Source organism: Bacillus sp. 491mf, assembly GCF_900112415.1.
GTDB lineage: Bacteria > Bacillota > Bacilli > Bacillales > Bacillaceae_G > Bacillus_A.
In genome coordinates this window covers 230,687-346,029 of the sequence record NZ_FOLV01000001.1, presented here as the reverse complement: position 1 = coordinate 346,029, position 115,343 = coordinate 230,687, and the positions used below count along the sequence as shown (strand labels likewise).

The 115,343-nt window shown below is 37.3% G+C and carries 104 protein-coding genes, 3 pseudogenes and 3 other annotated features (2 of these 110 running past the window's edge); of the genes and pseudogenes, 10 read left to right on the top strand and 97 right to left on the bottom strand.

Going from position 1 to position 115,343, the window contains the following annotated elements; all coding sequences use genetic code 11:
• The 65 genes and pseudogenes from BM211_RS01790 to BM211_RS01465 all read right to left on the bottom strand — a co-directional run.
• Positions 1-1,446, bottom strand: the 5' portion of a protein-coding gene (locus BM211_RS01790; protein WP_035428940.1) for a DNA translocase FtsK. It extends 924 nt beyond the left edge of the window; the window shows 1,446 of its 2,370 coding nt (coding positions 1-1,446); the start codon lies at positions 1,444-1,446; its stop codon lies beyond the left edge, outside the window.
• A 166-nt stretch (positions 1,447-1,612) separates the two neighbouring features.
• Complete coding sequence (locus BM211_RS01785; RefSeq protein ID WP_035428942.1) at positions 1,613-1,819, bottom strand: YlzJ-like family protein; 207 nt, start codon at positions 1,817-1,819, stop codon at positions 1,613-1,615.
• Entirely contained in the window at positions 1,816-2,565 is a 750-nt protein-coding gene (locus tag BM211_RS01780) for a ClpP family protease (protein WP_035428943.1), read from the bottom strand. Before BM211_RS01780 ends, BM211_RS01785 begins: the two co-directional genes overlap by 4 nt.
• A 103-nt stretch (positions 2,566-2,668) precedes the next feature.
• On the bottom strand, positions 2,669-4,339 hold the full coding sequence (locus BM211_RS01775; RefSeq protein ID WP_090994717.1) for a ribonuclease J: 1,671 nt from the start codon (positions 4,337-4,339) through the stop codon (positions 2,669-2,671).
• 759 nt (positions 4,340-5,098) lie between these two features.
• Positions 5,099-5,977, bottom strand: coding sequence for a 4-hydroxy-tetrahydrodipicolinate synthase (gene dapA / locus BM211_RS01770; protein WP_090994715.1), 879 nt, complete (start codon positions 5,975-5,977; stop codon positions 5,099-5,101).
• 11 nt (positions 5,978-5,988) lie between these two features.
• Positions 5,989-7,212 carry an aspartate kinase gene (dapG, locus tag BM211_RS01765; RefSeq protein ID WP_090994711.1) on the bottom strand — a complete coding sequence of 408 codons (1,224 nt, stop codon included), beginning with the start codon at positions 7,210-7,212 and terminating at the stop codon, positions 5,989-5,991.
• 22 nt (positions 7,213-7,234) lie between these two features.
• Entirely contained in the window at positions 7,235-8,281 is a 1,047-nt protein-coding gene (asd, locus tag BM211_RS01760; RefSeq protein ID WP_035428948.1) for an aspartate-semialdehyde dehydrogenase, read from the bottom strand.
• 149 nt (positions 8,282-8,430) lie between these two features.
• The gene (gene dpaB / locus BM211_RS01755) at positions 8,431-9,030 is read right to left on the bottom strand and encodes a dipicolinate synthase subunit B (protein WP_035428949.1); all 600 of its coding nucleotides are present in this window, start codon (positions 9,028-9,030) and stop codon (positions 8,431-8,433) included.
• Positions 9,027-9,929, bottom strand: a complete 903-nt coding sequence (gene dpaA / locus BM211_RS01750; protein WP_035428950.1) for a dipicolinic acid synthetase subunit A — start codon at positions 9,927-9,929, stop codon at positions 9,027-9,029. Before dpaA ends, dpaB begins: the two co-directional genes overlap by 4 nt.
• A 168-nt stretch (positions 9,930-10,097) precedes the next feature.
• Complete coding sequence (locus BM211_RS01745; RefSeq protein ID WP_035428952.1) at positions 10,098-10,349, bottom strand: YlmC/YmxH family sporulation protein; 252 nt, start codon at positions 10,347-10,349, stop codon at positions 10,098-10,100.
• A 279-nt stretch (positions 10,350-10,628) separates the two neighbouring features.
• Positions 10,629-11,873, bottom strand: coding sequence for a M16 family metallopeptidase (locus BM211_RS01740; RefSeq protein WP_035428953.1), 1,245 nt, complete (start codon positions 11,871-11,873; stop codon positions 10,629-10,631).
• A gap of 88 nt (positions 11,874-11,961) precedes the next feature.
• Positions 11,962-12,861: a polysaccharide deacetylase family protein gene (locus tag BM211_RS01735; protein ID WP_035428954.1), complete on the bottom strand. Its 900-nt coding sequence runs from the start codon at positions 12,859-12,861 to the stop codon at positions 11,962-11,964.
• Between the two features lie 255 nt (positions 12,862-13,116).
• On the bottom strand, positions 13,117-15,267 hold the full coding sequence (gene pnp / locus BM211_RS01730; RefSeq protein ID WP_090994709.1) for a polyribonucleotide nucleotidyltransferase: 2,151 nt from the start codon (positions 15,265-15,267) through the stop codon (positions 13,117-13,119).
• 160 nt (positions 15,268-15,427) lie between these two features.
• Positions 15,428-15,697: a 30S ribosomal protein S15 gene (rpsO, locus tag BM211_RS01725; protein ID WP_035428957.1), complete on the bottom strand. Its 270-nt coding sequence runs from the start codon at positions 15,695-15,697 to the stop codon at positions 15,428-15,430.
• A 100-nt stretch (positions 15,698-15,797) separates the two neighbouring features.
• Positions 15,798-16,769 carry a bifunctional riboflavin kinase/FAD synthetase gene (gene ribF / locus BM211_RS01720; protein ID WP_035428958.1) on the bottom strand — a complete coding sequence of 324 codons (972 nt, stop codon included), beginning with the start codon at positions 16,767-16,769 and terminating at the stop codon, positions 15,798-15,800.
• 43 nt (positions 16,770-16,812) lie between these two features.
• On the bottom strand, positions 16,813-17,736 hold the full coding sequence (truB, locus tag BM211_RS01715) for a tRNA pseudouridine(55) synthase TruB (RefSeq protein ID WP_035428959.1): 924 nt from the start codon (positions 17,734-17,736) through the stop codon (positions 16,813-16,815).
• 78 nt (positions 17,737-17,814) lie between these two features.
• A complete protein-coding gene (gene rbfA, locus BM211_RS01710; RefSeq protein ID WP_035428960.1) occupies positions 17,815-18,171 on the bottom strand; it encodes a 30S ribosome-binding factor RbfA in 357 nt (118 codons plus the stop codon).
• 15 nt (positions 18,172-18,186) lie between these two features.
• On the bottom strand, positions 18,187-18,468 hold the full coding sequence (locus BM211_RS01705; protein ID WP_035428961.1) for a DUF503 domain-containing protein: 282 nt from the start codon (positions 18,466-18,468) through the stop codon (positions 18,187-18,189).
• Entirely contained in the window at positions 18,465-20,531 is a 2,067-nt protein-coding gene (gene infB, locus BM211_RS01700) for a translation initiation factor IF-2 (RefSeq protein WP_035428962.1), read from the bottom strand. The genes BM211_RS01705 and infB overlap by 4 nt, the downstream gene beginning before the upstream one ends.
• A gap of 4 nt (positions 20,532-20,535) precedes the next feature.
• Positions 20,536-20,847 (bottom strand): YlxQ family RNA-binding protein, encoded by a 312-nt coding sequence (locus tag BM211_RS01695; RefSeq protein WP_020059149.1) that lies wholly within the window; start codon positions 20,845-20,847, stop codon positions 20,536-20,538.
• Entirely contained in the window at positions 20,848-21,120 is a 273-nt protein-coding gene (rnpM, locus tag BM211_RS01690; protein ID WP_020059150.1) for an RNase P modulator RnpM, read from the bottom strand.
• A gap of 11 nt (positions 21,121-21,131) precedes the next feature.
• A complete protein-coding gene (gene nusA / locus BM211_RS01685; protein WP_035428964.1) occupies positions 21,132-22,232 on the bottom strand; it encodes a transcription termination factor NusA in 1,101 nt (366 codons plus the stop codon).
• Positions 22,233-22,249: 17 nt separating this feature from the next.
• Entirely contained in the window at positions 22,250-22,720 is a 471-nt protein-coding gene (rimP, locus tag BM211_RS01680) for a ribosome maturation factor RimP (protein WP_035428965.1), read from the bottom strand.
• Between the two features lie 340 nt (positions 22,721-23,060).
• Positions 23,061-24,476, bottom strand: a pseudogene (locus BM211_RS01675) (PolC-type DNA polymerase III); the annotation flags it as partial.
• A gap of 97 nt (positions 24,477-24,573) precedes the next feature.
• Positions 24,574-26,400: a group II intron reverse transcriptase/maturase gene (gene ltrA, locus BM211_RS01670; protein ID WP_090994706.1), complete on the bottom strand. Its 1,827-nt coding sequence runs from the start codon at positions 26,398-26,400 to the stop codon at positions 24,574-24,576.
• 729 nt (positions 26,401-27,129) lie between these two features.
• Positions 27,130-30,027: pseudogene (locus BM211_RS01660) on the bottom strand (PolC-type DNA polymerase III); the annotation flags it as partial.
• 82 nt (positions 30,028-30,109) lie between these two features.
• The gene (locus tag BM211_RS01655) at positions 30,110-31,807 is read right to left on the bottom strand and encodes a proline--tRNA ligase (RefSeq protein ID WP_035428968.1); all 1,698 of its coding nucleotides are present in this window, start codon (positions 31,805-31,807) and stop codon (positions 30,110-30,112) included.
• A 15-nt stretch (positions 31,808-31,822) separates the two neighbouring features.
• A complete protein-coding gene (rseP, locus tag BM211_RS01650) occupies positions 31,823-33,079 on the bottom strand; it encodes an RIP metalloprotease RseP (RefSeq protein ID WP_035428971.1) in 1,257 nt (418 codons plus the stop codon).
• Positions 33,080-33,097: 18 nt separating this feature from the next.
• The gene (dxr, locus tag BM211_RS01645; RefSeq protein WP_090994700.1) at positions 33,098-34,240 is read right to left on the bottom strand and encodes a 1-deoxy-D-xylulose-5-phosphate reductoisomerase; all 1,143 of its coding nucleotides are present in this window, start codon (positions 34,238-34,240) and stop codon (positions 33,098-33,100) included.
• Positions 34,241-34,263: 23 nt separating this feature from the next.
• Positions 34,264-35,052, bottom strand: a complete 789-nt coding sequence (locus tag BM211_RS01640; RefSeq protein ID WP_035428974.1) for a phosphatidate cytidylyltransferase — start codon at positions 35,050-35,052, stop codon at positions 34,264-34,266.
• Positions 35,053-35,069: 17 nt separating this feature from the next.
• Positions 35,070-35,846: an isoprenyl transferase gene (locus tag BM211_RS01635; protein ID WP_035428975.1), complete on the bottom strand. Its 777-nt coding sequence runs from the start codon at positions 35,844-35,846 to the stop codon at positions 35,070-35,072.
• An 85-nt stretch (positions 35,847-35,931) separates the two neighbouring features.
• Positions 35,932-36,489 (bottom strand): ribosome recycling factor, encoded by a 558-nt coding sequence (gene frr, locus BM211_RS01630; protein ID WP_035428976.1) that lies wholly within the window; start codon positions 36,487-36,489, stop codon positions 35,932-35,934.
• 1 nt (position 36,490) lies between these two features.
• Positions 36,491-37,213, bottom strand: a complete 723-nt coding sequence (pyrH, locus tag BM211_RS01625; protein ID WP_035428978.1) for a UMP kinase — start codon at positions 37,211-37,213, stop codon at positions 36,491-36,493.
• Between the two features lie 65 nt (positions 37,214-37,278).
• Positions 37,279-38,166, bottom strand: coding sequence for a translation elongation factor Ts (gene tsf / locus BM211_RS01620; RefSeq protein WP_035428979.1), 888 nt, complete (start codon positions 38,164-38,166; stop codon positions 37,279-37,281).
• An 80-nt stretch (positions 38,167-38,246) separates the two neighbouring features.
• Positions 38,247-38,948, bottom strand: a complete 702-nt coding sequence (gene rpsB / locus BM211_RS01615; RefSeq protein WP_090912758.1) for a 30S ribosomal protein S2 — start codon at positions 38,946-38,948, stop codon at positions 38,247-38,249.
• A gap of 612 nt (positions 38,949-39,560) precedes the next feature.
• Positions 39,561-40,340 (bottom strand): GTP-sensing pleiotropic transcriptional regulator CodY, encoded by a 780-nt coding sequence (gene codY, locus BM211_RS01610; protein WP_020059163.1) that lies wholly within the window; start codon positions 40,338-40,340, stop codon positions 39,561-39,563.
• 76 nt (positions 40,341-40,416) lie between these two features.
• Entirely contained in the window at positions 40,417-41,814 is a 1,398-nt protein-coding gene (gene hslU / locus BM211_RS01605; protein ID WP_035428984.1) for an HslU--HslV peptidase ATPase subunit, read from the bottom strand.
• A gap of 22 nt (positions 41,815-41,836) precedes the next feature.
• Positions 41,837-42,379 (bottom strand): ATP-dependent protease subunit HslV, encoded by a 543-nt coding sequence (gene hslV / locus BM211_RS01600; protein ID WP_035428985.1) that lies wholly within the window; start codon positions 42,377-42,379, stop codon positions 41,837-41,839.
• 196 nt (positions 42,380-42,575) lie between these two features.
• Positions 42,576-43,481: a tyrosine recombinase XerC gene (gene xerC, locus BM211_RS01595; RefSeq protein ID WP_035428986.1), complete on the bottom strand. Its 906-nt coding sequence runs from the start codon at positions 43,479-43,481 to the stop codon at positions 42,576-42,578.
• Between the two features lie 65 nt (positions 43,482-43,546).
• The gene (gene trmFO, locus BM211_RS01590; RefSeq protein ID WP_090994699.1) at positions 43,547-44,851 is read right to left on the bottom strand and encodes an FADH(2)-oxidizing methylenetetrahydrofolate--tRNA-(uracil(54)-C(5))-methyltransferase TrmFO; all 1,305 of its coding nucleotides are present in this window, start codon (positions 44,849-44,851) and stop codon (positions 43,547-43,549) included.
• 51 nt (positions 44,852-44,902) lie between these two features.
• Positions 44,903-46,981: a type I DNA topoisomerase gene (topA, locus tag BM211_RS01585; protein WP_090994696.1), complete on the bottom strand. Its 2,079-nt coding sequence runs from the start codon at positions 46,979-46,981 to the stop codon at positions 44,903-44,905.
• Between the two features lie 464 nt (positions 46,982-47,445).
• A complete protein-coding gene (gene dprA / locus BM211_RS01580; protein WP_090994693.1) occupies positions 47,446-48,333 on the bottom strand; it encodes a DNA-processing protein DprA in 888 nt (295 codons plus the stop codon).
• 89 nt (positions 48,334-48,422) lie between these two features.
• The gene (gene sucD / locus BM211_RS01575) at positions 48,423-49,325 is read right to left on the bottom strand and encodes a succinate--CoA ligase subunit alpha (RefSeq protein WP_035428991.1); all 903 of its coding nucleotides are present in this window, start codon (positions 49,323-49,325) and stop codon (positions 48,423-48,425) included.
• A 20-nt stretch (positions 49,326-49,345) separates the two neighbouring features.
• Positions 49,346-50,506, bottom strand: coding sequence for an ADP-forming succinate--CoA ligase subunit beta (sucC, locus tag BM211_RS01570; RefSeq protein WP_035428992.1), 1,161 nt, complete (start codon positions 50,504-50,506; stop codon positions 49,346-49,348).
• Positions 50,507-50,700: 194 nt separating this feature from the next.
• Positions 50,701-51,477: a ribonuclease HII gene (locus tag BM211_RS01565; RefSeq protein ID WP_090994690.1), complete on the bottom strand. Its 777-nt coding sequence runs from the start codon at positions 51,475-51,477 to the stop codon at positions 50,701-50,703.
• 169 nt (positions 51,478-51,646) lie between these two features.
• Complete coding sequence (ylqF, locus tag BM211_RS01560; protein ID WP_035428995.1) at positions 51,647-52,510, bottom strand: ribosome biogenesis GTPase YlqF; 864 nt, start codon at positions 52,508-52,510, stop codon at positions 51,647-51,649.
• Between the two features lie 22 nt (positions 52,511-52,532).
• Positions 52,533-53,084, bottom strand: a complete 552-nt coding sequence (gene lepB, locus BM211_RS01555) for a signal peptidase I (protein WP_090994687.1) — start codon at positions 53,082-53,084, stop codon at positions 52,533-52,535.
• 98 nt (positions 53,085-53,182) lie between these two features.
• Entirely contained in the window at positions 53,183-53,527 is a 345-nt protein-coding gene (gene rplS / locus BM211_RS01550; protein ID WP_035428999.1) for a 50S ribosomal protein L19, read from the bottom strand.
• Between the two features lie 142 nt (positions 53,528-53,669).
• On the bottom strand, positions 53,670-54,404 hold the full coding sequence (trmD, locus tag BM211_RS01545; RefSeq protein ID WP_035429002.1) for a tRNA (guanosine(37)-N1)-methyltransferase TrmD: 735 nt from the start codon (positions 54,402-54,404) through the stop codon (positions 53,670-53,672).
• Complete coding sequence (rimM, locus tag BM211_RS01540; RefSeq protein ID WP_035429003.1) at positions 54,404-54,919, bottom strand: ribosome maturation factor RimM; 516 nt, start codon at positions 54,917-54,919, stop codon at positions 54,404-54,406. The genes trmD and rimM overlap by 1 nt, the downstream gene beginning before the upstream one ends.
• Positions 54,920-55,039: 120 nt before the next feature.
• The gene (locus BM211_RS01535) at positions 55,040-55,267 is read right to left on the bottom strand and encodes a KH domain-containing protein (protein WP_035429914.1); all 228 of its coding nucleotides are present in this window, start codon (positions 55,265-55,267) and stop codon (positions 55,040-55,042) included.
• 14 nt (positions 55,268-55,281) lie between these two features.
• Positions 55,282-55,554: a 30S ribosomal protein S16 gene (rpsP, locus tag BM211_RS01530; protein ID WP_035429006.1), complete on the bottom strand. Its 273-nt coding sequence runs from the start codon at positions 55,552-55,554 to the stop codon at positions 55,282-55,284.
• 101 nt (positions 55,555-55,655) lie between these two features.
• The gene (ffh, locus tag BM211_RS01525; RefSeq protein ID WP_090994684.1) at positions 55,656-57,005 is read right to left on the bottom strand and encodes a signal recognition particle protein; all 1,350 of its coding nucleotides are present in this window, start codon (positions 57,003-57,005) and stop codon (positions 55,656-55,658) included.
• 12 nt (positions 57,006-57,017) lie between these two features.
• Positions 57,018-57,350 (bottom strand): putative DNA-binding protein, encoded by a 333-nt coding sequence (locus BM211_RS01520; protein WP_035429011.1) that lies wholly within the window; start codon positions 57,348-57,350, stop codon positions 57,018-57,020.
• A 295-nt stretch (positions 57,351-57,645) separates the two neighbouring features.
• The gene (gene ftsY, locus BM211_RS01515) at positions 57,646-58,635 is read right to left on the bottom strand and encodes a signal recognition particle-docking protein FtsY (RefSeq protein ID WP_035429013.1); all 990 of its coding nucleotides are present in this window, start codon (positions 58,633-58,635) and stop codon (positions 57,646-57,648) included.
• Positions 58,636-58,650: 15 nt separating this feature from the next.
• Complete coding sequence (gene smc / locus BM211_RS01510) at positions 58,651-62,220, bottom strand: chromosome segregation protein SMC (protein WP_035429917.1); 3,570 nt, start codon at positions 62,218-62,220, stop codon at positions 58,651-58,653.
• Between the two features lie 55 nt (positions 62,221-62,275).
• Positions 62,276-63,013, bottom strand: coding sequence for a ribonuclease III (rnc, locus tag BM211_RS01505; RefSeq protein ID WP_035429014.1), 738 nt, complete (start codon positions 63,011-63,013; stop codon positions 62,276-62,278).
• A 60-nt stretch (positions 63,014-63,073) separates the two neighbouring features.
• On the bottom strand, positions 63,074-63,307 hold the full coding sequence (locus BM211_RS01500; RefSeq protein WP_035429016.1) for an acyl carrier protein: 234 nt from the start codon (positions 63,305-63,307) through the stop codon (positions 63,074-63,076).
• A gap of 132 nt (positions 63,308-63,439) precedes the next feature.
• A complete protein-coding gene (fabG, locus tag BM211_RS01495; RefSeq protein WP_035429018.1) occupies positions 63,440-64,183 on the bottom strand; it encodes a 3-oxoacyl-[acyl-carrier-protein] reductase in 744 nt (247 codons plus the stop codon).
• Positions 64,183-65,127, bottom strand: coding sequence for an ACP S-malonyltransferase (fabD, locus tag BM211_RS01490; protein WP_090994681.1), 945 nt, complete (start codon positions 65,125-65,127; stop codon positions 64,183-64,185). The genes fabG and fabD overlap by 1 nt, the downstream gene beginning before the upstream one ends.
• A gap of 15 nt (positions 65,128-65,142) precedes the next feature.
• The gene (plsX, locus tag BM211_RS01485; protein ID WP_035429023.1) at positions 65,143-66,135 is read right to left on the bottom strand and encodes a phosphate acyltransferase PlsX; all 993 of its coding nucleotides are present in this window, start codon (positions 66,133-66,135) and stop codon (positions 65,143-65,145) included.
• Positions 66,132-66,722, bottom strand: coding sequence for a transcription factor FapR (fapR, locus tag BM211_RS01480; protein ID WP_035429920.1), 591 nt, complete (start codon positions 66,720-66,722; stop codon positions 66,132-66,134). Before fapR ends, plsX begins: the two co-directional genes overlap by 4 nt.
• Before the next feature lie 87 nt (positions 66,723-66,809).
• The gene (recG, locus tag BM211_RS01475; RefSeq protein WP_035429025.1) at positions 66,810-68,858 is read right to left on the bottom strand and encodes an ATP-dependent DNA helicase RecG; all 2,049 of its coding nucleotides are present in this window, start codon (positions 68,856-68,858) and stop codon (positions 66,810-66,812) included.
• Positions 68,859-69,188: 330 nt separating this feature from the next.
• The gene (locus BM211_RS01470; RefSeq protein ID WP_035429028.1) at positions 69,189-70,862 is read right to left on the bottom strand and encodes a DAK2 domain-containing protein; all 1,674 of its coding nucleotides are present in this window, start codon (positions 70,860-70,862) and stop codon (positions 69,189-69,191) included.
• 21 nt (positions 70,863-70,883) lie between these two features.
• A complete protein-coding gene (locus BM211_RS01465) occupies positions 70,884-71,246 on the bottom strand; it encodes an Asp23/Gls24 family envelope stress response protein (RefSeq protein WP_000021111.1) in 363 nt (120 codons plus the stop codon).
• Between the two features lie 376 nt (positions 71,247-71,622).
• Between BM211_RS01465 and rpmB the strand changes: the two genes are divergently transcribed.
• Positions 71,623-71,811, top strand: a complete 189-nt coding sequence (rpmB, locus tag BM211_RS01460; protein ID WP_000124776.1) for a 50S ribosomal protein L28 — start codon at positions 71,623-71,625, stop codon at positions 71,809-71,811.
• Between the two features lie 72 nt (positions 71,812-71,883).
• On the opposite strand, the gene spoVM is transcribed toward rpmB, so the two are convergent.
• The 17 genes from spoVM to BM211_RS01370 form a co-directional block, all read right to left on the bottom strand.
• Complete coding sequence (gene spoVM / locus BM211_RS01455; protein WP_020059192.1) at positions 71,884-71,964, bottom strand: stage V sporulation protein SpoVM; 81 nt, start codon at positions 71,962-71,964, stop codon at positions 71,884-71,886.
• A 64-nt stretch (positions 71,965-72,028) separates the two neighbouring features.
• Complete coding sequence (locus BM211_RS01450) at positions 72,029-72,670, bottom strand: thiamine diphosphokinase (protein WP_035429030.1); 642 nt, start codon at positions 72,668-72,670, stop codon at positions 72,029-72,031.
• Between the two features lie 275 nt (positions 72,671-72,945).
• On the bottom strand, positions 72,946-73,590 hold the full coding sequence (gene rpe / locus BM211_RS01445) for a ribulose-phosphate 3-epimerase (protein WP_035429032.1): 645 nt from the start codon (positions 73,588-73,590) through the stop codon (positions 72,946-72,948).
• Positions 73,591-73,592: 2 nt separating this feature from the next.
• Positions 73,593-74,474: a ribosome small subunit-dependent GTPase A gene (gene rsgA / locus BM211_RS01440; protein WP_035429033.1), complete on the bottom strand. Its 882-nt coding sequence runs from the start codon at positions 74,472-74,474 to the stop codon at positions 73,593-73,595.
• Positions 74,475-74,592: 118 nt separating this feature from the next.
• Positions 74,593-76,560 carry a Stk1 family PASTA domain-containing Ser/Thr kinase gene (pknB, locus tag BM211_RS01435; protein WP_035429036.1) on the bottom strand — a complete coding sequence of 656 codons (1,968 nt, stop codon included), beginning with the start codon at positions 76,558-76,560 and terminating at the stop codon, positions 74,593-74,595.
• Between the two features lie 8 nt (positions 76,561-76,568).
• Positions 76,569-77,321 (bottom strand): Stp1/IreP family PP2C-type Ser/Thr phosphatase, encoded by a 753-nt coding sequence (locus BM211_RS01430; protein ID WP_090994998.1) that lies wholly within the window; start codon positions 77,319-77,321, stop codon positions 76,569-76,571.
• Positions 77,322-77,325: 4 nt separating this feature from the next.
• Positions 77,326-78,414: a dual-specificity RNA methyltransferase RlmN gene (gene rlmN / locus BM211_RS01425; RefSeq protein ID WP_035429038.1), complete on the bottom strand. Its 1,089-nt coding sequence runs from the start codon at positions 78,412-78,414 to the stop codon at positions 77,326-77,328.
• A gap of 4 nt (positions 78,415-78,418) precedes the next feature.
• On the bottom strand, positions 78,419-79,753 hold the full coding sequence (rsmB, locus tag BM211_RS01420) for a 16S rRNA (cytosine(967)-C(5))-methyltransferase RsmB (RefSeq protein ID WP_090994679.1): 1,335 nt from the start codon (positions 79,751-79,753) through the stop codon (positions 78,419-78,421).
• The gene (gene fmt, locus BM211_RS01415) at positions 79,750-80,694 is read right to left on the bottom strand and encodes a methionyl-tRNA formyltransferase (protein ID WP_035429042.1); all 945 of its coding nucleotides are present in this window, start codon (positions 80,692-80,694) and stop codon (positions 79,750-79,752) included. The genes rsmB and fmt overlap by 4 nt, the downstream gene beginning before the upstream one ends.
• 16 nt (positions 80,695-80,710) lie before the next feature.
• On the bottom strand, positions 80,711-81,187 hold the full coding sequence (gene def, locus BM211_RS01410) for a peptide deformylase (protein ID WP_035429043.1): 477 nt from the start codon (positions 81,185-81,187) through the stop codon (positions 80,711-80,713).
• A 175-nt stretch (positions 81,188-81,362) separates the two neighbouring features.
• Entirely contained in the window at positions 81,363-83,768 is a 2,406-nt protein-coding gene (priA, locus tag BM211_RS01405; RefSeq protein WP_090994676.1) for a primosomal protein N', read from the bottom strand.
• Entirely contained in the window at positions 83,765-84,970 is a 1,206-nt protein-coding gene (gene coaBC, locus BM211_RS01400) for a bifunctional phosphopantothenoylcysteine decarboxylase/phosphopantothenate--cysteine ligase CoaBC (protein ID WP_090994673.1), read from the bottom strand. The genes priA and coaBC overlap by 4 nt, the downstream gene beginning before the upstream one ends.
• 485 nt (positions 84,971-85,455) lie before the next feature.
• Positions 85,456-85,668 (bottom strand): DNA-directed RNA polymerase subunit omega, encoded by a 213-nt coding sequence (gene rpoZ / locus BM211_RS01390; RefSeq protein WP_035429050.1) that lies wholly within the window; start codon positions 85,666-85,668, stop codon positions 85,456-85,458.
• A 1-nt stretch (position 85,669) separates the two neighbouring features.
• Positions 85,670-86,287: a guanylate kinase gene (gmk, locus tag BM211_RS01385; protein ID WP_035429052.1), complete on the bottom strand. Its 618-nt coding sequence runs from the start codon at positions 86,285-86,287 to the stop codon at positions 85,670-85,672.
• Positions 86,288-86,300: 13 nt separating this feature from the next.
• Positions 86,301-86,564 (bottom strand): extracellular matrix/biofilm regulator RemA, encoded by a 264-nt coding sequence (remA, locus tag BM211_RS01380; protein WP_020059206.1) that lies wholly within the window; start codon positions 86,562-86,564, stop codon positions 86,301-86,303.
• A gap of 66 nt (positions 86,565-86,630) precedes the next feature.
• A complete protein-coding gene (locus tag BM211_RS01375; RefSeq protein WP_035429054.1) occupies positions 86,631-87,506 on the bottom strand; it encodes a YicC/YloC family endoribonuclease in 876 nt (291 codons plus the stop codon).
• A 97-nt stretch (positions 87,507-87,603) separates the two neighbouring features.
• A complete protein-coding gene (locus BM211_RS01370) occupies positions 87,604-90,324 on the bottom strand; it encodes a calcium-translocating P-type ATPase, SERCA-type (RefSeq protein WP_035429057.1) in 2,721 nt (906 codons plus the stop codon).
• Between the two features lie 104 nt (positions 90,325-90,428).
• On the opposite strand from BM211_RS01370, the gene BM211_RS01365 reads away from it, so the two are divergent.
• From BM211_RS01365 to BM211_RS01345, 5 genes are all read left to right on the top strand, one after another.
• Entirely contained in the window at positions 90,429-92,138 is a 1,710-nt protein-coding gene (locus tag BM211_RS01365) for an Rqc2 family fibronectin-binding protein (RefSeq protein ID WP_035429059.1), read from the top strand.
• Between the two features lie 363 nt (positions 92,139-92,501).
• Positions 92,502-93,569, top strand: a complete 1,068-nt coding sequence (locus BM211_RS01360; RefSeq protein ID WP_090994669.1) for a M24 family metallopeptidase — start codon at positions 92,502-92,504, stop codon at positions 93,567-93,569.
• Positions 93,570-93,765: 196 nt separating this feature from the next.
• Complete coding sequence (locus BM211_RS01355) at positions 93,766-94,935, top strand: DUF58 domain-containing protein (RefSeq protein ID WP_090994667.1); 1,170 nt, start codon at positions 93,766-93,768, stop codon at positions 94,933-94,935.
• Between the two features lies 1 nt (position 94,936).
• Entirely contained in the window at positions 94,937-96,046 is a 1,110-nt protein-coding gene (locus BM211_RS26270) for a DUF4018 domain-containing protein (protein ID WP_090994664.1), read from the top strand.
• Between the two features lie 120 nt (positions 96,047-96,166).
• The gene (locus tag BM211_RS01345; protein WP_035429069.1) at positions 96,167-96,697 is read left to right on the top strand and encodes a DinB family protein; all 531 of its coding nucleotides are present in this window, start codon (positions 96,167-96,169) and stop codon (positions 96,695-96,697) included.
• Positions 96,698-96,867: 170 nt separating this feature from the next.
• On the opposite strand, the gene BM211_RS01340 is transcribed toward BM211_RS01345, so the two are convergent.
• Complete coding sequence (locus BM211_RS01340; protein WP_090994661.1) at positions 96,868-98,232, bottom strand: amino acid permease; 1,365 nt, start codon at positions 98,230-98,232, stop codon at positions 96,868-96,870.
• 263 nt (positions 98,233-98,495) lie between these two features.
• Positions 98,496-98,720, bottom strand: a binding site (T-box leader).
• A 49-nt stretch (positions 98,721-98,769) separates the two neighbouring features.
• Positions 98,770-98,994: a binding site (T-box leader), on the bottom strand.
• Between the two features lie 48 nt (positions 98,995-99,042).
• Positions 99,043-99,267 (bottom strand) — a binding site (T-box leader).
• A gap of 51 nt (positions 99,268-99,318) precedes the next feature.
• Positions 99,319-99,699, bottom strand: coding sequence for a YoqO family protein (locus tag BM211_RS01335; RefSeq protein ID WP_035429072.1), 381 nt, complete (start codon positions 99,697-99,699; stop codon positions 99,319-99,321).
• Between the two features lie 275 nt (positions 99,700-99,974).
• Between BM211_RS01335 and BM211_RS01330 the strand changes: the two genes are divergently transcribed.
• The 4 genes from BM211_RS01330 to BM211_RS01315 all read left to right on the top strand — a co-directional run bounded on the left by BM211_RS01330 (position 99,975) and on the right by BM211_RS01315 (position 102,213).
• Complete coding sequence (locus BM211_RS01330) at positions 99,975-100,649, top strand: MOSC domain-containing protein (protein ID WP_035429073.1); 675 nt, start codon at positions 99,975-99,977, stop codon at positions 100,647-100,649.
• 80 nt (positions 100,650-100,729) lie between these two features.
• On the top strand, positions 100,730-100,984 hold the full coding sequence (locus BM211_RS01325) for a YbeF family protein (RefSeq protein ID WP_090994659.1): 255 nt from the start codon (positions 100,730-100,732) through the stop codon (positions 100,982-100,984).
• Positions 100,985-101,019: 35 nt separating this feature from the next.
• Positions 101,020-101,700 (top strand): HAD family hydrolase, encoded by a 681-nt coding sequence (locus BM211_RS01320; protein ID WP_090994656.1) that lies wholly within the window; start codon positions 101,020-101,022, stop codon positions 101,698-101,700.
• A 114-nt stretch (positions 101,701-101,814) separates the two neighbouring features.
• Positions 101,815-102,213, top strand: a complete 399-nt coding sequence (locus tag BM211_RS01315; RefSeq protein WP_256216655.1) for a hypothetical protein — start codon at positions 101,815-101,817, stop codon at positions 102,211-102,213.
• Between the two features lie 860 nt (positions 102,214-103,073).
• Here the strand turns inward: BM211_RS01315 and BM211_RS26895 are convergent.
• The 13 genes and pseudogenes from BM211_RS26895 to BM211_RS01255 form a co-directional block, all read right to left on the bottom strand.
• The gene (locus BM211_RS26895) at positions 103,074-103,277 is read right to left on the bottom strand and encodes an RHS repeat-associated core domain-containing protein (protein WP_231559657.1); all 204 of its coding nucleotides are present in this window, start codon (positions 103,275-103,277) and stop codon (positions 103,074-103,076) included.
• A 41-nt stretch (positions 103,278-103,318) separates the two neighbouring features.
• Entirely contained in the window at positions 103,319-103,423 is a 105-nt protein-coding gene (locus tag BM211_RS27440; RefSeq protein WP_371261847.1) for a hypothetical protein, read from the bottom strand.
• A 392-nt stretch (positions 103,424-103,815) separates the two neighbouring features.
• Positions 103,816-103,914, bottom strand: a pseudogene (locus BM211_RS25745) (orotate phosphoribosyltransferase); the annotation flags it as partial.
• Between the two features lie 245 nt (positions 103,915-104,159).
• Positions 104,160-105,065 (bottom strand): CPBP family intramembrane glutamic endopeptidase, encoded by a 906-nt coding sequence (locus BM211_RS01300; protein WP_035429083.1) that lies wholly within the window; start codon positions 105,063-105,065, stop codon positions 104,160-104,162.
• A gap of 378 nt (positions 105,066-105,443) precedes the next feature.
• On the bottom strand, positions 105,444-106,076 hold the full coding sequence (pyrE, locus tag BM211_RS01295; protein WP_035429085.1) for an orotate phosphoribosyltransferase: 633 nt from the start codon (positions 106,074-106,076) through the stop codon (positions 105,444-105,446).
• On the bottom strand, positions 106,073-106,789 hold the full coding sequence (pyrF, locus tag BM211_RS01290) for an orotidine-5'-phosphate decarboxylase (protein ID WP_090994654.1): 717 nt from the start codon (positions 106,787-106,789) through the stop codon (positions 106,073-106,075). The genes pyrE and pyrF overlap by 4 nt, the downstream gene beginning before the upstream one ends.
• 2 nt (positions 106,790-106,791) lie before the next feature.
• Positions 106,792-107,703 carry a dihydroorotate oxidase B catalytic subunit gene (gene pyrD / locus BM211_RS01285; RefSeq protein ID WP_035429089.1) on the bottom strand — a complete coding sequence of 304 codons (912 nt, stop codon included), beginning with the start codon at positions 107,701-107,703 and terminating at the stop codon, positions 106,792-106,794.
• Entirely contained in the window at positions 107,700-108,479 is a 780-nt protein-coding gene (gene pyrK / locus BM211_RS01280) for a dihydroorotate oxidase B electron transfer subunit (protein ID WP_035429092.1), read from the bottom strand. Before pyrK ends, pyrD begins: the two co-directional genes overlap by 4 nt.
• Complete coding sequence (gene carB / locus BM211_RS01275; protein WP_035429093.1) at positions 108,476-111,694, bottom strand: carbamoyl-phosphate synthase large subunit; 3,219 nt, start codon at positions 111,692-111,694, stop codon at positions 108,476-108,478. Before carB ends, pyrK begins: the two co-directional genes overlap by 4 nt.
• Positions 111,679-112,776, bottom strand: a complete 1,098-nt coding sequence (locus BM211_RS01270; RefSeq protein WP_035429095.1) for a carbamoyl phosphate synthase small subunit — start codon at positions 112,774-112,776, stop codon at positions 111,679-111,681. Before BM211_RS01270 ends, carB begins: the two co-directional genes overlap by 16 nt.
• Positions 112,773-114,059 (bottom strand): dihydroorotase, encoded by a 1,287-nt coding sequence (gene pyrC / locus BM211_RS01265; protein WP_035429097.1) that lies wholly within the window; start codon positions 114,057-114,059, stop codon positions 112,773-112,775. The genes BM211_RS01270 and pyrC overlap by 4 nt, the downstream gene beginning before the upstream one ends.
• A complete protein-coding gene (locus tag BM211_RS01260; RefSeq protein ID WP_035429099.1) occupies positions 114,043-114,957 on the bottom strand; it encodes an aspartate carbamoyltransferase catalytic subunit in 915 nt (304 codons plus the stop codon). The genes pyrC and BM211_RS01260 overlap by 17 nt, the downstream gene beginning before the upstream one ends.
• 148 nt (positions 114,958-115,105) lie before the next feature.
• A protein-coding gene (locus tag BM211_RS01255; RefSeq protein WP_090994651.1) for a solute carrier family 23 protein crosses the window boundary here: on the bottom strand, positions 115,106-115,343 show its 3' portion. Its footprint extends 1,046 nt past the window's final position; 238 of the gene's 1,284 nt are visible here — the last part of the coding sequence; its start codon lies off the right edge, out of view; its stop codon occupies positions 115,106-115,108.

The window sequence follows — 115,343 nt, the reverse complement described above, 5'->3', positions numbered from 1 at the left end:
GTTTATACATACACTCTTTCCGCTACCAGTTGCCCCTGCTACAAGTAAATGGGGCATTTTATTTAGACGTGCTAAGACAGCTTCACCTGTAATATCGCGTCCAAGTCCAATTAATAACTTTTCTTCTGGATGATTATTTGCTTTCGAATCCAACACTTCTCTTAACGTAACCACTGCAACTTCTGAATTTGGCACTTCAATACCAACAGCTGATTTCCCTGGGATTGGTGCTTCAATTCGAATATCTTTCGCCGCTAAAGCTAGTGCTAAATCATCACTTAAACTAACAATTTTACTAACTTTAACCCCCATATCAGGATACACTTCATATTTTGTAACTGCTGGTCCTCTATGGACCTTTGTTACTTTCGCTTTCACACCGAAGCTTTGGAATGTTCGTTCCAATTTACGAGCATTTTCATAAATCGTTTCATTCTCATTTGTCACTTGCTTATTGTTCGGGAACTTTAATAGCTCTAAAGACGGCAACTTATAATCTTTATTTTCAACATCGGAAAAATGCATTGGCGGCGCTGTCGTCTCTCCGGCAAGTGATTCAACAATTTTTTCACCTTTTTTCCGCTTTTGCTTTTCTTCTTGCATAGGCAAAGCTTCTTCTTGAATCGCTTCAGGAATAAGGGATTCTTCACTTATTGGATCCGGCGTTGTATAGTTTTCAGTAAAATTCGATATAATCGGCGGCGCTATATCAACCTCTTCTGTACATTCTACTAACTCTGGTGCTTCTGACACATGACGCTCACTCCGCGTACGAGCAGTCTTTTTCTTTTCAGTTTTCTCGGCAGTTCGTTTTGATTGCCAATCTTTATAATCACCTTGCATCACTTGAAATTGCCGTCTCAGTATTCTTCCAATTGGTGCTAGTACTTCTCCTATATGTTTATTTGTAATACATAATACACCAAGTAAAATGAGAATCATTCCGATTATGTATGCGCCAACTTCATCAAATAAAAAATAACATGTCGCAAACATAATAGCCCCAACCATTCCCCCGCCTAAATGGACCGAGTCGACTCCTTTTTTCATTTCATGAAAGAACAAATCTTTTGTCGTTACAATAACAGATGTACTTTGTACTGCTCCATCTTTTGTTAAAAGGCTGACTAATGTAATATGACTAAACATCAATATAGCTAATACGATTAAATATAGACCAATCAATCGTTTGTTTAATAAATCCGGCCACTCTCGTTTTATAACAAACGCTACAGAAAGTGCAATAACCCCAAGTACTCCAAGTATGTACCATTCTCCAAAGAAAAAGCGAAAAAATAGCACGAATGCTTTTCCGACAACACCTAGTTGCATAATTGTAATGATAGAGAGCGCAAAAAGAGTCAAACCGACGATTTCGTAGTACAAAGTTGGCTTTATAGTACGTCTTGCTTTTGTTTTCGTCCCTATTTGCTTTTGTTTTGCCATTTCTTCACCTCAAATTCTCATTCAAAAATATAGCTTTCATAGAATCAGTATAGTCCCATTCAAAGAGGATTTTACAGGATAAACGCAAGAAAGCAGCCTGTACACACGGCTGCTTCACCCTCTTGTTTTTTATATTATACCATAGCTCATAAACAAAATCCTTCTTTTATGAAAAGGATATTTTCTGCCCAGGTTCATATTGTAAAAAATGCTCTGGATTTGTACTTAACACACGTATAACAGAATAGTTATTTTCATTCCCCATTTCCACAACCATATCAATACCATCTACATGTATAATTTTCTGCTTCGCAAATTCTGCATGATCTATTGGATACACGAGTTGCTCTGGCATAATCGTATATAAAATCATTGTAACAACGCCTTATCTTTTTTAGTTGATGTTTTCGCCTCAATTAATTCATTTAACTTTTTGATTGCTTGACCAATCCCTCCGACATCATCAATTAAACCATATTTCACCGCATCCATACCTACAACATTTGTACCAATATCTCGCGTTAAATTCCCTTTTGCAAACATTAACTCCTTAAAACGATCTTCTGTTACTTTGGAATTCTTTGTTACAAAACGAATGACACGCTCTTGCATTTTATCTAAATACTCAAATGTTTGCGGAACACCTATTACAAGACCTGTAAGACGAATAGGGTGGATTGTCATTGTTGCTGTTTCTGCAATGAATGAATAATCTGTTGATACCGCAATCGGCACACCAATAGAATGACCTCCGCCAAGAACAATTGATACAGTCGGTTTCGAAAGAGAAGCAATCATTTCAGAAATCGCAAGCCCAGCTTCTACATCCCCTCCAACTGTATTTAACAAAATTAATAACCCTTCAATTTTAGGATTTTGTTCAATTGCTACAATTTGCGGAATAACATGCTCATATTTCGTCGTTTTATTTTGTGGTGGCAATTGCACATGGCCTTCAATTTGCCCTACAATCGTTAAACAATGAATACGTGATTCATTTAATTGCGGGACATTCGTCTGGCCAAGCTGCTGAATTTTCTCTAATACAGAAGCTTCTTTCGTCTCTTCTTTTGTCACAGGCTCTTTCTCTTCATTTTTCATTTTATCACGCTCTATCATGTCGTATCCCCTTTCTCACGTATATAACTATTATTTCTTAAGTTATAAATTTCATTCGACAGAGGATAAAAGAAAAAGCTACCTATAAACAGGCAGCCATCTCTTATACTTCCATAATAATTGGTAAAATCATCGGTTTTCTCTTCGTTTTTTCAAATAAAAATTGTCCAAGTAGCTCACGAATATTTTGTTTTAACGTTGACCATTCAATTGAATACTCTTTAATAGATTGTTCTACAATTGTACGGACGATATCCGTTGATTTTTCAATCAACGCTTCAGATTCACGAACATAAACAAAGCCTCGCGAAATTATTTCTGGTCCAGAAATAATTTTTTTCTCATCTTTTCCAAGTGTCACAACAACGACTAAAATACCGTCTTGTGATAACATTTTTCGATCACGTAATACGATATTCCCAACATCACCAACGCCTAATCCATCAATCAATACATTTCCAGCCGGAACCTTCCCTGCTGGTTTCGCTTCACCATCTGTAAAGGAGATTACTTCACCTTTTTCTGTGATAAAAATACGATCTGATTGAATTCCAACATCTTGAGCTAAGCGGGCATGTGCCTTTTGCATACGAAATTCACCATGTACAGGCAAGAAATATTTCGGTTTCATTAAATTTAACATTAACTTCAATTCTTCTTGACTACCGTGCCCCGAAACATGAACTTTCTTTTCTCCATAATATACTACATCCGCACCTGCTCTAAATAGTAAATCAATTGTTCTTGAGACAGATGTTTCATTCCCTGGAATTGGGGATGCTGCAATAATGACTGTATCACCTTTACGAATTGAAATTTGTTTATGAGCTTGTCTAGCCATTCTAGAAAGGGCAGCCATTGGCTCACCTTGACTTCCAGTCGTTAAAATTGTCACCTTTTTCTCAGGATAATTATCAACATCCTGTAGTGAAATTAACATACCGTCTGGAATATTTAAATAACCTAAATTATATGCAATATCAACTACCTTTACCATACTTCGTCCAACTACCGCTACCTTACGACCAGTTTCATAAGCTGCATCAAAAACTTGTTGAATACGATGAACATTAGACGCAAATGAGGCTACAATAATACGACCTTCTGAGTTATAAAATACTTTGGAAATCTCTATACCAACTTCTCTCTCAGATCCTGTATAGCCAGGTCGCTCTGCATTAGTACTATCAGATAATAAGCAAAGCACACCTTCATTGCCGATTTGTGCCATTTTTCCAATATCTGCACCATTATTCCCAATAGGAGTTTGATCAAATTTAAAATCACCAGTATATACAATTGCCCCTTGTGAAGTATGGAAACAAACACCCACTGCGTCTGGAATACTGTGAGTTGTATTAAAGAAGGAAACCGTTGTTGTATCGAATTCTACAGTAGCATTAGAATCAATTGTTCTTAAATCAACACGGCCTAACATACCCGCTTCTCCTAATTTTTCTTTCACAAGACCGTGCGTCAGCTTCGTTCCATAAACTGGAATATCTAATTTCCTTAACACATAAACAATACCACCAATATGATCTTCATGACCATGTGTTAAAAATAGTCCTTTTACGCGCTCTTTATTTTCCACTAAATATGTGATATCTGGTATAACAATATCTATTCCAAACATCTCTTCTTCTGGAAACATAAGTCCTGCATCCACAATAAAAATTTCAGAATCAATTTCCACGCAGTACATATTCTTTCCAATTTCGCCCACTCCGCCGAGAGCGAATACTTTTACAGTATCTATCTCTTTCTTCTTCATGTTGTTGCCTGGTTTAAAAATAGTATAAAAACTGATCCCACTAACATTGTAGAGAAACCAGGGGAAACTCCACCATCATTTTTCAACATCTAAAACGAAGGTCTTATCACGTTTTTTGTTTTTAAACCAGGTCCCACCTCTCTTTCATTATATAGATCAAATGTTTTATGTAATTTCATACAAAATCCGATAACCCGTAAAGTTTTTCCATTTTTGCTAAGCATACCCGTACTAAGCTACTTAGCCATATTATAACTGATATAAGAAATAGAACACAAGTTAAATTATAAGAAAGCAAAGAGAAGAATATGTATAAGAGGATAAACTGGATTTATTTCACTACTACATGTAAGAAGCAAAGTGAGACATCTAGCAGTTGTAATTTTCTTCATCCCTATCTATATATGCAAGTTAAAATAACGCCATAAAACTCCTTTCCTTTTAGGTGAGCGAGGGCATCTAGCCATGCATAGAAAGCGATCAGGGCCTATTTCTGCCACATGCAAGGTTTAAAACAAAAGGAGAAAGTTAGTAGGGGCATGTTGTATTCTGCATAGCAGTAATTTAAAAAGAAAAACCAAGACGACTGTTTAGCCAACTAGACTAGGAGGTAGAGCTAGACAAAGATGTCAAAATACAAATGAATTCATATAGATTCTTCCCTTTTCTCTAATCCTTAATGTGTGGGACTTACTACCTGCAAATAGCGGGATAAAATACAAAAAGTGGCTTAGCACATATCACTAAGCCACTTGCTTATTAGCGAGGAATAGATTGGATAACTTCAAGTAATTGCGTTCTTTCTGCCTCGGTTAATGGTAGAAGAGGTAAACGAACAGAACCAACATCTAATCCTACGAATTGCAATGCCGTCTTCACAGGAGTTGGACTCGGTGCCATAAATAATGCATTTGTCACTCTAACTAACATTTGATGAAGCTTTTGTGCTGTTTTCATATCACCAGTTCGGAATGCTGCAATCATGTCTTGCATTTCATTACCAATAATATGAGAAGCAACAGAGACAATCCCTTTTGCGCCAATTGCCATCGCTGGCAATGTTAATCCATCATCACCACTGTATACAGCAAAATCATCATCAGTTTTTTCAATGATTTCTGTCATCGTTAATACGTCGCCGCCCGCATCCTTGATTGCAACAATGTTTGGAATTTGCGATAAACGAACAACTGTATCAACCGAAATCTGAACAATAGATCGACCTGGAACGTTGTATAACATGATCGGAAGTTTTGTATTTTCAGCAATTGTTTTAAAGTGCTGATACATTCCTTCTTGACTTGGTTTATTATAATATGGTGCAACTAACATAATCGCATCTACGCCTACTTCTTCCGCTTTTTTCGTAAGCTCCACAGAAGCATGCGTATTATTGCTGCCAGTTCCAGCTATGACAGGCACCCTGCTATCGACAACAGATACAACATGACGATATAACGCTACCTTTTCTTCAGATGTTAATGTAGGAGATTCACCTGTTGTTCCTCCTACAACAATTGACGTTGTCCCGTTATCAATCAAATAGTTTACCAATTTTGTTGTCTTTGCAAAATCGATGTTTCCATTTTTATCAAACGGTGTGACCATCGCTGTTGCAATTGTCCCAAAATCTCTCATGGTCTCACTCCTTATAATTCCAGTTGCTTTTCTTTTGAAAGCTCAAATGCACGATGAAGTGCATTTACAGCATCTACAAGTTTCTCTTCTTTCACAAGTACCCATATTGTTGTATGACTATCTGCTGATTGCAATATTTGAACGCCATTTTCAGCTAATGCCGTCACAATTTTCGCTGTAACACCTGGAACACCTGCGATACCTGCTCCAACAATAGATACTTTTGCACAGTGCTCCGTTACAATTGGATCATAACCAAGTTTATGAAGCACTTCAACCGCTCGATATGCAACATCATCACTCACTGTGTATGCTACACCCGTAGGAGAAATATTGATCAAATCTACGCTAATCTTTTCTTTAGCCATTTCTTTGAACACTTCTGTTTGTAAATCGTATGCTCCGTCCTTGGCCAACACTTTAATTTGCGTGACACTTGAAGAATGAGCAATACCAGTTACAGGACGCTCTTGTACGTCGCGTGCACCATCATATGCTGCAATTAAAGTTCCTTCGCTATCAGAATACGTAGAACGTACACGCAATGGTACTTTCGCATGCATCGCAATTTCAATCGCACGCGGATGAACAACCTTTGCACCTTGATATGCCATATTACAAATTTCATTGTATGTTACATTTTCAAGATGACGCGCATCTTTTACAATACGAGGATCGGCTGTCATCACACCTTCTACATCTGTAAAGATATCGATATATTTGGCATGAAGCGCAACACCTAATGCTGACGCTGATGTATCACTTCCACCGCGCCCAAGTGTTGTCGTATCGCCTTCTTTAGTTTGTCCTTGAAATCCTGTTACGACAATTACATCTACTTTTTCTAACTCTTTTCGAATACGTTCACAGTTCATTTCAATGATTTTAGCGTTTGTAAAATCATCATTTGTAATAAAACCAGCTTGCGCACCATTGAATGCTGCCGCTTTAATTTCATTTTCATTTAACATATTTGAAAACACAATTGCCGAAATTAACTCACCACAAGATAACAATAAATCTTGTTCACGTTTTGAAATAAATGATTGTTTTTCATTTACAAGGCCTAATAATGTATCAGTCGCATATGGCTCACCTTTGCGCCCCATCGCAGATACAACAACTACAATTTTATAGCCCTCTTTTAACGATTTTTTGATGTGGTGAAGGGCATGTTTCCGACCATTTTCATCACGTACAGATGTACCACCAAATTTTTGGACAATAATTTTCATTTTCGCACCTTCTTTTAGCCGTTTACACTAATTGTAATTTCACTAATCGTTCTGCAATTTGAACAGAGTTCCATGCAGCACCTTTTAATAAGTTATCAGATACGACCCAAAGATGGAATCCTTTATCATTGTTTAAATCTTTACGGATACGCCCAACGAATACTTCGTTTTTACCAACTGCAGTTGCTGGCATTGGGTATACTTGTTCTGCTGGATTATCTTGCAGAACAATTCCTTCTGCATTCGTTAGCAGATTACGCACATCTTCTACTGTTACACCTTCTTTTTCCACTTCAATGTAAACAGATTCAGAGTGACCAGATACAACTGGCAAGCGTACGCATGTAGCAGCTACTTCAAGATCTGGCATATGCATAATTTTCTTTGTTTCATTAATCATTTTCATTTCTTCAAATGTAAAGCCATTATCTTCAAACTTATCAATTTGCGGAATCGCATTAAATGCAATTGGATAATGCTTTTCATCACCTTTTACTGGTAAAACATTTGCTTTTGCTTCTTCACCGTTTAAAATGGCTTGTGATTGTTCATGTAGCTCTTCAATCGCAGCCGCTCCTGCTCCTGATACAGCTTGATATGTGGAAACGATTACTCGTTTTAAACCAAAGTTTTGACGAACTGGTTCAAGAGCAACTACCATTTGAATGGTAGAACAGTTTGGATTTGCAATAATTCCATTATGCTCTAATAAATCTTTTTCGTTTACTTCTGGTACAACAAGCGGAACATTTTCTGTCATACGAAATGCACTCGTATTATCAACAACGATTGCACCGCGTTTTGCTGCTTCTGGTGCTAATTGTTTCGATACAGATCCACCCGCACTGAAGAGTGCGATATCCACTCCTTCAAAACTTTCAGGAGTAGCCTCTTGTACCGTTACTTCTTCTCCCTTAAATAAAAGCGTTTTACCTGCAGAACGTTTAGATGAAAGTAACGATAGCTTTTCTATTGGAAAATTACGTTTCTCTAAAGTATTTAACATTTGTTCACCAACTGCGCCGGTTGCTCCAACTACAGCGACATGAAAAGATTTTTTCTTTTCCATCACTATGCCCCTTTCTAGGTACCAATCCTTCTATACTTAGAATAAAAAGGAGTAACAAATACTCCTTCTCATTCTTAATAGAATTAATTTTATCATATTCTGCGATAAGAATGATGGTTTCATGAAAAAAATTGTCTGTTTTTTGATTGTTAATTCATATACTTGAATTTTTCTACAACTACAGGTTGGAGTTGTTTCCCTTCTAGCGATTCAACAATTGTATCTTGTAATAATTCCATACGCGCTACCATAGAGTTCGGTTTATTATGCGGTGCATCTTGCCCAAATGGCACAAAATATATATTTTTTGTTGCCATAAGGCGCATCAAGTTCACACCATTTAACCCAAGAGCATCGTTCGTTGAAACTGCTAATACAACAGGCTTACCATTTCGCAAGGTAGCTTTAGCAGCCATTAATACAGGTGAATCTGTCATTGCATTCGCAAATTTACTCATCGTATTTCCTGTTAATGGTGCTATAACCATACAATCCAATGGAATTTTCGGACCTAGTGGTTCTGCCCCCACAATAGAATCAATTACTTTATAACCAGTTATCGATTCTATCTTCTCAATCCACTCTGCACCTTCACCAAATCTTGTGTTTGTCGTTTGTAATGTATATGATACAACAGGACGTACTTCCGCTCCATCCGCAACAAGTTTTTCTAAGTGTGGCATAACTTCTGCATACGTACAATGTGAGCCTGTTAATCCAAAGCCAATTCGTTTACCTTTCACACTCATTTTTTATTCTCCTTTCTTACGTCTACATCTGCTATTAATAAATTAGAAAGGACATTTGCGAGAATTTGTCCGGCTGTTTTCGGTGCAACAATCCCTGGAAGTCCAGGCGCTAACAAAGCCTTAATTCCTCGTTTTTCTGCATAGCGGAAGTCTGTCCCTCCAGGTTTAGAGGCTAAATCGATAATTAATGTATGAGCAGGCATTTTTGAAATTGCGCTTGCCGTTACAACAAGATGAGGGATTGTATTAATAACAATGTCAACATCGTGTACTTCTCGCTCTATATCTCGCATTTGAAATGGCGTGAATGTCATCTCAGTAATACGAGCAATATGTTCAGAACGTCGTGCACCTACTTTCACTTTCGCTCCTAATGACTGAAATGTTCTTGCTACACTCATTCCAGTTCTCCCAAAACCTAATACCATTACCGTAGACCCATGAATTGTATAATCGGTATGTTGAATAACCATCATAATAGTCCCTTCAACAGTTGGTATTGAGTTATAAATCGCTACATCATCACGATCAAACAATTTGACAAGTTTTCGATTCGTTGAAGAAGCAATTGTATCTAAGTAAGTGTTACTTATTCCTGAATATATCGTAAAATGGGCTGGTGTGTTTTCAATCTGTTCTTTTGTAATCATAACTTTTGCATTTGAAAAAATAGTATCAATCTTTCCATTCGCATCAGTTCCAGCTACCGGCAAAATAATGGCATCTAAAGTAGTAAAATCGAGATTTTGCATACTCTCTTTTGCTGATCCTGTAAATCCATGATCCAACTGATCAAAGCCTACTAATGAGAGTTTCGCATCAAGCTCAACTAGCTTACGAATGACTTCAAGCTGCCTTGCATCTCCTCCTATGACAGCGATATGAATATCAGTCAACATTCTTTTCTTCACCTTCTTTTTCTCTCATTATAAGAAAAGTGCCTACTTTTTCGTTTTCCTCCACATCATATGTAATGTACGAGTATAAGGTGATTGAAAACAACAAAGTAAGGATGATTTACACCTATAGGTTCTCATAATAAAAAAGATGACCGCAATGGTCATCTTTTAATTAGAATCTGAATAATTAACAAGATCAAAAATGATCATATCTTGCCCCACTTTTTTAATTCTACTCCACTCCACCTTGACTTCTTGTTGCCCTCGTTTAAATCCTCCCCATTTTCCAACTGGAATAATGAGCGCTTGAATCTTCCCATCTTTCTCATCAATCTCAAGATCGGCGTGCCCTAATACTCCCATTCGTTCCGCACGCTGTAAATCCACAATTTCTTTTCCACTTAGTTCACTTAATCGCATTCCATCCCCTCCTTATATATCATTTGGAATAGAAGATTTCTTTTATATTAAGTACCTATTCTAAACTTCAAAAAAAAATGCCTATATATAAGTTAAAAAAACGGCATAGAAACGGTCAGGTCCTTATCCTACCACATGCATGGTTTACAACAAGCAAAAACAAGGAACAGTTATGTTGCACTCTGCATAATACCAATTTATATACATAAATATTAAACCGAATATATAAATACAAATAAAAAACCGTTTCCTTAATAAGAAACGGTTTTTTATTTGTATTTATTTTTGACTTATCCCTTTTGGAAGCTCACCATTTGGGCTAATCAATGCTGCAGAAAACTCATCTGTAAACATATTACGAATTAATGTGTCTACATCTGTTTTTGTAACACTGTTTACACTTTCAATAATTTCATCTAAAGAGCGATGTTTTTTTAGAAGTAATTCATTTTTACCATTGCGGCTCATTCGACTATTTGTACTTTCTAAACTTAACATAAGATTTCCTTTTAGTTGCTCTTTACTATTAAGTAATTCTTTTTCTGTAATACCTGTATTTTTTAATGTATCAAGTGTTTGCTGAATTGTTTCGTACAACATATCGAGTTGTTGACTGCCCGTTCCTCCGTAAATTGTTAACATACCTGTATCTTCATAAGAAGAATGATAAGAAAATACAGAATATGCTAACCCGCGTTGCTCACGCACTTCTTGGAACAAACGACTACTCATACTGCCACCTAGAATATTATTCAATACAATCAGATTATAAACACTTTCATCACCCATCTGTAATCCTTTAAACCCTAGACATAAATGAGCTTGTTCTGTTTCTTTTTTGCGTGCTACTTTATTTGGATGGAAAATAGGATTATGTACTTGTTCACGATTTGTCGTTCCTTCATAACTTCCAAAATATTGTTCAACGTTTTGAACGAATGACTCATCAATGTTGCCAGCAATAGAGATAACGACATTTTCTGGCGTATAATGATCCTTCATATATTCACGAAGTGTATCACCAGTAAACGTTTCAAGCGTTTGTTCTGTTCCTAAAATAGGATATGCCAGCGGGTGCGTCTCATACGTCGCTTTCGTTAACATATCATGGACAATATCATCTGGCGTATCTTCATACATTTTAATTTCTTCAAACACAACATTTTTTTCTTTTTTCAATTCTTCTTCTACAAACGTTGAATTAAAGAACATATCCGCTAAAATATCAAGTGCATATTTCGCATGTTCATCTAACACTTTCGCATAGTAACATGTATATTCCTTTGATGTAAACGCATTAACTTGCCCGCCAATGCTGTCGAAGGATTCAGCGATTTCTCTAGCACTACGTGTTTTCGTTCCTTTGAAAAACATATGTTCTAAAAAGTGAGAAATTCCATTATTCTTTTCATTTTCATTTCGTGATCCTGCATGAATCCATACTCCAATTGCAACAGAACGTACTGTTGGAATATGTTCCATTACGATTCTTACTCCATTTTTACACGTATATTTTTTGATCAAAAGCCTTCCTCCTATTAACAATTTCTCTGTTAAAAAATTCTATTATATAATCATAACAAGTTTAAAGAAGAATGTCATGCAAATGTGTTTATTCAATACGCTTTTCATCTACTAAAGCAGATACGTTCCCTACAGTATATCCTTTTTCTTTTAGTTTTGAAATCAATGTATCAAGTGATTCTGCCGAAGAAGAAGTTGGATGCATTAAAATAATGGCTCCGGGATGCACTTTACTTAATACTCTCTGAAGTAACACGTGCGGTTCTGGATGCTTCCAATCAATTGTATCCACTGTCCACATTATCGTCCCCATTTGCAATTTTGCAGCAGTATGAACAACATCGTCACGAAAACTGCCACTTGGAGGTGCAAACCAACGCACTTTTTGATTCGTTGCCGCTTCAATGACTTGATTCGTTTTTTGTAATTGTTCTTGAATTGCAGAAAGCGATAACGTTTTCATATCAGGATGCGTATATGAATGATTTCCCACTTCCTGGTTAGCATCCGCAATCATTTTTGCAAACCGTAAATTTTCTTTCACCCATCTTCCCTCTAGAAAAAAAGTTGCTTTCACATTGTGCTTTTGCAGTATTTCTAACATCTTTGAAAGATATTCATTTCCCCAAGCAACATTAATGGTAAGTGCAATCATTTTTTTACTTGGATTTCCTCTATAAATAGGAGCAGGCGATAAGTCTGTTAAATGTACTTTGGGCGATACTTCTCGATATACCAATTGTTTCTCATCAAAACGCCCCTGTTTCTTCATGTTATCATAGGAAGCTCGGATATCTACTTCTTTACCATTATACCCCGGCGTCGCTTTCCACACCTTATCAATACATGCATTTTGCGGTGGAATCGCATACACTTTTGCTTTTTCTTCAATCTCTTCATACAAGCTGTCTTTTGCATATGATATATGCGAAACATGCATTGCAAAGAAGCATAGTATAACTATAAGTAAAATAATGCGAATTTTCATTAAGCACCCTCCAATAAAGTAAAACTCCCATCAGTCAAGGATCTTCCGTCCGCCGACTAATAGTTAGTCAGATTTCCCTTCTTTTCTTTTCATGTACACCTCGTCAAACGAAAGTAATAACAGTTTCTTTTCTTTTCATTTTTAATTTAAACGTTCTCATTAAAACTATACTCTGTTATATACAAAAAACCTTGAGATATATCCCAAGGTTTTTACATAATAAAAAAAGCTAAGGAAATTCCTTAGCTTTTTTGCTTATTCTTGTTCTTGTTCTTGTTCTTGTTCTTGTTCTTGTTTTGCTGCTTCTTTTTCCTGCTCTTCTTTAAGCAATACTTTTCGAGATAAGTTTACACGACCTTGTTTATCGATTTCGATAACTTTTACAGAAATCTCATCACCGATTTTCACAACATCTTCTACTTTCCCTACACGTTCAAGCGCTAATTCAGAAACATGAACAAGGCCGTCTTTACCACTGAATAATTCAACGAAAGCACCAAATTTTTCAATTCGTTTTACTTTCCCTAAGTAAATTTCACCTACTTGCACTTCACGAACGATATCTTCGATAATTTTCTTCGCTTTTTCGTTCATCTCTTGATCAATAGATGAAATAAAGACTGTACCATCTTGTTCAATATCAATTTTCACGCCTGTTTCTTCAATAATCTTGTTAATTTGCTTTCCGCTTGGCCCAATAACATCACGGATTTTGTCCGGATTAATTGTCATTGTAACAATCTTTGGAGCATATTGAGATAACTCTTTACGAGGCTCAGCAATAACAGATAACATATGTTCTAAGATGTGCATGCGACCAAGCTTAGCTTGTTGCAATGCCTCTTCTAAAATTTCACGAGATAAACCTTCAATTTTAATATCCATTTGAAGTGCTGTTACACCTTTAGCTGTACCAGCTACTTTAAAGTCCATATCGCCTAAGTGATCTTCCATACCTTGAATATCTGTTAAAATTGTATAGTGTTCACCTGACTTTACAAGTCCCATTGCAATACCAGCAACTGGTGCTTTCAGCGGAACGCCTGCATCCATCATCGCTAAAGTACTACCACAAATACTTGCTTGAGAAGTAGAACCATTTGATTCTAATACTTCTGATACAAGACGAACTGTATATGGGAAATCTTTTTCAGATGGGATAACAGGTTCAAGAGCACGTTCACCTAACGCACCGTGACCAATTTCACGACGACCTGGTCCACGCATTGGTCTTGTTTCACCAACACTAAAGGACGGGAAATTATAATGATGCATGAATCGTTTAGACTCTTCTACACCAAGACCGTCTAAAATTTGCACATCACCTAATGCTCCTAATGTACAAATACTTAATGCTTGTGTTTGTCCACGTGTAAACAAACCAGAACCATGCGTACGAGATAAAATCCCTACCTCTGATGCTAAAGGACGAATTTCATCACCTTTACGTCCATCTGGGCGGATTTTTTCAACTGTAATAAGACGACGTACTTCTTCTTTTACAATTTTATATAAAATCTCATTTACTTGTCCTAATGTTTCAGCATCAGCTTCTTGCGCCTCATAATGCGCTATAACACGCTTTTTCACTGCATTAATTGCATCTTCACGCGCGTGTTTTTCGTGCACTTGAATCGCTGAATGCATATCTTGCTCTGCCATTTCACGTACAACTTGATTAAGATCAGCATCCACTTCATAAAGTTGTACTTCTGTTTTATCTTTACCTACAGCCTGTACAATCTCTTCTTGGAATGCAATCAAACGTTTAATTTCTTCATGACCAAACATAATCGCTTCTAACATCGTTTCTTCAGGCACTTGATCTGCACCAGCTTCTACCATGTTAATCGCATCTTTTGTTCCGGCAACAACAAGGTGAATATCACTCTTCTCTTGTTGTTCAACTGTTGGATTAATAATAAATTCGCCGTCAATACGACCAACTGTCGCACCAGCAATCGGACCTTCAAATGGAATATCTGAAATCGATAATGCTAATGAAGAACCTAGCATAGCCGCCATTTCTGAAGAACAATCTTGATCAACACTCATTACAATGCTGACAACTTGTACTTCATTACGGAAACCTTCAGCAAAAAGAGGGCGAATTGGACGATCAATTAAACGACTCGCTAAAATCGCTTTCTCACTTGGACGACCTTCACGTTTAATAAAGCCACCTGGAATTTTTCCTACTGCATATAAACGCTCTTCATAGTTTACTGTTAGTGGGAAGAAATCTACATTTTTTGCCTCTTTTGATGCAGTTGCTGTAGATAGAACCGCTGTATCGCCATATCTTACTAAAACTGCTCCGTTTGCTTGTTTTGCAAGCTGACCTGCTTCAATTGTTAGCTGACGACCAGCCAAATCTATCGAGAAGACTTGCTTTTCCTGACTCATTTAAGTACCCCTCTCAATTTAAAATATTCAATTCTTCTATGTAAATGAATAATATATCACAATATTCTTCCTCTAGTATTACCGAAAATACAGTAAGCTATCAAGAGTAGAAGATATATTTTTACCTAACAAAAAAGCGGGAATATTCCCGCTTCTTTGACTATCGACGTAATCCAAGCTTTGTGATTAACTCACGGTAGCGAGTGATGTCTTTGTTACGAAGGTAAGTAAGTAAGTTACGACGTTTACCAACCATCTTTAAAAGACCGCGACGTGAATGATGATCTTTCTTGTGAGTACGTAAGTGCTCATTTAGAGTGTTAATTTGCTCTGTTAGGACAGCAACTTGAACCTCTGGAGAACCAGTATCAGTCTCATGAGTTCTAAATTGTGCAATGATTTCATTTTTACGCTCTTGTGTTAAAGCCATCCTATTTCACCTCCTAAGTATTATATCCCCAATTACCTAGCACACGTCGGTGAGTCGTAATGCCAAGCAAAGGTTATTGTAAAGTACATAAGATAGAATACTACTTTTCATTAGAAAAAGCAAGTATATTATTTGCACGGCTAAAATAATCTTCTGCCGTTCTTTTATCTTTTGCAATTTGTGCAACTAACTCATCTATTCCGTTAAACTTTTTTTCTTCACGAATGCGGATGTGCCACTCTACAACAACAGACTCATCATATATATCGCGCTGAAATTCAAATAGATGCACTTCAATAGAAAGCTGCTTTTCATTTTCCTTAAAAGTAGGTTTATATCCGATATTACATACACCTTCATGCCACTCATCATTTACGTTCATTCTAACAGCATACACACCAACAGGCGGCAAAAGATATTCATCACTTAAAGCCACATTAGCTGTTGGAAAGCCAATTTGGCGTCCTCGTTTATCTCCGTGAACAACTATGCCTTCAACTGTATATGGTCTTCCTAAAATAGCTGGGATTCGTTCCATTTCTCCATTACGAATATGCTTTCGTAATAATGTGGAACTTACTTTTTCTTCTTGAAATTCTACTTTTTCAATCACGGTTTGTGTAAACTCCCCTCTTGCATGAAATGGTAAAGTTTCCATCGTCCCTTTTCCTAGACGTCCGTATGAATAGTCAAAACCTGCTACTACATGCTTTACATTTAGCCCAATAATATATTCATCTACAAACTGTTGTGGCAGTAATCCAGCAAATGATTCATCGAATTTCACCACATACAACATATCAATCCCTAAATCTGCAATTACTTTTTCTTTAATAGATAACGGTGTAATATACTCCACATGCGCTTCTTTTTTCCCTAACACAACAGATGGGTGTGGATGAAACGTTATGACAGCACTTTTATATCCTCTTTCATCCGCTATTTTTTTTGCTGTTCGAATCACACGCTGATGCCCTAAATGAATGCCATCAAAAAATCCTAATGCCATTACAGTAGGTGGTAGTTCTATTTTATTTTGTTCGTGTGGATGAGTTAAATGAATAAGTTTCACGCTTGAATTCACCTTTTTCTGTAATAATCCTTCCAATTATCCATTATAGCTGTAATTCTTGATTATTCACAAGTACTTTCATCGGTTTCAACATATCTTGATGCTTTGGATGATGTTCATAAATTGCTAAACAACGCTCATTTTTATCAAAAATTGTGATGTATGGTGCTGTTATTTGTTCTTTATTCGGTAAAAACATACCATTCTTCACTTTTTCTGCTTGTTCCTCACTAACAATTATTTTTGGAAACTTACATAAAGCTTCATCAATTGAAATGAAGATAGATTCCACTGTTCCATTTTGCATGTTTTGCTCAATTTCTTCAAATGATATACAATCTTCTAATTTAAACTCTCCTGATGCTGTTCTTACAAGATCGGACATATGCGCTGGAAACCCAAGCTTTTCCCCAATCATAACTGCTAATGTTCTTACGTATGTTCCTTTACTACAAGTCACACGGAAACGGAAGGAAATTGTCTTCCCTTCAAATAATTCACAATTATCAAGTAAAGTAAATTCATGAATCGTAATTGTACGAACAGGACGCTCTACTTCTTTTCCCGCCCTCGCATATTCGTATAGCTTCTTTCCATTTACTTTTACAGCTGAGTACATCGGTGGTACTTGTTCAATTGTTCCTGTTAAGCCTGCTAATACGGTTTCTACTTCTTCACGCCTAATAACACGATTGACATCTTGCTTTGCAACCACTTCACCTGAAGCATCTTCTGTAGTCGTCGAAAATCCTAGTGTAACTTCGCCTTCGTACGTTTTTGTTTCACTCGTCAAAAATTGTGCAATTTTCGTGGCACGCCCTACGCAAATTGGTAATACTCCTGTCACATCCGGATCTAAAGTTCCTGTATGCCCTATACGTTTCTCCCTTAATATTTTTCTTAATTTAAATACACAATCATGTGATGTCATGCCTTTTGGTTTATGTAATAGTACTACACCTTCCATATATTCACCTCATCGTTATTCTTTTTGTATGTCAAACTTACTCTAGATTGAAAAAATGGATAGACAAATGTCTATCCATTATTCTTCACGTTTACCGTCTTTATTAATTTCATGTAAAAGTGTATCAATTCGATGACCGTATCCAATCGATTCATCAAATTCAAAGGAAATTTCAGGTGTTTTACGAAGACGAATACGTTGTCCAATTTCGGAACGAATAAAGCCTTTTGCCTTCGCTAAACCTTTTAATGTATTTTCTTTCTGTTCTTCGTCTCCTAAAACAGAAATATATACTTTGGCAATCTGTAAATCCCCACTTACTTGCACATCTGTTACCGTCACAAAACCGATACGTGGATCTTTAATCTTGCGACTAATAATTTCGCCTAATTCTTTCTTCATTTGCTCGCCCACGCGATTTGCACGTAGCTTCATAACTAATCACCTCATTCAATACCATTCCAATTGTGTTATCGTACGTTCAATTTCAGGAAATGAATCAATGTAGGCAAGTACACGATCCATTTCTTTTTCGCAGACAACACGATTTGAGGATACGGAAACAATCGCAATTTCTGTACGTTGCCATACATCTTGATGCCCAACTTCTGAAACAGATACATTGTAACGCTGTTTTACACGAGTTAAAACACGCTGTAAAATTGCTCGTTTCTCTTTTAAAGAATGCACATCATAGATTATACATTCGAATGAGAGTGAAGCGATAATCATCGCTTCACTTCTTCCATAATGTACGCCTCAATGATGTCCCCTTCTTTAAGATCATTATATCTTTCAATTGTAATACCACACTCATAGTTTTGGGCAACTTCTTTTACGTCGTCTTTGAAACGTTTTAACGTATCAAGTTGGCCTTCGAAAATAACTACGCCGTCACGAATGATACGCACGCCGCTATCACGTGTAATTTTACCATCTGTTACGTAACAGCCTGCAATTGTTCCAACTTTCGTTACTTTGAACGTTTGACGAACTTCTGCTTGACCAATTACTTTTTCTACGAATTCAGGATCTAGCATACCTTGCATTGCTGCTTCGATCTCTTCAATTACTTTATAAATAATGCGGTGCAAACGAATATCAACGTTTTCTAATTCAGCTGTACGCTTCGCATTAACATCAGGACGTACGTTAAATCCGATTACAATTGCATTAGATGCAGAAGCTAAAATAATATCAGATTCTGTAATTGCACCTACGCCAGTATGGATGATTTTCACTTTTACGCCTTCAACATCAATTTTACGAAGTGATGCTGCCATTGCTTCCACAGAACCTTGTACGTCTGCTTTCACAATCAAGTTAATTTCTTTTACATCGCCTTCTTTAATTTGTTGGAATAAATCTTCAAGGCTTAATTTAGATTTTTCACCGCGCTGTGCAAGCAATGCTTGTTGTGCACGTTCTTCACCGATTTGACGTGCTTTCTTCTCATCGGCAAATGCCATAAAGCGATCTCCCGCTTGTGGTACTTCATTTAAACCTGTAATTTCAACAGGAGTAGACGGACCTGCAACTTTTACACGACGACCAATATCATTTACCATCGCACGAACACGGCCGAATGATGTACCAACAACGATTGGATCTCCTACTCGAAGTGTACCGTTTTGAACAAGTAACGTCGCAATTGTTCCTTTACCTTTATCAAGCTGTGCTTCGATTACTGTACCAGTTGCATAGCGATTTGGATTTGCCTTATATTCTTCTACTTCACTTACAAGAAGAATCATTTCTAACAAGTTGTCAATTCCTTCACCTTTAATAGCTGAGATTGGTACGAAGATTGTATCGCCGCCCCAAGCTTCTGGAACTAACTCATATTCAGTTAACTCTTGCATTACACGGTCCGGATTTGCAGCTGGTTTATCCATTTTATTTACAGCAACAATAATTGGTACTCCAGCTGCTTTCGCGTGGTTAATCGCTTCAACTGTTTGTGGCATAACACCGTCATCAGCTGCTACAACTAGAATTGTAATATCCGTAACTTGCGCACCGCGTGCACGCATTGTTGTAAACGCTGCGTGACCTGGTGTATCTAGGAACGTAATTTTTTTGTCGTTTACTTCAACTTGGTATGCACCAATATGCTGCGTAATTCCGCCTGCTTCACCAGCAGTTACTTTTGAATTACGAATAGAGTCAAGTAATGTTGTTTTACCATGGTCAACGTGTCCCATAATTGTAACGACAGCCGGACGTTCTTTTAAGTTTTCTTCATCGTCTTGCTCGTCTATAAACGTCTCGAATTCTGTTTCACTAACAATTACTTCTTCTTCTACTTCAATACCATAATCACTAGCAATTAACTCAATTGTATCTTTATCTAAATCTTGGTTAATTGTTGCCATGATTCCAAGCATAAAGAGCTTTTTAATAATTTCAGACGGCTCTTTGCTTAATTTTTTTGCAAGTTCAGCTACTGTAAGCGTGCCAGAGAAAGTGATTCTGTCTGGTGTTTCTACTACTTGCGTTTGTTGTCTTCCAGCAAAGTTTTCTTGACGTTTGTCTTGATTTCCTTTGCCTTTTTTCTTATTCTTATTGCTGTTCTTTTTACTGCGAACAACTTTTTCTTCTACTTCAAACTCATCTGCAACAGAAGGTTTTTCTGCTCCGTCATTATATTGATTATCTAACTTGTTTACTACTTCATCATCTAACATCGCCATATGATTAGAAACCTCTATATTCATTTCTTTTAGTTTTGTAATAATATCCTTACTTGAGATATTGTGTTTTTTTGCATATTCATATACTCGAATTTTACTCATACCTTCACCCCCGGTAAGTTGTATCGAGCATGCTAAGCAGCTTTTTAGCAAAGCCGTCATCTAACACCGCTACAACGACTCGTTCTTCTCTCCCAATCGCATGCCCTAATTCTTGTCGATTTTCGACTTTTCTCATTGGTACGTTGTAGAACGTTGTTTTGTCCGTAATGCGCTTTGTTGTATTTGCTGACGCATCTTCAGAAAGCAATACGAGCTTTGCTTTACCACCTCGGACTTCTTTTAAAACAAGCTCTTCACCCGATATAATCTTTCGGGCCCGATTAGCCAGCCCTAAAAACGATTTCCAATTGGACACTTACTTCGACTCCTTCTCAACAAGCTCGATTAGCTCTTCATAAAGAGAGTCATCAATTTTCGCTTTTAGGTGATGTTCCAAAACATTTTTCTTTTTCGCTTGAGAAATACATTCTTTATCTTTTGATAAATATGCACCGCGTCCTGATTGTTTACCTGTTAAATCAATTGACACGACTCCCTCTTTGGAACGAACAATGCGAATGAGCTCGCGTTTTGATTTCATTTCTTGTGTTACCACACATTTTCGTAACGGAACTTTTCGATTGCTCACGTTCATCACCTCTATTCGATTTCATCTTCAGCAGAATCGAATGCGATTATCATATCTTCTTCTGTTAAAAGTCCTAGTTGTTTCGCATCAGACTCGCTTTTAATATCAATTTTCCAATTTGTTAATTTTGCTGCAAGTCGTGCATTTTGCCCACGCTTACCAATTGCTAAGGAAAGTTGATGATCTGGAACAATTACAGTAGTTGCTTTGTCTTCTTCGTTTACAAGCACTTTTACAACTTGTGATGGACTTAGTGCGTTTGCTACATATTCAACCGGATCATTTGACCAGCGAACGATATCAATTTTTTCACCCTTTAGTTCATCTACGATGCGTTGTACACGTTGTCCTTTCGGTCCTACACAAGAACCTACTGGATCTACATCTACATTTTCAGAGTACACAGAGATTTTTGAACGGTCTCCTGCTTCACGTGCTACAGAACGAATTTCTACAGTTCCATCATAAATTTCTGGTACTTCAATTTCAAACAAGCGCTTTAAAAGGCCTGGATGCGTACGTGATACATAAATTTGCGGTCCTTTTGTTGTTTTCTCTACTTTTGTAATGAAAACACGGATGCGATCATGAGGTTTGTACTGTTCATTTGGCATTTGCTCGCTTACTGGTAAAAGTGCTTCTACTTTCCCTAAACTTACATAAATAAAGCGAGCATCTTGGCGTTGTACAATACCAACCATAATGTCTTCTTCACGGTCGCTGAACTCAGAATAAATCACGCCACGTTCAGCTTCACGTACACGCTGTGTTACAACTTGTTTTGCTGTTTGTGCTGCAATACGTCCGAAATCTTTTGGCGTTACTTCAATCTCTAATACGTCGCCCTCTTGATAGTTCGGATTAATATGCCTTGCTTTTTCAACAGAAATTTCAAGACGTGGATCAAATACATTTTCCACTACATCCTTACGTGCTAATACTTGAATTGTACCAACTTCAGGATTGAAGCTAACGCGAACATTTTGCGCTTGGTTGAAATTTCGTTTGTAAGCAGATATTAAAGCTGCTTCAATAGCATCAATAATAATATCTTTGCTAATACCTTTTTCTTGTTCTAATACGAGCAAAGCATCTAACAACTCAGTGCTCATGAAGATCCCCCTTCTTACTAAAACGTAACTGCAAGTCGCGCATTGGCAACTTTATCCATTGGAATTTGGATTTCTTTTTTACGTGTTTTAATTGTTAATAGTAATGTAATTGTTGTTCCATCATATGCAAGTAGTTTTCCTTCAAACATTTTCTCACCATCAATTGGCTCGTATGTTTTAATTGCAACTTGTTTGTCTACTGCTTGGTGGAAATCTTTTTCTTTCTTTAGTGGACGCTCCGCTCCTGGAGAGGATACATCTAAAAAGTAAAGATGAGGAATTGGATCCTCTTTATCTAAAGCTTCACTTAACCGCTCACTTACCGCTCCACATTCCTCAATATCTACTCCTGTATCAGAGTCAATGGACACGCGTAAAAACCAATCTTGTCCTTCTTTCACATACTCTACATCTACAAGCTCAAGACCAAGCTCTTCGACAATTGGCTGCGCAAGTGCTTCAACAACTTCTGTAACTTTCTTATCCATAAACAGCCTCCTTTCTGCCGCCATGTAACAGTTGAAAGACTTCATCCTGCGTACTTTTAACCAATGCAGTTTGTATATTCTTTCTCGTTAGCTAACAAAAGCCCCTGCTAATAAGCAGGGAATATCTGTCTTAGTATTACCAAATTTAAGAAGTAAAACTTGTAACAAAATATGTATATACGACAGAAGCGTCTACGTAAATTTTAGACGCAGAAACGTAGATAGTAAAACGAAAGAGTGGGTTTCCCCACTCTTTTTTTCACAAAATATACACGACATGGTTATCTCGCTATCTAGTATAGCATAGTAACCATTGTTTTGCAAAGACTTTTCCTACCTATTAGAACAACGATAACTGGTTTTGATCTGGTAGATCTCCTAGACAACCCTGGCTATCTAAATACTCAATAATTGTTTTGGAAATCTTACTGCGCTGTTGTAAATCCTCTTTCGATAAAAACTCGCCATTTCCACGTGCTGCTACAATGTTTAATGCAGCATTTGTACCAAGACCAGGTATTGCATTAAACGGTGGAATCAATGTATTCCCATCAATAATAAAATCTGTTGCACTAGAGCGATATAAATCAACTTTTTGGAATGAATAACCACGTTCACACATTTCGAGTGTCATTTCTAATACTGTTAGTAAACTTTTTTCTTTTGGCGAAGCATCTAATCCCTTTTGCGTAATTTCATCAATTTTAGTGCGGATAGTTGCTGAGCCTTTTACCATCGCATCTACATCAAAATCATCAGCCCGAACAGTAAAGTATGCTGCGTAGAATAAGAGCGCAAAATGCACTTTAAAATAGGCAATGCGCACTGCCATGAGTACATATGCTGCCGCATGCGCCTTAGGGAACATATACTTAATCTTTTTACACGAATCAATATACCATCCCGGCACATTATTATTACGCATCTCCTCTTCCCACTCTGGAGGCACACCTTTCCCTTTACGCACAGATTCCATAATTTTAAACGCTAAAGACGGTTCTAAACCTTGGTAAATTAAATACACCATAATATCATCACGACAACCGATTACTTCACTTAATGTACATGTACCATCATAAATGAGTTCATTTGCATTTCCAAGCCATACATCTGTACCGTGAGATAGTCCAGAAATTTGGACAAGCTCTGAGAACGTCGTCGGCTTCGTTTCTTCTAACATTTGGCGAACGAATTTCGTCCCAAATTCTGGAATACCAAGTGTACCTGTTTTACAGTTAATTTGTTCCTCCGTTACGCCAAGTGATTCTGTACCCGAGAAAATTTTCATTACTTCTGGATCATCAGTAGGAATCGTCTTTGGATCCACTCCACTTAAATCTTGAAGCATACGAATCACTGTCGGATCATCGTGTCCGAGTATATCAAGTTTTAACAAGTTATCATGAATAGAATGGAAATCAAAATGTGTCGTTCTCCATTCTGCCTCTAAAGAATCTGCTGGAAATTGAATCGGTGTAAAATCAAAGACATCCATGTAATCTGGCACTACGATAATACCACCTGGATGTTGTCCTGTCGTTCTCTTAACACCAGTACACCCTGCTACAAGGCGGTCTACTTCCGCTCCTCGTATCGTTAAATTATGATCGGAAGCATATCCTTTCACATATCCATACGCGGTCTTTTCGGCAACAGTACCTATTGTTCCAGCACGATATACATTATCTTCACCGAACAGTACTTTCGTATAGTTATGGGCACGTGGTTGGTATTCTCCTGAGAAGTATAGTGATAGGTAAGCATTTGATGTTATCTCCAGCTTTTCCCCCACTCCACACCGTGCATGAGGCTTTCACACTCACACGGCGTTCCATCGTTAACTTAGTCGAAGTTTATAAGCTAAGTTTTGGATTCCCTACTTCCGTTCTCAGCTTATTTAATTTGTTTGAAGCTTTCTTTTCAAACTTGGCTAACATTTTTTTGTAATCTTTATTTGCAAGAGGGTCTTTATTGTGAATTAACATATGATATTTCCTATTAATAATAATCAAGTTATCATATTCATCACTACCGCCTTGAGTTGTTGGCTTGATGTGGTGACAGATAGCATTATGAGGAGTCAATCGTTCCCCTGTAATACCGCAGCACCCTTTTTGAGCAACATATTTACTTAAGCGGTTATTTTCATACAAAACACTTTTCGCTTTATATATTCCTTTACGAAACATTTCGATTTCGCATACAGACACATGCTTTATCTCTTTATGAATTAATGCCCTATCTTTTTCGTCATAAACTGAGAAGTTAGGGTCTCTTTGACCTCGTATATCATGTCGAATTGCTTCAATAGGATAGACCAGTAATCCATTGCTTTTAAACCTTGGACAATTGTAATCTCCATAAAATTTATCAATGACATTGTTCGTTTCCTTTGTATAAACAAAGATGTTTCTAAACATCAATGATTTTATATTCGGATGAACTTTATGCCTTATCTCATTAAAATCTTGAGAAATTCTGGTTGCAATTTTGTAATAATTATGCAAGCCGAGAATGTTGGAGTTAAAGTTCATTACTTTTTCTGGAGTAGAACTTTTTCTTAACTTCACCAATTGATGCCTAATGACACCCAATACTTTATCTTTCGCTTTCGGGTCCATTTTAGAATTTACAATATAACCAGTTTTAGCATTCCCCTTCTGAACTGCTCTAAATCGAATGCCTAAAAAATCTGTACCGTTTTTCCGTAAGTTTGTGATTTTACTTTTTTCTTCACTTATCTCAAGTCCTAATCTTTCCTTGAGCCATCTTTCAACCGCTATTTTAATCTTTCTAGCGTTTTCGTAGGAATTTGTGAAGATTTTAAAATCATCCGCATACCTTACTAGATACATTGGTTTTAACCTTGTCTTTTTAAGTGCATCCGTTTTATTGCGTTTCAATTTATAAGGTACTCTTGTCGGTTTTGTTTCCCATTGGTTTGACACCCACCAGTCAAGTTCATTTAATACAACGTTGGCTAGCAATGGGGATAAAATACCACCTTGAGGAGTCCCTTTAACAGGAATGCCTTCGCCTGTAATTTCCGCCTTCAGCATCTTTTTGATAATGGCTAAAACTCTTTTGTCTCGTATTCCAATTGTCCATAGCTGCCTCATTAACTTTTTATGATTAACGTTATCAAAGAAACCTTTAATATCTATGTCCACTACAAAATGTTGGTGACTGTGATTGACCATATGATAACACCTGGCTAAAGCGTCATGAGTGCTTCGTTTTGGTCGAAAACCATAGCTTTGCGGATGAAACTTCCCTTCAACAATCGGTTCCAAAATTTGTAGGAACATTTGCTGAATTAATCGGTCTTCAATCGTTGGAATTCCTAGAGGTCGCATTTTCCCGTTTGGCTTTGATATAAACACACGTCTTACTGCATGTGGCATGTAGTTTTCCAATCTCTTCTTCGTTAATCTGATTAGCTTGTCAGCATCTATTTTATTAAGATGTTTTATTGTGTGTCCATTTGTACCTTTCGTTTTACTACCAGTGTTGCTTTTTAAATTACGAAAGGCTAATCGAATGTTTTCTTCAGAAACAATCAGCTCATATATGTTTTTGAAATATCGACCCTCGTTACTCTCTTCATAAAGATTATCAAAAGTTGATTGTAAGCCAAAATATTCATTGTTTCTTAATTTTTGAATCATTAAGTCAGCCAACTAATCACTTCCTTATGAAGTTTTCGTTTCTCTTTTGTCATACACGAATCTGACTTTTGTAGGTTTTATTTCGACGTTAACGACTTGTGCCCTTCCCTCTGAAATGTTTTTCCCCTCCGACTTATTGGTTATTCAGTCATCTTCAGCATTTCATTAAGCGGTACTACGGCACTACTGCCACTCTCGTAAAATGTGTTATAGCATCTGCCTTTCCACATACCATCGTCATCGAAGTACAACCTTCTCTTATGTCGAAAGCTTCACACGTTCCACTATTCCTATCTGTACATAATTCCCTTAGGTTCCCCCTAAATTCCGCCAAGCTTGACTGTGCCTGTAACACAGTATGGATTTTCATAACCAAACGCTTACTCATCCACACTTGGAAGTCCTATTTGGACCCCGTAACATTTCTACTACGTGACATTCACGAAAAGTCAGTCGAGGGTTCGTCCCAGTGATTCTACTGATTCTAACCATAGGAATTTTATAGACACCAGACCTATCATTCACAGAAGGTTTCTACCTTCCTTTCCTCGTCTTTACGTTAGGGTGAACTTCAGCCTACTTTAACGGGCTTCAAACGATGTTGATGTTTGCAATATCGCTATCGCTTGCCGTAGCTTCAGTGAGTATGTTTCAGGACGTTACTCCATCATTCCACACTTCGGAATAGCAGTTCTACTAGTAGATGCTAGTGCTTAACCTTTTCAGTTAAGAACGTGTCGCACTCAAATCAATATCCGGAACTTTATCTCCTTTAAAACCAAGGAACGTTTCGAACGGAATATCATGACCGTCTTTTTTATATGCAGTTCCACAGCTTGGACAATCTTTATCAGGTAAATCAAATCCAGAACCGACCGATCCATCATTAAAGAACTGCGATTGCTTACAATTTGGACAAACATAATGCGGCGGTAAAGGGTTTACCTCTGTAATTTCCATCATTGTCGCTACAAATGATGAACCAACTGAACCACGTGAACCAACAAGGTAGCCATCGATAAGTGATTTCTTTACAAGTTTATGAGAAATCAAGTAAATAACAGCAAATCCATGTCCAATAATACTTTTCAATTCTTTTTCCAAGCGGGCTTCTACAATTTCTGGAAGTTCATCTCCGTAAATACTTCGAGCCATTACGTAACTCATATCCCGCGTTTCATCATCTGCACCTTCAATTTTTGGCGTGTAAAGATCATCTTTTACAGGCTTTACGTCCCCAATCATCGATGTGACTTTTTGTGTATTTGTTACAACAATTTCTTTTGCCTTCTCTTCACCTAAGAAGGAGAAGCATTCTAACATTTCATCTGTTGTTCGGAAATACACAGGCGGCAATGAATGACGATTTAATGGATTCGCTCCGCCTTGCGAACTCACTAAAATTTTTCTGTACATTGCATCTTCTGGATTTAAATAATGAACATTTCCAGTTCCAACAACAGGCTTATCTAACGTTTCACCTAACTTTACTAAGTTAGAAATAATTGTTTTTAATTGACCTTCATCACGAACAAGCTCAAGCTCTACCAAATGTCGTAACACTTCTGGAGGCATTACCTCAATGTAATCATAAAACTGAGCAATTTCCTCCACTTCTTCTGGTGCTTTTTGCATCATCGCTTCAAATACTTCACCTTTATCACAAGCCGTACCGACTAAAATACCTTCGCGATACTTCTTTAATAAAGAACGCGGAATACGTGGGACACGATAAAAATATTGAAGATGCGCGTAAGAAACAAGTTTATATAAATTTTTCAATCCTTCATCTGACGTTGCAAGAAGTGTCACATGACTAGGACGTCCACGTTTAAACGCATCTCCTTGTCCCATACTGTCATTTAACTGATCGTGATATTCGAAGCCCTTTTCAATTACATTTTTCAGCATCTTCACAAGCAGATAACCCGTTGCTTCTGTATCATAAATCGCACGGTGATGCTGTGTTAATTCGATATCAAGCTTTTTACATAACGTATTTAAACGATGGTTTTTCATCTCTGGAAATAAGAAACGAGCCAACTCTAACGTGTCGATAACTGGATTTTTCGTTTTTTCTAAACCACTTTTCTTAAATCCAACATTTAAAAACCCCATATCAAAGCTTGCATTATGAGCGACAAGTGTATGATCACCCATCCAATGTTCAAACTTTTTAAATACTTCTTCTACCTCTGGGGCATCCGTTAGCATATCATCTGTAATACCTGTTAATTCAATGATTGTTGCTGATAATGGCTGATGTGGATTTGCAAACGATTCAAAACGATCGATAATTTCTCCACCTTTTACTTTTACTGCAGCAAGCTCAATAACGGTATCATATACAGCTGATAATCCAGTTGTCTCAACGTCAAATACAACATATGTTTCGTCTGCAAGTAATCGATGTTCCTCATTATAAGCAATTGGCACACCGTCATTAACAAGGTTTGCTTCTACCCCAAAAATCACTTTAATTCCTGCTTTTTTTCCAGCAGAATACGCTTCAGGAAAAGCCTGTGCAACAGCATGATCTGTCACTGCTACCGCTTCATGTCCCCATTTTGCCGCTTGACTCACAAGTGTAGATACAGAAGTTACAGCATCCATTTGGCTCATCGGTGTATGCATATGAAGCTCTACCCTTTTTTCTCCTTCAGGCGCTTTATCTTTACGAGATGGTCCTGTTATTTCATTAATATCGTTTGCTATCATGACTAAATCTCTAACAAACGTATCATTTTGAACGGATCCGCGTGCTTTCACCCACATTCCCTTTTTCAATGATTGTAAGAGTGGAATATCTTCTTTATCGCGTGAAAACATTTTAATCATAATGGAATCGGTGTAATCCGTTATCTTTAATGTCAATAACGTACGTCCGCTTCGTAGTTCTTTCGTTTCAACATCAAATAGATAACCTTGTACCGTTTTTCTTCGTTCTTCATCTTGAATTTCACGAAGTGGCGTAATTTCTTCATCAGGCTTAATAAGATAACCGAGTACAATCGGCCCCTCGTGTACAATATCACTTTCTTCCGCTTGTTTCTTGGCCATTTCTTCCATGGCTTGTATAACACGCTGGCGATCCTCTTGCTGTGTTTGTTCACGAAACTTTTGAACTTCCTCTTCATTTTGTTTTATATTTGTTTCTAGCTGAAAACGAGGAAATCCAAAAATTTCATATTGGTCTCCGACTGACTTCGCAAGATTTTTCTTTAGCGCAGTAGATTCTAAATCATTATTCACATCAAGTAACAACTTCACTCCGTTTACATGCGGAAGTTGCTTTTTTAAATACGCAAACATAGGCGAGAAAGTAATTCGCTCTGTACAGAGCGGCCAATACGCCTTAACCTCTTCTTCCGTAAATTGCTTATTCTCTGTTTCTAGTGAAAATGACGTTTTTGCAATATGAGAAAATGACTGCTTAAGTTGTGTTTCAAGCAATTCATATAATTCTGTTGGTAAAATACGTGGTACTTGTAAATCAAAATGCCAACTCTTATTTGCTTTATCAACAACTAACCTTTGAATGCCACCACCTTGTAAATATTGATTGATAAGGTCTTCAGGCATTTTTAACTGTTGGAGCAAAATTTGAAATCGCTCTTGTTGTTCGTTTGTTAATGACATAAGCAACCTCCTTCCACCTGCTATTATAAATTGAAACGTTCCACAAAGAAAGAGAAGGTACCTCACCTGGAGGTACCTCTTCTTATTTTAAAATATTTGCAATGTATGTGTGAAGTTCTTCGACTTTTACTTCTGCAGATTCATTTGTTGCACGTACTTTTACTTCAACAATACCTTCATCAGCTTTTTTACCAACTGTAACTCGAACTGGAAGACCGAATAAATCTGCATCAGCAAATTTTACACCAGCACGCTCTGCGCGGTCATCTAATAACACTTCATATCCTTGTTCTTGTAATGAATTGTAGATTTTTTCGCCCACTTCACGCTGTGCATCAGATTTCATATTTACTGGAATTACGTGTACATGGAATGGAGCAACTGCTTTTGGCCATACTAAACCATTCTCATCATTAAATTGCTCAGCAATAGCCGCAACTGTACGAGATACTCCAATTCCGTAGCAGCCCATAATAATCGGCTGTGTTTTACCGTTTTCATCTAAGAACGTTGCATTCATTGATTCACTATAGCGAGTGCCAAGCTTAAATACATGTCCTACTTCAATACCACGAGCAAAACGAATTGTTCCCTCGCCGTCTGGAGAAAGGTCTCCTTCTTGGATAAAACGTAAATCTGTATATTGACTTACTTTAAAGTCACGTTCTGGATTTACATTCACGTAATGGAAACCTTCTTCATTTGCTCCACAGCATCCATTTACGACAGCTTGCACTGCATGATCAGCAATGATTTCTACTTCCGCTGTGCCGATTGGACCTAATGAACCCACTTCACAGTTTAACAATTGTTTTACTTCTTCATGACTTGCAAGTTCAACAACTGAAGCACCGTATAAGTTTTTCACCTTAACATCATTTACTTCATGATCTCCGCGAACGAGAGCAACAATAAACTTCTCGTCTACTTTAAAGACCATAGACTTAATACAATTTGTCGCTTCAATATTTAAGAACGTACTCACTTCTTCAATTGATTTTTGATCTGGCGTAGCTACTTTTTCAAGCGCTTTTTCTACTTCATCACTCTTTTCATAAGAAGCAAGAACAGGTGCCATCTCAATATTTGCAGCATAGTCAGATGTATTAGAATATGCAATTGTATCTTCTCCTACATCTGATAATACCATAAATTCATGTGTGTCTTTTCCGCCCATTGCTCCAGAATCAGCGATAACAGCACGGAAATTTAAGCCGCAACGTGTGAAAATATTAGAGTACGCTTGGAACAAACGGTTATACACTTCATCTAAACTCTCTTGCGTTGCGTGGAAAGAATATGCATCCTTCATTAAAAATTCTCTTCCGCGTAACAAACCAAAGCGAGGTCTTTGCTCATCACGGAATTTTGTTTGAATTTGATAAAGCGTTAAAGGTAATTTCTTATAGGACTTAATTTCGTCACGTACAAGATCAGTAATTACCTCTTCATGCGTTGCTCCTAAAGCAAACTCACGATTGTTACGATCATTCATACGCATTAATTCTGGACCATATGAATACCAGCGTCCAGATTCTTGCCATAATTCAGCTGCTTGAAGAGCTGGCATTAACAATTCTACAGCACCAGCTTTCTCCATTTCTTCACGAACAATACGCTCTACTTTATGCAACACTTTCAGACCAAGCGGTAAAAAACTATATATGCCTGAAGCATTTTGACGCATAAACCCTGCGCGCAATAGAAGCTGATGACTTTTAATTTCCGCATCAGCTGGCACTTCACGCAGGGTAGGACTAAATATTATACTTTGTTTCATTCAATAGCACCTCTTTTATAAGAAAAACTTCCGTATATCATTCCATGTTACAACTAACATCAGTAACATTAATAAAGCAAAACCAATAAAGTGAACCATACCTTCTTTTTGACGGTCAATCGGCTTCCCACGAAGCGCTTCAATTAAGAAGAAGAAAAGACGTCCTCCATCAAGTGCAGGAACTGGTAATAAGTTAAATAAACCAAGATTTATACTTAAAACAGCCGCTAAGCTCATGACGCGAATCGTACCATATTCTACAACTTGGTCTGTTAAATTATAAATTCCTACTGGACCAGATAAATCGTTTATAGAAAAATGACCTGTAACGAGCTGAATAAGTGAGACAAATATAAGCTTTGTCCATCTGTATGTTTCTTCAAAGCCTAATTTAATAGAACCTAAGACTGATTTTTCAACAGGCGATTGCACACCAAGTCTACCGACTGTAACGTCGCCTTCTTTTTCAGCAGCAGGTGTAACTTGAATTGCTACTTTTTTACTATCACGTGTTACATCCATCGTAATTTCTTTTCCTGGATTTTCACGGACAATACTTGTGATATCTTTCCAACTATTTGTCGGCTTTTTATTAATCGACGTAATGATATCATCTTCATGCAAGCCTGCCTTCTCTGCCACGCTGCCAGATACAATTTTTCCAATCATCGGTTTATCTACTGGAATCCCCTGTACAAAACCAATAATTACAAAGATAACAAAAGCAAGCACAAAGTTCATAGCAGGACCAGCAAAAATGGCAAGCGTTCGTTGTCCTAGTGTTTTTGAACCGAATTGGCGGTTAAACGGCGCAATTTGGGTCTCCTCTCCCGCTGAAACACAATGAGCTTTCTCATGTACTCGAAATGTTTGTAACTCTTCTTCATATTCTTCATATCCAGATATAATCAGCTTATGTTCCAAGTCAGCTTGTTCTACTTCAATGACACGAACATTTGGATATTTTTCACGTTTATCCAAAACGATTTTCGTAACCTCATCGTTTTTGTTTAGAACAAGACCTACCTTAGTCCCAGGTTTTAGTTCAACTGTTTCTGGATCCTCTCCAGCCATTCGGACATATCCGCCAAGCGGAAGTAAACGAATTGTATAAACTGTTTCATTTTTTTCAAACGAGTACAATTTTGGACCAAAACCGATGGCAAATTCACGACACAAAATGCCAGCACGTTTGGCAAAGTACAAATGTCCAAGTTCATGGAAAAATACAAGTGCACCGAAAATTAAAATAAAGGCAATCGCTGTATTCAATTCTCATAACCACCTTTGCTAAATTTGTTCCATCACAAACCGTCTTGTGGCAGCATCAATTTCCTGAATTTCTTCTAAGCTTGGACGCGCAATGACATTGTGATGGTGCATTGCTTTTTCAATGAGATCTTCTACTGTTAAGAAGCTAATTTTCTTTTGCAGAAAAGCTTCTACAGCAGCTTCATTAGCTGCATTCATCACAGTTGGCATACTTCCTCCCATTTTTCCAGCTTCATATGCAAACTTAAGACAGCGGAAACGTTCCATATCCATTGTTTGAAAATGTAATGTCCCAATTTCCCATAAATTCAGCTGTTTAGCGTTTGGAAGTGACAAACGATCAGGGTAAGTAAGGGCATATTGAATTGGAACACGCATATCTGGTGTACCAAGCTGCGCCATTACACTTCGATCTTCAAACTCAACCATAGAGTGAATGATACTTTCTTTATGTAATACAACATCGATTTGCTCATAAGGGATATTAAAAAGCCAATGCGCTTCAATAACCTCTAATCCCTTATTCATCATTGTAGCAGAATCAATAGTAATTTTCGAACCCATAGACCAGTTTGGATGACAAAGTGCATCTTCCACTGTTACATTTTTCAGCTCATCCCTCGTTTTATCTCGGAAACTTCCACCTGATGCCGTTAAAATTAATCTGGAAATGTGCTTCTCATTTTCCCCATTCAAACATTGAAAAATAGCAGAGTGTTCACTATCTACAGGAAGCAGAGATACATTATGTTTCTTTGCAGCTTCCATAACTAAATGTCCTGCTGTTACTAATGTTTCTTTATTTGCAATTGCTATCGTTTTTTTCGCTTCAATTGCTCGCAATGTCGGTAATAATCCTACACTCCCAACAACGGCGTTTACAACTATTTTTGCATCTGGATGAAGTGCAACCGCAAGCAGTCCTTCCTCTCCATATACAATTTTCGTATTTCCACAAACCGCCTGTAACCTCCCGGCATCTTCTTTATGTTGTACAGAAACAATCTCAGGAGAAAATTCTTGAATCACCTGCTGAGCAAATTCAATATTTCTACCAACAGAAAAAGCAACGAGACGGAATTGGTCTTGGTGCGTACGCAATACATCTAATGTTTGCGTTCCAATTGATCCGCTTGCACCTAATAAACTAATGGTTTTCATTACTTCTACTCCTCGTTCATTCATTAAATGAAATGTAAGAAATGTAATAGCGGTAACACAAATAGCCAACTATCAGTACGATCTAGAATACCACCATGTCCTGGCAAAATCGTACCTGAATCTTTCACACCGTAATGACGTTTAAATGCTGACTCTACTAGGTCTCCAATTTGGCCAAATACCGCTATTGCAATTGTAACTGCAATAAGAACACCGATATTGGAATGAACCGGTAAAAATACATTATACACAAGCGCAACAACAATTCCACATAAAATACCGCCGATAGAACCCTCTATTGTTTTATTTGGACTAATCTCCGGCCAAAGCTTTCGTTTTCCGATAGCTTTTCCAATAAAATAAGCGCCAGAATCCGTTGCCCAAATTACAAATAACGCATAAAATACGTACTGGATTCCTGCAATACGCGTTTCATTTAAATAAAGGAAACCCATTGCAACATACGTTGTGGCCATTAATAAAAATGCAGCATTGTCAAAAGTAAATGTATTCTTAGAGAGGACCGTATATGATAAAAGTAATAAGACAATTACAAATGTAATTTCTCCTTTTGATAAACCTATTGTTTCAAATACGTCCAATGCATTACTTGGAACTAAACTAATCCATAACAATATCGCTGCTAAAATTGTTGGTACAGAAATAATCGTTAGTTTATTCATTCTAATTAATTCATATAATCCAACAGAAGCTAATGCATACACTAAAATTGTAAAAGGCACGCCACCGTAAAATACGATGGGGATGAATAGCGCGGCAGCAATCACTCCAGTAATTATTCTCTGTTTCACTACCAAACCCTCTCTTTCTACACGCCTCCAAATCTGCGACCTCTATTTTGGAAGTCAGTGATCGACTGTAATAAATGTTCTTCTGTAAAATCCGGCCACAATACATCGGTAAAACAAAACTCTGTATAAGCAATTTGCCATAACATGAAATTACTTATTCGAAGCTCACCGCTTGTTCGGATTAGTAAATCAGGATCAGGCAATGTTCTCGTCATTAAATATGAAGAAATCATTTCTTCTGTTATATCTTCAGAACAAAGTTTCCCTTCCTTACTATCCTTCACCATATTTTGCACAGCAGATACAATTTCATCACGACTTCCATAGTTTAACGCAAAATTTAAAATTAACCCCGTGTTTTCTTTTGTATCTTCAATTGCCTTATCCATTGCTCTTCGCGTATGAGTTGGAAGGCGATCTTTTTGTCCTATCACACGTACTTGTACATTTTCTTCAACAAGCTCTGGTAAAAATGTACCTAGAAACTCTTCAGGAAGTTTCATTAAATAATCTACTTCTACTTTTGGTCTTTTCCAGTTCTCTGTAGAGAAGGCATAAAGAGTCAACACTTTGACACCGAGCTTACTGGCAAACTTCGTAATTTTCTTTACGACTTGCATGCCTTCATGATGCCCTGCAATACGTGGCATCGCTCTTCTTTTCGCCCATCTTCCATTACCATCCATAATGATTGCAATATGTGCTGGGATTTCTCCTTTTTTTGCCTCTTCTACGAGATGATCAAACGACGCAATCTTATTGCCTTTAAAAAAGGGAAGTTTTCTAAACATCATTCAAACCCTCCAACGAGCAGACATATGCCTAAAAGTGTAAAAAGACCCCCTTAAGAAGAGGGTCATATTTGCGAAAGTTTCGCGATTACACTTCCATAATTTCTTTTTCTTTGTTTTTTGTAACTTCGTCAACTTTTACGATATACTTATCTGTTTCTTTTTGGATATCTTCTGTATATCCTCTTAAGTCATCTTCTGTAATATCGCCGTTTTTCTCAAGTTTCTTTAAATCATCATTTGCATCGCGACGAACGTTACGAACAGCTACTTTTGCATCTTCAGAATATTTCTTTACAACTTTAACAAGTTCACGACGACGTTCTTCTGTTAACGCTGGAAATGCGATACGAATAACAGTACCATCATTTGAAGGGTTCAATCCTAAATCAGCTTTTAAAATCGCCTTCTCAATATCACCGATAGATGTCTTATCATACGGTTGAATAACTAGCAAACGTGCTTCTGGCACTGTGATATTTGCTAATTGTACAACTGGTGTTGGTGCACCGTAGTAATCTACTTGTACTTTATCTAATACAGCAGCACTCGCACGACCTGCACGAACTGTTGAAAGTTCACGAGAATATGCCGCAACTGCTTTTTCCATTTTTTCTTTTGCATTATTCATTACTTGTTGTGCCATTTTATTTCCCCCTTACAATTGTTCCAATATTTTCGCCGAGAACGGCACGCTTAATATTTCCTTCTTCCATAATTGAGAATACAATTAGTGGAATATCATTGTCCATACATAAAGAAGAAGCTGTAGAATCCATTACACCTAAACCTTCTTTTAAGACATCTAAATATGTAAGTGTCTCATATTTTGTCGCTGTTTCATCAACAGTTGGATCTGCACTATATACGCCATCTACATTATTTTTTGCCATTAAAATAACATCAGCCTCAATCTCAGCTGCGCGTAATGCCGCTGTTGTATCAGTAGAGAAGTAAGGGTTACCCGTACCTGCTGCAAAAATTACAACACGCTTCTTCTCTAAGTGACGATTTGCTTTACGACGAATGTAAGGCTCTGCTACTTGGCGCATTTCAATAGAAGTTTGCACACGTGTTTGGACTCCTAAATTCTCCAAGCTATCTTGAAGAGCTAAAGAATTCATTACAGTTGCTAACATGCCCATGTAGTCGGCTGTTGCACGGTCCATTCCCATCTCACTTCCGATTTTTCCACGCCAAATGTTACCGCCACCAACAACGACTGCAACTTCTACATCAAGCTCAGCAATTTCTTTTACTTGCTGTGCAACAGATTTAATAACAGATGGGTTAATCCCAAACCCTTTATCTCCAGCTAAAGCTTCCCCGCTTAGCTTTAATACAACACGATCATATTTTGGCTTACTCATAATGAACCTCCAGTACTTGCATCTTTATTTTAAAAAAGGGAACACAATGTGTTCCCCAATCTTTATTAGTTGTTACCTTTTACTTGGTTCATTACTTCTTCAGCAAAGTTGTCTTCGCGTTTTTCAATTCCTTCACCAACAGCGTAGCGAACGAATCCTTTTAATGTTCCGCCTTTAGACTCAACGAACTGACGAACTTTCATATCAGGGTTTTTAACGAATGCTTGGTCAAGTAAGCAAATCTCTTCGAAGAATTTGCCAAGGCGACCTTCAACCATTTTCGCAACGATTTTTTCTGGCTTGCCTTCGTTTAAAGCTTGTTGTGTTAATACTTGACGCTCATGCTCAACTTCTTCAGCTGTTACAGCATCGCGGTCGATGTATTTAGGGTTAACTGCTGCGATGTGCATTGCTACATCTTTAGCAGCTGCTTCATCTGTAGAACCTTCAAGAACTGCTAATACACCAATGCGTCCACCCATGTGTAGGTAAGCACCGAATGCATCTGCATCAGTTTTTGATACGATTTCGAAACGACGAAGTGTAAGTTTTTCACCAATTTTAGCGATTGCTTCGTTGATGTGCTCTTCTACTGTTTTGCCGTTTGAAATTGTTTGAGCCATAGCTTCTTCAACGTTAGCAGGTTTGTTAGCTAATAAGTGAGCAGCTAATTCTTTAATTAATGCTTGGAAACCTTCGTTTTTCGCAACGAAATCAGTTTCAGAGTTTAATTCTAAGATTACAGCGTCGTTACCGTTTGCTTCGATGTAAGTTAAACCTTCAGCAGCAATGCGGTCTGCTTTTTTCGCAGCTTTCGCAATACCTTTCTCACGTAGGAAGTCAATTGCTTTCTCCATGTCACCGTTAGTTTCAGTTAACGCTTTTTTGCAGTCCATCATACCTGCGCCAGTTTTTTCGCGAAGTTCTTTTACCATTTGTGCAGTAATTGCCATGCTTTTCATCCTCCTAAAATATGTATATACCTTAAAAAAGGTGATAAAAGGCCTAACCCCTTATCACCTTTCTAAATTTGTTACGCAGTAACAGTTTCTTCACCTTGTTTTGCTTCAAGGATTGCGTCTGCCATTTTAGATGTAAGAAGTTTTACAGCACGAATAGCATCATCGTTTGCTGGGATTACATGATCAATTTCATCTGGATCACAGTTTGTATCAACAATACCGATGATTGGAATGTTTAATTTGCGTGCTTCAGCAACAGCGATACGCTCTTTACGAGGGTCTACTACGAATAATGCATCTGGAAGACCTTTCATATCTTTAATGCCGCCTAAGAATTTTTCAAGACGCTCTAATTCTTTCTTAAGTTGTACAACTTCTTTCTTAGGAAGTACTTCGAAAGTGCCATCTTCTTGCATTCTTTCGATGTCTTTAAGGCGTTTAATACGCTTTTGAATTGTTTGGAAGTTTGTTAACGTACCACCTAACCAACGTTGGTTAACGAAGTACATACCAGCGCGAGTTGCTTCTTCTTTAATAGCATCTTGTGCTTGTTTTTTTGTACCTACGAATAATACGTTACCGCCGTTAGCAGCGATGTCTCTCATTACGTTGAATGCTTCTTCAACTTTTTTCACAGTTTTTTGTAAGTCGATGATGTAGATACCGTTACGCTCTGTGAAAATGTAACGTTTCATTTTTGGGTTCCAACGACGAGTTTGATGTCCGAAGTGAACACCAGCTTCAAGCAATTGCTTCATAGAAATTACTGACATAATTTTGTTCCTCCTAAATGGTTTTTGATATCCTCCGTTCACTTCATCTTTAAGCGAAACTACAAGCGTAGCACCAACACTTAAATCAATGAACGTGTGTACTTTGTACTGACACCACTGACAACTATATCACAACAAAATATCACAATCAAGTCGAAAATACACACATTGTCAAACTTTCTTTTTCATTTTCCTATTTTATTGCTGAATGATATACGCACTCTTTATCTATAAATCCGTTTTAATTTTCCGACATCTTTGTCTAGCTCTGCCTCCTAGGCCATCATGTCTAAATAGTAGGCTTCGCTTTTCTTTATAAGTCGTTGCTATGCGGGATACATTATACCCTGTACTCTCTTGCTCCCTTTGTTTTAAATCTCGCATGGGCAGGGAATAGCCTCGACCGCTTCTATACACGATAAAATGCTCTCGTCCTCTCCTAAAAAGAAAGAGGTTTTATGTTTTTTGAACTTATATACAGTATTACCAATTCCCATTATTTTTAAGCTGTCTTAATAATACAGTGAAACTTGCAATAGCAAATTCTTCTTTTCTGTTAATAACAAAAAGAACCCTTCTGCAACATCCAGAAGAGTTCTTCATTTATAAAAATTAGTTTGTTTTTAGTTTCGCAAGTTCATGTAAAAACTTGTCATTTAGTACTTTGATGTATGTTCCTTTCATACCTAAAGAACGAGATTCAATTACACCCGCACTTTCTAACTTACGAAGTGCATTTACAATTACAGAACGTGTAATACCTACACGATCAGCAATTTTACTTGCAACAAGTAAACCTTCTGTTCCATTTAACTCTTCGAAAATATGCTCAATTGCTTCAAGTTCACTGTATGATAATGAGCTAATCGCCATTTGTACAACTGCTTTACTACGTGCTTCTTCTTCAATTTCTTCCGCTTTTTCACGTAGAATTTCCATACCTACTACAGTAGAACTATATTCAGCAAGAATTAAATCATCGTCTAAAAATTCTTGACCAAGTCGCGCTAATACTAATGTACCTAAACGCTCACCACCACCAACGATTGGTACGATAGTTGTTAAACCTTGACCAAATAACTCTCTGTTTTCTACAGGGAACGCTGTATACTCACTGTTTACTTCTAAGTTTGGAGATGTTTCAGTTACATTAAATAAGTTCTTTGTATATTCTTCTGGGAACTGACGCTCAGCAAGCATTTGCTTCATGCGCTCGTTTTCGATTTGTTGGTGAATTGCATACCCTAATAATTTTCCACGACGACTTACAATAAACACGTTCGCTTCAATCACTTCACACATCGTGTCAGCCATTTCTCTAAAGTTTACTGGTTTTCCTGCTGCGCTTTGTAATAACGCATTTAACTTTCTCGTTTTTGCTAATAATTCCATTTCTAAATTTCCTCCTACACATTATTCACATAGTTTTAATCACTTGGAAGCTAAGGCGAGTCACCTGATGATACTATTACAAAATAAACTGGCTCACATCTTTATTTTTAGCAATCGTCTCTAATTTTTCCTCTACATACTGAGGTGTTATCGTTACCTTTTCTAACGTAATTTCAGATGCTTCAAATGATAAATCTTCAAGAAGTTTTTCCATAATGGTATGGAGCCTTCTTGCTCCAATATTATCTGTGTCTTGATTGACTTGATAAGCAATCTCGGCAATCTTACGAATAGCTTCGTCAGAAAATTCAATTTCTATACCTTCAGTTTCCAATAATGCTATATATTGTTTTACTAAAGCATTATCTGGTTCTACAAGAATTTTCACAAAATCGTCCGCTGACAATTTTGTCAACTCTACGCGGATTGGGAATCTTCCTTGCAGTTCTGGAATTAAATCTGACGGCTTTGACATATGAAAAGCACCCGCTGCAATGAATAAAACATAATCCGTTCTTATCGGTCCATATTTTGTCACAACAGTCGATCCTTCCACAATCGGTAAGATGTCTCGCTGCACACCTTCACGCGATACATCAACGCTATTCGATTGTTTACCAGCAATTTTGTCAATCTCATCAATAAAAATAATCCCAAGCTGTTCAGCACGATAAACGGCTTCTTGTGTAACTTCATCCATATCAATTAAGCGCTGTGCTTCTTCATTTGTCAAGACTTTTCTCGCTTCTTTTACAGAAAGTTTACGTTTTTTCGTTTTTTTCGGCATAAAGCTTCCAAGTGCATCTTGAAAATTCATGCCCATCTGTTCCATCCCTGTACCTTGGAGCATATCAAACATAGATGATTGCTGTTCTGTCACTTCAATTGTAATCATTTCATCTTCAAGTAAACCAGCAGCAAGCTGTTTCTCTACTTCATTTCGTTTTTGCTCCACTTCTCTCTCATCTTGCTTTTCTGAAGTTGGAGCAGTATTTTGATTTTGATACCCGCCAAATAACATTTCTAGCGGATTTTTAAATCCTGATTCTTTTTGTTTATGCGGCACTAAAATTTCAACAATTCGTTGATTAGCTTGCTCTTCCGCTTTATCTTTCACATGAATCATTTTTTCTTCTTTTACAATTCGAACAGAAGTTTCTACAAGATCACGAACCATCGATTCAACATCACGACCAACATAGCCTACTTCTGTAAATTTAGTTGCCTCTACTTTAATAAAAGGAGCCCCCACAAGCTTTGCAATACGACGCGCCACCTCTGTTTTTCCGACCCCTGTAGGTCCAATCATTAAAATGTTTTTCGGTGCAATTTCATCGCGAAGTCCTTCTTCTAATTTACTGCGGCGATAACGATTTCTAAGTGCCACTGCAACTGCTTTTTTCGCATCTTTTTGACCAATAATATATTGATCTAATTTTTCTACAATTTGTCGCGGAGTAAAATGTAAATGCATATAAAATGCCTCCCTTACAGTTCTACAGTTCTTCCACAATAATATTTTCGTTTGTATATACACAAATATTGCTAGCAATTTCTAAACTTGCCTTCGCAATTTCTCTTGCTGTGAAATGGGAACCTGCATGTTGTTTTAAAGCGCGCCCTGCTGCAAGTGCGTAATGCCCACCAGAACCAATTGCTAAAATGCCATCATCTGGTTCAATCACTTCACCCGTTCCTGAAACAAGCAACATCGTATTTTTATCCATAACGATTAACATTGCCTCTAGTTGGCGAAGCATCTTATCTCCCCGCCACTGCTTTGCCATTTCTACCGCAGCTCGCTGTAAATTACCATTGTATTCCTCAAGCTTTCCTTCAAACATCTCAAATAATGTAAAAGCATCAGCTACAGAACCTGCAAAACCTGCTAACACTTTGCCATGGAATAACTTTCGAACTTTACGAGCTGTATGCTTCATAACAACAGCATTTCCAAGTGTAACTTGCCCATCACCGGCCATTGCACATTCTCCATTATGGTGAACCGCAAATATCGTTGTAGCATGGAAGTTTCCCATAGAAAAAACTCCTTTATTTGTTTTTATCCTGCTGCTAACAGGCACTTAGACTCCAACCTAAAAATTCTGATAAATCAAACAAGGTACCTAGGAGTTAACTACCCGTAAGAGCTTAATTGGTACACCTAACTATTAGTGAAAAAGGAAGAACCCCCTCCACCAATAGTAGTTTCACTTTATAGCTTTTAAAAGCAATTTATGCACGAGGATGGTGCATCATGTAAACCGATCGCAATCTTTCTTTTGAGACATGCGTATAAATTTGTGTTGCCGATAAATTTTCATGTCCTAATAATTCTTGTATAGCCCTTAAATCTGCCCCTTCATTTAACATATGGGTTGCAAACGTATGCCTTAACGTATGGGGGCTTATATGCATTGTAAGGGATGTTCTTTTTATTAGTTCATTTAAAATATATCGAACACCTCGATTCGTTAGCGGTGTGCCTTTCGCATTCAAAAACAACATTTGAGAGTGTTCTTGCGATTTTTTCTCTAATTGTTTTCTCCCATTTTCTATGTAAGTTAGTAAAGCATCTTGTGCATAACTACCGAAAGGAACATAGCGTTGTTTCTTTCCTTTTCCCGTCACCAAAATCGTACCTGTTGAAAAGTCAATATCCGCAAGCTGAATATTCACGAATTCGCTTACACGAATACCCGTCGCGTACATAAGTTCTAATAACGCTTGATCTCGTTGACCTAGCGGTTTTGAAGTATCCGAAACTTCAAATAATTTTTCTAACTCTTCAGCGTACAAAAATTTTGGTATTGACCATTCTTTTTTAGGGAGTGCAGCAAGTGCAAATGGATTATCTTCCCGATATCCTTCACGCATCAAAAAGCGATACAAACTTCGCAAACTCGAGATTTTTCGCGCTACAGACTTCCTTGCTAACTTTTCATTATGCAAAGTTGTTAAATATAAACGAACATCAGTATACGTAACATCCTCAAAAGTCAAAATACCTTCTCGATTCATAAATTGTATAAAATGTTCTACATCATTTTGATAACTTGCAATTGTATATTTTGAATAATTTCTTTCAATTTGTAAATATCCGACGAATAATTGTAACATTTTATTCACATCTTCATTCATACTCTTCACCTCAATAAAGGCTACTAAATCGTATCACAATTTAGTAGCCTTTGCAAGAAATTTGACTAAATATTTACAAAATTTTGAATTGTTTCTAATGCGCGATTTGCATACGCTTCATTACGTTCTTGCTTCTTTTTAATTTTCTTTTCTAACGGTGCAAATAGTCCGAAATTCGCGTTCATCGGTTGGAAGTTTTTCGCATTCGTCGTTGTAATGTAATTTGCCATACTTCCCATTGCTGTTACTGCTGGTAAAACAACTGGTTCTTCACCTTTCACAAGTCGCGCTGCATTTACACCTGCTAATAAGCCCGAAGCAGCTGATTCTACATATCCCTCTACCCCAGTCATTTGTCCTGCAAAGAATAAATCGTCGCGATTTTTATATTGGTACGTTGGACGAAGTAATTTCGGTGAATTAATAAACGTATTACGATGCATCACACCATAACGTACGATTTCCGCATTTTCTAATCCAGGAATTAATTGTAACACTTCTTTTTGCGGTCCCCATTTTAAGTGTGTTTGGAAACCAACAATATTGTATAACGTTCCTGCTGCATCATCTTGACGCAATTGAACAACTGCATACGGTGTTTCCCCTGTTTTTGGATCTTCTAATCCAACTGGTTTCATCGGTCCGAATACTAACGTTTGTCTACCACGGCTTGCCATGACTTCTACCGGCATACAGCCTTCAAAGAAAATTTCCTTCTCAAACTCTTTTAATGGCACTGTTTCTGCAGCAATTAACGCATCATAAAAACGATTAAATTCTTCTTCTGTCATAGGACAGTTTAAATATGCTGCTTCCCCTTTGTCATAACGGGATTTTAAATATACTTTCTCCATATCAATGCTATCTTTTTCTACAATTGGCGCCGCTGCATCATAGAAATAAAAATAATCCTCGCCTGTTAGCTCTTTCAGTTGTACCGCTAGACTTGCTGACGTAAGAGGGCCCGTTGCAATTACTGTAGGTCCTTCAGGAATTTCTGTAATTTCTTCATTCACTACTGTCACGTTCGGATGATTTTTCACATATTCCGTTACCTTAGCCGCAAATTCATGACGGTCAACAGCTAACGCACCGCCTGCTGGCACAGAACATTCGTCTGCTGCGCGAATAATAACAGAATCCATACGGCGCATCTCTTCTTTAATTACGCCCACCGCGTTTGTTAATGTATTTGCACGAAGCGAGTTACTGCATACAAGCTCAGCAAATTTATCTGTGTGATGGGCTGGTGTTTGTTTTACTGGTCGCATTTCGTATAACCTTACTTGAACACCGCGTTTTGCGATTTGATAAGCTGCTTCACTTCCTGCAAGTCCTGCACCAATTACGTTTACTACTTGTGTTGTCATGTATCTCACCTTTCTTTTTGCATTTCCCGAAAAAAATGTGAGCTGGTAGGCTCACATTTGTTGTTCTTCTTCATAATCACAAGAAATACACTGTACTTGAACGCCTTTTTTCAACTTCTTCTCAACAAGCATCCCTTCGCACTTTGGACATTTTCGACCAATTGGTTTATCCCAAGAAACAAAGTCACACTCTGGATATGTACCACAGCCGTAAAAAAGACGTTTCTTTTTGTTGCTTCGTCGTTCAATAATTTGTCCTTCATTACATTTTGGACATGTAACACCGATTTCTTTTACAATCGGTTTTGTATTTCGGCAATCTGGGAAATTAGAACAAGCCATGAACTTTCCGAATTTACCCATTTTGAAGACCATTGGGTGACCACACAATTCACAGTCTTCCCCAGCAGGTTCATCTTTAATTTCTACTTCGCGCATTTCTTTCTCCGCTTTTTCTAAACGTGGCTCAAACTCTTTGTAGAAATCATCGACAATTTGTACCCAATTTGCGTTCCCCTCTTCTACTTCATCAAGATTTCGCTCCATATTAGCTGTAAACTCAATGTTAATAATTTCAGGGAAAAACTCTAAAATAAGTTCGGTTACAATTTCGCCAAGTTCAGTCGGAACAAATCGCTTATTGTCTAACCCTACATACCCACGTTTTTGAATTGTCTCTAGCGTTGGTACATATGTAGATGGTCTACCAATTCCAAGTTCCTCTAACGTTTTTACTAAACGTGCCTCTGTATAACGCGGTGGCGGCTGTGTAAAGTGTTGTTTCGGTTCGACATCTTTAGAAAAGACTGTTTCTCCAATTTCTAGATGCGGCAACATTTTATCCTTCTCTTCTGCTCCGTCATCTTTTGATTCCACGTACACCTTCATAAATCCCGGGAACTTTACAACAGAACCATGTGCACGAAATTGCACAGAATTGTTTATCAGTGTAGCTGTAACGGTATCCATAATAGCAGATTCCATTTGACTTGCAACAAATCGCTCCCAAATCAGTTTGTATAAACGATGTTGGTCACGGCTCAAATAACTTTTTAGTTCGTCTGGCTTACGCAAAACAGATGATGGACGAATCGCTTCATGCGCATCTTGTGCGTTTGCTTTTTTCGATTCCTTCTTTTTTTGCGTTCCTATGTAGTCTGCACCAAACGCTTCTTCAATATAAGAACGTGCTTCTTGCTGCGCCGTTTCTGAAATTCTCGTTGAATCTGTTCTCATATAAGTAATTAATCCGACTGTTCCTTGCTTCCCAATATCAATACCTTCATAAAGTTGCTGCGCAAGCATCATCGTTTTCTTTGCTCGCATATTTAACTTTCTTGCAGCTTCTTGTTGCAGTGAAGATGTCGTAAACGGTAGTGCCGGATTACGCTTACGTTCTTTCTTCGTTACATTTTCAACTGAAAACGCATTTTCTTGCATTTTTTCAATGACATCATTTACTTGTTGTTCATTTGTTAATTCTACTTTTTCCCCGTTTATTCCATAAAAGGTTGCTTCAAACGTCTCTTTCCCTTTTACAAATTCAGTTTTAATTGTCCAGAACTCTTCAGGTAAAAACGCTTGAATTTCTTTTTCACGTTCTATGATTAAACGAACTGCAACAGACTGCACACGGCCTGCACTTAACCCTTTTTTCACTTTCTTCCATAGTAAAGGACTAATATTATAACCAACAAGCCTATCAAGCACACGTCTTGCTTGCTGAGCATCCACTAAATCCATATTAATCGCACGTGGATATTTAAAAGATTCTTTAATAGCATCTTTTGTAATTTCATTGAACACAACACGGCAATCTGATTCTATATCTACGTTCAACGTATTAGCTAAGTGCCAAGCAATCGCTTCTCCTTCGCGATCCGGATCGGCTGCGAGATAAACTTTTTTTGCTTTTTTTGCCGCTGTCTTCAAATCTTTTAAAACAGGCCCTTTACCACGAATGGTAATGTATTTCGGGGTAAAATTATTTTTCACATCTATCCCCGTTTGGCTTTTAGGTAAATCGCGAACATGGCCCATAGACGCGACTACTTTGTATTTTTTCCCTAAATATTTTTCAATCGTTTTCGCCTTAGAAGGCGACTCCACGATTACAAGGTAATCTGACATGCTAGTGCCTCCTTAAGAGGTGGATTCAAGTCTTCATCTTTATTCACACAAAATTTCCTTCCGAAAAGCTTCTATAACCTTTTGGGAAGGATTATTGACTAATATTATTGATTTCTCTCATTTTTGTCAATCAACAATGAATATAACATACAGTGAGTATCTACTATTTGTCAATAATTGTTTAATAAAAAACATGAAATATACTGTATAAAGATAAATTTAATAATGACTTAAGAGCTTTTTTTAGGTGGGCGAGAGAATCTGGCCGGGCTTAGTAGCGGTCAGGGCCTTTTTCTGCCACGTGCCGCATTTTCAACACATGGTAGTATGCGAGAGCCCATTATGTTTTTGTTTCGCGTGCATGGATATATAGATAACTTTAGAAATATTAGTTAAGAAATCGATTGAACAACCTCTTTCTTTTTTGGTGGACGAGTGCATACTCCTTTTTTCTGTAAAGCAGATTAAAATGGGTTCATTTTATAATTTGAAAGTTCTTCTATCACATCTTCGGCACATTGAACTAATTTTGCTCCTTGTTGAATGAGCTGATTTGTTCCAACCGCATTCACAATATAATTTGGTCCCGGCATAGCAAACACCTCTCTATTTTGCTCTAAAGCGCAATCTGCTGTTATAAGAGAACCACTTCGCTCTTTCGCCTCTACTACGAGAACACCTTGACAAAGTCCACTTATAATGCGGTTTCGTCTTGGAAAATACCATTTTTGCGGCGCATAATACGGGGGATACTCCGTTACGAGTAATATTTGGTCTTTCCATTTTTCATAAAAACCTTGATTCTTCTTTGGATACATAAAGTTTAGACCATGTCCTAACACCGCAATTGTCATAAAAGGATGTTCTACTGCAATTTCATGAGCAATTGTATCAATACCATTTGCAAAACCACTCACAATGAGCCAGTCATTGTTTATAAGCGGTTGTAAAATAGATTGTATGCTACCTTTTCCGTATAAAGACGGATTTCGCGTTCCAACAACAGCTATTTTTTTTGACCATTGCAATAATTCTTTCTTCCCCTTTCCATATAAAACATATGGCGGATCAGGGATTTCGCGTAACAAACTTGGATAATCATCATCCCATATCGTCATGTAAAAAACGTGTTCATTTTGTAATTGTTGAATGTAAAAAGAAGGTGATGTTTTTTGAAGATAAGAAACAAGTGCAGAGGCTTTTTGTATCGATAACCCAAGGTATTTTTCAATTTGAGGAGCTTGAAAGGAATAAATATTCGATAACTGAGGATCAATAGCTAATAAGCGCCTTAGTACTTTCCACTGATCTGCCAAGAAGTAGTGAAGATGTAATAATCTTTCATGTTTCATATTCATTCTCCTTACCCATAATTAAGATTATGTTAACTGTGAAAGGGATAAAAAACACCCTCTTTTACAGAAGGTGTCTTTCTTAATGATTAATAATTTTTACAAGTTTCAAATAAGCCTTTTTCTTTTAACACAGAAATTAAAGTTTCACCCATAACAGCTGGTGTTTCAGCAACTTTAATACCGCATGCTTCCATTGTTTTAATCTTTTCAGCAGCTGTACCTTTACCACCAGAAATAATCGCACCAGCATGACCCATACGTTTTCCTGGAGGTGCTGTTTGGCCACCAATAAAGCCGACAACAGGTTTTGTCATGTTCGCTTTTACCCATTCAGCAGCTTCTTCTTCTGCAGTTCCACCGATTTCACCAATCATAATAACCGCATGTGTCTCTTCGTCTTCATTGAATGCTTTTAAAGCATCGATGAAGTTTGTACCATTAACAGGGTCTCCGCCGATACCAACTGCAGTTGATTGGCCGATTCCTTCTTGTGTTAATTGATGTACAGCTTCATAAGTTAACGTACCTGAACGAGATACGATACCAACATGACCTTTTTTATGAATGTATCCTGGCATAATACCAATCTTACATTCTTCTGGCGTAATAACACCTGGGCAGTTTGGTCCAAGAAGACGTGTCTTTTTGCCATCCATATATTTTTTAACACTTACCATATCTAATACAGGAATACCTTCTGTGATACATACTACTAAATCAAGTTCCGCATCAACAGCTTCCATAATTGCATCTGCAGCAAAAGCAGGTGGAACGTATACAACAGAAGCGTTTGCACCTGTCGCTTTTACAGCGTCTTCTACAGTATTAAATACCGGTACACCTTCGATTTCAGTACCACCTTTACCAGGCGTTACACCACCGACAATTTTCGTACCGTATTCAATCATTTGTTTTGTATGGAATAAACCTTGAGAACCTGTAATACCTTGTACAATAACTTTTGTATCTTTATTAACTAATACGCTCATTTCTTCTCCCCCGCTTTCTATTAGCCTACTAGTGAAACAATTTTTTGTGCACCGTCTGCCATAGATTCTGCTGCAACAATATTTAAGCCAGATTCATTTAAAATTTTCTTTCCTAGCTCTACATTTGTACCTTCTAAACGAACAACAAGCGGTAATTCAAGACCTACTTGTTTTGTCGCTTCAATAACACCTTCTGCAATTACATCACATTTCATAATGCCGCCAAAAATGTTAACGAAAATACCCTTTACATTTTTGTCAGAAAGAATAATTTTGAAAGCTTCTGTAACTTTTTCAGCTGTTGCACCGCCACCAACATCTAAGAAGTTAGCTGGGTCACCGTTATAATGTTTAATAATATCCATCGTTGCCATTGCAAGTCCTGCACCATTTACCATACAACCAATGTTTCCATCTAATGAAATATAGTTCAGGTCATATTTAGAAGCTTCAACTTCTTTCGGATCTTCTTCATCAAGATCACGAAGCTCTAAAATATCTTTATGGCGATATAAAGCGTTAGAATCGAAGTTTAATTTTGCATCTAACGCCATTACTTTTCCGTCACCTGTTGTCACAAGCGGGTTAATTTCTGCGATAGAACAATCTTTTTCAATAAACGCGCGGTATAAGCCCATCATAAACTTTACAGCTTGTCCAACTAGCGCGCTTGGAATATTGATATTAAACGCAATACGACGTGCCTGGAAGCCTTGTAGACCCACAGCAGGATCAATATATTCTTTAAAGATCTTTTCTGGTGTTTTCTCTGCTACTTCCTCAATTTCTGTTCCGCCTTCTTCAGACGCCATTAACACAACTTGAGAAGTCGCGCGATCTAACACAAGACCAACATAGTACTCTTTTTTAATGTCGCATCCTTCTTCGATAAGTAAGCGCTTTACTTCTTTACCTTCAGGACCTGTTTGATGAGTTACAAGCGTTTTCCCTAAAATTTCTTCTGCATATGTACGAACTTCATCTAAGTTCTTTGCTACTTTTACACCGCCAGCTTTGCCGCGTCCGCCAGCATGAATTTGCGCTTTTACTACACATACGTTTGTTCCTAATTCTTTCGCTGCTTCTACAGCTTCTTCTACTGTAAAGGCAACCTTCCCATTCGGAACGCTTACCCCATAGTTTCTAAGGACTTCTTTACCCTGATACTCGTGGATATTCATGGTCCCATCCTCCCCTATTTTCCTGTTTTACTCGAAAAGTTTTTTTAATGTTTTTAAACACTACATTGTCATTGTATAAAATGATTGGCACGCTGTCTACAGTAAAATATCAGAAAACTGAAATCGCTTTATTCTTTTTTGAAAATAATAATGTTAATATACAAAAATAAAAAAATAAGCTGTGAATTCCCAGCTTATTCTTCAATCATATCTTTAATTGGAGCAAACGTTTTTCGATGTTCCTCTAACACACCATAAGTTTCAATCGCTTGTAAATGTTGTTTCGTTCCATATCCCATATGTTGCTCAAATCCATACTGCGGATATCGTTTTCCAAGTTCTTTCATCATGCGATCTCTTGTGACTTTCGCGATGATAGACGCAGCTGAAATCGAAATACTTTTCGCATCTCCCTTAATAATAGACGTTTGTGGGATTGATGTTGGCAAATCCATTGCATCAATTAGCAAATGCTCTGGCTCACATGATAAATTACTTACAGCCTCTAACATCGCTTGTTTCGTCGCTTGATAAATATTTATCTGATCAATAACGTGTGGTGGAATAATTCCAACCCCAATTGCTAGCGCCTGCTCTTTAATCCCATCATAAAACTGCTCACGCTTTGCCTCACTCAATTTTTTCGAGTCATTCAAACCAGGCATATAGAAATCTTTCGGAAGCACAACAGCAGCCGTAACAACAGGTCCTGCTAAGGGGCCTCTTCCGACTTCATCAATACCAGCAATTGATTCAATCCCCTTTTGACGAAGCGCATTCTCATATGAAGACATCTCAGCAAATTTTTGTCTTTCTTTTTCTTTATCCTCTTGCTGTTTTTTCCATTTTAATATTAGTCTCTGCACGCCTTTTCGTTCATCTGCTACTAACATACGAAAGCGCTCGTCGTCTTCTCGTTCAATTTCTCGCAATACAGTTTCGATTTCTTGAATTGTTTGTTTTTTAGACATACGTAGTTCCTCCTACAAGTAAGAAAAGGCGCGCAATAGCGTGCCTTTTCTCTCCCATTTCACAATAGCAAGCATTATCTTTTCATTTTTAAAAAAAGAAAGACACTTGGCAAAAAAATAACTACCAGTAACATTCATCGAATGAAATGAAAGAAATAGAAGGATTGCTCTATGCTTCTTCCATTATCTCTTTCGGTGTTTCAAATGTCATTTTCCCGAGTTTACCACCGCGAAGTTCACGAAGAACAAGTTCTGATGTTTTATCATAATCAACAAGTCCCCCGCCCATTAAACAGCCTCTATTTTTTCCAATCGCATCAAATAACTCTACAATATCTTCTGGAATCTCATTTAACTTATATCGCTCTTTTAAACGTTCTGGATACTGTTTCTCCATAAAGCGAAGTGCATACACAGCCACATCTTGCAAATTTAAAATAGAATCTTTAATCGCTCCAGTTGTTGCGAGACGAAGTCCAACCATTTCATCCTCAAATTTTGGCCATAAAATACCAGGTGTATCTAATAGTTCCATTTCTTTTCCAACTTTAATCCATTGTTGTGCCGTTGTTACACCTGGACGATCGCCCGTTTTAGCAATATTTTTCTTTGCTAATTTATTAATTAATGTCGATTTTCCAACGTTCGGAATCCCAACAATTAAAGCACGAATTGCTCTTGGTTTAATACCTTTTGCAATCATTTTATCAAATTTCTCTTTCACAAGTTCTTTACAAGCTGCTGTAATTTCTTTCATACCTTGTCCAGCTTGCGCATTGATAGAGATTGCTTTATGACCTTTTTCTTCAAAATAAGCAATCCATTCTTTTGTTACACGATCGTCTGCCATATCTGCTTTATTTAAAACAACAAGTCTTGGCTTGTGCGTAATAATTTCATCAATCATTGGATTTCGTGATGATAATGGCAACCTTGCATCAACAAGTTCAATTACCACATCGATTAATTTTAATTTCTCTGTTACTTGGCGCCTTGCTTTAGCCATATGACCAGGAAACCATTGAATTACCATACTTCCACCTTCTTTTCTACATTCATTTTACAATACGTGCATCCTCGAATGGCCAATACAATATATTCGCTTTTCCAATTACTTGGTCTATTGAAATCGTTCCAATTGTACGACTATCCTTACTAAAACGACGATTATCTCCTAATACAAATAATTCTCCTTTTGGAACCGTTGTTTTCCCTGTAATTTCTTCAAGCTTAAAATCATACGTTAATGGCCCATCAGCAAGCTGCTTTTTCTGCTTATCTAAATACGGCTCCTCATACGGCTTTCCGTTAATATAGAGTGTGTCGTTTCGATATTCTATCTGATCACCAGGTAAACCAATGATACGTTTAATGTAATCTTTATCTTCTGTCGCTTGAAACACAATGATATCAAAGCGTTTTGGTTCTCCAATGTGATAACCTATTTTATTGACAATCATACGATCACGATCTTGAAGCGTCGGTGACATCGATACACCATCTACAAGAATTGGTGCAAAGAAAAATTGTCTAATAATCCAAGCTAAGACAACAGCAATCAAAATAGCTTTTGTCCATTCCCAAAGCGTACTTTTTTGTTTCGTCATGTAATTCCCTCCACGGTTATGTAAGCTGTTTGTATGTAAGTTAGGACACAGCTAGATTGGAAAAAGGGAGCTTGCAAATACAAGCTCCCATACATGTCTTATCGAATTTCTTTAATACGTGCTTTTTTACCGCGAAGGTTGCGTAAGTAGTATAACTTAGCACGACGTACTTTACCACGGCGAAGTACTTCGATTTTCGCGATTCTTGGCGTGTGAACTGGGAATGTACGTTCAACACCTACACCGTAAGAAATCTTACGAACTGTGAATGTTTCGCTAATTCCGCCACCACGACGTTTAATTACAACACCTTCAAAAATCTGAATTCTCTCACGAGTACCCTCTACTACTTTTACGTGTACACGTAAAGTGTCACCAGGACGGAATGAAGGTAAATCAGTTTTTAATTGATTTTTTGTAATTTCTGCGATTAATTGTTGCATATTCAATTCTCTCCTTCCAAACAGATGCTCATGCAAAGTCATATCATAAATTACAGCGGAACACCGTTGTTAACGGCTACTCTCTATAAGTAGCACAAGTGTTATAATAGCATATTGCTTGGTTTGTTGCAATAGCATTTTTTTACTTCTCTTCTTTAATTTCTGCTAACCACTTTTCCTCTTGTTTAGATAAGCTTCGTTCCTCTAGTAAATCAGGGCGGCGTACAAAAGTACGGCGCAGCGACTCTTTATGACGCCATTCTTCAATATATTTATGATTTCCAGACAAAAGTACATCTGGCACTTTCATCCCACGAAACTCCGCTGGTCTCGTATAATGCGGATGTTCTAGTAAGCCTGTACTAAATGAATCTTCTATTTGTGATTGCTGATTCCCTAAAACGTCAGGTAATAAACGCACAACACTATCTGTAATAACCATAGATGCCAATTCTCCGCCTGTTAAGACGTAATCACCTATTGAAATTTCATCGGTTACAAGATGCTCGCGAACACGCTCATCATACCCCTCATAATGGCCACAAATAAAAATTAAATGCTCTTCTTCAGCTAATTCTTCAGCCTTCTTTTGCGTAAAACGCTCTCCTTGTGGACACATTAGTACAACTCGTGGTTTACGCTCTGTTTCCTTCGTTAACTCTTCTACAGCATCAAAAATGGGCTGTGGTGTTAATACCATTCCAGCTCCGCCGCCGTATGGATAATCATCCACGCTATTATGCTTATTCGTTGAATAATCACGAAAATTAACAACTCTTAGCTGCACCGCTTCTTTTTCTTGTGCTTTTTTTAATATAGAAGAACCAAAGACACCTGTAAACATTTCTGGAAACAATGTTAAAATATCGATTTTCATTACAGTAACCCTTCCATCACGTGGATGGTCACAAGCTTTTCGTTCATATTTACTTGTAAGACAACTTCCTCAATATATGGGATTAAAACATCTTGACCTTTTGGTTGTTTAATGACCCAAACATCGTTTGCACCTGGAGAAAGAATTTCTTTAATTGTACCAATTGTCTCTCCGTCTTCTGTTACAACTGTACAACCAATAATTTCGTGATAATAATACTCTCCTTCAGCCAATTCTCCAAGCTGATCCTCTGGCACTTTTAATAAAGAGCCTTTCCATTGTTCCACTTCATTTACATTGTTATAGCCTTCGAATGTCAATAAATCAAAAGACTTATGTTGACGATGAGAAGTAATCTTTACAGCTAATGGCTCAGTAACTTTCTCCTGCCATATGTATAATGTGTTTCCTACTTTATAACGCTCTTCTGGAAAATCTGTACGTGAAACGACACGGACCTCACCTCTAACACCGTGAGTATTTACAATTTTCCCTACATTAAACCATTTCGTCATAAACAGCACGTCACCCCTGTTCGCAATATGTCGTTAGCATCTCCATTCTCTTTGCTGAAGATGCGATTTATCTTAAAATGTTAAAAAAGGGTGAGGAACAGATCCTCGCCCTTTTCGTACTTATTGAATTTCCAGCGTGACTTTTTCATTTTCATGATGTCCCGCTGCATATAAGATCGTTCGAATTGCTTTTGCAACTCGCCCTTGTTTCCCAATGACTTTACCCACATCCTCAGGATGTACGGTTAACCGATACTTCATCTCTCCGTTGTACAGTTCCTGTGTAACCAATACATAATCAGGATGATCCACAAGGGGTTTAACAATTGTTTCGATTAACCCTGACATAGCCATTGCTTTAATTACTTACCTTGTTTAGCTAAATGGAATTTCTCCATAATGCCTTGTTTAGAGAAAAGGTTACGAACTGTATCAGATGGTTTCGCACCGTTTCCTAACCATTTTAATGCTGCTTCTTCGTTGATTTTAATCTCAGCTGGCACTGCAACTGGATTGTAAGTTCCGATTTCCTCGATGAAACGTCCGTCACGAGGAGAACGAGAATCTGCAACAACTACACGATAGAAAGGAGATTTTTTAGCTCCCATACGTTTTAAACGAATTTTAACTGCCATTTATAAAGCACCTCCGAATATATTTCACACAGATAATAATATTAGCAAAAAGAGTGGGCCTTTGTAAAGTATTTTTTCTTAACAGAGCCATCTTTTTTTCCTTACATAAATGGAAACTTCATACCACCTAGTCCTTTTTTCTTACCTTTTTGCATACCAGACATCGTTTTCATCATCTTTTTCATATCTTCAAATTGCTTCAAAAGACGATTGATCTCTTGTACAGTTGTACCGCTACCTTTAGCAATACGTTTCTTGCGACTAGCGTTAATCATTTCCGGTTGCTCACGCTCTAATTTCGTCATTGAGCGAATAATCGCTTCAATGTGTCCAATTTGCTTTTCATCAACTTGGACATTTTTTAATCCTTTAATTTTCCCAGCACCAGGAAGCATATTTAATAGCTCATCAAGTGGTCCTAGTTGACGCACTTGTCCTAATTGCTCTAGAAAATCATCTAACGTAAAGGAAAGTGTACGCATTTTTTGCTCAAGTTCTCTTGCTTTTTCTTCATCAACTGTCGCTTGCGCTTTTTCAATTAACGTTAGAACATCACCCATACCTAAAATACGTGATGCCATACGTTCTGGATGGAATGCCTCTAGCGCATCTAATTTCTCACCCATACCAGCAAATTTAATCGGTGTGTTTGTAACAGCTTTAATAGATAGCGCTGCACCTCCGCGCGTATCACCATCTAATTTCGTTAATACCACACCTGTTAAACCAAGCTGTTCATGGAAGCTTTGTGCAACGTTAACCGCATCTTGTCCTGTCATTGCATCAACAACAAGGAAAATTTCATCCGGTTTCGCTACTTCCTTAACTTGTGCTAATTCACCCATAAGTTCCTCATCAATATGCAGACGACCTGCTGTATCAATAAGAACGTAATCATGATGATCTTCTTTTGCTTTTGCAATTGCTTGTTTCGCGATTTCAACAGGACTTACTTTGTCTCCTAAAGAGAAAACTGGCATATCCAATTGTTTACCGAGTGTTTCAAGTTGCTTAATTGCCGCTGGACGATAAATATCAGCTGCAACAAGCATCGGTTTCCGATTATGCTTTTTACGAAGTAAATTCGCAAGCTTACCTGTTGTCGTCGTTTTACCCGCACCTTGCAAACCTACCATCATAATAACAGTTGGTGGCCGGTTAGAGATAGCAATTTTGCTCTGTTCCCCGCCCATTAGCTCAGTAAGTTCTTCCTGTACTACTTTAATAACTTGCTGTCCAGGCGTTAGACTTCTCATTACATCTTGTCCGACAGCACGTTCAGACACACGCTTTACAAAATCTTTTACTACTTTAAAGTTAACGTCTGCTTCTAAAAGTGCAAGACGAACTTCTCTCATCATTTCTTTTACGTCGGCTTCGGATACTTTCCCTTTGCCGCGAATTTTTTGCATTGTCTGTTGAAGTCGGTCGGCTAATCCTTCAAATGCCATATTGCCGCCCTCCTAATCTAAATTTTCGATAGCTTCAACAACTTGTTTTATTTGTTCATCTACATGCTCTTCTTCGCTGATTAGCTGCTTTAACTTTGTAACAAGTTGCTGCCTTTCTTGAAACTTTTGAAGTAATAATAACTTTTCTTCATATTCTTCAAGCATCGCTTCTGTCCGTTTAATGTTATCATACACTGCTTGGCGACTTACTTCAAATTCTTCTGCAATTTCACCAAGCGATAGATCATCAAGATAGTAAAGTGACATATAACTTCTTTGTTTTGGCGTTAACAACGATTGATAAAAATCAAATAAATAGTTCATTCTCGTTGTTTTTTCGAGCATGTTGAATCACCCTTTGTTAAGTGAATTACCTTTACATGGATTAGTTTACATGGAGAGTAAAGGTGTGTCAAGTTTTTTTCTTAACATCTCAATTTTAATCCAAAAGAAGAAGCGGTAAACACCGCCCCTTCTTTTTCGACATATAAGTCGCTGCTATGCAGAATACAACATGTCAGCCACTTACTCGCTCCTTTAGCGCGCGGTAGAAATAGGCCCTGACCGCTACTATGCACGGCCAGATGCTCTCGCCCACCTATAAAGAAAAAGGGTTTTTAAGTCAGTTTTCAAGTTATATTTATTCTGCTTCTGTTTCTACAAAGTCCGCAAATAATCCATACACATATTGTTCTGGATCAAATGCTTGTAAGTCATCCATTTGTTCTCCTAGACCAACAAATTTCACCGGTACATCCATCTCATTACGAATCGCTAATACAATTCCACCTTTAGCAGTTCCGTCCAATTTCGTTAAGACAATACCCGTTACATTTGTCGCCTCACGGAATGTCTTCGCTTGACTTAAACCATTTTGCCCTGTTGTTGCATCAATGACAAGTAATACTTCATGAGGAGCTCCAGGAACTTCACGTTCAATTACACGTTTCACTTTCTCTAACTCTTTCATTAAGTTGACTTTATTTTGCAAACGACCTGCCGTATCACATAACAAGACATCAACTTTTCGCGATTTTGCAGCCTGAATTGCATCGAACATAACAGCTGCTGGGTCTGAACCTGATCCTTGTTTAATTACATCTACACCAACGCGTTCTCCCCATACTTCTAGTTGCTCAATTGCACCAGCACGGAATGTGTCGCCGGCTGCTAATAATACAGATTTGCCGTCCGTTTTAAATTTATGTGCCATTTTTCCAATCGTTGTTGTTTTTCCAACACCGTTTACTCCAACAAATAAAATAACTGTCAATGCATTATCTTGTACATTTAATTCATTATTAAAATTACCGTTACCTTTATAAATCTCGACTAATTTTTCAGAGATAACAGCTTGTACTTCTTTTGGATCTTGAATATTACGACGCTTCACTTCATCTCTTAATTGGTCAATTAACTCCATTACTACGGACACACCCACATCCGCGCCAATTAAAATTTCCTCTAACTCTTCGAAGAAATCTTCGTCAACTTTACGATAACGAAATACTAAATCATTTACTTTTTCAGCAAAAGAGTTTCTCGTTTTCTCTAAACCTTGTTTAAACTTCTCTGTTACCGTATCTGTTTGCTTCGAAATCTTTTCTTTTAATTTTTTAAAAAAACTCATTCTTTCCCATCCTTCCTATTTGCTTGTAACAAGCTCTTCTCCGTCATCTAAACGGACAGAAACAAGTTTAGACACACCAGACTCTTGCATCGTTACACCATATAATACATCAGATTCTTCCATCGTACCCTTTCGGTGCGTAATCACAATAAACTGCGTTTCATTGCTAAACTTTCTCAAATACTGTGCAAAACGAGCAACATTCGCCTCATCTAACGCAGCTTCTACTTCATCTAGCACACAAAACGGTACAGGACGAACTTTTAAAATACCAAATAGCAATGCAATAGCTGTCAATGCTCGTTCGCCTCCAGAAAGAAGGCCTAGATTTTGCAACTTTTTCCCCGGCGGTTGTGCAACAATATCAATTCCTGTATTTAATAAATCATTCGGGTTTGTCATAACCAAGTCTGCACGCCCACCGCCAAATAATTCACTAAATACGAACTGGAATTCTGTACGAATTGCTTGGAATGTATAAGAAAAACGCTTTTTCATTTCTTCATCCATCTCGTCAATTACTTGATGCAGCGTTGTTTTCGCCTCTTGCAAATCATCCCGTTGCTCTAATAAAAACGTATGGCGCTCAGATACACGCTCAAATTCATCAATAGCACCTATATTTACTGTACCGAGTTCTTCAATGGATAGTTTGATTAATTTCACTTTTTTACGAGCTTCCTCGCTAGACATTGTCATCGTATATTTTTGTTTCGCCAATTCAAACGAAATGGTATACGTTTCCCGTAAGTGTTGCAAGCGATTTTCTAACTCCACGTCTAAACGATTTATTTTCACTTCTTGATCTTTTAATACATCAAGTAAGTATTTATGCCTACGTTTCGCTTCTTTTACCTCTAACTCTAGGTGTTCTAACCGCCCTTGTAAATCAAGACGTTGTTCACGGCGTGAGCTAATTAATTCCACAGTTTGGTTTCTATCGTGTGTTTTCTTTTCAATTAGACTTGTAATTTGCTCTTCGCCGCTAGAATTCGATGTCATTTCTTGTTTTAAGAATGCTAAATCTTCTTTTGTCTTTATAAGATTCTTACTAGTTTCATCTCGTTCTCTCGTAAGGCGTTCTACTGTTTCTTTTTGATTTGATAATCGCTGATACTTTTCAGCCGCTTGTACTTTTAGCTCGGTAATCTCTTTCTGAACTTTTTCCTTCGAAGAATGCTGCTCATTCTTTTGTTGTGTTAACTCTGTAATCGTCATATCGAGTTCCGTAATTTTCCCTTGCAGCTCAGTAAGCGTTTCTTCTAGCTCAGTTTTTCGCCCTTGTATCTTCGCTTGATCTTGCAAAAACCCTTCTAGCTCTAAATCATAAATAGATAACCGCTCATTAATACGATGTTCTTCCAGCTCTAACTGATTCATTTCTTCTTTGTATTGTTGTTCGTCTACACGCTTTTCATCAATATTTTGGCGCAGTTCCTTTACCTTCACTTCTTTTTCTTGTATTTCTTGTTTTAACGCTTTAATAAAGTCCTCAAGCTTCTCAGTCTTTTCTTCCATATCTGTCAACTTTTCATTCCACTCTTCCAATTCTCGTTGACGTCCTAATAAAGAAGAATTTGTTTGTTTCACTGCACCGCCTGTCATTGAACCGCCTGGATTCACAAGATCCCCTTCTAATGTAACAATACGATAACGATACTGCAGCAGCTTCGCTAATTCATTTGCCCCTTTTAAATCTTGGGCAACGATTACTGTACCTAATAAATTTGCAATTACATTTTCATATTTATTATCGTACTGTACAAGCTCTGAAGCAATCCCTATAAATGAAGGATACTGACTTATCATGCGAAGTTGCTCTCTATTAAGCGCCCGGCCCTTTATAACACTTTGCGGTAAAAAGGTCGCTCGGCCATGGCGGTTTTGCTTTAAGAATGTAATAGCTCGGCGTGCATGTTCTTCTGTTTGCACAACCACATGTTGCATTGCTGCCCCAAGTGCGATTTCCATCGCTATTTCATATTTTTTCGGTACAGTAAGAAGCTCGGCAATCGCCCCTTCAATACCATGCAACTGGCTATCACGCGCCTTTAACACTTCACGGACACCTTGATAAAATCCTGAATAATCTTCTTGCATTTCTTCAAGCATTTCTTTACGTGAACGAGCTTGTTGAACATATTGATATGCTTGATACAGTTTAGTTTCATTTTCACTGTATTGATCTTTATATTTACCAAGCGTAGCTTCCGTCTGCTGTATACTTGACAATAAAGTTGAAATTTGTTCTTTTATACGTTCATATTTTTCAACGACAATTGATTTTTTCTGCGCAATACCTATACGCATCTGAACATATTTTTCATTCTCTTCATCAAGACGCTGATTTTTGAAATCTCGCTGTTTAAATTGTTCCTCTAACATAGACAGTTCATTTCGATAGCTTGCCTGCTGATTTAAAAGTTCAATATAATCCCCTTTTAAATGTTCGATTTTCTCATCTAAATTTTGTTCATATGTAGACAACAATCGTTCGCTATCATGTAGTTTCTGCTCTAACTCTTTCACATGATTTGTTAATTCCAGCAATTCTTCTGTTCCTTGCAGGGCACTTCCTTCATATATAGAAACTTTTTCTGTTAATTCATGAATGGATGCTTCTAACTGCGCGCAATGTGTTGTTGCGTTGTTCTTTCTTTCTTTCAGCAGTTCACGTTGTCCTTCTAGCTTTTCAAGTTCTTTACTAGAAAGAAGAAGAACTTCTTGTAAAGATTGAATAGATTCATCAATAGCTTGTACATTTCCGCGTATCTCTTCTAAATCCGCTTCATTTTTTTGAAGATGCGTCGATACCTTCACTTCTTCATCTTTGTTATGTTTAAATTGCTCACGAAGCGCTTCCCATTTTTCATGTAATTCTTCAATCTCATACACAATTAATGCCGCTTCAACTTTTTCTAGTTCATCTTTTTTCTCAAGATAATCTTTTGCAATAGAAGCTTGTCTTTCAAGAGGTTCAACTTGTGTACTTAATTCATGAATAATATCTTCTACACGATTTAAATTATCTTGCGTTTCGGCTAATTTCCCTTCCGCTTTCTTCTTGCGGATTTTATATTTCAACACACCAGCTGCTTCTTCAAACACACTGCGGCGATCTTCTGCTTTGCTGCTTAAAATTTCTTCCACTTTACCTTGACTGATAATAGAAAACGCTTCACGCCCCATACCTGAGTCCATGAATAAATCGACAATGTCTTTTAAACGACAAGATTGTTTATTAATAAGAAAATCACTATCTCCAGAACGATATACTCGTCTCGTTACACTTACTTCGTTATATTCAATTGGTAGACGCTGATCTTCATTATTTAATGTTAATGTGACTTCTGCAATATTTAACGCTTTACGTGTATCGCTGCCTGAAAAAATAATATCTTCCATTTTCGCACCGCGAAGTGATTTTACAGATTGTTCACCAAGCACCCAACGAATAGCATCTGTAATATTACTCTTTCCACTTCCGTTTGGTCCTACCACAGACGTTACACCTGGCACAAAGTCAATCGACACACGTTCTGCAAAAGATTTAAATCCTAATATTTCTAATCGTTTTAAAAACACGAAAGGCCTTCCCCCTTTATGCACAAGGAATCCCCCTAAGTATAAGGGGGATTCGCTATAAGTGCTCTTTTAATTTTTCCAACGCTTCTTGGGCAGCATGCTGTTCTGCCTCTTTCTTAGACTTCCCACTTCCAAGACCTAATGATTCACCATTTAATGTAACACGCGATACAAATTCCCGATTATGAGCCGGTCCTTTTTCTTGCAGAATTTGATATTCTATATTCCCGCTACCATCACGCTGTATTAACTCTTGTAGTTGGCTTTTAAAATCCATCACATGAGAAAAAGCACCTTCATTAATTTTTGGATAAACAACTGTTTTTAAAAATCCCCATACCTTATCCAAACCTTGGTCAAGGTAAAGAGCACCAATAAACGCTTCAAAGACATCCGCTAATAATGCTGGACGTTCACGCCCTCCTGTCATTTCCTCTCCTTTTCCTAAAAGGACCAAACTTCCAAATGATAACTCATTTGCAAAGCGAACGAGAGAAGGTTCACATACAATAGCAGCGCGAAGTTTTGTTAATTCGCCCTCGCTCATTGTCGGATATTTTTGAAACAAGTATTGCGAAACTGTCAGTTCTAATACCGCATCGCCAAGAAATTCAAGACGCTCGTTATCTTCATGTGGCTTTTTTCGATGCTCATTCACATACGATGAATGCGTAAATGCTTGAATCAATAACTTTTCATTTGTAAATGTAATACCTATTTTCTCTTGAAACTTTTTAAAAGCCTCTCGATATTTAGTTTCATTTTTCTTATCTCTATACTTTCTGTACGGCATAGGTCCCTCCAGGTATATATGCTGAGAAAGCCCCGTATATAAACGGGACTTCATCAAGCATTATAGATGACTCTCTATGTAAGTCACAGCATCGCCAACAGTAGCAATCTTTTCTGCTTCCTCATCAGAAATTTCCATTTCAAACTCATCTTCTAATTGCATCACAAGTTCTACTACATCTAAGGAATCAGCACCTAAATCTTCTTTAAAGTTCGCAGCTTGTGTTACCTCTGTTTCGTCTACTCCTAGACGATCTACGATGATTTTCGTTACACGCTCTAAAACGTCTGCCATATTCATTCACCTCCTTTAAAAAGTATAAACATACAATTACTATTATTAATCCATCCGATTTCCTCAAGACATTATATTTAATATTGTACAGAAAAACGAGATGAAATCAACCTATTTCTATAGTTTCTTCCCTTACATCACCATACCACCGTCAACATGAAGTGTTTGTCCAGTAATATAACGACTTGCATCTGATGCTAAAAAGGCAACTGCATTTGAAATATCTTCAGCTTCTCCAAATTTTGCAATTGGAATTAACTTAAGCATTTCGTTCTTTACATCTTCTGCTAATACATCTGTCATATCTGTTACGATAAATCCAGGTGCAATCGCATTTACTGTAATATTGCGACTTGCTAGCTCTTTTGCTGAAGTTTTTGTTAATCCAATTACACCAGCTTTTGCTGCAACGTAATTTGCTTGTCCTGGATTTCCAGTAACACCGACAACTGAAGCGATATTAATAATACGTCCATGACGTTGACGCATCATATAACGAGAGACAGCCTTTGTGCATAAGAAGACACCTTTTAAGTTTGTATTAATAACTGTATCCCATTCTTCTTCTTTCATACGCATTAACAAATTATCTTTCGTGATGCCAGCGTTATTTACAAGAATGTCAATTTGACCGAATGTATCGACAGTTTGTTTTATCATGTCAGCAACTTCTTCACTACTTGCAACATTTGCTTTTATTGCAATTGCTTCTGAACCTATATTTTTAATCTCATCAACAACTTCGTTTGCTTTCAATTCGTTTCCTGCGTAGTTTACAACTACTTTTGCACCTTGTTTTGCTAAATCTAATGCAATTGCACGGCCAATTCCGCGAGATGCTCCCGTTACTAACGCAACTTTGTCTTTTAATAACATTAGCCTTCTCCTCTCAGTTTCGAAATGGTATCTTTCATCGTCTCTTCATCGTATATCGCATATACTTTCGCAGAAGGAGCGATTGATTTCATAAGACCAGCTAAAACTTTTCCAGGCCCAATTTCAATAAATGTATCTACACCAAGCTCTACCATACGTTCAATGGATGGGTACCATAATACAGGGGCATAGAGTTGCTCAATTAATTTTTCTTGAATATCTTCTTTACGTGTAATACAATCTGCTGTTACATTTGCAACTACCGGAATTTTTGTATCTTCAATCTTAATTTCATTTAGCACGTCTCGAAACCTCTCAGCCGCTGGTTTCATAAGTGATGAATGAAACGGACCACTAACTCGCAAAGGAACTGCACGCTTTGCGCCGTTTGCTTTCGCTCTTTCCGAAGCCAATTCTACACCTTGCTTTGTACCAGAAATTACGATTTGCTTTGTGCTATTCATATTCGCAATTTGAACAGAATAACCTTCATCTGTCACTTCCTCAGTTACCTGTTTTAACATATCGGGATCCGCTCCCAAAATAGCCGCCATGGCACCTTCGCCATTTGGCACAGCCTCTTCCATGTATTCACCACGTTTTCTAACAGCATAAACACCATCTTCAAATGATAGAGCACCTGCTGCTACTAACGCACTATACTCACCTAAACTATGTCCTGCAACATAATCAGGTGCAATATCGTACTGCTCCAATACTTTTAAAATTGCAACACAAGTCGTTAACAATGCCGGTTGTGCATTGGTTGTTAACGTCAACGCTTCTTGAGGTCCCTCAAAAATAAGTGATGAAAGAGAATCCTTTAAAATTTCATCAGCCTGACGAAATACTTTTGTAGCCTCTTCATAACTTTCTGCTAATTGTCTTCCCATTCCAACTGCTTGTGAACCTTGTCCCGGAAAAAGAAATGCCAGTTTTCCCATTTCAAACCCTCCTCATTATTGAAGCGGTTCTTCCTCCATTACACTCTTAATAGTAGGAATAACTTCCTTTGCTACCATTTCTCGAGTTTGACGGATCGCACTAAAAATCGATTGATCATTTGAAGAACCATGTGCTTTGATGACAGGAGCTTTCAATCCAAATAAAGCTGCTCCTCCATACTCCGAATAATCCATTTTATCTTTTAATACCATTAATTTCGGTTTTAATACCGCTGCCGCTAGTTTGCTTGTAAATGAACTCATTAACTGCTCTTTCAACATTGAGAATAAAGATATTGCAGTTCCCTCTAGTGTTTTAAGCGCAACATTTCCAGTAAATCCGTCACAAACAACCACGTCAGCTACACCTTGTAATAGGTCTCGTGATTCTATATTTCCAACAAAGTTAACCGGTGCGTCTTTTAGCATTGCGAAGACTTGTTTAGAAAGCTCGTTTCCTTTTCCTTCCTCAGTTCCAACATTCAAAAGACCTACTCGCGGATTAGAAATTCCTCTTACCTTCTCTGCATATACAGATCCCATTACAGCATATTGGTACAAATGAATTGCTTTCGCATCGACATTTGCACCGACATCTAGCATAACAAAGCCTTTTCCATCTACTGTTGGCATCGTCGGAGAAAGAGCAGGGCGCTCTATCCCTTCTATACGTCCTATTACAAACAATCCAGCTGCCATAAGAGCCCCTGTATTCCCGGCTGAAATACAAGCATCAGCTGTACCTTCTTTAACTTGCTGCGCAGCAAGTACCATAGAAGCTTGTTTTTTTCGACGCACTGCTCGTACCGGCTCATCTGTTCCTTCAATTACTTCGTCTGTGTGCAATACTGTGATACGCTCTTCGCTCGTTAAATATTTACGAATTTCATCTTCTTTTCCAACTAAAGTAATATGTAAATCTGAATATTGCTTAATTGCTTTCATTGCTCCAAGTACGACAGATTTCGGCGCATGATCGCCGCCCATTGCATCTATTGCGATTCTCATAAGTTGTTACCTTCCTCACTGTAGTTACTAGATCGATACATTTCAAAAGTGCCAGCAAAAACAAGTTCTTCCCCAACAAAGCTTTGCACTTTGACAACCGTCCGTCCTTTATCATTCTCTACATCTTCAACACGCGCTTTCGCAACAACACGCTCCCCTAATTTTACAGGACGAATATATCGAATGGTAGACTTTGCAGTTAGTGCTAATTCTTCATCAATAACCGCAACAGCTAATGAGTTTGCTTGTGCAAATAAATGATGTCCACGAGCAATTTGATTACGTTTAAAGACATGTTCTTCTTTCACTTCAAAAATAGAAATTGCATGTCTATCTAATTCTATATCAATAATTTCCCCTACCACTTCATCAAGCGGTAAAGATTTTACATCTTCTTCATGTTGTTTCGTTGCCACATGTTTTATTCGTTCTCGTAATTCTGGAATCGAAAGTTCCATTCGATCGAGACGAATTGTTTGAATACTTACTTGAAATTGTTCAGCTAATTCTTCATCCGTAATAAACGGATTTTCTTCTATTGTTTGTTGTAACAACTCTTGTCTTTCTTTTTTCTTTCTCTTTTTCATTCCGCACCATCCATTTTTATGACTAGGTACTAACAGTAGTATATAAGCATTAAATACAGAATGCAACATTTTTTTACGCATTGCGCTTTAATCCAGCTTTTCTCCTTGAAAAACACCTGATTTCTCTAAATATCTTCGCAGCATTTCATACTGTTCACTTTGCCAAAAAGCAGTCGAATCAACAAGTAGCGCAGCATCCTGCCTCGCTGTTTCTAACGCTCGATAATCATGTACCATGTCAGCTAATTTAAATTCAGGTAAACCACTTTGCTTACTCCCAAAGAAATCCCCAGGACCACGCAGTTCTAAATCTTTTTCCGATAGGACAAATCCATCATTTGTCTCTGTCATAATACGCATGCGTTCTTTTCCCGTTTCCGATTTCGGATCAGCAATTAAAATACAATAAGATTGTTCACTTCCACGTCCCACACGACCACGAAGCTGGTGAAGTTGCGATAACCCAAAACGTTCTGCATCATAAATAACCATCGTTGTTGCATTCGGTACGTTCACACCAACTTCTACAACCGTTGTCGAAATGAGAATTTGCACTTTATTTTCACTAAATTGATGCATTACTTCATCTTTCTCCTGAGAAGAAAGACGGCCATGCATTAGCCCAACTTGAAATTTTCCTTGATAGTGATGAGTCAACATACTATGCAAATCAATTGCATTTTGCACATCCAGTTTCTCCGATTCTTCAATTAATGGACAAATGACATATGCTTGTCGTCCTTTTTTTACTTCTTTCTCTACAAATCCGAGAACACGTTCAAACATATCATGTTTCGCCCAGTATGTTTCAATGACTTTACGACCCGCCGGCATCTCATCAATAATGGATACGTCCATCTCACCGAACGCAGTAATTGCTAATGTACGAGGAATTGGTGTTGCTGTCATAAATAAGACATCTGGATTTTCACCTTTTTCCCTTAACACACGACGCTGTGCTACACCGAAGCGATGTTGTTCATCCGTAATTACAAGTCCAAGCCTGTGAAATATGACTTCATTTTGAATTAAAGCATGCGTCCCAACAAGAATATCAATTTCCCCTTGTTCTAGTCTTGCTAGTATCTCGCGGCGACGCGCTCCCTTTACAGAGCTTGTTAATAATTCAATGTTCATATTAAAATGAGAAAATATAGATTCTAAAGATTGATAGTGCTGCTCTGCTAAAATTTCTGTCGGTACCATTAATGCTCCTTGATATCCAGCTAATTTCGCAGCATACAAAGCAATTGCAGCCACTACCGTTTTTCCAGAACCTACATCACCTTGCAGTAAACGATTCATTCGATACGGGGACTGCAAATCTTTCATAATTTCTGTAACAACACGACGCTGCGCATTTGTTAACGGAAAAGGAAGAGCGCCTATAAACTCCTCTAATTGTTCAAGAGATAGATCTTTTTTCGTTCCCTTCGAACTTTCCCGCTCCATTTTGCGAAGTGCTTGCATCTTCAATTGGAACAAGAAAAACTCTTCATATACGAAGCGACGACGCGCCTGTTTCATATCCTCTTGTCCACTAGGAAAATGCAAGGCATATAGTGCTTCATAACGGGATAATAACTTATAACGCGACAACAACCCTTCTGGTAACACTTCTTTCACAAAAGAACCATACTCTTTAAACGCCCCCGCAATAAACCGCCGCATTTGTTTTACCGTCAATTTCCCTTTAACTGAATACACCGGTTCTACTTCTTGTTGACGAACAACCGGCCCAAAGTGAAGTTCAGATACCGAAATCATTTGACGATGTTGATCCCATTTTCCAGATATCGTTACCGTTTCATCAATATTTAATTTCTGCTTATAGTAGGGTCTATTAAAGCATACAGCTGTAATTAAATAACGCCCCACGAGAACACGCACAGTTAGACGAGATTTCTTTTTTCCATAATATTGCAGTAGAGGTGCACTATGTACTTTACCTTCTACAGTTACTCGTTCTTCATGTTTAACTTCAGCCAAATCTTTCATCGCATAGTCTTCATAACGATACGGAAAATGCTCTAGTAAATCAGAAACCGTAAAAATCCCCATCTCATTTAGTAATACAGCTGTTTCTTCTCCAATCCCTTTCACATCCGTAATTGGAATTTGCACCACTTCATTCAAGATCTTCACGCCCCGTCAAATCTTATTCCTAACCTTTCATATATAACATACATCTTCTTTACTTGTAGGTTATATCTCAACAACGGATTACGTATTTCCGTATTCACGTTGAATACGCAATCGCTACCTCTCTTATTCTACCATAGCATCAAGAAAGCATAGTAGTCATTTCCCTTTTCCTAAATCTTATATATTCATTTAGTTTCTCGGCATATTTCCCCAAAAAGAAAGAGAGCCTCACCACATCTGCTAGCAAGGCCCTCTTCTTATATATATTTGTTCATCTCATAATAGAGTAATTACATTTTAAACAGAAATAAAGTTTTCACTTTATTCAACAGAAAAAATGAAAGAATATAGAGGTTGATTTCCATTATGAACTTCCACTTCTACATCTTCAAATTTTTCTTCTACAAACGTTACTAATGTGTCTACTTCTTCTTCTGATGCATCTTCACCCTGTAAAATTGTTAAAATTTCTGCATCTTCATCAAGCATATTTTCTAACAGTTTTTTTGCAGCTGAAATTTTCTCTGCATCTGTTGATACAATTTTTCCATCTGCAATACACATGAAGTCATCTTTATTAATTGTCACACCATCAATTTCCGTATCACGAACCGCATACGTGATTTGGCCTGTTTTCACATGAGCAAGTGCTTCGTTCATTTGCGCTTCATTTTCTTCAAGAGTTCCTGCTGGATTGAATGCAAGCATCGCTGCCATACCTTGCGGAACTGTTTTTGAACGAACAACAATTACTTCTTGATCCACTACAGAAGCTGCTTGCTCTGCAGCCATTACAATATTACCATTGTTCGGTAATATAATAACTTTTTCTGCATTCGCTTCTTCAATCGCTTTTACAATATCTTCTGTACTTGGATTCATCGTTTGACCGCCTTCAATAACTACCGTCGCTCCGATGCTTTCAAACAATTCTTTAATACCAGAACCCATTGCTACTGTTACAATTCCATAAGACTGTTTTTCTGCAGGTTTTACTTCTACATGCATCGCCGCAGGCTCATCTAATAAAGCAGTATGTTGTTCACGCATATTCTCTACTTTAATTTTGATTAAGCTTCCATAACGTTGTCCGTAATTCATCGCATCTCCAGGATGCTCTGCATGAATATGAACTTTTACGACTTCTTCATCAGATACAACAAGCAATGAATCACCATACACACTAATCTCTTCACGGAATTTTTGCTCAGAGAAATTATGTTCTTGCATCTTCTCTTCGTCTAACTTAACCATAAATTCTGTGCAGTAGCCGTATTTAATATCCTCTGTACTCAATTGGCTTTGTACACTACGGTGATGTTCTGCACGTACCATTTCGTTCATAGATGGTTGTGTTGGCTCATTAAAGGCGATTGTCTCACCTTTTAAGTCCGCTAGAAATCCTTCATAAACGACAACAAGACCTTTTCCACCGCTATCTACAACACCAACTTGTTTTAATACAGGTAATAAATCAGGTGTACGATTTAATGATGCATTCGCTTCTTTCACAACTTCTTCCATAAACAAAACAAAATCGCGCTGCTTTTTCGCAACAGTGACTGCATGTTTACTCGTTTCCCTTGCAACAGTTAAAATCGTTCCTTCAATCGGCTTCATAACTGCTTTATATGCCGTTTCTACACCCGCTTCTAACGCATCAGCAAAATCAATTGTTGTTAATTCTTCTTTTTGTTCAATGGATTTTGAAAAACCACGGAATAACTGAGATAAAATAACACCTGAGTTACCACGCGCTCCCATTAATAATCCCTTAGCTAAACTTACTCCGACTTTACCAGCGTGTTGCGAAGGATTTCCCTTCACCTCGCGCGCACCTGAAGTCATCGATAAGTTCATATTTGTACCGGTATCGCCATCTGGAACCGGAAAAACGTTTAAAGCATCAACAAGTTGAACATTGTTTGTTAAATTATTCGCTCCTTGTATGATCATTTGTGACAAACGTTTTCCATCAATTTTTTGAATTGACACAGTTCTTCCTCCTTAATGCAATTACAAGTTTATTACTTTAACTCCTTGTACGTAGATGTTTACAGAATCTACTGCTAGTCCTACCGTTTGATCCAGTGTATATTTCACTTTCGTTTGGACGTTATGTGCTACTTCTGAAATTTTTGTACCATAGCTCACGATAATATACATATCAATATGTACTTCATCTTCGTCTTTACGAACAATAACGCCTCTAGTGAAGTTTTCTTTTCGTAAAATTTCTGTCAACCCATCTTTTAATTGGTTTTTAGAAGCCATACCGACGATGCCGTAACAGTCTACTGCAGCGCCTCCAGCAATTGTTGCAATTACATCTGTACTAATATCAATTTGACCGTATTTTGTCTTAATTTCAATTGACATCTCGTTTCCCCCTTCTGAAATGGTGAAAGTGAGCTAGACTACTTTATTTACTATCATATAATCTTTTTAAAGAAAATTCCATCGTTCTTTCGTTTTGCTCTCACATTTATATAATAAAACAGCAATTTTTTATGGTGAGCAAAATAGTCCATTTTTATTATACAACATATACCACTACAATATGTCAAGTGATTTTTCTTGATTTCAGCTTTTGATTTCTTACATATAGTGTCAAGTAATTTTTCTTGATTTCTTTTTTATACACTGTTGCATTCTCTTTTTAGTTGTGTTAAATTATAGTAGTGTTTTTAGCATCGCATAAAAGACTAACATTGAAAATTACGTAAGTTACGGTAGTTAAGGGAGGGAAATATAGATGGCTCGTGTTTGTGCTATTACTGGAAGAAAAGCTCGTTCTGGTAACTCTCGTTCTCACGCAATGAACGCTACAAAACGTAAATGGGGCGCTAACCTTCAAAAAGTTCGCGTACGCATCGACGGTAAAGTTCAACGTGTTTACGTTTCTGCTAGAGCATTAAAATCTGGCAAAATCGAACGTGTTTAATAATAAAAAAGAGAGCCTGTTGGCTCTTTTTTTATTATGCTCATGAAAAAAGCACCGGTAATAGGTGCTTTTTTATCCTTTTTTAAAGGTATTCAATACCGCGCGAACAATTCCACCAAGAAATTTCGGTAACTTAATTGTATAAAATCTCATGGTTTCCCTCCTAATCCCCATTACTCCACTTGTTTACTATAGACGCCGCAACAGAAGTATTTCATCAATCAGTGCTTCTTATCACCATTAATATGCCGGAAGTAAATGAAAAAGTACCTTTTTCCGCAACGAGTTCATTACTAATACAAAGTGTCGATCCCCAGTTTATCGTTTTATCAGTAAGAGGATATTTAAAGCCACGAAGTGTAATTCCCATTACTATTTCTGTCATTGGAACAAAAGATATGTAAGGAAATGATGAATTCTCTTCAATTATATATGTGCCAAATTCTCTAACTGAGATTTCATTTTTATAATCTACAATGCTTATATTAGTATTGGATTTCAAACCTTTTATTAACATTTGAATGTTCGCTAAACTATGATCCAGCCTTCCACCTGTTGCACCAAAAATACGAATTTGTTCTGGTTGTTGCTTTAAAGCCCAGTTAATTGCAATCTCTAAATCCGTTTCATCCTTTTCTTTCGGTACAATATGCAAATCATGTTTCTGCTCTCGCATCCATTCTAGTTCCTCTTTTGTAACAGAATCATAATCACCAAACGCCACTTCTGGCATAATTCCAAACTGCAACAAATGGTATACTCCGCGATCAACAGCTGCCCATACGACCTTTTCATTCTCATATTTAGAAAAATCTGCCCAGCACTCTACTGGACCTCCAGCTAAAATATGAATAATCACGTTCTCTCTCCTCCTATAGAAAAAAGGCAATCTGCTAATAGCTAGATTACCTTCTCTTTTAAACAAAACTCCTATATATCCAATTAAATTTCCCGACATATAAACCACTGCTATGTAAAATAAAACATGACGCTACTTGCACCCTTTGTTTTAAACCTCGCATGTGGCAGGAGCAGGCCCTGACCGCTTCTATACACAGCCAGATGCTCTCGCTCCCCTAAAAAGAAAGGTTTTTTGTCGTTTTTTAACTTGTATATATATCTACTTCTACATTCTTATCCGCGAATTGCAGCAATAGCTGCTCCGCGATCTTTTTCATTATATACTGCAGATCCAGCAACAAGAACATTCGCTCCTGCTTCTACACATAGTTTTGCTGTTTCTGCATTCACGCCGCCATCAATTTCAATCTCTACTTGTAAATTACGTTCACGAACCATATCAGCGACTTGTTTCACTTTCGGCAATACAGAGTGAATGAATTTTTGTCCGCCAAACCCTGGATTTACAGTCATAAGTAGAACCATATCGATTTCTTCTAATACGTGTTCAATCATGGAAACTGGTGTATGTGGATTTAAAACAACACCTGCTTTAATGCCATGTGATTTAATTAATTGAATCGTACGATGTAAGTGCGCGCAAGCTTCTACATGTACCGTAATAATATCCGCTCCTGCTTTCGCAAAAGCCTCAATGTACTGATCCGGATTTTCAATCATAAGATGAACATCTAATGGTAAAGAAGTAATTGGACGAATAGCTTCCACAATTAACGGTCCAATTGTAATGTTCGGAACAAAATGTCCGTCCATTACATCGACATGTATGTAATCTGCTCCGCCTTTTTCTACATCTTTAATTTCTTCTCCCAATCTTGAAAAATCTGCTGATAAAATCGATGGTGCAATTTTAATCATAATTAATACCTCGGCTTTCTCTCTCTAATTTCTTCAATAAACTGCACATAGTGCTCATAACGATAGTTTGTAATATTCCCTTCTTCTACCGCTTCTTTCACCGCACATTTCGGTTCAGAAAGGTGTGTACAACCTCTAAATTTACAGTATTGACTCCGTTCTTTCAACTCTGGAAAACAATATGTGAGATCTTCTACTTCTATATCGATGAAATCGAGTGAACTAAATCCAGGTGTATCCGCCACAAGTCCACTCCCTACTTCAATTAATTCTACATGTCTTGTCGTATGCTTACCTCGCCCTAAATGAGCTGAAATCCCACTCGTTTTTAGCGCTAAATCTGGACGTAATACATTTAAAAGCGACGATTTCCCTACACCAGATTGTCCTGCTACAACGGAAACACACCCTTCTAAAAACGGCTTTAATACATCTATACTTTCTGATGTTGTCGTTGAAGTGAATACAACATCATATCCAATTGCAATGTAATCCTTTGCATATGCTTCAATCTTTTCACGCGTTTTCACATCTACTAAATCCATCTTACTAATACAAATAATCGGCTTAATGTTATGAAACTCAATTAAAACTAAAAACCGATCTAATAGTAATGGATTGAATTCTGGCTCTACAGCTGAAAACACAAGAAGTGCTTGATCGATATTCGCAATCGGTGGACGCACAAGCTCATTTTTTCGTTCTAATATCTCTAGAACATATCCTTCACTCGGGTTATCGGCTTGAAATACAACTTGATCACCAACAAGCGGTGTAATCTTATGTTTACGAAATACACCACGTCCTCGGCACTGTGTGATCTCTTCTTCATGCTGCACATAGTAGAACCCACTTAAAGCTTTTATAATTTTCCCTTCTGGCATACATTCTCTCCTTTTTTTACCTTGTTCTAAAAGACATAAAAATAGCTATTCATAATACACTTTAGAACGAGATTCGCTCAACTCACCATTTATAATTATTTTTAATAGGAGTTTCACTTTATTGCGTTGGATACAAAACTTCTTTTTCAATTAAGGTCGTTCCATCACGAACAATTTTGTAACGCCCTTTTTTTCCTTCTTGAATAATAAACTCAAGAGAGACTGTCGTTGACTCTGTTATTGTTCTCGTTTCAAGCGGTTTATCCATAGTATTTTGCATATCTTCTTTATATATTTCAATTTTTTGTGGTGTTTTCTCTCCAGTTGCTGGCCCTTGATACTGAATTGGAATATTATCAACTTTTACAATTTTTGTTGGTTTTTCTTTTTGTCCCTCAGAGACAGTAATTGTTACTTTTGCCCCTTCTTTTAAATTCGTATCTGGCTTTGGTGATTGGGAAATAACTAGCCCCTTATCCACTTTATCGGAATACTCTCTCTTTATTTCCGGCACAAGTTTTTTCTCATTTAAATAGCTATTCACGCTACTTTCTGTCCAACCGGAAAAATCGGCGAGGCTAATTTGTTTTGGCCCTTTACTAATCCACACCTTTACCTCTTGCTCTTCTTCTATAATATCTTGTCCTGCTTCTGGACTTTGTAACACAATTTCACCGCGCGGCTTTTCACTTTCAATATAATCAGGAACAACCCCTTTATATGAAGTCAATCCATCTTTAATCTTTTCATAATCTTGCCCTATCAAATTAGGCATTTTTTTCTTTTGCTTTCCACCAGATTTAAAAATTGTAATTTTTGTATTTTCTCGTACAACTCGTCCTGCCGCTGGACTTGTTTTAATAACCTTACCTTCTTCCACTTCATCTGTATATATAACTTGAGGTGACGTCAAGTCGAATCCTTTAAGTGTATTCACTGCTGTTTCATATGTCATTCCAGATACATCTGGCACTTTGACTTCTTTTGGAATAAAGAAACCTGGTATCACCGTCACTGCTAATATTCCACAAACAACTAAAAATAGGAACGTCGTTAATAAAATTTTAAGCCAACGATTGCTTTTTTTCTTTTTCTTTTTTTGTTCTTCTTCTGGTTTATCCTGCTGTTTTTCTTCTTTCGACTTTCCAGCTAAAACAATTGTTTCTTCAGTATTTGCACTTATTAACTGTTCCTGCTGAATGATAGGAATCGCTTTTGTGGCTTCCATATCTTCTGGTATATAGAAAGGTTGTTCATTTATTCGCTCTGGATATAATGCAGTTTCAATATCACGTTTCATTGCATTTACAGACTGATAACGATGAAACGGATCTTTCGCTGTTGCCTTTAAAATAATATTTTCTACACTTTGTGGAATATCAGGGTTCCACCTTTTTGGAGATGGTGTTTCATTTTGCAAATGTTTCAGTGCAATAGAAACAGCAGATTCTCCGGAAAACGGCGGCCTTCCAGTTAATAATTCAAACATTACAATTCCAAGAGAATAAATGTCTGATTGCTTATTTGCAACACCACCTCTTGCCTGTTCAGGAGATAAATAATGAACAGAACCAAGAACAGAATTTGTATGTGTTATGGTAGTTGCACTTGTTGCGGTTGCAATCCCAAAATCTGTAACCTTTACAACACCATCATTTCGAATTAAAATATTGTGAGGCTTAATATCACGGTGGACAATTTCAAAATGATGCGCATGAGCCATCGCAGCAGTTAATTGCTCCATAATATTAATCGCTTCTTCTACAGGAAGAAGACCTCGCTGTTGTATATATTGTTTTAACGTTTGACCTGGTACATACTCCATAACAAGATAATAGATTCCATCTTCTTCTCCAACATCATACATATTCACAATATTTGGATGCGATAGCGTTGTAACCGACTGTGCTTCTCGATGGAAACGCTTAATAAATTCCTCATTATTGGAATAGTCAAGTCGCAACATTTTTACAGCTACATCACGATCGAGTATGTCATCATGCGCCAAATATACATTGGCCATTCCTCCTCCGCCGATCATTTTAAGTAGCTTGTAACGGTCATTTAGGCGTCTTCCAATCATCACGTTGTCATTCACCTACTTTCGTTCGCCGAGTCCGCATAATCAATAATGACAAGAGTAATATTGTCTTCTCCTCCAAAATCATTTGCAAGCCGCACAAGCTGCACACTTTTTGTTTGCAGAGGTTCATTAGACTGTAAAATTTCTTTCATATTACTCATTGCAACTTTATTAGATAACCCATCCGAGCAGAGTAACAACTGATCTCCCTCTTCTAATACTAAGGTTTTCACATCTAATATAACGGTTTCTTCCGTTCCAAGCGCCCTAAGTAAAACATTTTTTCTTGGATGATATTCAGCATCTTCTTTGGAAATTTCCCCATGCCGAACGAGTTCATTTACAAGGGAATGGTCTTCTGTAACAAGTGACATATAATCATCTGATAGCATATAACAGCGACTATCTCCAATATGACCAATCGTTACAAAAGTATCCGTACATATAGCAGCAACGATTGTTGTTCCCATTCCACTGCATTCTGGATGTTCTCCAGAATATTTATATACTCGTTCATTAATAATTTGTGCATGATTATGTAACCATTGTTCTGCTTTTTTAGGCTTATCCATATTGTACGTTTGTTTCCAGTAGTCATGGAACAGTTGGATTGCCATCGAGCTAGCAACATCACCTGCTCGATGACCTCCCATTCCATCTGCTACAACCGCTAAAATATCTCCATCTAAATTATGAAATACTCCTGCACTATCTTCATTATGTTGACGAACTTTTCCCTTATCTGATAGAAACACGGTTTTCATCATCTCACCTCGTCTCTTCTTTGCGCTCCTTTGCACGCAATTGACCGCAGGCTGCATCAATATCATGACCTTGCTCGCGACGAATTGTTACGTTAACTCCACGATCTTTTAATGTTTTTTCAAACAAGAAAATTTGTTCACGTGGTGTTCTCACATAATCGCGTTCTGGTACATAGTTAACCGGAATTAAGTTAACATGACATTTTACACCTTTTAACAGCTGAGCTAACTCTTCAGCATGTTCGACTTGGTCATTTTCTCCTCCAAATAAGCCATATTCAAACGTAACACGGCGCCCTGTTTTTTCAGTATAATATTTAATAGCTTCCATTAAATCTGGCAGCTTGTACGCTCGGTTAATTGGCATTAATTTTGAACGCAGCTCTGTATTTGGAGCATGTAAAGAAACCGCAAAATTAATTTGTATATTTTCTTCAGCAAACTTATAAATTTTCGGGATAATTCCACTTGTTGATACCGTCATATGACGAGCCCCAATGTGAAGACCTTTTTCATGATTCACGATGCGTAAAAACGCCATTAAACTGTCATAATTATCAAACGGTTCTCCGATTCCCATTACAACAAGGGAGCTAACACGCTCATCTGAAGCGTCTAACTCACGTTGTACTTCAACTACTTGCGCAACAATCTCACCAGCTTCTAAATTACGTTTTAAGCCGCCTAGTGTTGACGCACAAAATGTGCAGCCAATTCGGCACCCAACTTGTGTTGTCACACAAATTGAATTTCCATATTCATGGCGCATTAATACTGTTTCAATCGAATAACCATCATGCAGTTGGAATAAAAATTTAATCGTTCCATCTGAAGATGTTTGTTTTACTAATGTTTTTAAAGTCGTAATATCAAAGGAATTCGACAATTTTTCACGCAATCCTTTAGAAAGGTTTAACATATCCTCAAAAGTTGTTACTCTTTTTTTGTATAGCCAATCAAAAATTTGACTGGCACGGAATTTAGGTTCTCCTTGTTCCTTTAACCATTGTTCCATATCATGAAGCTGCAAGGAATAAATAGATGGCTTTTTCTCTTCTAATTCTTTCTTTTGTTTTTTTACAGTAGTTTCCATGATGCTACACCTTCTTTCTTAAACAAGCAATATAAAATCCATCCGTTGCAAAGTAATGTGGCAAAATTTGCACTTCACCATTAACTACATAAGGATGCACAGCTTTTGGTAATCGGTCTTTCATTGTTGCATCCCATTCAAATTCAGGATGTGATTGTAAAAACTGCTCTATTACTTGTTCATTTTCTACTTTCTCAATTGTACACGTACTATAAACAAGGCGTCCTCCCTTTTTCAACAAAGGAGCTACCTTTTCTAAAATAGATAGTTGAATATTAGCAAGTCTTTCACTATCTTCTTTCTGTTTCCCTATTTTAATATCTGGTTTACGGCGGATTACTCCAAATCCAGAACACGGTGCATCTACTAATACTTTATCAAAGCTTTCTTGTTCAAAATGTTCTTGCACTTTCCGTGCATCAAGAGCTTTCGCTTCTACATTTTCTAATTCAAGACGCTTTGCTTGCTGCTGAATTAAACGCACTTTATGTGGGTGTAAGTCAAGAGAAATAACTTTCCCCGTTCCTCCCAATCGTTCTGCAATATGCGTCGTTTTCCCACCAGGAGCAGCGCAGCTATCTAGAACTATATCTCCTGCCTCTGGATCAAGCACACGAGCTACAAGCATAGAACTTTCATCTTGAATAGATAACATCCCTTCTTGAAATGCTCCTGTATGAGCTACATTCCCTTTTTCAATTTGGATCGCATCTTCCGATAAATCGCCATGTTTTGCTTGAATTCCTTCTGTTTCTAACATTTTGAGCGCATCTTCTCTAGACGCTTTCGCTACGTTAACGCGAGCTGTCGGAACTGGCGGGAGTAAGTTTACTTCGCACATTTGCTTTGCCGTTTCAATTCCGTATGCTTCTATCCATTCTTTAACAAGCCATTCTGGATGACTTGTTGCAATAGCAAGACGCTTTTCCGGACTTTTAATCTCATCTAGTGATGGAATACCTTCACGCTGAATCGAACGAAGTACTCCATTCACAAGTCCGGCGATTCCTTTATGGCCACGACGCTTCGCAATTTCAACCGCTTCATGAATGGCTGCCCGTTCTGGAACACGATCTAAATACAACATTTGATATAAAGAGAGACGAAGCAATACTTTTACCCACAGTTCAATCTTTTTTCGTAAAAACGGCTGTAAATAATAATCAAGTGTATCGCGTCGTTGAATTGTTCCGTATACAATTTCAGTTAACAATCCAACGTCTTTTTTATCAATACTATTTTTTTCAATAAGGTTGTTTAAAAGCAAATTGCTATATGCGCCGCTTTTTTCAACTTGCGTTAAACCGTCAAGAGCTAATTCACGAACGTTTTGTTTCATGCGTCTTCTCCTAACTTCGTACCTATTTCAGGCTTTGTTCCACGTAAAAATTGCGAACAGTCCATACGTTTTTTACCAGATGGTTGCAACTCAGTAATCTTAATTGCCGTTGCATTTCCTGTAGCCACAACGAAACCATCTTCTTCAATTGCAACAACTGTTCCAGCTTCAGCTTTTTCTGTGACAGGAACTTTTTCTCCCCACCATACTTTTACAACCTGTCCTGCTAATGTCGTATAAGCAACTGGCCAAGGATTTAAGCCACGAATATGATTGTAAATCTCTTCTCCAGTTTTCGACCAATCAATCTTTTCCTGCTCACGTTTAATATTATAAGCAAATGTTGCTTCTTCCTCATTTTGTTTAATTGGTTCTAACTTTCCTTGTATTAAAAGCGGCACCGTTTTAGATAATAACTGAGCTCCAGCTACGCTTAATTTATCAAATAATGAGCCGGTTGTTTCGCGTTCGGTAATTTCGACTTCTACTTGCGTTAAAATATCACCCGCATCTAATTTTTCAACCATATACATGATCGTAATGCCTGTTTTCTCTTTTCCTTGCATAATCGAATAATGAATAGGTGCACCGCCGCGAAGTTCTGGAAGTAACGAAGCATGTACATTAATACATCCATATTTCGGCGCTTCTAAAATTTCATTTGGAACGATTTGTCCGAATGCAGCTGTCACAATCAAATCTGGCTCTAATGCCAATACCTTTTCATATTCATCTTTTTCACGAATCTTTAACGGTTGCAATACCGGAATACCATGTTTTTCTGCTTCAACTTTCACAGGCGTTGGGGTTAATACTTTTTTTCTACCTACTGGACGATCTGGCTGCGTCACAACACCAATCACATCATATCCATCTTCAATAAGACGACGAAGCACCGGCACTGAAAAGTCCGGTGTTCCCATAAATACAACTTTCACCATTTGAAAAACTCTCCTTTTACATCTCTTCTAATTCATTTTCCTCATAATATCGCGTTACTTTCGATGTAAATAACACACCATGTAAATGATCGATTTCATGTTGAATTGCACGGGCCAAAAAGCCGTCTGCTTCTAATAAATACACTTTACCACGACGATTTTGGGCACGTACTTTAATATACTCAGCACGTGTTACATCACCAAAAAGCCCCGGAAAACTTAAGCAGCCTTCGGGACCTACTTGTTCACCACGTTTTTCTAAAATAACAGGATTAATTAATTCAATCTTCCCGTTATCATCATCAATGTCTACAACAGCAACTTGCATACTAACACCAACTTGCGGCGCTGCTAATCCAACACCATCCGCAATTAACATTGTTTCGTGCATATCTTTTAAAAGCTTCACTAACTTTTTATCAAAATTAATAACACGTTCACACGGTGTTTCTAATACTTCATTTGGATGTTTTACAATTTCTAATGTTGCCATACTACTCTCCTTTTCAACATACAATCAGATTGAAACTTCCATCAATGGAGGCAACTCCATTGATGATTTGCTTGCCTATTCAGGCACATGCCAGCAGTACGGGCAACGAGGACCTTCTTCCTAGCTTATAAAAGTTTCACTCTATTTTATCCATTTGCCTCTAAATTCAGCTCTACTACATCAACATAGTTGGATTAAAATCAATTGAGATTTGCAAGTCTTTTTGCATTTCTGCCTGATAATGTTCATTTACCATTTTAAGCACGTACTTTAAGTTTGGTTCCCGTTTGTATTTTATCATGCATTGGTATCGATATCTATCTTTTATACGAGGAATTGCCGAAGCAACTGGACCTAAGATCATCGTTTGCTGTGAGCAATGTTGTCGTAAAAAACCAACAATTTTTTCTGTTACCTGCACTGCTTTTAATAATTCCGGGTGAGATACTGTAACTAACGTAACATAATAATATGGTGGATATTGCCGCATTTTCCTCATATACATTTCACGCTCAAAAAACAAATCATACTTCTGCTTTTTTGCTAATTCTATACTATAATGTTCAGGTGTATACGTTTGAATGACTACTTCTCCTGGAAGCTCGTGACGTCCAGCTCGGCCACTTACTTGCGTTAAAAGCTGATACGTTTTTTCACTTGCCCGGAAATCCGGCAAATGCAACATTGTATCTGCTGTTAATACACCTACAAGCGTCACATTTGGAAAATCAAGACCTTTCGCAATCATCTGCGTCCCAAGTAATATATCAGCTTCTCCTGCCCCAAATGACTTCAGGAGCTTTTCATGCATCCCTTTACGACTTGTCGTATCCACATCCATTCGAATAACGCGTGCTTCTGGAAACAATTTTGTAATTTCTTCTTCAACCTTTTGTGTCCCTGTCCCAAAGAAGCGGATATGGGAGCTATTACAAGCAGGACAAGCATTCGGTAAATGTTCCTCATAACTACAGTAATGACATTTCAAACGGTTATTCATTCTGTGATATGTAAGCGAAATATCACAGTGTGGACATTGTACGACATATCCGCAATCACGACACATAACAAATGTCGAATGCCCTCTTCGATTTAAAAAAAGCACCATTTGTTCTTTTTTCTCTAATCGATCCGCTATCTTCTCATGAAGAAGCTGAGAAAACATAGAACGATTACCATCACGAAGCTCTTCTCTCATATCAATAATCTCAACTGCAGGCAAATCCTTTTCATTCATCCGCTTCGCCATTGTAAGCAGTTTATATACACCTTTTTGAGCGCGAGCAAACGATTCTAGTGTAGGCGTAGCACTTCCTAACACAACAGGACAATTGTGATATTCTCCCCGCCGAATCGCAACAGAACGTGCATGGTAGCGTGGATTATCCTCCTGTTTGTAACTCGATTCATGTTCTTCATCAATAATTATAATTCCTAAATTCTCAAATGGTGCAAAAATTGCTGAACGCGCCCCTACAACTACTTTGACTTCTTTCCGTAAAATCTTACGCCATTCATCATATTTTTCACCAACAGACAATGCACTATGAAGAACTGCCACTTGCGAGCCAAAACGCCCTTTAAAACGATCCACCATTTGCGGCGTTAACGAAATTTCAGGCACAAGTACTATGGCTTCTTTTCCTTTGCTAAGTACTTCTTCAATTGACTGTAAATAAACTTCTGTTTTTCCGCTCCCTGTGACACCGTACAGTAAAAACGTCTCATGCTGCTCTTCAGTAATGGTGGTTAAGATTGGTGCAATTACTTGTCGTTGCTCTTCTGTAAGCGGGAATGGCTTTGTGCGTTCGAAAGCATCATCATCATAGGGATTTCGATATACTTCCACATATTTTTCAGCTAACAAACCTTTTTTCACAAGTGATTTAATGGGAGCATCCGTCATTTGCAATTCTTCCATTACTATTTTTAACGGTACAGGCTGATAGTGTTCCATGAAATAATACAATACATCCTGCTGCTTTTTACTCTTTAGATGAAAAGCCGTTTCCTCCAATTCTTCAAAAGGCAAAACAGGTTGAATCATTTTTTGTTTTTTCTTTTGCGCCTTATCTTTTACTTCATAAACAACTTCAACAGTCCCTTTTGCAATTTCTGTTTGCACTGCACGGTACAACTGCGGCCATTCATCAAGTACATTCCAATCGATACTTTCTTTTCCTTGAAAGAGCTGCTTCACATTGGTCGCTACGTCTTCGGGCCGATGAAGACGTAGCTGTTTTTTATATGTCGCTTTAATTGCTGTTGGCAACATAACTTGGAACGCTGAAATTGTAAAACAAAGTGTTTCTTCTGTAAGCCAATTTCCAAGCTGTAGTAATTCCTCATTTAATACAGGTGTTACATCTAACAATTCATGTAATGTTTTCAACTTATTTACATCTACATCTACTGTATCTTTTATCCCAATGACAAATCCTTGTAATTTTCGCGGTCCAAAAGGAACAACAACTCGCATACCCGTTTGAACAAAATCTTCCCAACGTTTAGGAATAATATAATCGAATGGCCTATCCGTTTGCCTTGCTGGAACATCGACAATTACGCTTGCAAATTTCATGCAGGATCATCTTCCAACATTTTTTCAACATGCAGTAATATTTCTCGCGCTACTTCCTGCTTTGTTAATAATGGCAATTCAACCACGGCGCCATTTCGTTTATACATCGTCACAATATTTGTGTCCGTACCAAATCCTGCCCCTTCTGCTTTTACATCATTCGCAACAATTATATCAGCATTTTTTTCGCGTAATTTTTTCGTTGCATATTCTTCAACGTTTGTTGTTTCTGCTGCAAAACCAATGAGTAATTGATGTTCTTTTCGCTCACCTAATGTTTTCAAAATATCTGTCGTTCTTTCTAATTCAATAACTGTATCTCCGCTTTTCTTTTTCATCTTCTCATCGCACACAAACTTTGGACGGTAATCTGCTACTGCTGCTGTTTTAATTACAACATTCATATTAGCATAATGATGTAAAACCGCCTCTAACATATCTTGTGCTGATTCCACTTGTATTGTTGTTACATTCGCAGGCGGTGTTAGCGCTGTTGGACCAGAAATAAGAATGACTTCTGCACCAAGATTCGCCGCAACTTCCGCAAGTGCATATCCCATTTTGCCAGAAGAAAAATTCGTCATAAAACGAACTGGATCAATTTTTTCACGTGTCGGGCCAGCTGTCACCAATATTCGTTTCCCTTGCAGCGGCTTCTCTTCTGAAAAATGCTTCTCTAACATAGTTACAATGTTTTCTGGTTCTTCTAACCGACCTTTAGCAACATATCCGCAAGCTAAAAAGCCCTCTCCAGGCTCAATAAATGTATAGCCTAACTGTTTTAGCATTTGCATATTTTTTTGGACAACTGGATTTTCATACATATGAACGTTCATCGCAGCTGCAATCCACACTGGAGCTGTTGTCGCGAGAAGCGTCGTTGAAACCATATCATCGGCAAGACCATTTGCGAATTTACCAATGATGTTTGCTGTCGCCGGTGCAACAAGTACAAGATCAGCCCAATCTGCTAAATCAATATGAGCAATGACTGCTGAATCCTTTTCATCAAATGTATCTGTGTATACATCATGGCGAGAAAGTGCTTGAAATGTAAGCGGTGTAACAAACTTCGTTGCCGATTCACTCATTATTACTTTTACAAGCGCACCTGCCTGTGTTAATTTACTTGTTAGCGCAGCTGCTTTAAATACAGCAATGCCCCCCGTAACACATAAAAGTATTTTTTTCCCTTTTAGCATAAGTCTCGTCCTCTTTCTTTCATCATCCTTAACCCAATTCGAACTTCAATTCATTCATCATCACAGCCTGCAAATATAAGCTACCGTTATTCTAACTTCCATCAGTGGGGACTTCATCCCCCGCTGATGGAAAGCCCTCACCTATTTTCTTCGATTTTCTTGGAACCTTGAGGTGGGGGACTTACTGTCCGCGAATAGCGGGATAAATCCATTTTGTTTTTTTCGGCATATAAGTCGCTGCTATGCAGAATACAACATGACCACAACTTGCTTTCTCCCTTTGTTTTAAACCTCGCATGTGGCAAAAATAAGCCCTGACCGCTTCTATGCACGGCCAGACGCTCTCGCCCACCTAAAAAGAAAGCTTTTATCTCATTTTTAAATTTATCAACATCGTAAAAAAATAACAACCTACTTGTAAATAGGTTGTTACTGTTACATAGAAAAGTATAGTATCTATGCCTCTATTTGTCGAAAATAACGCATTATTTTTGGTTGTTATCTTCACTTGGTTCGTAGCTTAATAATTGTGCATGAATTTCTTCTAATGATTTCCCTACAAATTTATGAGATACCGGTTTTTCAACAGCACAATCATTATGCTCTTGCATTTCACGAGCGCGCTTTGCAGCTACTGTTACTAGCGTATATTTAGAATCAATTTTTTGTAACAATGCATCAATAGATGGGTTTAACATATTATATTTCCTCCGTCATTTCTTTATAATATTTTGCTACTCGCTCACGGCGACAATGTTCACCTATCACAATTGCATTAATACGTTCGCAAGCAAGTTCTACTTCATCGTTTTCTACTACGTAGTCATAAGCATCCATCATTTCGATTTCTTCTTTTGCTACTGTTAAACGATTTTGAATTACTTCTTCTGTTTCTGTACCGCGGCCCACAATTCGGTTTTTTAGTTCCGATAAACTTGGAGGAGCTAAAAAGACAAATACTCCTTCTGGAAAAGCTTTCTTTACTTGAATGGCACCTTGCACTTCAATTTCTAAGAAAACATCTTTCCCTTGCTGTAATGTTTGCTCGACATAATCAATTGGTGTTCCATAATAGTTCCCAACAAACTCCGCCCATTCCAGCAGTTTATTATTTTGAATCATCTCTTCAAACTCTTCTCTCGTTTTAAAGAAATAATCAACGCCGTCTACTTCTCCTTCACGTGGTTTACGCGTTGTTACAGAAATAGAGTATTGTAAATTTGTATCTTCTTGACTGAACAATTCCTTTCGAACTGTTCCTTTTCCAACACCAGAAGGCCCTGAAAGAACGATGAGCAACCCTCTTCTACTTCTCATATATATGTTAAACCTACCCTTCGTCACTTAAATCTTCTTTATTGTTTAACCGATGTGCAATTGTTTCCGGTTGTATCGGACTTAAAACAATATGTCCATCATCCATAACAATCACCGCTCGCGTTTTTCGCCCATAGGTAGCATCAAGCAGCACATTTTGTTCGCGCGCTTCCTGTACTAACCTCTTAATCGGTGCTGATTCCGGACTTACAATAGAAATAATTCGATGTGCAGATACGATATTTCCATATCCAATATTTAAAAACCGCATGGCCATAATTTGCGCCTCCTAGTAAGTCTATCCGATTTCTCCCTCTCGTATAACTTCGTATACAATTGACAGCTACTCAATATTTTGTACTTGTTCACGGATTTTTTCAAGATTATTTTTCATTTCCACAACATATTTTGAAATGGTTAAGTCATTTGCTTTTGAACCAATTGTATTTATTTCACGATGCATTTCTTGTACGATGAAATCCATTTTCCTTCCAACAGGCTCTTTACTTTGCAATGCCTCTTGAAATTGTTCTAAATGACTTTGTAAACGAACTAACTCTTCATGAATATCACAGCGGTCTGCAAACACCGCTATTTCTGTAAGTAATCGTTGTTCTTCTAATTCTTGATTATGTAATTCTTTCAAACGGTTTTCTAAGCGCTCACGATATTTTTGAATAACTGACGGCGCATAAGGAATAATGGCGTGCACACACGTGTTAATTCCTTGTAAACGATGCTCCAAATCTTTATGCAGTCGTTCCCCTTCACCATCACGCATCGTTTTTAACATGCTAGCTGCGCGGCGAACCGCCTCATACAAACTATGTTCAAACGCTTCATTTACATTTTCAACTTCTTCAATTGCTGTCACTTCTGGCATAGCAATAAGCTGTTGTAATGTAATCGAATCCTGTAATTGAAATTTCCCCTTCGCTTCTTCCATAATGAGCTTATATTGCTCTAAAAGGGACCAATCCACGCGTAACTTTCGTTCAACGAGTCCTTCCCCTTCAACAATGATCGATACTTCAATACGTCCGCGGCCTACTTGTTCTGCAATTAACTTGCGGATTTTATCCTCGAACACCATCATTTGCTTTGGAAGACGAATATTCATCTCTAAAAAACGATGGTTGACCGACTTCATTTCTACTGTAATTTGAAACGCATTACTTTCTACTTTTGCGCGTCCAAAACCTGTCATACTCGAAATCATTTTATCACATCCAAGCCATGATCTTACTCAATGAAAAAGGTAATAGAGACTCTACTCTACTACCTTTTCAAATTATAGCATACTTTTATGTCATTTACTATTTCAAGTTTACCCCTCTTTTATATACAATTGGTTTCTTCTTTTCAGACTTCCCAGTTAGCAAGGATCCAACTAATAAAAATGTTGGAATAGAAGAAAGTCCACCAATTAATAACCAATCTCTCGATTGAATTGGCATCGTACTAAAAATCGGTTGCAGCGGCGGATAATATATGACTACTAGCATGAGTAAAATCGAAATAATTACCGCCCCTACTAAATACATATTTCCAAATGGATTACGGTGAAAGACAGAATGCTCACTCCGGCAATCAAACACATGAATAAGCTGAGCTAATACAAGTGTTGCAAAGGCAACTGTTTGCGCATACTTTAATTCATTTGGATGTTGATTGAATGTAATGATAAACGCTAAGAGTGTCATCGCACCGATTAAAAAGCCTCGGCTCACAATTTTCCATGCAAGCCCTCTCGCAAATACCCCTTCTTTTGGATGGCGTGGTTTTCTTCTCATCACATCACCTTCTGCTGCATCAAGTCCAAGCGCCATCGCGGGCAAACCATCTGTTACTAAATTCACCCATAAAATTTGAATCGGTACGAGTGGCAGTGGCAATGCTAATATCATTGCAAATAGCATAACTAAAATTTCGCCAACATTAGACGCTAATAAGTAACGAATAAACTTACGAATGTTTTCGTAAATATTTCTTCCTTCTTTAATCGCCGCTTTAATAGTAGCAAAATTATCATCTAATAACACAAGAGATGATGCTTCTTTCGCAACATCTGTCCCAGTAACCCCCATCGCCACACCAATATCAGCTGCTTTTATAGCAGGCGCATCGTTCACGCCGTCGCCGGTCATTGCCACAATATGATCTTTATTTTGCAACGCCTTCACAATTTTCAACTTATGTTCCGGAGAAACACGCGCAAAGACATATGTTTCATCCACAATATCTTCCAACTCTTCAACTGACATGTTTGCAAGTTCAATTCCTTCCACAACGCGGCCGCCAGATGGTAAAATCCCAAGCTGCTCGGCGATTGCCATCGCTGTAACTTTATGGTCTCCTGTAATCATAATTGTTTTAATCCCCGCCTCTTTACACTCTTGCACCGCTTGTTTCACTTCAGGTCTTGGCGGATCAATCATTCCTTGCAGTCCAATAAACATTAAATCTCGTTCTGCTTCTCGTTCACTTTCCAATTGCTCTGTTGTTTTTAAAGGCTTAAAAGCAATCGCAATTGTACGAAGTGCCTGACTTCCTAACTGATGAATAGCCGTTTGCACTTCATTTCGATACAATTCTGTTAATGGCTGCTGTTTATTTCCCCATAAAATAGTTTGACTCATTTGTAATAAAACATCAGGCGCTCCCTTTGTTATTACAAATTTTTTTCCTGCCTTGTCACGAACGATGACACTCATCATTTTCCGCGTTGAATCAAATGGAAACTCGTGAATGACCTCAAATTGATCCTTTATGCCTTCTCTTGAAATACCAGATTTCATCGCCGCTACAACGAGGGCACCTTCCGTCGGATCACCATCTAATACATATGATTTTTTCTTTTTCACAATATTTGCGTTGTTACATAGACATCCAAATGTAAGGAGCTGATATAAAGAGCGAGCCGCTGTTGGATTTATTTTCTTATCGTCTTTCATAAATTCGCCACTTGGTTCATAACCTTGCCCCGTTACATTCCACGTTTCACCACTCGACCAGACATGTGTGACCATCATTTTATTTTGCGTCATTGTCCCTGTTTTGTCTGAACAAATGACAGATGCGCATCCTAAAGTTTCAACCGCAGGTAACTTTCTTACAATTGCTTTTTTCTTAATCATCCGTTGAACACCAAGTGAGAGTGCTACTGTAACAATGGCCGGCAATCCTTCAGGAATCGCTGCAACCGCAAGCGAAACACCTGCTAAAAACATATGATACATTTCATTACCTTGATAAACACCAACTAATACAACAAGTGCTGTTAAAATTAATGCAACGATAATTAAGATTTTTCCAAGCTGCTCAAGCCTTCTCTGTAGCGGCGTTTCATTTTGCTCCGCATTTTGCAGCATATTTGCAATTTGTCCCATCGCTGTATTCATTCCAGTTCCAATAACAACGCCAATACCGGATCCTCTCGTAATCATCGTTCCCATAAATGCCATATTGGTTTGATCACCAATTGAAACATCAGTACCATGCAGAACATCAATCTTCTTTTGGACCGGCACTGATTCTCCAGTTAATGCAGACTCTTCAATATATAGACTTGAAGCTTCAATGAGCCGTATATCCGCACCGATACGATCCCCGCTTGAAAATTTTATAATGTCTCCAAGCACAAGACCTTTCGAAGGAATCTTCATCCATCTCCCATTCCGAAGTGCAGTTACTTGCGGGGCGGCCAGCTCTTTTAATGCTTCCAGTGATTTTTCTGCTTTTCTCTCTTGAAAAAAACCGAGAATACCATTAATAATGACAATTGCCACAATCGCGATTGCATCCACATATTCTCCTAAAAAAGCAGAAATAATCGTTGCACCAAACAAAACAAGTACCATAAAATCTTTAAATTGCGCCAAAAACACAATAAGTGCAGAAGGCCTTTTTGCTTCTTGTAATTCGTTTGGGCCAAGTTTTTTCAGCCGCACTTCTACCTCTTGCTCCGTCAATCCTGTTTTTACATTTGTATTCGTTCGCTCTTCTACTTCATGTGCACGCAGTTCATACCAATTCATCTCGCCATCTACCTCCTGATTGCAGACATGCTCTAATGAAAGCTTATTCAGCCTCGTCCGAAAAAATGCTATAATTAACTTTTAGTGAGAAAGGAGTGTTCAACGTGGCATTCGATGGATTATTTACAAGAGCAATCACACATGAAATTGCAAACTCTCTTCAAACAGGAAGAATTTCAAAAATATATCAACCGTCAAAATATGAAATTTTATTACATATTCGGGCAAACGGAAAAAATCAAAAATTACTTCTTTCCGCTCACCCAACATATGCGCGGATGCATCTAACAACACAAAACTATGACTCCCCTGCATTACCACCAATGTTTTGCATGCTTCTTCGCAAACATTTAGAAGGTGGATTCATTGAAAAAATTGAACAAATTGATTTAGAACGAATGATTCAAATTACTATTCGCAGCCGCAATGAAATTGGTGATGAATCATTAAAAACAGTAATTATTGAGATTATGGGACGCCATAGCAATATCATTTTAGTAGACTCCAAAACAAATATTATTTTGGACAGCTTAAAACACGTTTCCTTAGCGGTAAACCGTCACCGTACTGTATATGCCGGGATTGAATATGTTGCACCGCCAACGCAACAAAAAATCAACCCCTTGCAAATTGAAACGCAAGAAGAATTTATTCGGCCGCTCGACTTTTTATCAGGAAATATGGATAAACAACTCGTAGGAGCTTTTACAGGAATCTCTCCATTATTTGCAAAAGAAGTAGTTGCAAAAGCTGGCATGGTAAATGAACATGCATTATCTGAAGCATTTTTCACATTACAAAAACCGCTCTTACAACATCAGTATACGCCTTCGATGATTGTAGCAAATGGGAAAGAGTTCTTTTATTTATTCCCGCTTGCACACCTAAAAGGTGAAGAGAAAACCTTCTCATCTGTAAGTGAATTACTAGATCGATTCTTCTTCGGAAAAGCAGAGCGTGACCGCGTAAAGCAACAGGCCCATGATTTAGAACGATTTATGCAAAATGAAAAAGCAAAGAATGAAAAGAAATTAATTAAATTACAAAAAACGTTAGAAGACGCGGGCAAAGCAGATAAATATCAACTATTTGGCGAATTGCTTACAGCTAATATGTACGCAATGAAAAAGGGCGACAAAGAAATTGAAGTTATCAATTACTATGATGAAAATAGCAGTACTGTAAAAATAGCTTTAGATCCACTGCGCACACCATCAGAAAATGCACAGCGTTATTTCCAAAAATATCAAAAAGCAAAAAATTCTATCACAATCGTAGAAGAACAAATCGAAAAAACAAACGAAGAAATCGTTTACTTTGATAGCTTACTACAACAAATGGAAGCTGCTTCTTCTAAAGATATTGAGGAAATTCGCGAAGAACTAGCTGAAGAAGGATATGTACGGAATCGTAAAACGAAAAATGTAAAGAAAAAGCCAACTAAACCTGTATTAGACAAATATATTGCAAGTGATGGAACAGAGATTTTAGTTGGGAAAAATAACAAACAAAACGATTATTTAACGAATAAACTAGCACGCCGGGATGAAATTTGGCTTCATACGAAGGACATTCCAGGTTCTCACGTAGTCATCCGTTCATTAGAGCCAAGTGACGAAACATTAGTGGAAGCAGCAAAGCTCGCTGCCTACTTTAGTAAAGCAAAAGAATCGAGCTCAGTTCCAGTCGATTATACGAAAATTCGTCATGTGAAAAAGCCAAGCGGAGCAAAACTTGGGTTTGTGACATATGATAATCAACAAACAGTATACGTAACACCGAATGCAGACACAGTGATGAAATTAAAGGCTTAAAAATACGAAAAGAAGTTGTCCCAAAAAGTAGTAACTTAGGGCAACTTCTTTTTCATGAAAACCTTTTTCTGTCACAAACAAGGGTTAAAACAAAGAGCGAAAGCGACCTACATGTTGAAAAATCTTAATGAAACTCTAAAGATTCTCTATATTCCCTTACAAAAAAGATCGTTATTTCATTCATTTTTACACAATCACTTTTCTGTCAAAAAATATAGACACAAACTCATCTTGTGTGTCTATATTTTTTGACAGAGATTTAATAAAACTCTTTTCACAGTAGATTTTTACTCCCCATTCATGCTGGATAAAATGTTGGCATTATTCTTGCTTTATATAAGGAGATGAAAGGGAGGAATTAAAATGAATTCAAGAATTAAAAAAATTCAAGAACAGCTACATCAATTTGGAATAGACGGATTACTTATTACAAAAAAAGAAAACCGCAGGTACGCTACTGGATTTACAGGTACTGCTGGAGTTGTCTTAATCTCTCCTACAAATGCCGTATTTATTACAGATTTCCGTTATACAGATCAAGCAAAATCGCAAGTACGCGAAGCGGAAATTATTATGCATAAAGGAAACATGGAAAAAGAGATTGCGGCTCAAATAGACAGATTACAAATTAAAAAACTAGGTATAGAAGAAAATAATATGACGCTAAAACAATACACAGCGTTAAAAAAATATACAAATATCGAACTTGTTCATGTAAATGAAATAATCGAGACGATTCGTACTGTAAAAGAAGACTTCGAAATCGAAATGATTAAAATTGCCGCTCGCATCGTGGATGATGCTTTTGAGCATATTATAACGTTCCTAAAACCTGGCGTATCTGAACGTGATGTCAGAGATGAATTAGAATTTTTTATGCGAAAACAAGGGGCTTCCTCTTCATCATTTGACATTATCGTTGCGTCCGGCACTCGCTCTTCTCTCCCGCACGGAGTAGCTACAAGTAAAATCATTGAAGACGGTGACATTGTTACATTAGACTTCGGTGCACTTTATAACGGATATTGCTCTGATATAACGCGTACTGTTGCAATCGGCAGTTGTTCCGAGGAATTCGTAAAAATATACAACATTATACTTGAAGCTTTAAAACGAGGTACTGCAGCAATTCGCCCAGGTGAGTCAGCAAAAACAATCGATGACATTACAAGAAATTACATTACTGAACATGGATACGGTGAATATTTCGGTCATTCAACAGGCCATGGACTTGGATTAGAACTTCATGAACCTCTTCGATTATCAAAAGACAGTACAGACACACTGCAAGAAGGAATGGTTGTAACTGTAGAACCAGGTATTTATATCCCAAACTTTGGCGGTTGCAGAATTGAAGATGATATTGTCGTGACAAAAACTGGACATGAAGTGATTACACATGCGAATAGAGAACTTATCGTTATAGGCTAAAAAGAAGTTTTTCGTTTTTTATCCCTCAATTACTATTTATAAATAGCGGTTATATGAATATAATCGCTATTTAACACTATTTCTCCCTCCTTTTATCAATTTTAGATAATTCCAAATTATTAATCTTTATGCTATCGTTATATCAAATAATAAAAACTACAAAACCTTACAAAAAATATTCAACAGGAGGTTATAAATGAATCAACATATCGAAGTAGTTCCTATTTTCCTGCAACATTATATTCTCAAATTAACCATTCCTATTTTCCTTTTATTTTTCTTTGTATTTCAAAATAATACGATTATATATTTTTTTCTTTTCTATTACTTATTAGCAATTTCTCTACATTTTTATGTCTCGTATATAGAAAAAAATATAAAAGTTATAGATTCTAAAAAAACTGTCCGTCTCTTCCCTAAAGAAACAGGAACACTAAGCATCATTATGCAAAACAATGCTAAACTTCCCGTTATGAATGGAAAAGTTACATTTCGTACAGCTAAGCTTCCACTTATAAATGAACACATCATATTCAATTCGGATTCGTCTCTTTATAACTACTCAAAAGTAGAAACTGTATCCAATACAATATTTACTTTCTCTTTTGTACAAAATGCTGCTTCCATGCAACAATGGAATTTTTCATTTCAAGCGACAAAACGAGGTTGCTTTCAAATTGAGAATTTAGAATGTATCATCGGTGATCCTTTTCAGTTTATTCATATTCATTTACCTTCCATTCATAAGTTGCGAACAGAAATTCTCGTCTATCCATCACTCAAACCAGTTATAGGATTACAACAAGTTTTCCAAACTACACCTGGTACTTATAAAACAACTCTATCTTTTTATCAAGATGAATCTACTATCATTGGTATTAAACCATATGAACGAGAATCCTTTCGCTCTATCCATTGGAAAGCATCGGCAAAAATGCAACAGTTACATGCAAAACATTATCAACCCGTTCTCAATCATTCTTGGAGTATTTGCCTTTGCTTATCTTATGATGCAATACCTGATTGGAATATAAATATGGAAGATTTGATTTCTTATACCGCATTTATTTGCCAAACTGCAGTAGAAAAAAAGATTCCCTTTGAATTATTTATTAGTATTCTTTCAGAGAACAATCCCATTCACCTTCCTGCAAATGAAGGCATTCAGCAGTATACACAAGCTTTAGAAAAATTAGCTCATATTACACAAGGAAATATATTACTACCAAAAAAGCGATTTATTCACTATTTTATGAACAAACGAGACTACTCTTCTTCTCTTATTTTTATCGGAGTAAATAAAACAGATATTCCATCTGCTCAGCAACCTACATATTTCGTATCAGATAAAGGAGTTGTAGAATAAGATGAAATTATATATTTCTTTTATTATTGACATCTTGCTCCTTCTCTTACTCGCATCATCGCTAGGAATAATAAGGCTACACTTTCTCTTTTTATTTTTAATCATCTATTATTTTTCGTATTACATTGTGAAAAAATATATACATAACTATTTTGGATACCTTATTTTTTATTCTTTTCTTATCATCAATAATTATGTTCTATTTTCTACTACAATTTTTCATACGCTTATTTTTTCATGTATTTTCTTTATTCTCTTATTCAAAAAGAATATATCTTTAGTAGAAAAATTTATTTTTTCTGTGTTAATCATTGTTGTATCGATGTTTTTAAGTATGGACTTTCCTTCATCATTTGATATTTTTGTACTTTTGTTACAAGGGTTTATCATACTTTTATTAACCAGTCACAACAAAAAACAACAAGTTACTCGGCCCATCATGATAATTGGTTTAAGTATTGTTAGCTTTCTTCTCTTACATATAGGAATCTATTTTCGAATAGGCTTATTCTATGTTATATCAATGTTTTTCCCTAGTATTGGCTATGCAGTAACTCCTTTATTTGAACGGATTCCAACAAGAACAGGTAACAAAATTGCAAAAGTGTTGCAAAATCAATCCGGGAATAACTCTCAATTGCACGAGGGCCTTGTTTCTTCTTCTAATAATCAATCATCACAACTTCCCTATATACTCATTGGAGTAACAGGTTTATTTCTAATGAGTTATGTCATCTATCGTATTGTAAAACGAAAAAACGGATTAAAAATAAAGGAAACGAACATACTCCCTGCTGTATTTATGCCAAGTAAAGTCACAAATGGAACAAAAAACAAAAAAAGTAAGGCACCTGAAAATCCATTTCGTTATATCATTTTTCAATTAGAACAACAGTTGCATCCTCCGTTCTCCCGACACCGCGGGGAAACGTTAGAAGATTGGTTATTTCGTTTAAAAAGACTAGGAATTTCAATCAATGAAATGCTTATCATTCATTCTTATAACGAAGCTCGTTATTCGCAAAATAAACTAGATTCTCATCTACTGACCTCGCTAGAAAAAGAATTTGAACATATTATTGCTCAACAAAAAAGCGGCAAAGGAAGTTGATTCCAAAAAAATTGAAATTTTAAAGATTATTTTCCGCTTTATTCCTATACATAAAAAAGGATTCTCTTCCTATTTGGAGAAATGAAATAAAGGTCTACATTTCATAACAGGGGGATTACAATGGAGAATTTATTTTTAATTGATAAAATCGACGGATTAAGCGACGATTTTTCTAAACTTGTTTCGATGATGAATTATGCACGTTTCTCAACACTACATGCAGTTCAAGATTTAACAATTGAAGAATTAGATTACTTAAATGATGAAAATGCAAATTCAATCGGTATGCTTCTGTATCACATGGCAGCTATCGAATTTTATTATCAAATTCATACCTTTGAAGACAGAGAGCCGACGGAAGAAGAACTAGAACGCTGGTTACCAGGTGTTGAACTCGGTAGTCTTGGACGGGAGAAAATCAAAAACCAACCGCTAGATTTCTACATCAACACATTACAAGAAGTGCGCGAGAAAACAATCGCTACATTTCAATCACTTCCAAACGAATGGTTATTTAAAACAACTCCATTTTGGGAGGGCAAGCCAGCAAACAATTATTTCAAATGGTTTCATGTGTTTGAAGACGAACTAAATCACCGTGGACAAATTCGCATGATTAAAAAAATGCAACAGGCTCAATCCGTAAAATAATATGTAAAAAAGCTGTATTACTTTATACGTGAAGTAATACAGCTTTTTGTTATGACTTTAATTTATTTTATTAAACTCTTATTTCAGTAAAAGCATGCTCTAATGATTATTAGATGAATGTCCCTACTCTATCAAATTTAATAATATACTTCATTATTCCGCTCATAAATTTAGCTTATATGCTTTAATTGTGTTTCTTCTTTCTTTCTATTCCGCCCTTTAAATAAAGCAAAACCAATTAAAATTGCTAAAGTTGTAAAACAAACCACTGTTCCAACTGAAATTCCATTACTAAACGTTGAGCCTATGAAGATAATACATAATCCCACGATTCCAATAATAGTTGTAGTTGGAAATAACTTCATTTTAAAATTAGGCATCGTTGCATAGTTAGGACGTAATTTAAGTTGCGCAAAGCAAATACTTAACCAAAGCAATAACATTGTAAACCCTGGAATTGTCATCATTGTTCCGATAATACTATTTGGAGCAAAGAATGCTAGGCCTGCCCCGATCAATAGTAATAAGCCATTCAAAGAAATTGCAATGATTGGTGCACCTGATTTCGCAGTCTGTTTCAATATTTTTGGTGCTTCTCCTTTTTCAGCTAACGCAACCATTGTTCTGGAAGTAGCAAAAACTCCTGAATTCGCCGCTGAAAGAACTGCAGTTAATAAAACAAAATTCATAATATGTGCAACACCTGGGATACCAATGGCATTCATTACTTGTATAAATGGACTTTCATTTCCTGCAACTTCATTCCAAGGTATTAATCCCGCAATAATTGTAATGGGCAAGATATAAAATATGATTACGCGCCAAACAACACCCTTTATCACTTTAGGTAACACCTTTTCAACGTCTTTTGTCTCAGAAATTGCTACCCCTATTAACTCAGATCCTCCGAACGAAAACATTACAATAAAACAAGCACTAAATACCCCTTTAATACCATTTGGAAAGAATCCACCATGCCCAAGTAAATGTTCCGTTGGTGTTGACGGAGCAAAACTCGTTAGTCCAAATAAGACTGCTCCTCCTAAAAGGATGAATAATACAAGTGCCAAAATTTTTATACTAGCAAACCAAAATTCCATTTCGCCATAAAATTTCACTTGAAAGCTGTTAATCCCCACAACTAATAGTGCACAAATAGCACTTAGTAACCAAAGAGGTACATTCGGAAACCAAAATTGTAAAAAAGATCCTGCAGCTAATATTTCTACAATTGTAACAAGCGTCCAGTTAATCCAGTATAGCCATCCCACTACAAATGATACGTGAAATCCAAAAGCCTTATGAACTAAATGTTGAACATTTTGATTTGGATAAACAACAGCCATTTCTGCTAAAGCCACCATAACAATCATCATTAATAATCCACCAAGTAAGTACGAAATAATTACGCCAGGCCCAGCAATCCCTAAAGTATCTCCACTACCTTTAAAAATACCCGTACCAATCATTCCCGCTAACGCTAAAAATTGCACATGTCTAGGTAATAACTCTTTCTTTAAACCATCTTTCTTCATTCTGTTCTCCTCTTTCTGTTCTTAATTTCCCAAGTTGTTTTGCAAGTGATTTTACATAGTAATAGCCATCTTCCATAGCTATTCACCTCCTTTACATTTCTATTGGTACTTGGTGAATGAATTGATTTATACTAGCTAAATTCATTTTTTAAATAACGGCCTGTCAGTCTTATCCACAATTAGGCCTCTTAAAAGCATCATCATTCATACATTTAAGTACTTCTATTTAAAAAGTAAATAAAAAATCCCTACTGAAATTAATCAGTAGGGACGATTTTATTCGCGGTACCACCCTAGTTATTGACAAACTTTATATGTCAATCTCTTCATTCTCTATAACGGCTCTTCACCGTCTTCCCCTTACTATTCGCTCGAAGAAGATGCTCCTGGATTGTAATTCATGTTGTTCTATGTACTGACTTACACCAACCGCCAGCTCTCTTTAACAGGGAAAACATACACTACTCTATTCCATTCATCGCTTATCTATTATTTAGTTGTTATGAAAATACAAAAAATCCCTACTGAAAATTAATCAGTAGGGACGATTTTATTCGCGGTACCACCCTAATTATTGACAAACTTTATATGTCAATCTCTTCATTCTCTATAACGGCTCTTCACCGTCTTCCCCTTACTATTCGCTCGAAGAAGATGCTCCTGGATTGTAATTCATGTTGTTCTATGTACTGACTTACACCAACCGCCAGCTCTCTTTAACAGGGAGAACATACACTACTCTATTCCATTCATCGCTTATCTATTATTTAGTTGTTATGAAAATACAAAAAACCCCTACTGAAATTAATCAGTAGGGACGATTTTATTCGCGGTACCACCCTAATTATTGACAAACTTTATATGTCAATCTCTTCATTCTCTATAACGGCTCTTCACCGTCTTCCCCTTACTATTCGCTCGAAGAAGATGCTCCTGGATTGTAATTCATGTTGTTCTATGTACTGACTTACACCAACCGCCAGCTCTCTTTAACAGGGAGAACATACACTACTTTATTCCATTCATCGCTTATCTTATTTACTTAATGATTATCCTATAATAAATAAGGTAAAAAAGCAATATTTTTTATACACGAAATGTATCATCATGTAATAATAACTTTCTATTTACTTTGGAAACAATCATTCCAGAAACAATTAAAATTACAAATATATAAATGAATTTCGCTAAAAATAACCACTCTTGAAAAAGTGACATAGCAGCCATTTTTTTCTGACCTGCTATTAATAGAAATGCTACAGTCGGTACCAAAATAATAAATTCAATCGTAAAAATTAGTTTCTTTTTCTTACTTAAATTTCGAATATCCTCCCACCTGTATAGCAAAGCAAAAATAATTCCAGCAATAAAAACAATGTTTATCCAATTATCTGCAATTAGATGAGTTAAAATAATAGATAAAATTAAACTAGCCATTAAACCGTAAAAACCTATTTTTTTTGCCATAAAAACCTCCTTTATTTTCTATTTATAGAATTACTTTCATTATAACATTCATTCATTATGTTTTTTGTATGTCGTACTTATTCCATTACGGTGAGTGAAATTGTTCTCCTATTTTAAACAGTTGACCCTACTGGGGGATTCATACTTCTTCATACCACTTATGACCTCTGCTTTAATCCATTCAAAAATGTATGAATTTTCCTACAAAGCATGTAATCCTTATCTCATTTCATGGTAATATAAACCATATATAAAGATAGAAAGGAGTTATTATTATGCCACACATCATTTCCCTCAATATCGGGACACCGCAAAAATTCCAGTTTCAAGGGAAAGAAATTGAAACTGGTTTGTTTAAAGAAAGTATTAATAAACCATTATATTTATCGACACTTAACTTCGAAGGCGACGGTCAGGCTGATTTAAAGCATCACGGCGGAAAAGATAAAGCTGTTTGTATATATGCCTTTGAACATTATCCATATTGGGAACAAGAGCTAACGCAGCAACTTCCATACGGAGCATTCGGAGAAAATTTAACAGTAACAGGATTACTGGAATCAGATGTATGCATTGGTGATATATATAAAATAGGAGAAGCGCTCGTTCAAGTAACACAGCCGAGACAACCTTGCTATAAACTATCTTATCGCTACAATCGAAAAGACTTCCCGCTTCTTGTGCAAAATACAGGATTTACTGGCTTTTATGTAAGAGTGCTAACAGAAGGAACTGTTTCCCCTTCTGATGAAATAATATTAATAGAACATAATAAACACCACATCACAATAGCCTTCGCAAATGAAATCATGCACCGCGATAAACAAAATATTGAAGGTATACAACGCATATTAGCAGTTGATTCTTTATCAGAAAGCTGGCGTAACACATTTACGAAGCGATTAGAAGGAAAAGAAACGAGTACAGAAAAACGTTTAACAGGAAAATAATAAAGTGAAACTTCCATCAGTGGGGGTCTTATTTACTGCCCACGAATAGCGGAATAATTTGATAGAAAAGAGGACAGCACATGAGTGAATTTGCATTCGTATTACTTGTTTGTCCATTGCTTGTCTTTATTTTTTCTGTTATTGGTACACGGGTTACAAAAACATATTATGTAATGCCTATTATTACGTTTGCGATTTTTCTTATTTTGGCAGTAACCTTATTTAATCGATCATTTTTCTTTTGGGTCGGGATGTATAGTATTTTTTCATTTCTTGTTTCTTATATAACACTATTATTTGAAAAAGAGAAAAAAGAAGTAGATAAAAAGCATTAACTATGTCATTACATGTTACTGAAGGAGCATTATTCATGATTTTCTTTGATATTGATGGTACTTTACTTGATTATGAGCTCGCTGAAAAAAATGGTATTCTTGACTTCTTTCGCGAGCATAATCCTATTTTTTCTGGTAAAGAATTTGAAGCTAGCAAACTATGGAACCAACTCTCTGAACAATACTTTAATCAATTTTTATCCAATACATTATCGTTTCAAGAACAACAAAGATTGCGAATGCTACACCTTTTTCAAAAGTATGGCGTTCTCTTAACGAATGAAGAAGCTGATGAGAAATTCAGCCTATATTTATCCTTATATATAGAAAACTGGACAGTGTATAAAGATGTAGTCTATGTACTAGATAGCTTAAAACAAAAAGGTTATCCATTAGGAATTATTAGTAATGGGAATTATGAACAACAAATTGAAAAACTACATCGTTTACATATCTTACATTATTTCGATCCCGTTATCACTTCTAGTGAAATAGGTGTGGCAAAACCTAATATAGCTATCTTTCAAACAGCTAGTATGAAAGCCAAATGTCAAATTCAAGATTGCTATTACATTGGTGATCGCTTAGAAACAGATGCCCTCAGCAGTAAAAAAGCTGGTATGCATGGAATATGGCTAGATCGAAGTAATAAAAAACAACAATGTAGTGTTCTTACCATACAATCGTTGTATGAATTAATTCATATACTTACATAAACGCTCTAGTACGAATATTTAGACTACCTATTATAAAACCGTAAAAGAAAGGAATAACATATGGTCTCATTATTAAAATTTCTAGTCACTCTCATTTTTGTTTGTTGCCTCTTCTTGTTAGCATTTGCATGGGATAAAACCGAGCAATTTCTTAATGCAACTATTTTTAAAAAGTTTAGTGCAAAGTGGAGAAAGATACTCTTAACAGCCATAACCATCTTATTCGAATTACTTGTGATATGGCGCTTCTCAATTTTTTTCAAAGTATCTGTCTTAGAAAGTTTAGTTATGGGAAGTATTTTATTATTATGTTGCGTTTGGCTTATTCCCTATTTCGTTACGATTCAAAGAAATAATGCTAAAATTGCAGATAAATATTATAGCGGTGGTGTAGATTTAGGATCAGTAACAGTATTCCGCCTTTCTTTAAATCCTCTTGTATTTGGTACGATTATTTTATCAACTGCAAGTATTGGCATTGGCATATTTTATTACCTGCCTTATTTTTTATAATAAGATTAATTGATAATGATCACTGCACCTCTCTTTTATTTTCTCTGAATTTTAAAACAAATAATTTTATTGTTCATGAATGCAATATAAAAAACACGACTGATTTCCCCCACACAGTCGTGTTTTTTCTTATTATGCTGTAATCCAAGCTTTATCAGCTAGATTTAAATGTATCGATTCCCCTACTATTATGGTTCTCTGCTGCAATACCTTTCCGTATCACACTTTAAGAAATTATTCTATGCGTCCTCGCTACCACTTTGATTTATTGTCGTTTCAAATTTCTTTATTTTGGTTATTTTTCTATATACTTAACGTGTTTCAAACCAGTATACGACAATGTAAACTAAGATAAAGGATCCTCCAAATATCAACAAACGAAATAATATGGGGATAAAAGATAATGATGTGAAGTATAGTAAATATAGAATTATAAAAGGAATAAAAAATAAAAATAGTATATATGTTTTATTTTTAACTATTGTTAGTATGCAACCTCCACCAAAAATAACTCCTATAATAATCCCATATATCCAAATTATTGTTTCATCGCTATCTATCATTTAATCACCTTTTCCTATAAGATTTCCGTCCTTTCCTAAAATCTTTATAAAATACATAAGCATCCGATGCCCAACCAATCGGACCTAATAAGGTTTTCCTTCCTACTTTTCCAGCCAATCGAATACTCACTTTTTGAAATTGCCTAGCATTTGCTTTACTTTGTACTCTAGACAATATTTTTCCTTTTTTAGATTTTAAATTTGCACTTTGCTGAACTAGCCATTTGGATTTATTTTGATATTTGCCATACGATTTCGTTGCTTCCCATTATGGTTGCAAAAATTTTGAACTAGCCATTACGGATCCACCATCATCACCGGATTGTTATTCCCATACGTATACCCATTCTGCGTAATCGGATCATCCTCATCACCCGGATCTGGATCCACAGACAAGAACACACCATGAGTTGGATTGTAATATCTCGCAATTAAATAATACATCCCAATTTCTTCATCATACATATATCCCGCATAGCCAAATGGATTCTCTGCGGCGATGCCTTTTGCGTCATATGTTAGGGATTCGTTGCCAAATTTCGTTATCTGGTTGCCGTCGTTAAATACAGTTGTTGATACAGCTGTCCTGCTTCTGTTACTTGTGCGTTTGTGCGGTTTCCAAAGCCGTCATAGCTGTATTCTTTCATTGTACCATTTTGTAATGCTTCTTTTGTTAGTTGATTAATAGAATCATATGCATATGTTGTTTTTTCTGTTTTGTCACCGTTTTTGCGTTCGATTGCGGTGCGGTTACTTGTTGCGTCATACGTATAGGATTCTTCTAAAATACGCTGTGAATCTTTTGTGCCTATTTGTAAGTTTGTCAGTTTCTTTGTGTGGTCATACGTAAATTGGCCCGCCGCGCTATTGCCGACTTGATAACGAACAACGTTTCCAATATCAAATACATTATGATTTCTTCCATTATAAAAAACAACATGTTAGAAATAACATAACCGCACAAATATAACTCCCCCTCTACTATTATGTATAAAAAAACACGACCGCGTTCCCCCCCACGGTCGTGTTTTCTTTATCATTACGCTGTAATCCAAGCCTCGTCAGCTGGATTTTTACGCCATTTTTGTAGTTTCTTCGTTTCTGCTTCGCCAATCATCTCTTTTTCTACTTTACCTTCAATCTGGTTTCCTTTACTATGACCTTTTGCTTTTGGATATATAAGTTTATTTTAATTTTTTCGACATTCGATATATAAATCCCTATTATGTACAACGAAAACTAACCTGCACTCACTTTAACACTTGCATATGGGAGGATCCGCTTCTCTGCATGGCCGGATCCCCTCTCCCTCCTAAATAGAATGGTTTTCTATTGGTTTTTCAATTGATATTTATATAGACAGATGATCGCATCATCCATTTCTCACCTATTATGATCTAGCATTATGCTGTTTCCCTTTCTTCCCCATAGTTGTCTCCATAGTCCGAACGAAACAACTGCAAGCATAATTGTCGTAATCATACTTCCTTCGATTCCGAATGCTCCACCATGTAATAGGTTGGGACCACTCGTAACCGATTTAAATAATGGTGTAGAATATGCCGTTGTTCCACTCACCGCAAAACCATATACATTATATTGAGCCCAGTTCCATATAGAATGCCAAGCACAAATCCCCCAAAGACTACCCTCTTTTAATACATAAAATGCCGCAAATACACCAACTAATATGATATTTAATATTGAAAGAATTGTAATATCAGGGTTAAATAAATGAAGAAAACCAAATAGAATTGAAGTTACAACCACCCCAATCCATATGCGGCTTCTTACAGATATAACAGGAAACAACCACCCTCGTACTACAACCTCTTCTGCGGCTCCTTGTATTAAAAATGCAACTAAAGATCCGAATATACTAAATATACCTGTCGTTGTAATATGTTGTATTTGCAACTGTACAGCTCCTGTTATAACAAGAAATACAACTGGTATTGATATGAATATAAATCCTAGCAAAGCTCCGCGCAAATACTTTTTTATCCATTGTCCTTTCCAAAGACCAATGGATGAAAATGGTCTTTTCTCCACAAATCGAACCCATAAAAATACAATTAAAATTGTTCCTCCAAATGTTAATACCATTTCTAAATCAAGATATATCCCCTCCATAAAGGTCGTTCTTGCCTTCGGTAAAAACAACATAAAGAGCATAAACAATTCACCTAAAACTAAAAATAAAATTGTTAATATCACCGCTAAAATTGGATGTACTTTCTTTTTTCCTTCTCGTACTGCTTCTATTGTTTTAAATCGATCATTATTCATTTTTTCCCTCCCAAGTCCTTCGTTATTTCTGTTACAATCTACTTATATTTTTCCAAACGCTTACCCCTAATTAAAAAATGTAATAATAAAAACTAATAAAGGCGTTTCACTTTATTATCTTTTTGATACGACATCCTTCATCATCTTATTTTCGACACATAGTATTTTTTTCCTTTTTCTTGTAATATATAAATTCATGAACATGAGAAAGAAGACTCCGCCAATACCGAAGTCTTCTTTTAAATCCTTTCGTTCTTAAGATTCTTTCTTATTACACTGTCTATCAGATACTATTCATATATACTCCTTACATGAATGAATACATATAATTGCAAAAAAACACGACCGCGTTCCCCCACGGTCGTGTTTTCTATATTATTACGCTGTAACCCAAGCCTCGTCAGCTGGATTTTTACGCCATTCTTGCAGTTTCTTCGTTTCTGCTTCGCCAATGATACCTTTTTCTGCTGCTACTTCTGTAAGTGCACTGTAGTCACTTAAAGAGTATGATGCAACGTTTGCTGCTGCTAATTTTTCTTTTCCTGATTCTAGTTCGTATGTGAAGATTGATACGATTCCTAGTACTTCACAACCAGCTTCGCGAAGTGCCTCTACACAAGTGATTGCACTGCCGCCAGTTGAGATTAAATCTTCTACTACGACAACTTTTTGGCCTTTTTCTGCTTTACCTTCGATCTGGTTACCTTTACCATGACCTTTTGCCTTGCTGCGTACATAGCACATTGGTAAGTTCATACGGTCGCTTACCCAAGCAGCGTGCGCAATACCTGCTGTTGCTGTACCTGCAATAACTTCTACATCTCCGAAGTGTGTTTGAATTAATTCTTCTAATCCTGCTGCAATCGCTTGGCGTACTTCTGGGTATGATAACGTTAAACGGTTATCACAATAAATTGGTGATTTCATGCCAGAAGACCATGTAAATGGATCATTTGGTTGTAAAAATACTGCTCCGATATCTAATAAATGAGATGCAATTTGTTTTTTCATACTGTTACACCCTCCCACTGTTCTTTTACAATTTGATACGCCTCGCGCGGATTTTCTGCTTTTGTAATACTACGTCCTACTACGATATAACTAGAGCCGAGTTCACGCGCACGTTTTGGCGTTGCTACACGCACTTGGTCATTTACATCGTCGCTTGCAAGACGAATCCCCGGTGTTACTGTTACGAAAGCGTCTCCGCATACTTCACGTAATTTTGGTACTTCAAGCGTTGAACAAACAACGCCGTCCAAACCGCTTTCTTTTGTTAATTTCGCATAGTGAGCAACCGCTTCTTCTAAAGTTTTCTCAATGCCGATCTCTTTTTTCATTACTTCTTCCGATGTGCTTGTTAGTTGTGTAACTGCAATACAAATCGGTCTCTCTTTTCCTTCTTTCTTACCTTCCTCTAATCCCTCAAGCGCATATTTCATCATACTGCTTCCCCCAGCAGCATGAACGTTTACCATATCAACTTCTAAACTAGCTATATTGCGCATTGCACTTTTTACTGTGTTCGGAATATCATGAAGTTTCAAATCCAGAAAAATTTGATGTCCTTTTTCTTTTAAATACGTGATAATAGCAGGTCCCTCTTTATAAAACAGTTCCATACCAACTTTGACAAATAATTGTTCTCCTTCAAAGTGACTTAAAAACTGTTCTACCTCTGCCTTACCTGGAAAATCTAGTGCAACTATTAAAGATTGTGACATGCTTACTTCCAGCTCCTTCCACGGCATTCTGAAATGTGTTCAAATCCTAATTCATCTAAAAGTGCTGGTAATTCTTCAATAATTGTTGGACATACAAACGGATCAACGAAGTTGGCTGTTCCAACTGCTACTGCACTTGCACCAGCGTAGAAGAACTCAATTACATCTTCCGCCGATTCGATACCACCCATTCCGATGATTGGAATGTTAACAGCTTGACTCACTTCGTGCACCATGCGAATTGCCACTGGCTTAATCGCTGGTCCAGATAGTCCGCCTGTACGATTTGCTAAAATTGGTTTTGCTGTTTTTAAATCTAAACGCATGCCAAGCAATGTATTAATCATCGTTAACCCGTCTGCTCCCGCGTTTTCAATTGCTTTTGCAATCTCAACAATGTTTGCAACGTTTGGTGATAGCTTTACGTATACCGGAACTTCAGATACTTCTTTTACACGTTTCGTTAAATCTGCTGCAATTTCCGGTACTGTACCGAAAGCAATTCCACCTGTCTTCACATTTGGGCAAGAAATATTTAATTCTAATGCATGAACATTCGGTGCTTTTGAAATTTCTTTCGCAACTGCCACATAGTCTTCAGCTTGTGATCCTGCAACGTTCGCAATAATTGGCAGATCAAACTGTTCTAGCCATGGTAATTCTGAAGTCATCACCTTTTCTAACCCTGGGTTTTGAAGCCCGATTGCATTTAGCATTCCGCCCGGTGTTTCGGCAACACGAGGCGTTGGATTTCCATAACGAGGTTGTTCCGTTGTTGCTTTAATCATGATTGATCCAAGTACACTTAAATCATAAAATTGTGCATACTCACGACCAAACCCGAAGCAACCAGATGCTGGGATGATTGGATTCTTTAATGATAATCCTGGTAATTCAACTTGCAATCTGTTCATAGTACAACCTCCCCGATTGGAAATACTGGCCCGTCGCTACACACCTTCTTGTAAGAATGTCCACTTGGATCTTCTTGTAAGTGGCATACACATGCAAAACACGCTCCAATACCACAGCCCATACGTTCTTCAAGTGAAATGTATGCTTTTTTCTCTTTATAACGCCCTTCTAGTGCACGTAACATTGCAAGTGGGCCGCAGGAGTAAAGAATGTCAAAATCAATTCCATATGCATCAATTACATCTGTTACAAATCCTTTTGTCCCATGCGTGCCGTCTACTGTTGCAACGTACGTATCACCAAGTTCTGCAAATTTCTCTTCGTAGAAGACAACATCTTTTGTTTGGAAACCTAGGATATGAATGACACGTACTCCTTTTGCAACAAGGCGTTGTGATAGCTCATAAAGTGGTGGTACACCAATTCCGCCTCCTACTAATAGAGCAGTTTGCCTTGCCTCCGCTTCTTCTACCGGAAATCCATGGCCTAATGGTCCTAATACATCTACAAGTTCACCTTGCTTTTTCTTTGCTAATGTTTTTGTTCCTTGTCCTTCTGCACGGTATAGCATTGTAAATTCGTTTTTCTCTTGATCGACATTACAAATACTAATCGGGCGGCGCAGAAGGGGCGCGATGCCCTCTGCGACTTTAATGTGTACAAACTGCCCTGGTTCGTTCATTTGCTGTACAATATCACCTTGAAGCACTAATTCATAAATGTTTTTTGCGATTTCTGTTTGGTTAACGACAATCATATTTTGCTTTTGCATCATGCATGTACCACCTCTTGACGCTCAGACCCTGCAAATTCTTTCATTGCGTGAGCTGAAAATGTCATAGACTCTAGTACTCGTAAAATTGCTCTTGTTGTATCTAATGATGTTAAGCATGCTACACCATTTTCTACAGACTCACGGCGAATACGGAAGCCATCACGCGCTGGTTGTTTTCCTTTTGTTAATGTGTTAATAACAAATTGCGCTTTTCCTTGGCGAATAATATCAAGTAAGTTGTAGTCTTCAGAATCAATTTTGTTTACAACTTGGACTGGAACGCCTTGGTCTGTTAATGATTTCGCAGTTCCTGCTGTCGCTAATAAGTTATAGCCAATTTCATGGAATCGTTTAGCGATTTCTAGTGCTTCTTCTTTATCTTTATCTGCTACTGTGATGATTACAGATCCGTGCGTTGGAATATTGATTCCAGCAGCAACAAGTCCTTTATATAATGCTTTTTCAAGCGTTAAATCTTTACCCATTACTTCCCCTGTTGATTTCATTTCAGGTCCTAATGTTGTATCAACAGAACGTAATTTTGCAAAAGAGAATACTGGAGCTTTTACATATACTTCTTTCTCTTCTGGGCGATATCCCGTTTCATAACCTTGTTCTACAAGATTTTGACCTAAAATAACTTTTGTTGCGATATTCGCCATCGGTACACCTGTAATCTTACTTAAGAATGGTACTGTACGGCTCGCACGTGGGTTTACTTCAATTACATACACTTCATCTTTGAATACTACAAACTGGATATTCAGTAATCCAACAATGTTTAATCCTCTTCCAAGTGCAATTGTATTTTCGATAATTTGTTCTTTCAGTTTTGCAGATAAGCTTTGCGGTGGGTATACTCCAATTGAGTCACCAGAGTGAACTCCAGCGCGTTCAATATGTTCCATAATACCTGGAATGAATACATTTTCACCGTCTGAAATTGCATCTACTTCAATTTCTTTCCCAACCATGTAGCGGTCAATTAATACTGGATGATCTGCATGAACTTTTACTGCGTTTTTCATATAGTGCAGTAGTTCTTCTTGACGATATACAATTTCCATTGCACGTCCGCCAAGTACGTAAGATGGTCTTACTAATACTGGGTAACCAATTTCTTCAGCGATTGCTACCGCTTGTTCTACAGTCGTTGCTGTTTTACCAACTGGTTGCGGGATACCTAGCTCTGTTAAAGCTGCTTCAAATTTATCACGGTCTTCTGCACGGTCTAAATCTTCTAGTGATGTACCTAAAATTTTCACGCCGCGCTCTTGTAATTTTGCCGCTAAGTTAATCGCTGTTTGTCCACCAAACTGAACGATTACACCTTCTGGTTGTTCTAAATCGATGATGTGCATTACATCTTCAATTGTAAGTGGTTCAAAATATAATTTATCTGAAATACTAAAGTCTGTTGAAACTGTTTCTGGGTTGTTATTTATAATAATCGCTTCGTAACCAGCTTCTTTAATTGCCCATACAGAATGAACTGTTGCATAGTCAAACTCGACACCTTGACCGATGCGAATTGGACCAGAGCCAAGAACGACTACACTTTTACGCTCTGTAACGATTGATTCGTTTTCATCACCATATGTGCTGTAGTAGTAAGGCGTTGCCGATTCAAATTCTGCCGCACATGTATCTACCATTTTGAATACTGGTGTCATGCCGTTTTCTTTACGCATATCGTAAACTTCACGCTCTGTTTTACCCCAAGCAGCTGCGATGTAATGATCACTGAATCCCATTGCTTTTGCTTCTTGTAATACTTCCATATTGCCTACATTGTTTTTAACGTTAAGCTCCATAGTTACGATGTTTTCAACTTTTTGTAAGAAGAAGAAGTCCATTTCACACCATGCATTAATTTCTTCTTTCGTTACACCTTGACGAATTGCTTCTGCTACAACGAATAGACGCTCATCATCTGCTTTTATAATACGTTTTTTCATTGTTTCTTTATCAAGCTCTTTTAAGTAATCAAGCTCTAAATGATAAATACCAAGCTCTAAAGAACGAACTGCTTTTAATAATGATTCTTCTAAATTACGACCGATTGACATGACTTCCCCAGTCGCTTTCATTTGTGTGCCAAGCGTTCTGTTTGCTGACTCAAACTTATCAAATGGCCAACGTGGAATTTTAGAAACAACATAGTCTAAAGCTGGTTCAAAGCATGCATATGTTTTTTGTGTAACCGGGTTTACAATTTCATCAAGTGTTAAGCCGACTGCAATTTTTGCTGCCAATTTTGCAATTGGATATCCTGTTGCTTTTGATGCTAATGCAGATGAACGACTTACACGTGGATTTACTTCGATTACATAGTATTGGAAACTATGCGGATCAAGTGCAAGCTGAACGTTACATCCACCTTCAATTCCTAATGCACGAATAATTCTTAATGAAGTATTACGTAACATTTGATATTCACGGTCACTTAATGTTTGGCTAGGCGCAATAACGATTGAATCTCCTGTATGAACACCAACTGGGTCAATGTTTTCCATATTACATACTACAATCGCATTATCGCTTGCATCGCGCATTACTTCGTATTCGATTTCTTTAAACCCTGCGATACTTTTTTCTAATAAGCACTGCGTTACTGGGCTATGTTTTAAACCGCTTGTTACAATTTCAATTAACTCTTCTTCATTATGGCAAATACCACCGCCAGTTCCGCCTAGCGTAAATGCAGGGCGAACGATAACTGGATAATCAATTACTTTTACAAATTCATATGCTTCATCAAGCGTATGAATAATTTCACTTGGTGGTACTGGTTCGTTTAAGTCTTGCATTAATGTACGGAATAAATCACGATCTTCCGCTTGCTCAATTGCTGATAATTTTGTTCCTAAAATTTCAACTCCGCACTCGTCAAGTACGCCTGATTTTGCAAGTTCAACCGCCATATTTAAGCCTGTTTGGCCACCTAATGTTGGTAAGATTGCATCTGGACGTTCTTTACGAATAATACGGCTTACAAATTCTAATGTTAATGGCTCAATGTATACTTTATCTGCTGTTGCAGTATCTGTCATAATTGTTGCTGGGTTAGAGTTTACAAGGATTACTTTGTAACCTTCTTCTTTAAGAGATTGACAAGCTTGCGTTCCAGAGTAGTCAAACTCCGCTGCTTGCCCGATTACAATAGGTCCTGATCCGATTACTAAAATTGTGTTAATGTCTAGGCGTTTTGGCATAACTCTTCCCCTTCTTTCTTGAAGTTTTCAATCATTGTTAAGAAATCTTCGAATAAATCATTTGCATCTTCTGGTCCTGCTGAAGCTTCTGGATGGTATTGTACTGTAAATGCTGGGAACTTCGTATGACGAAGACCTTCTACTGTTCCATCATTTAAAGCTACATGTGTAATTTCAAGATCTGTACTTTTAACTGATTCTTCTTCTACTGCGTAACCATGGTTTTGAGAAGTAATGGCTACTTTTCCAGTTGCAAGATGCTTTACTGGATGATTTAAACCACGGTGACCGAATTTTAACTTGCTTGTATTTGCACCAGATGCTAGAGCGAACAATTGATGCCCAAGGCAAATTCCAAATAATGGTACTTTTCCGATAATGTCTTTTAGCATTTCAATTGCTTCTGGTACATCTTTTGGATCCCCAGGTCCATTACTTAACATAATTCCATCTGGGCTAAGGCGTAAAATTTCTTCGGCAGTTGTATTGTATGGTACAACGATTACGTCACAATCACGTTTATTTAGTTCTCGTAAAATACCATGCTTCATACCGAAGTCTACAAGTACAACGCGATGGCCACGGCCTGGACTTGGATATGGATCTTTTGTTGATACGCGTTTCACATGATCTGTAAAGACTGTCTCTTTTAATTGGCTAACGATGTACTCTACATCCGCATCCATGTTGCAAAGACGTCCGCGTAATGTTCCATATTGACGAATTTTTCGTGTTAATTTTCTTGTATCAATTCCTGCTAATCCTGGAATGTTTCTTTCTTTTAAATAATCATCTAACGAAATTTCATTACGGAAGTTAGATGGGTGATCACAAATTTCGTTTACTATTAAACCATCTACAGATGGATGAATTGATTCGAAATCATCACGGTTAATGCCGTAGTTTCCGATTAATGGGTACGTAAATGTTACAATTTGACCGCAGTATGATGGATCAGATAGTGTTTCTTGATATCCAGTCATTCCAGTTGTAAATACAACTTCACCTGACTTCTCGATTTCTCCTCCGAAACCTTTTCCAATTAATACTGTTCCATCTTCTAAGATAAGCTGTCTTTTCATACTAATGCACTCTCCTTTTGCCATGCGATCTTACCGTCAACTAATGTCATAATCGGCCATCCTTGACATTTCCAGCCCGTAAATGGCGTATTTTTTCCTTTTGATAAGAATGTTGCTGGGTCAATCTCTTCTTCTTGTTCTAAATCGATAATTGTAATATCAGCTGCTCTTCCTTCTTGCAGGCGACCAGCTTCTAAACCAAATGTATCTGCCGGTTTTACTGTTAAGAATTGAACCAATTGTTCTAATGTGATGATTCCTTTTTTCACAAAGTTTGTATAAAGTAATGGGAATGCTGTTTCAAAACCAGTAATTCCAAACGGTGCTCTTTCAATACCTTGTGCTTTTTCTTCTGCTGTATGTGGTGCATGATCTGTTGCGATCATATCGATTGTTCCATCTAATAACCCTTCAATTAATGCTTCTTGGTCTTCCTTTCCTCGAAGCGGTGGGTTCATTTTAAAGTTTGGATCAGCCGATGGGATATCATCTTCACATAATACTAAGTGATGTGGTGTTACTTCTGCTGTTACTTTAATTCCAGCACGTTTTGCATCACGAATCACGCGTACAGATCCTTTTGTACTTACGTGACATACGTGATAGTGGCAATCCGCTGCTTCCGCCAGTAATATGTCCCGGGCAATATGTACAGATTCACATACTGATGGGATACCGTTTAATCCGTGTTTCTCAGAAAACTTCCCTTCATGTACACAACCTTTATTAATTAGCGTATTTTCTTCACAGTGTGCAACAACTGCCATATTTAATTTTGCTGCACGCTTCATTGCAGCTAGCATCATACTTGCATCTTGTACGCCTACCCCATCATCAGTAAACGCGAATGCACCGAGTTCTTTTAACGTTTCAAAGTCTGTCATTTCAGAACCTGCTTGGCGTACTGTAATAGCGCCATATGGCAGTACATTTACATGTGCTTTTTCTTGAATTCGTTTTTGCAAATCTTCCATATGTTCTTTGCAGTCTGGTACAGGACGTGTATTTGGCATTGCACAAATTGTTGTAAATCCACCTTTTGCTGCCGCAAGTGTGCCTGTTTCAATTGTTTCTTTATGCTCACCACCCGGTTCACGAAGATGTACATGTACATCAATTAGCCCAGGTGCAATTAATTTTCCATTTACATCAATTACTTCTACATTTTCAGCAGTGATATTTTCTGCTACTTTCGCAATTTTACCGTCTTGTACGAGAAGGTCTGTTGTGACGATAGTTCCCTCTTCATTTACATAGCGACCATTTTTAAACAAATAATTCATGTTTCATTCCTCCTAATACATTTGGTAATGCGCGTTTTAATACAGCCATTCTTACATAAACACCGTTTTCCATTTGTTTAAAAATGCGTGAGCGCTCACACTCGACAAGTTCACTTGCAATTTCCACATCACGGTTTACAGGTGCTGGGTGCATAATAATGCTTCCTGGCTTCATGCGTTTCTCACGTTCAATCGTTAAACCGTGCTGTTCATGATACTCTTTCATAATATCTGTTTCATAGTGATCATGACGCTCATGCTGCACGCGTAGTAACATCATTACATCAACTTCTGGAACTAATTCGTCTAATGCTTTGTACGTTCCAAATGTGTTCGTTTCATCTTTCCATTCTTCTGGACTTGCAAAATAAACAGTTGCTCCTAACTTCGTTAACGCCTCTGCATTTGAGCGCGCTACCCGGCTATGACTGATATCTCCAACAATTGCCACTTTCAGTCCTTCAAATGTTCCAAATTCTTGTTTTATCGTTAGTAGATCAAGCAAGCATTGTGTTGGATGATTTCCACATCCATCCCCTGCATTTAAGATTGGAATATTCACTTGCTCTCTAAGCTCATCGAAATAGCGATCTTGCTCGTGGCGGATGACAACAGCTTTTGTTCCTATCGATTCTAGTGTTTTTACCGTATCGTACAATGTTTCTCCTTTTTGTACGCTAGAAGATTCTGCTGTAAAGTCGAGAACATCTAGTCCTAAACGCTTCTCTGCTACTTCAAAGCTAAAACGCGTTCTTGTACTATTCTCAAAGAATAAATTTGCAACAAACGTTTGCTCTGTCGCTTTTATACCTTTTCCGCTTGCGAAATCTTCTGCATCTTTTAGGATTTCTGAAATCTCCTGCTCCGATAACTCACTCATCGTTAACAAATGGTTCATTGTCATCCCTCATCTTTCTAATTTTTATAATAGTACATATGAATTTTTATTATATTAACCGCATAAAAACACCCTAGCCATGTGAGACTAGGGTGTAACAAACTACACACCCTTTTCCGTCTCACAGGACTGAATTAAAAGGCTGTCTTTATGAAGCAATTCGCTTTGATTGTTTTTTCGTTTTCATTTTAGGTAAAACTAGATTTAACAGTACTCCCACCATTGCTGCAAGAGCCATACCTTCTACCTGGAAAGACTGGCCGATATGAAGCACTGCACCGCCGATTCCAATGACTAGTATGACAGATGCAATCATTAGATTGCGCTTATCTCCTAAATCTATTTTCTCATCTACTAACATGCGTAAACCACTTGATGCAATCACA

Coding starts and splice junctions, on each gene's coding strand:
- spoVM (WP_020059192.1), bottom strand. CDS start 71,964: ATGAGATTTTATACAATTAAGTTACCGAAATTTCTTGGTGGAATTGTT.
- BM211_RS01430 (WP_090994998.1), bottom strand. CDS start 77,321: ATGAAAACCGTGTTTCTATCAGATAAGGGAAAAGTTCGTCAACATAAT.
- trmFO (WP_090994699.1), bottom strand. CDS start 44,851: ATGACAACACAAGTAGTAAACGTAATTGGTGCAGGACTTGCAGGAAGT.
- BM211_RS01775 (WP_090994717.1), bottom strand. CDS start 4,339: ATGAAGAAGAAAGAGATAGATACTGTAAAAGTATTCGCTCTCGGCGGA.
- BM211_RS01370 (WP_035429057.1), bottom strand. CDS start 90,324: ATGAATTGGTATGAACTGCGTGCACATGAAGTAGAAGAGCGAACGAAT.
- carB (WP_035429093.1), bottom strand. CDS start 111,694: ATGCCAAAACGCCTAGACATTAACACAATTTTAGTAATCGGATCAGGA.
- BM211_RS01500 (WP_035429016.1), bottom strand. CDS start 63,307: ATGGCAGACGTTTTAGAGCGTGTAACGAAAATCATCGTAGATCGTCTA.
- ffh (WP_090994684.1), bottom strand. CDS start 57,005: ATGGCATTTGAAGGATTAGCCGACCGACTTCAACAGACAATGCAAAAA.
- fabD (WP_090994681.1), bottom strand. CDS start 65,127: ATGGGAAAACTGGCATTTCTTTTTCCGGGACAAGGTTCACAAGCAGTT.
- BM211_RS01335 (WP_035429072.1), bottom strand. CDS start 99,699: ATGGCAAAAAAAATAGGTTTTTACGGTTTAATGGCTAGTTTAATTTTA.
- sucC (WP_035428992.1), bottom strand. CDS start 50,506: ATGAATATCCACGAGTATCAGGGTAAAGAAGTCCTTAGAAACTATGGG.
- topA (WP_090994696.1), bottom strand. CDS start 46,981: ATGTCAGATTACCTTGTAATCGTGGAGTCGCCTTCTAAGGCGAAAACG.
- dxr (WP_090994700.1), bottom strand. CDS start 34,240: ATGAAAACCATTAGTTTATTAGGTGCAAGCGGATCAATTGGAACGCAA.
- BM211_RS26270 (WP_090994664.1), top strand. CDS start 94,937: ATGAAATTATATATTTCTTTTATTATTGACATCTTGCTCCTTCTCTTA.
- BM211_RS01465 (WP_000021111.1), bottom strand. CDS start 71,246: ATGTCAATTGAAATTAAGACAAAATACGGTCAAATTGATATTAGTACA.
- truB (WP_035428959.1), bottom strand. CDS start 17,736: ATGGAAGGTGTAGTACTATTACATAAACCAAAAGGCATGACATCACAT.
- dpaA (WP_035428950.1), bottom strand. CDS start 9,929: ATGTTGACTGATATTCATATCGCTGTCATAGGAGGAGATGCAAGGCAG.
- rbfA (WP_035428960.1), bottom strand. CDS start 18,171: ATGAAGCTACGTGCAAATCGCGTGGGCGAGCAAATGAAGAAAGAATTA.
- hslU (WP_035428984.1), bottom strand. CDS start 41,814: ATGCATTTACATTTTACTCCGCGACAAATTGTAGAAAAATTAGATCAA.
- rimM (WP_035429003.1), bottom strand. CDS start 54,919: ATGACGAAATGGTTTAATGTAGGGAAAATTGTAAATACTCACGGTGTT.
- BM211_RS01270 (WP_035429095.1), bottom strand. CDS start 112,776: ATGAAAAGACAGCTTATCTTAGAAGATGGAACAGTATTAATTGGAAAA.
- pyrK (WP_035429092.1), bottom strand. CDS start 108,479: ATGATGCAAAAGCAAAATATGATTGTCGTTAACCAAACAGAAATCGCA.
- hslV (WP_035428985.1), bottom strand. CDS start 42,379: ATGGGAAACTTCCATGCTACAACGATATTTGCGGTTCACCATAATGGA.
- rpoZ (WP_035429050.1), bottom strand. CDS start 85,668: ATGTTAAACCCATCTATTGATGCATTGTTACAAAAAATTGATTCTAAA.
- pyrC (WP_035429097.1), bottom strand. CDS start 114,059: ATGAATTATTTGTTTAAAAATGGTCGCTATGTAAATGAAGAGGGAACT.
- BM211_RS01520 (WP_035429011.1), bottom strand. CDS start 57,350: ATGCTCGAAAAAACAACGAGAATGAACTATTTATTTGATTTTTATCAA.
- xerC (WP_035428986.1), bottom strand. CDS start 43,481: ATGAATGAAGATGTGAATAAAATGTTACAATTATTCGTCGGATATTTA.
- BM211_RS01565 (WP_090994690.1), bottom strand. CDS start 51,477: ATGTCTAAAAAACAAACAATTCAAGAAATCGAAACTGTATTGCGAGAA.
- fmt (WP_035429042.1), bottom strand. CDS start 80,694: ATGGTGAAAGTTGTATTTATGGGAACACCGGACTTTTCAGTGCCGGTG.
- BM211_RS01260 (WP_035429099.1), bottom strand. CDS start 114,957: ATGAACCATTTGTTAACGATGAGTGAGTTATCGGAGCAGGAGATTTCA.
- BM211_RS01655 (WP_035428968.1), bottom strand. CDS start 31,807: ATGAAACAAAGTATAATATTTAGTCCTACCCTGCGTGAAGTGCCAGCT.
- trmD (WP_035429002.1), bottom strand. CDS start 54,404: ATGAAAATCGATATTTTAACATTGTTTCCAGAAATGTTTACAGGTGTC.
- BM211_RS01745 (WP_035428952.1), bottom strand. CDS start 10,349: ATGCGATTAAGTGAACTAAGTGGAAAAGAAATTGTGGATTTACAGCGT.
- BM211_RS01300 (WP_035429083.1), bottom strand. CDS start 105,065: ATGAATAATGATCGATTTAAAACAATAGAAGCAGTACGAGAAGGAAAA.
- BM211_RS01635 (WP_035428975.1), bottom strand. CDS start 35,846: ATGATGTTTAGAAAACTTCCCTTTTTTAAAGGCAATAAGATTGCGTCG.
- BM211_RS01325 (WP_090994659.1), top strand. CDS start 100,730: ATGAGTGAATTTGCATTCGTATTACTTGTTTGTCCATTGCTTGTCTTT.
- pyrE (WP_035429085.1), bottom strand. CDS start 106,076: ATGAAAAAACAAATTGCATCTCATTTATTAGATATCGGAGCAGTATTT.
- gmk (WP_035429052.1), bottom strand. CDS start 86,287: ATGAGAAGTAGAAGAGGGTTGCTCATCGTTCTTTCAGGGCCTTCTGGT.
- fabG (WP_035429018.1), bottom strand. CDS start 64,183: ATGTTATTAAAAGACAAAGTTGCGTTAGTAACGGGAGCATCTCGCGGA.
- BM211_RS01355 (WP_090994667.1), top strand. CDS start 93,766: ATGAATCAACATATCGAAGTAGTTCCTATTTTCCTGCAACATTATATT.
- tsf (WP_035428979.1), bottom strand. CDS start 38,166: ATGGCAATTACTGCACAAATGGTAAAAGAACTTCGCGAAAAAACTGGC.
- pnp (WP_090994709.1), bottom strand. CDS start 15,267: ATGAGTCAGGAAAAGCAAGTCTTCTCGATAGATTTGGCTGGTCGTCAG.
- rpsO (WP_035428957.1), bottom strand. CDS start 15,697: ATGGCTTTAACACAAGAGCGTAAAAATGAAATCATTGCACAATTTAGA.
- codY (WP_020059163.1), bottom strand. CDS start 40,340: ATGGAATTATTAGCAAAAACGAGAAAGTTAAATGCGTTATTACAAAGC.
- BM211_RS01735 (WP_035428954.1), bottom strand. CDS start 12,861: ATGAAAATTCGCATTATTTTACTTATAGTTATACTATGCTTCTTTGCA.
- BM211_RS01535 (WP_035429914.1), bottom strand. CDS start 55,267: ATGTCAGGGTTAATCGAAACAATTGTTAAACCCCTTGTGGATCATCCT.
- sucD (WP_035428991.1), bottom strand. CDS start 49,325: ATGAGCGTATTAGTTAATAAAGATACAAAAGTTATTGTACAAGGTATT.
- rimP (WP_035428965.1), bottom strand. CDS start 22,720: ATGGATAAGAAAGTTACAGAAGTTGTTGAAGCACTTGCGCAGCCAATT.
- BM211_RS27440 (WP_371261847.1), bottom strand. CDS start 103,423: ATGAAAGAATACAGCTATGACGGCTTTGGAAACCGCACAAACGCACAA.
- rplS (WP_035428999.1), bottom strand. CDS start 53,527: ATGCAACAATTAATCGCAGAAATTACAAAAAATCAATTAAAAACTGAT.
- plsX (WP_035429023.1), bottom strand. CDS start 66,135: ATGAGAATCGCAATAGATGCAATGGGCGGCGATCATGCGCCGAAATCT.
- BM211_RS01360 (WP_090994669.1), top strand. CDS start 92,502: ATGAATTCAAGAATTAAAAAAATTCAAGAACAGCTACATCAATTTGGA.
- remA (WP_020059206.1), bottom strand. CDS start 86,564: ATGGCCATGCGGTTTTTAAATATTGGATATGGAAATATCGTATCTGCA.
- BM211_RS01330 (WP_035429073.1), top strand. CDS start 99,975: ATGCCACACATCATTTCCCTCAATATCGGGACACCGCAAAAATTCCAG.
- def (WP_035429043.1), bottom strand. CDS start 81,187: ATGGCAACATTAGAAATTGTAAAACATCCAAATGAAGTATTAGAAACA.
- rpsB (WP_090912758.1), bottom strand. CDS start 38,948: ATGTCAGTAATTTCTATGAAGCAATTGCTTGAAGCTGGTGTTCACTTC.
- dapA (WP_090994715.1), bottom strand. CDS start 5,977: ATGAGAGATTTTGGGACAATTGCAACAGCGATGGTCACACCGTTTGAT.
- BM211_RS01780 (WP_035428943.1), bottom strand. CDS start 2,565: ATGATAGAGCGTGATAAAATGAAAAATGAAGAGAAAGAGCCTGTGACA.
- coaBC (WP_090994673.1), bottom strand. CDS start 84,970: ATGCTAAAAGGGAAAAAAATACTTTTATGTGTTACGGGGGGCATTGCT.
- rsmB (WP_090994679.1), bottom strand. CDS start 79,753: ATGAAACAAAACGTTCGTGAATTAGCTCTTGACGGTTTAACGCAAGTT.
- ylqF (WP_035428995.1), bottom strand. CDS start 52,510: ATGGTAATTCAATGGTTTCCTGGTCATATGGCTAAAGCAAGGCGCCAA.
- BM211_RS01785 (WP_035428942.1), bottom strand. CDS start 1,819: ATGATTTTATATACGATTATGCCAGAGCAACTCGTGTATCCAATAGAT.
- dprA (WP_090994693.1), bottom strand. CDS start 48,333: ATGAAACATGAAAGATTATTACATCTTCACTACTTCTTGGCAGATCAG.
- BM211_RS01340 (WP_090994661.1), bottom strand. CDS start 98,232: ATGAAGAAAGATGGTTTAAAGAAAGAGTTATTACCTAGACATGTGCAA.
- asd (WP_035428948.1), bottom strand. CDS start 8,281: ATGGAAAAGAAAAAATCTTTTCATGTCGCTGTAGTTGGAGCAACCGGC.
- pyrH (WP_035428978.1), bottom strand. CDS start 37,213: ATGAGTAAGCCAAAATATGATCGTGTTGTATTAAAGCTAAGCGGGGAA.
- BM211_RS01320 (WP_090994656.1), top strand. CDS start 101,020: ATGATTTTCTTTGATATTGATGGTACTTTACTTGATTATGAGCTCGCT.
- rsgA (WP_035429033.1), bottom strand. CDS start 74,474: ATGCCAGAAGGGAAAATTATAAAAGCTTTAAGTGGGTTCTACTATGTG.
- BM211_RS01375 (WP_035429054.1), bottom strand. CDS start 87,506: ATGATTTCGAGTATGACAGGTTTTGGACGCGCAAAAGTAGAAAGTAAT.
- rpe (WP_035429032.1), bottom strand. CDS start 73,590: ATGATTAAAATTGCACCATCGATTTTATCAGCAGATTTTTCAAGATTG.
- frr (WP_035428976.1), bottom strand. CDS start 36,489: ATGGCACAACAAGTAATGAATAATGCAAAAGAAAAAATGGAAAAAGCA.
- lepB (WP_090994687.1), bottom strand. CDS start 53,084: ATGACGAAACAAAAAAGTACGCTTTGGGAATGGACAAAAGCTATTTTG.
- dapG (WP_090994711.1), bottom strand. CDS start 7,212: ATGAAAATTATTGTCCAAAAATTTGGTGGTACATCTGTACGTGATGAA.
- priA (WP_090994676.1), bottom strand. CDS start 83,768: ATGAAATTTGCAAGCGTAATTGTCGATGTTCCAGCAAGGCAAACGGAT.
- pyrD (WP_035429089.1), bottom strand. CDS start 107,703: ATGAACAGATTGCAAGTTGAATTACCAGGATTATCATTAAAGAATCCA.
- BM211_RS01345 (WP_035429069.1), top strand. CDS start 96,167: ATGGAGAATTTATTTTTAATTGATAAAATCGACGGATTAAGCGACGAT.
- nusA (WP_035428964.1), bottom strand. CDS start 22,232: ATGAGCACTGAGTTGTTAGATGCTTTGCTCGTATTAGAACAAGAAAAA.
- rlmN (WP_035429038.1), bottom strand. CDS start 78,414: ATGGAAACTACTGTAAAAAAACAAAAGAAAGAATTAGAAGAGAAAAAG.
- rpmB (WP_000124776.1), top strand. CDS start 71,623: ATGGCTCGTGTTTGTGCTATTACTGGAAGAAAAGCTCGTTCTGGTAAC.
- BM211_RS01705 (WP_035428961.1), bottom strand. CDS start 18,468: ATGATTATCGCTTCACTCTCATTCGAATGTATAATCTATGATGTGCAT.
- pyrF (WP_090994654.1), bottom strand. CDS start 106,789: ATGTCACAATCTTTAATAGTTGCACTAGATTTTCCAGGTAAGGCAGAG.
- fapR (WP_035429920.1), bottom strand. CDS start 66,722: ATGAAAAAGAGAAAGAAAAAAGAAAGACAAGAGTTGTTACAACAAACA.
- dpaB (WP_035428949.1), bottom strand. CDS start 9,030: ATGAGTGTGAAAGGTAAACGAATTGGCTTTGGATTAACAGGCTCACAT.
- rnc (WP_035429014.1), bottom strand. CDS start 63,013: ATGCCGTACAGAAAGTATAGAGATAAGAAAAATGAAACTAAATATCGA.
- ftsY (WP_035429013.1), bottom strand. CDS start 58,635: ATGAGTTTTTTTAAAAAATTAAAAGAAAAGATTTCGAAGCAAACAGAT.
- rpsP (WP_035429006.1), bottom strand. CDS start 55,554: ATGGCAGTTAAAATTCGTTTAAAACGTATGGGAGCTAAAAAATCTCCT.
- infB (WP_035428962.1), bottom strand. CDS start 20,531: ATGAGTAAAATTCGAGTATATGAATATGCAAAAAAACACAATATCTCA.